Raw genomic sequence first — 115,343 nt, forward strand, 5'->3', positions numbered from 1 at the left:
TGGTCTTCATTAGCGATTTCTACTCGTACATCTTTAGATTGAAGTAATCGGGTCACTTCGTAATCTTGAGTAGCACCAATACGATATTGGTTTAAATCGTCATGCTTTTGCCAATCGAAGTGACTATCTTCGTGGTAGAAAAACACAATTTTTTGTTTGAAAAGCGGACTCGAAAAAACAAAAAACGGTTCGTGTTGTTTGCTTCTAAACCATGGAAATGTTCCATCGTATTGACCGGATTGAGCATACCGATATGCTCGGCTCCATGGGTGGTAGTCTATGACGACACGATACCCTTGAGTCTGATAGGCGGCTCTAACGAGAACTTCGGCAATCTTATGGTCCGGATTATTTTGACTGCTGGTATATGGCTCCCAATCGCCAACAACAAATTTGACCACCTTATCATCCGTTTGAGATACCGCTAGCGGAGGCAATATCAACAATATAACTAACGCGAGAATCCTACTCATGATTTGTCTCTTTATGAACCCTAACTTCCAATTTAGATGATAATTGAATTAATAAATAGTTCTGATTCATAAAGAGCGACGTAATGAGACCTTCTAAACATGCATGACTTATTCGTCCTGTTGTTTTTGTTGAACGGTCACTGGATAAGAGAGGGGAGGCAAGTTTTTAGGTTCGGTAGGCCATTTTTGCTTTGTTTTGCGCGCTTTGATAAGCGGGAACATAGTTAATGAGCGCCTCTTCGACCTCCTTAGGTTTAACAGGCTTGGATAAAAAACCATTCATGCCAATCTCAAAGCAGCGTTCTCTGTCTTCTTTTACCACGTTAGCCGTAACCGCGATAATAGGCACATAAGCTGCCCAACCTTCTAGCTGTCGTATTTTTTGTGTTGCTTCATACCCATTCATCACTGGCATTTGGCAATCCATTAAAATGGCTGCTACTTCGTTTTTCTGACAATATTCCCAGGCTTCTTGACCGTTGTTGGCGATATCGACTTCCAGGCCAAGTAGATTCAGCATGACCTGAATAACCTGCTGGTTAACCCGTGTATCTTCTACGACTAGCACCTTGAGGCCAGTTTTGTATTTGGGGGATAGTCTTTTCATCTGTGTAGTGGCAGAGGCGGGAAACGTGACCAAATTGGGTGATGATGAAGCCAGAGTACTTGAAGCAGCAGTCGCACCATCAACTGGTATAGAAAAGTAGAAGCTACTACCGAGGCTTATTTCGCTAGACACTTCGAGTTTCCCCCCCATCATCTCAACAATTTTCTGGCTGATGGCTAAGCCTAGCCCAGTGCCACCATACTGCCGTGTTGTACTGCCATCAGCTTGCTGAAACTTGTTAAAAATGGCTTCTAGCTTTTCTTTAGCGATACCAATACCAGTGTCTTTTACTTCAAACTGCAGTTGCTTGCCCGCATCGTTCTCTAACATTTTAATATTAAGTTCTACATAGCCTCGATGTGTGAATTTAAGAGCGTTACTTATAAGGTTGTTAATGACCTGTTTTAGTCGGACTGAGTCCGCTTCAATGGTTTGTGGAATCGCTGGGTCAATATTGCAGTCAAAGAATAGCTCTTTTTGTTTTGCGCGAATGCTGTACTCATTGGCTTGCTGCTGTATTAGCTTCTTTAAGTCAAATTCAATGGGGTCTAATTCAAAATGGCCGGCTTCGATTTTTGAAAAGTCGAGGATATCGTTAATGATGTCGAGCAGGGTATGAGAGGATGTGAGTAAGATATCGACATAATTGCGCTGCACTTCATTGGGGTTAGTTTCTTTGAGCAATTCCGCAACTCCAACGATACCGTTCATTGGTGTCCTGATTTCATGGCTCATGTTGGCCAAAAATTCACTTTTCTTGATGTTGGCGACTTCGGACTTTTCTTTAGACTCAATGATCTGTTGATAGTTAGCATGTAGTTTATCAACACAACGGTTATATCCTTCGGTTAACAAACTGATTTCATCAGCAAAAAGACGGTTAGGAGGCGCCAGCTTGCTGGGGATCGGGCTACCATTGAAATCTGTCATGGCCGCAGAAAGATGGGCTACGGGCTTTAGAACCAGTTTACGGGTAATCCATAGAAGGCTGGAGACTATCACACACGTCTGAATAAACGTCATGGTGATAAGAAGCAAAAATTTGTGCCATAGCTGCTCGTAAACAGGAGCTAGATCGGTTTCTATTTTCAGTTGCCCAAGAGTGAAGCCTTTGCTGCCTAATTGATAGGTAAGATCCCATACGTTAGTGATTTTTTCCCCTTCGATAGGCTCACCCAGCTCAACAAGAGGTTTGCTGCTATCGAGGATGGTGAGTCTATCGACGTAGGAGCGTTGAAATATTTCATTGACTTGAGTGAAGAGCCGTTTTTGATCTTCCACCCATAAATTGTTTTGTAAGCTGTCGATATAGTTTTCTTCTATATGCAGCATCTGCTTATCGAGTTTTTCTTGCTCTGCTTGGTATTCGACGTAAACGTTGATACCAGCGATGACAAATGCCATAGCTGTGCTAAGTAGAAGAGTGGCAATAGCAAGTTGTTTGTCTATGCCCAGTTGACGTTGTGTTTTCATAGCAAGTTATTATGTGTTTAATTGCTTACTAATAGCCTAGTATTAATTGTGTCTTTAGGAAAACCTATTTTTTGCTTTGATTCCCCAAGCAAAGAGGTGACAGAGCATTTAAGGATGTTGGGTCGAGAATAAAAACGGTATTTCCGTAGAACTGGTACATACTTAAGGAAAGCTCCACTTAAAAGGATTTATGGTGAGGCGTTGGAAAACATGGTTGATGGTCTACACTCCTGCACTGGTTTGGGCAGGGCTATCACTTAAAGAAGCGACTTGGTGGATAGAAAACATAGTTGCATATCCCAGTTTATTTTTGATTGTCTACCTAGTCCTAGCATTGGTTTGTGCTCTAATGCAAAAGTGGGCACATAGTGCGGTATGCGTTGTTTTAGCTGGAGCGTTCGCGTTGATGACCCCTAAGTCTGAGCAAAAGCTTGTCGCCCAATGCGCTAACCCTGTGTCTGTAGTACAGTTTAACCTTTATTATGAGAATCCAGATGTAAATGCATTCATCAATTACCTGCTCACTAAACCGGCAGACTTGATTGTGATGCAAGAAGTTGCCCCAGAAGTTGGCGACAAACTTCAAATGCTTAATGATATTTATCCTTATTTTTATGGTGGACAGGAAGGGGTTGGTTATCCATCTAGTCAGATGATTCTGAGTGTTTCCCCTTTGAAAAATATGTCGGTCTTCATGACACCGGATGAACAGAATATTATTCGTGGTACTTGGTACCCGAATAGACAAGGGGCGATCACATTGATTGTTGCTCATCCCCCTTCACCAAGGACAAAAACGTTGTGGTATCGACGTAATGCCTTGATTCAAACGATAGAGTCTCTGCTTGAGGTATACCCCAGTGATGAAGTGATGGTGGTCGGTGACTTTAATCTTTCATCTACCAGCCTACGCTTTGCTAAGATGTTTCCAACGTTTCAGAAAGCCCCTGTTGCAAGTTGGCCAAATTGGGCAGAAGCGTTTAAAACTCCGCCTATTTCAATGATTGCGATCGATCATTTGTGGCTCCAGTCGGTCAGCGCTGGTAGAAAGATTTGTCAGCGTTACAGTTCACCGATTCCAGCAGGTTCGGACCATTTGTTAGTGAAAACAAAAATTGGTTATTAATGATCGCTTATCATGATTCACTCACTATGGTGTTGGGAAGCATTGCGGTGACCAAGAGAAGCCTTTAAAATCGCGCTTCCACTGACCTAAGCGCATGTTTGAGGAAATATGAACAATGCCCAAGCAATAGTGGCACAAAGTGCGGAGCACGCGATATCACCTAAGCGTGAAATTGTACTCCGCGAGATATTGTCACTGGCAAAAATGGCATCAGTAATTGCGGTTCCATTTTTGTTTTTATCTCTGGCTTGGATCTAAACCAGAGCACACAGCACAAGGATGTGTGCTAGCAGGTTTACTCCGCAACCCCACCCTGAGTGAGTTTTGCCGGGTCAAGCAGGCGCTCAAGCGTTTCACGGTCAAGATCGGTTGCTTCCTCCGCAACATCAATAATCGCACGCCCTTCTTTGTACGCCTTCTTAGCCACCTCAGCCGCTTTCAAATAGCCAATCACAGGGTTGAGTGCCGTCACCAGAATCGGGTTTTTCGCTAATGCGACTTGAAGGTTGTCTTCACGGACGTTGAATGTTGCGACCGCTTTGTCGGCCAGTGCCATCGCGCTGTTGGCCAGTAGTTCGATGCTTTCCAGTACATTATGAGCGATCACTGGTAGCATAACATTGAGCTGGAAGTTACCAGATTGCCCAGCCACTGTGATGGTTGTATCGTTACCGACAACTTGCGCAGCTGCCATGGCTGCTGCTTCAGGGATCACTGGGTTCACTTTGCCTGGCATTATCGAAGAGCCAGGTTGCAGGCCTTGAAGCTCAATTTCACCCAAGCCAGCAAGTGGGCCCGAGTTCATCCAACGCAGGTCATTCGAGATTTTCATGATAGCTACAGCAGCCGTTTTGAGCTGACCGGAAAGAGCGACCAAGGCATCCTGACTGCTAAGGTTGTAGAAGAAATTTTCACTAGAGGTGAATTGCAAGCGCGTTGCCTGAGAGAGATTATCTGCAAAGGCTTTAGCAAATCTAGGGTCTGCGTTAATACCAGTTCCCACAGCGGTGCCGCCTTGCGCTAATGCTTTCACGTTCACTAGGCTTTGTTCTATACCATTTCTTGCTTGCTCCAGTTGGAATTGCCAGCCACCAAGCTCTTGATCAAATGTCACTGGCATGGCATCCATCAGGTGCGTTCGGCCAGTTTTTACTACATGGCCAATTTCATTGCGTTTATTCTTCAACACAGTAATGAAATGATTTAACGCTGGGATAAGCTGCTGTTCAGCCATTAATGCAGCACTGACCTGAATTGCGGTTGGGACAACATCATTACTACTTTGCCCCATATTGATGTGGTCGTTTGGACTGACATCACCACCAAGAATATCGCTGGCCAGAGTGGCGATCACCTCGTTGGCATTCATGTTCGAACTTGTGCCAGAGCCAGTTTGAAATACGTCAATCGGGAAATGTTCTAAGTGCTGACCATCAATAATAGTTTGCGCCGCATCAGCAATCGCATTGGCGATGTCGCCTTCCATTAAACCTAGTTGAGCGTTTGTCAGCGCTGCGGTTTGCTTTACGTATGCCAAGGCCTGGACAAATGCAGCAGGCATTTTGTGCTGACTGAAATGAAAATTATCGACTGCGCGTTGAGTCTGCGCTTGATAGAGAGCGTTAGCTGGTACTTTTACTTCACCCATGCTGTCTTTTTCAACACGGAATGTTTGCGGGGCAGAAGGTTGAGTCATTGGTGATCCTTTTTAATCTAGTCGTGCGGCGTTTGAATTCGCTTTAATTGTTGTTGTAGGTGTAAGAACTTAATGTCGCCATCGTCCCATTGGTAGTAGTAGCGCTTTAAGCATAGTAAGGGAGTATGAATGGCGTCGAGGCAGACCCGCCTGAAGGTACGACTTCTTATCGGATCTTGAATCGCTTCAATTAAATGAGCGTAGACTTGACGAAGGAAAAACTCACATAGCAATGGATTTTCATTCTCTGAGCCATGTTCATAAAACGACGATAACGTCATCGCCCAATGAATATAATCATGAATGACATCTGGTTCGAATCCATAAGGCGTGTAGCGATCAATGAATCTGTCTTGCGCTTTAAAGAATGCATTGTAAAGTGGTTTTTGGTTATCCATACTGACCTCAACTTATTGTAATGATAATTATTATCGTTTTTATTGGGTTGGATCAACCCCGTTTGATGATAAAAAGTAAACTGACCATAGGTAGAAACCGACTTAACAAAAATAAGTTCAGCAGGGTCGGTTGGTTTAACCCAAAGAATTGTCAGCGGATTCATAGTGATGCGTTTACACTAAAAACTGGCAGTAATCAGTAAGGTCGTACTTTGCTTACAGACAAAAAACTCACGTTTGCCACGGCAAACTTGTTCAATTTCATTGAGCCTCCTGGTGCATTTTATGACTTTGAAAATATCTATGAAGCGGAGGCTTGGGAATCCAAGTGTCGCTGGACGAAAAACGCGATTCAACAACTGAATGCAGACATCGTCGGGGTGCAAGAAGTCTTCAGTATTGATGCTGCAAAAAGGTTATTTGAAGGGATAGGTTACCAACACTTTGCTTGCGTGGATCGGCCTAAAATAGAGAGCGAGTATGTGTATTCTCAGCCCGTGGTGGCGATCGTCTCTAAGTACCCCATTCTGAGTTTAGCGCCGGTTGAGCCGCCACTTTCAATGTTAGAGGGCTATTCTGCCCCTATACCCGAGTTCAGCCGCAAACCTGTCTGCGCGGTTATCAATGTGCCAGATATTGGTGAAGTCGCGATTTACGTTTGCCATTTGAAATCGCAGAGAGCGACAGAAGCCGACAATGTTGAAAAGAGTCATCCACTCATCGGACAATGGTTATCTGCCCAGCAACGAGGTTGGGAAGCCGTAATGTTGCGTCTCTTTATGGAACAGCAGTATGCGAGACACCCGATCCCTACCGTATTAATGGGCGACCTGAATCAGCCGCTGACGAGTGATCTTTGCGGTTGGTTGACTAAAAATGTTGAAGAGGAAAGGGATCGGCTGAAATTACGCGATAGTTGGGACACTTTCAAACCTGAACATCTAAGTGCGCTGCGGCCAGCCACTCATTACCACTTTGCAAAGGGAAATGTGTTGGATTACATACTAATGTCTCAGGAGTTTCAGCCAGACTCTCAGTATTCGATGGCAGAGGTAACAGCATACACAACGCTTGATGCCCACTTGATTAACCCCAGCTTTGAGCTCGACAGACAGGCTAGTGATCATGCATTTATCGCCGTTACCGTCCGGTTTGTGCTTTGATCTCTTTGAATGGCGATTTCAGTTATATCCAGCGTCGAACATGACGGCAATATTCCTGATACTCTCTTCCAAACTTTTTCGTCATCTCTTTCTCTTCAAACGCGATATACCATTTGTCTGTAATGATGATAAATGAGGCCGCTATTGTTAATGTCATTAATGAGCCTCCTAGCATGATGGCAAAGCCAATAAGTGCAATAGCCAAGCCTAGGTACATAGGGTTACGAGTGTATTGAAACACACCTTGTGTGACGATTTTATTGGGTTCTTCAAATGTCATGATGTTGGTCTTTAGCTTTTGGAATAATCGTTTTCCTGCGCTGGCCAGTCCTAAACCCAAGCAAAAGAGAAGAGCGCCTATAAGATTTAGGGGGTAAGGAATGAGGTCTTCAGTTTCCATGTACCAGTGTAAAAATATCATTAATATAATGAATAGAAAGAACATTTTGGGAGGAAGAAGTTTTTTCATATCGAGTTCCTTTTTTGTGAGAACTCATATTAACTGGGCAAGTGTATGGCTGCCTTTACCTATGTTAAGCCCATTTCTCTTCTTATACGGGACAAAGTGACGTCCGTAATGCCTAAGTACATTGCGATATGTCGAAGTGGTATTTGGTGACTATCCTGTTCAAATTCTTGTAAGAATGCGAGATAACGTTCTTTTGCCGATAACATTAAAAAGCTGGCTTCTCGTTGCTCTTTTTTGATCACAAGGCGCTCGTAGAGACGGCGTAAAAATATTCCCCAGCTTCGATGGCTGTCCGCTAGGTAAAGCAAATTCTTATATGTGATTGAAGCAGTTAAGCATGGAGTGAGGGCTTGGGTATAAAAAGGGCTGGGGCTACCGTCGACAACGGTACTCACACTGGCAAACGCTCCGCCAATTCTTACTAATGACTTGTTTCGCTCGTTACCATCGTGATCGATATAAAAGTATCGCCCAATGCCGTCGATAACAAAATGAATTTCAGGAGGAAAGTCACCCTGACAAAATATATAGTCTTTAGGTTGGTAGGCATTAAAATGAATAAACTTCTTCGCTAAATCCAGATCGGATTGGTCGAAATCTTCAAGTTGTCGAAAGACAGTGTACAGCTTCTTTGTCGCTTCAAAATCCATGCTAACTTCACGTCCTAGGTTGAAAGGTCAACAGCCCTAGTTGTAAAAGAAAAATCCCCTCGCATCAATGCAAAGGGGATAGAAGAGAGAATGGAGTGAAATTATTTTGACTTTCTTTGCTGCTCTTTTCGGGCAAGCTTCTCTTTTCTGCGCTGAGCGATGACTTGATCCGCTTCACCACCTACGTGGGTTTCCCCTCGCTTCTTAGCAAGCTGGACTTGCTTTTCACGCTCACGGAATCGAGTTTTTTGCTCATCAGTATGCTTGTCAATGCATTTAGGACAGCTGACACCTTTTTCATACGCCTCTGACGCCATGTCTTCTTCAGTAATGGGCAGACGGCAAGCATTACACATATCGTAACCGCTTTTTTCCAACTGGTGATTTACCGCTACACGGCCATCAAATACATAACAATCACCTTCCCACAGGCTTTCTTCTTCAGGGACTTCTTCAAGGTATTTAAGAATGCCGCCTTCTAAGTGGTACACTTCTTCAAAGCCTTGTTCCTTCATATAGGCGGTAGACTTCTCACAGCGAATCCCGCCGGTACAGAACATTGCCACTTTTTTGTGCTTCGCTGGATCCATGTTTTCAGCGACGTATTCAGGAAACTCACGGAAAGTCTCCGTTTTTGGGTTAACGGCATTTTTGAATGTGCCAATTTCGATTTCGTAGTCATTACGTGTATCGACTACGAACACTTCAGGGTCAGAGATGAACTCGTTCCACTCATTAGGTTTCACGTATGTACCGACTACGTGGCGCGGATCAATACCTTCCACCCCTAAGGTTACAATCTCTTTTTTGAGCTTAACTTTGGTACGGTTGAATGGTTGGTTTGCGTCGAAAGACTCTTTGTACACTATGTCTGCAAGGCGAGGATCTTGTCTAAACCAAGAAAGAAGGGCATCAATGCCTTCACGGCGAGCCGCAACTGTACCGTTGATCCCCTCATTTGCTAATAATAGCGTGCCATGGACTTCGTGTTTCTCCATCAGAGCCTTTAGTGGCTCGCGAAGTTCAACATAATCTTCAAGACGCACAAATTTATAAAGTGCGCATACTACGTAATCTGTCATGTTTTATCCTTTTAGCGAACTGGAGCGTAAATCCAGAGCTTTTTGTAAAATTGCGCGAAGTATAGCGAAGAGTACCCACGACAAATACGGACAATTTTTAGGGATAAAGGAAGGGGGAGTGCCTGAGCTAGTAGAAACAATGAAGTGGTCAGCTTATGTTTGAGCTTACATATATTCTGTAAGTCGTCATTATGTTGCTCATTTTTCTTGTATCGTAACTCACTATTGGACAAAGACCTGTTACGCCCGTCCGCCATCGACACGTCCATGCACAGTTACTATTTGAAATCTGGAGTTTTGAATTATCTCACTGAAAGGGAAGTGAAATACTGTGACAATGGGGATAGATAAATTGTTTGGAACAATTAGATGGAACGACTGAAAGAGTCTCCTTTAGAGTCAATAGATGACATAGAGAACGTCATTAAGAAAGCAGAGTATCGTGAGACGGTAAAACTTTCTTCAGAGGCTATCTCAAAAAGGCACGGAGCCTTAAAAGATGCAGCATATTTATCAGTTAGGTCTGATATCAGATAATTGTCTATCACCTTAATATTTTAATTATCCCTATTACTAACTCACATAGATATACAAAAGGCAAGATTGACACCTTGCCTTTCTCATTACTTATACCAAACGTCAGCAAGTACCTCTGCCTGCTCAAGAACAAGCTTGATTGCCTCTTCTGCTGCATCTGCCGGATACTTCCCGCGGCGCAACAGTCGGCATACTAGGTTACGCATACGAGCGCGGACGCTTTCACGCTTCTGCCAATCGACAGTCGCTGACTTACGTAACTGCTGGGTTTGAGCGCAATACCTTGGCTTCTTAGATTATGAAAGTGCTCATCTCGCACAGCCTTGTAGCGCGGCATATCGATGGCTTGTTGAAAATGCTCGGCGAGTATTCTTTCACATTCAGGGTCTTGGACGCCGATGAATTGTTGATAGAAATCATCAGTGATGGCTAAGCCTTGCTCGGTGGCGGCGTACTGCCAACTCTGTTTGTAGATAGACTCGGTGTCGAAGTACTGCCAACTCTGTTTGTAGATAGACTCGGTGTCGAAAATCAGTCCATCCATATCAAAAAGTACAGCTTTTAACATTGGTAGAGCTCCTACGTAGGGTGTAGAGCGGCTGACATTGATTATGTTGTTATACCCAAGCAACCTCGAATCCTTTTGAAGGTAACTTGGGTATAAATAGCGTTAGAATGGGCTCTCTTTGCCGAGTTCATTGCAGATGTCGACAATAGCAAGCGAGAGCCCTGACTTAATGATTTGTTGTTGACGTTGCAGTTGAAGCTGATAAAACTCAAGGTCGATATCGTCATCTGGTTCGCTGACTTCGAGTTGTACCATACCCATCTTCTTCACCAAGTGCAGTTTTTTGATTGGCTCTAGAATATTGGGGTCTGTGAACTCGTAATCAGAAGCGTCACTATTGAGTTGGTTTTTGAGTTTGATGATGTCTTCGATGTCGTGATAAATGTCATCGGGAAGCACACCTAAGCCAAACAATAACTTCAAACGAACAGATAGATCGCCCAGCGGTCCTGAGTCTTGTAGCAGCGGACCGACCACAGATTGGACAGCGAAGTTATCTTTACGAAAAATTCTTTGCACTAGCCCATCGATCGAATCGTTAAATACGTCGACGGTTGCAATAAAAAAGCTTCGTACCGAAGGTGCGCTGTTTAATCGCTCAATGATCTCGGTTTCGTTGATGTTATCTGCCATATACTGAATACATTTCTAATTATTAGTATCCCCATCTCTTTAAGTGGATAAGGATATAGAAGGGGAGCCAAGCTCCCCTAGGTAAATCAAAGTTGGTTGTAAAGTGTCTCGATTTGAGCCACTTCAGCACTGTCTTCTGCAAGACCTGTGTATGTCGCTAGCGTCTTCTTCACACCCACTTCTTTTAATAAGGTTTGCAGTTCTACTGCTTGTGGGTCGGTGTCGTTAGTGTACTTCAACGCAGCAGCAATGCCTTTCAAAAGAGTTTTATTTTCAGTGCCATACTCAATTGTACCGAGTAAAGGCTTCACTAATCTATCGTTCGCCCCCAATTTACGAATTGGTTGGCGACCAACACGATCAACTTCATCAACTAAATAAGGGTTGGCAAAGCGACCTAGGATCTTTTCGATGTAAGCATTGTGCATGTCGCGGTCAAAACCGTAGCGTTTGATCAGTACTTCTCCGCTTTCTTGCATCGCTTGTTTTACTTCTGCATGAATGCTTGAATCTTCAATTGCTTCGCGAATAGTGCGATGTCCTTTCAAGCAACCTAAGTAAGCGGTAATGCAGTGACCCGTATTCAGGGTGAACAGCTTACGCTCGACAAACGCCATTAGATTGTTGGTTCTTTCCATGCCAGCGATATCAGGGATTTCACCTTTGAATTGCTGTTCATCCACAATCCATTCACTAAAACTCTCTACCGTGACTTCTAGTGGGTCATCGTTCGCGGCTTCTGCTGGTGGTACGATGCGGTCCACTGCGGAGTCGACGAAGCCAACTAGCTCGTCTGTTTTCGCGTGTAATGATTCATCCAAATGTTTGTACACTTCACCTTTTAGGTGAGTCGTGCCACGAACCATGTTTTCGCACGCGATGATGTTCAACGGTTTTTCGTTGCCTGCCGCAAAACGCTTTGCAATGCCGGTCGCGATGGTTTTTGCAATGATGTCCAGTACGTTGGGACCTACGGCAGTTGTTACCAAGTCAGTTTTTACAATGCGATCGATGACATCTTCGCTGGCGGAGTTAACAGCGGTGACGTGGGTTACGGTGTCAATCTGGCATTCCGTACCGACCACTTTTACTTTGTATTCTTGTTTGTGGCTAAGTTGATCAACCAGTGGAGCGTCAACGTCTGCAAATGTGACCTCGACTTCTGCATCTGCCAATAGTTTTCCGATGAAGCCGCGACCAATGTTACCTGCGCCAAAATGAACTGCGTTTTTCATAATTCTTACATACCAATGTCTGAAATGTTGACTAAAACGAATCTAGGGTGAGGCCAACCGCATAGGGGGTGACAGCTGACCTCGGTTTGCTCAGGAGCAAATTAAAAGGAGTGATTAAGCCGCTTGCTGACCACCAAGGATGTTCAGAATCTCTTCTACATCGTTGGTGCTAGTTAGCTTCTCAATTGCCTCCGGCTCATCGAGCGCGTTTGTAATGGTGGTAATCACCTGGATGTGCTCATCGTTCTTAGCGGCAATGCCGATAACCAGTTTTGCTACATCATCGTCGTCTTCAGTAAATTGGATACCCGCAGGGTATTGGCAGATTACAATGCCTGTTTTCTTCACGCGGTCTTTCGCTTCTACGGTACCGTGAGGTACTGCGATAGATTCGCCTAGGTAAGTTGGAACCAACGCTTCACGTTCAAACATCGCGTCTACGTATTCTGGTTCTGCGTAGCCAAGTTCAACCAATTTGTTGCCTGCAAAGCGAATGGCTTCTTCTTTGTTGGCTGCTTTCAAACCTAGGTGAATGTTCTCACGTTGAATTTGGAATACAGATGGTTGTTGTGGCTCAAAGCTGTCGTCGTTCGCCGCCATGACGGAGACTTTTACCATTTGGTCGTCATTGGCTGCGGATTGGTTTTGTGCGGCTAGTAGTTTGGTAACTAGCTGGTTGTACATTTCGCTATCTAGGAAGTTAGTCAATGAAATGTGGTGTGCGTTTGGAGCATGCTTACGTGCACGATCCGTTAAGTCTTTATGAGTAATCACGATATCTGCACTCTCTGGTAAGCTGTTAATGGCAAGGTTGGTTACGTGGATGTTCAGACCTGCGTCTTGAACCTTTTTGCGTAGCATGCTCGCGCCCATTGCGCTCGAGCCCATGCCCGCATCACAAGCGACAATGATGCTTTGTACTGTCGCTAGGTCTACGTCACCTTTGCTTTGGCTGTTTACCACCGCATCGTTTTTAGATGCAGATTTCATGTCTTTCATTTGTGATGTTGCTTTTTCTAGTGCTGCTTCATTACCGTCTTCTTCTGTTGACGTTTGAGTCTTCATTAGCAGCGCTGCTACGGCGAATGACACGCCTGTTGCTGCTGCGATAGACGCTAGAACACCAACGATTGAACCTTTCTGAGTCATCAACAAGATTGCAAAGATTGAACCTGGTGATGCTGGAGAAACGATACCTGCGTTAAAGATAGTTAGAACGAATACGCCAGTCATACCACCTGCGATAGCCGCAAGGATTAGGCGAGGGTTCATTAGGATGTATGGGAAGTAAATCTCGTGGATACCGCCGAAGAAGTGGATGATTGATGCACCACCTGCCGTTTGACGAGCCGTACCTTTACCAAACACCATGTAAGCCAGCAGGATACCTAGACCAGGGCCTGGGTTTGCTTCGATTAGGAAGAAGATCGATTGACCTGTCTCAGACGCTTGTTGGATACCCAGTGGAGAGAAGATACCGTGGTTGATCGCGTTGTTTAGGAACAGGATCTTCGCAGGTTCAACGAAGATTGAAGTTAGTGGTAGTAGGTGAGCAGAAACTAGGAAGTTAACGCCTGCCGCCAAGCCACCAGAAAGAATTTTTACGAATGGACCGATAAAGATGAAAGCAAGGATCGCACATAGCATGCCGATGATGCCCGCAGAGAAGTTGTTAACCAACATCTCGAAGCCACTTTTTACTTTACCATCGATGTAGTTATCGAATTTCTTGATAGCCCAGCCGCCCATTGGGCCGACCATCATTGCGCCCATAAACATTGGGATGTCTGTGCCGACAATCACACCCATTGTTGTGATTGCACCGACTACCGCACCACGATCGCCACCAACTAATTTACCACCGGTGTAACCGATAAGTAGTGGCAGCAAGTAGGTAATCATTGGGCCAACCATAGAGGCTAACGTTTCGTTTGGTAGCCATCCAGTTGGGATAAATAGAGCAGTGATAAAGCCCCACGCGATAAACGCGCCGATGTTTGGCATTACCATGTTTGACAGAAAACGACCAAAATTTTGTATCTTGATCTTGGCATCTGGTGATATCATAACAATTCCCCGTTCGATGTTCTGATGAATCTTGTTGTAGTAAACGGTTCGCCAAAACCGTTTGTTTGATTGCTTAGTACCCAATCAATTTACCACACATTTTCCAATTGGAACTGACAACGGGTTTTTCGTGATCTACGCCCGCATTTCTTAGGCTGAGAAACGGTTTTTAAGTGAGCAAGTTCAACTTATTAACTTGTAACTTAATAACAAAAAGCCACTTTCAAATCTGTCAATAAAAATCTTAGTGATCAATTCGATCTTCTGACAAATTTAAAATCAAAATACTTTGTGACTTTGATCACTTTTGATTTCTTTTGAAATTCAAATTAAATGCCAGTGACGATCGATGTCACATTTTGTGTTGATTTGGTCTGGATATAAAATGTGATCTGAGTCGGTTTTGGTGTTTTGTGAAAGTTTATGACGGAATTAGTGTGAACAATGTCATTGTAAGTTTTCGATAGAATATATTTATCAGAGTCTTTTCAGCGCACTTTACGAAGTATTCTTAATTAACAGATAGAGGGATAAAAGCTAGTTACTACAGTTGTGTCGATTGCGACCCCGATCAAGTCACTACAGGTAGAGAAGTGGAACTCAGGAGCGTGTTTCGGTTGATTTTAGGGGGCACATTTGCACATACTGTCAATGTTCGCGCCAACTAGTTTTTGGACAAAAGCGTGTTAGGATGTCGGTTGTATCAGGTGAATTTCGGATAAAAATTTCTATGGGGTAACGCTCGTATATGGGGCAATTATGAGTGCTTTGGCTTGTTAGAAGTTTTAGTTTGCAAAGAATTGCCCCACTTTTTTGCTATTTTTTCAGTTTGCTCAGCATCAAGACCTAAACTTACCTGAGAACTCCAAACCTCCAGGCCATCGAATTCTTTGATAGTAATTGTAAACATTACATGCCCCAAATTATCGCATGTAGCCGATATACCAAATTCACCTTCAATAGAAGCCTATTCTTGAGCGCTATCCCAGCCGGTAAACCCAAGAAAGTGGCTATTATTGTCTACATCAGAAAGATGGTTTTCATCCTGAATTCTATGCTCAGAGGGGGAAGCAAATGGCAACCGGTATCCCGGCGGCCTGTCCCCACAAGAATCCCCATATCTAATGGATGATGAATGCGAAGCTATAAACTATTTATAGCATTGCACTAAAGTGCACATTTCTGTCATTGAAGATATACAGGTGAGTACCTCCTCTGTCCCATGTTTGGTCATCGTCAATAACCTCATCTCCATTTACCGATATAAAATGAATATTAACGCTCTGGGTGTATAGTCCTTGCAGATTTAAATATCCGAAAATGACATCCAAAACCGCCTGATCATTCACCAGAAAGCTGGTTTGAGTTGCCAAGTTTCGGTTGACTAACTCCTGACGAATATTGGCTGCAATCTGATCGTGACTGGGCTGGCCATTTACAACATCTGTCGTTTGCAAAATGGCATAGATCAAGCAGTTATTTCCAAGGCCAGAAGTGTGAGTAAGTTTTAATTTAGTTTTTGCTTCAGCTTTTTCTTGTTTTTCGTTAGTAATAGTAACACTGTCTGCATTCAAAAATTTAGTAAGATCTCCAGAGACTCCACAAAATTCCAATAACATTCCAGGATCCACTCTCAGCTTAGATTTTTCTAACTGAGCTTTTATTGCCAATACCTGTTGAATGGTTGATAAGCTTTCGTAAAACAGTCTGGTGTTTTCCCTTCGTGTCGATTTGGAAGCTCGTGTCCTGTCTATTGCTATTTTAATTATTGCGTCTAATGAATTTGCCTTACGCATATCGACAACCCCATCGGGAGCACCTCCGAGAGTAACTTCTTTTTTCCATAATTTTTCTTGCGACAGAATATGTCTTACGTAGTGGAGAATGTCTTCAGGGGATTCCGTTAATGCTATAAGCAAGAGGGATTGAATAAAGTCACCCAACGTTGCGAATGTTCTAGTAGTACCGTGTACACCCCACTCTTCTGCTATTGCTCGCTGATTTTTCAGATTGGCATCTTTTAGATGATTCACTCTGTAACTGTCACCGACACCTCTGCTTTTTTTCGTGGGCTTACCTTCAAGTGTCAACACCCTGTCATTGTCTTTTATGAACCCTGCAATACCATTTCTAATGTGAAAGGTTGGACGCCTTAGTGTTTTGATACCTGAGTGAGCTTCAAGTGCGACAAAATCTACGCCATCAGTAGCAACAGCAGTTACGCTGTGATACTTGCATGAAGCTTCGGATTCGCCATAGATGCCCAATGCGCCTTGAGTGTAAGTATGAGAAATTTGTGTTCCAATATTAACCTCTTGTTGTACTTCATCCTTGAGTTTTTTCTCATCCATACTACATTGCAGAAATTGAGCAAATAAGGCACAGTCGTTATTGATCAAGATATATTTTTTATCCTGGTAAATAACCTGATAGGCAATACGAAGAAAATCGTCCTGTTTTTTTGCCCCTTCTAATTTTGTGAATAGTCTTACTCTTGGTCGCCAACGATTTACGAGGTCAATACCCTCTAAGACGACTTGGGTGTGTTCATAAAGCTCAGCAGGTTCGGGAGCCTTTGCAGTCTTTAGACCATAGAGAACTTCGCGATTTTGTTTATCAACAAAATAGAGGCCATTTGCACTTCGTTCGTATTGTTCATCATCATCGGATAGACTTCTGCTGGAAGAAATGCTGCTGGAGCTGTCGTACCTTTGCAGAGGGTTTGTATTTGGCAGTGGTTCAGAATTTGAGCGGTTCCTATTCATGCTATGCACCTTTGAAATCGATCCTGAAATCGCAGGAAATGAAGATTCTTTTGAAAACAGTCTATTCCGAACTTCCGCAAGAAACTCGGTGAAAACGACATTATTCAAGGTGGTTGTCACCTTTTTAGCTTTTAAGCCGCATTTCTGCTTCACTAAGCTAGTGAACGCTTTGTAGTGGTTTAATGATCCCGGACACCATTTAATAAAATCTAATTGGGACAGACGCCCTAAGCACCCTAAACAAAGGGGCTTAGGCGCGAGTAATAAAGTTAAAGAAAGCGCAGAAGGCAGGCGCGCAACATACCTGATCAGACAGTCCAATGTCATGTTCAAACAACAGCTATCATCAACATGGTGTGTGTTGCAAAGTCAGGTCTGCATTCTCACGGCGGACCTTGGGAATGAGAGTGATTCCCTAAACAATCTGTATAGATAATTTTTGTTTACAGGCTGCTACTTAACAGCTTTTAGGCGGAAAGTGATTAAGGAACAAATCTTCGGCGCCCAGCGATAGCAGCTGAGCTGATTCAGGCATCTGTCGTCACACAGTCACATTTGATTGTGCGTATCAGCGATGATAGGACAGTGTTTATGTCGTTATGTGTTGAACAAATGCACCAAACCAGCCGTGTCTGATTAAGAACGTTCCGTTGCATCATACAAACATAGTCCCGTGTAACTCACTTTGGGGCAAAAATGTTTCAGCCAGAATTGGCTGAAACGAATATGCACTATACAAACAATGCTGCAAAAGATTGCTCTCTTTTAATTGAGCTCAAGATAGAGGATAGAGAGTCAAGCATTGCCTCATGTACAAAATTACCCATGCTTATGCGTTTTACACCTAGAGTTTTCAGTTCTGAAAAGTTAGGTAATCCCGGAAAACACATCACATTTATCGGTAGAGAGGTACTATCGACAACGGATTTGATATCATCTTTTTTATTGATACACGGTAGGAAAATGCCATCAGCACCTGCTTGTTGATATCTATTAATTCTTTCGATACTTGCTGCAAGAGGATCTTTAACATTAAGTAGAAACACGTCACTTCTGATATTAATAAAAATTTCAAGACCTGCTTTATGAATATGTTCTCTAACCTTTCCTAATGTTTTGCCGAAAAGAGCGCTATCACACAAGATTCTTTCACCGTCTACCACGACACTGTCTTCTATATTGACTCCGACAACTCCAACTTTAGCTAACTCAATAACATTTTTTGCTATGATTTCAGGTGTATCCCCATATCCAGATTCAAGATCTACGGTCAAAGGCAGTTCTGTAGATTTGACAATAGCTTCTACAACCGACAGAAGATCTTCGAAGTGGATACTTTCTCCATCTGCCTTTCCAAGGTTATTCGCTATAGCTGCGCTAGAAGTACCAATGACAGAAAACCCAACATTTTCGGCAATCTTCGCGCTTGGTACATCCCATACATTACAAATAACTATCGGTTCGTCCATTTTATGCATATTCTTGAACACGTCTCATACCTCAATTTGCTGTTGTAGTGAATAATTTCAGGCAAATGCTATCAACGGAACGAAAGAAACGTTCGCTGTTTTCGGAACTGAATAATAAATATTGAAATTGAAGAATATTTAGTCTTTGTTCTACTGTACATCTACAAAAACTGAAAAAATTTTGAGTGCATGTCGAAAATAGCCAAGCGCAAACGTCCTTGAGTATGAAAGAACAAACCAAAAGGAAACTTAAGATGAAATACATGCTTTTACTTTATGCTGCACCAGATCAAGAACCAGCATTTGGTACCCCCGCATTTGACAAGATGATGGAAGACTTTGCCCTCACGACGGAGACTTTTGAAAAGGATGGGGTGCTTGTTGGCGGAGAGGGTTTACAGGATGTTGATACGGCAACTTCGCTGCGGATTAAATCTGGCAAGGTAGAAACTATGGATGGGCCTTTTGCTGAAACACGTGAACATTTGGGTGGATACTATATTGTTGATGTCCCCGACTTGGATGCGGCACTGCGATGTGCAGAAATCATTCCCGTGGCTAAGCTTGGTACTATCGAAGTTCGCCCTTTGTTAGATTATAACGAAGTAGGTTAGTGTATGAACCAAGCCTCGTCAAAAGCAATTGCCGTTGGCCATGTGATTAATGATGTCTTGAGCAAAGACAGAGGGCGGCTTTTGGCGGGGCTTATTTCACGCCTTAATGATTTTCAATTAGCCGAAGATGCTCTACAGGAAGCATCAATTGCAGCATTGAAACACTGGACGCGATCTGGCCTGCCGCATAACCCAGCAGCTTGGCTGATGAGAGTTGGATTAAACAAGGGAGTAGACCATATTCGTTCGGCGCAACGAGATGAGAGAAAGGTTCGAGATATGGTTGACAACTTCATGGGTGGTGAGGAATACGGTGTTCCCGAAACGATTCCGGATGAACGTTTGCGCCTTATTTTTACCTGTTGTCATCCAGCCTTGGAAGAAAAGTCGCGTGTCGCTCTAACCTTGCGTACGGTTTGCAATTTGACGACAAAGGAAATTGCTGCTGCTTTTCTTGATAGCGAGCAAACCATGGGGCAACGCTTGTATCGAGCAAAGGCCAAAATTAAAGCTAAAGGAATTGGGTTCACTATTCCAGAAGCAGATAGATGGTATGAGCGACTGGAGACGGTATTAACAACCATTTATTTGATATTCACCACTGGCTATGTCAGGGAGGATGAATGTCCACGCTTGCTATGCCAAGAGGGTATCTTTTTGGCTAGGCTTCTTGACAAGCTGCGACCCAATGATCCTGAAATTGAAGGTGTACTTGCCTTAATGTTACTTACGGATGCGAGACGTAAAGCTCGAATAAATGCAAGTGGAGTGATGGTACCTGTCGAAGAACAGGACACTAGCCTATGGCAGAAAAACAATATTGATGAAGCTCATCTTCTCCTTTCTAATGCCATCAAAAAAAGACAACCAGGGCCATTTCAGATCAAGGCTGCGATAACAGACTGCCACATGATGAAGCCTAGCCCCGATTGGGAACAAATGTTTTTGCTTTATCAATCGCTATGGCAATTCGAGCCCACTTCGGTTATCGCCTTGAACTGGGCAGTCGTGATTGCGGAGACAGGTCACCCAGAACAGGCGCTTACAAAGTTGGATGAGTTAAAAAAAGACCTTACAGATTACCAACCTTGGTATGCGAGTCGTGCGCATATTCTTAGTCAATTAGGACAAAAAAGAGAGGCTAGCACTTTTTACAAACTGGCCATTAAAAGAGCGCCAAGTGCGGCAACACGTAAGTTCTTGGAGTTGAGATACGAGACGTTACAAGTTGATTAACATGGTTCAAACACCAAAAAATAAAGCAATCTGCCTAGGCTGACAGATTGCTTTATGACTAATCCCTCTTATGGCTTTAGTTTTAGTACCTTGTCGATGTCATCGGCACTATGGCGCTCTGGTAATTGCTCCCATTCTTCACCCATAGTACGGTTGACGATACGACCACGTTGAACGGCCTCACGAGCTTCAATCTGTTTTGCCCAACGCACAACATTCTCATAGGTATGGACCTGTAAAAACTCAGCGGCATCGTATGCCTTGCCTAACACTAGATTGCCATACCATGGCCAAATCGCCATATCGGCAATTGTATATTCCTCACCCGATACGTAAGTGTTTTTAGCAAGTTGCTTATCCAACACATCTAACTGGCGTTTTACTTCCATAGTAAAGCGGTTAATTGGATATTCTTGTTTTTCATCAGCATAAGCATAGAAATGACCAAACCCGCCGCCTAAAAATGGGGCAGAACCTTGCGCCCAGAATAGCCAGTTAAATGTTTCTGTTCTAGCTGGGCCACTTTCAGGTAAAAACACACAGAACTTCTCAGCAAGGTGAACCAGTATCGATGCCGATTCAAACACGTTAATTGGCTCATCACCCGACTTATCCACTAAAGCAGGAATTTTTGAGTTTGGGTTTACCGAAACAAACCCCGATGAGAATTGGTCAGAGTCACCGATATTAATGATATGAGCATCATATTCTGCTTCTTGAATACCATGTGCTAAAAGCTCTTCAAACATAATGGTAACTTTTTGACCATTTGGCGTGCCTAATGAGTAAAGCTGAAATGGGTGCTCACCAACGGGCAGTTCTCTTTCAAATCTTGCTCCTGCTTCTGGACGGTTTATATTTGCCCATTGATTACCTGAACTTGGTTCATTTTTCCATACTTTAGGTGGTACGTATTCGTGAGTCATTGTTCTTCCTTATCCAAAAATGATATCCGGCACTAGGTTAGATGGTGGTGGTGCGAAGAGATAAAAACCCTCCATTATCAGATTATTAGAACCTTTGGTTATTGCAAATCGGTTAATTGAATAATGGGTTGCTAATGTAGATAGACTTTAGAGGAGCAATCAACTGATATTGCCCCCTTTATCTGTGGTGTGGCTAAGCTTGCTTAAGATGTTCAAGTGCAGAGTGTAGCGAGGGAAGAATATAATGCCCTAACGCCTTTACGTCTGCACAAGGCTCCACCAAGTCGGGAATTTGATAAGTGGTCATGTTGGCAGCGACCGCACTTTTGACTCCATTATTGGAGTCTTCGAATGCAATACAATGCTGAGCTTGGACGTTGAGACGGTCGGCGGCGAGTAGGTAAATTTCCGGATCGGGTTTACCGACTGAAACTTCACAGCCACAGGTTAGACCATCGAAATATTGGTCTAAGCCTGCCAAGCGCAACTTAACCTCTGCGATATCACGGTGAGTCGAGGTGGCAACCGCCGTCGGAATTTGGTTCTCTCGTAGCCATTTCAACAGTTCGACTACGCCTTCTTTCACTGGTATCGGTTGGTGTTTGACAATAGCATCATAATTACGACGCCATTCATCATGAAGCTTATCAAGATCGTCTCCATAGGCGGCACGAAATATCTTTTCTATACCGGCAGCATTACGCCCGATGATTGAGAGATAGACGTCTTCATAAAAAGGTAGGTTGACGTTAACACAAGCTTGTTTGAATACGCGCATGCATACACGCTCTGTGTCTAACAGTAGGCCATCCATATCAAAGATAGCGGCTTGAATTTTCATAGGTACAGCTTAATCCTTAACAGTTAGGAAGCCCATTCTGGCACACATCATAATTATAGTAAAAGTGCTGACCTAGACGTGGGTTTGTTGAATGTGAAGGTTATAGGAAGGAAAGTGATGAGTAGGCTGAGGGTGATTAAACAATTAAAGGTCTGATATTTACCAGACCTTTGTCATTTTAGCGGAAATTACAGCATCCACATTCTTGCTGCGCGCGCCGGAATGTTAAACGTATGATAGCGTGAGCTAACCACAGTGGTATCACCTGTTAGCGTGTCTTTATACGAAACGTTCCAATTGAACTCATGTTGGTAGGTGTCCACAGTAACGGACTTCGCATCGCCACACTTGTTGATGCCGACTAAGCCTTCCTTACCACGTTTGAAGACAAGCGTGCAGTGGTCACTGTGTAAGACGGTCATTGATTTACCCTGCATTGAGTTGTGGAACTTGAGCATGTTAATCATAGTGGCGTCTTTCCAGACGTCAGCCCAACGACCGTTATCTTTGTCTTCACTGTCTGGTAGTTCATCACTGTAGACAAGTGGCGTGCCACCGTCTTTCCCCAAAACGTATGCGTAAGCTAACTGCTCATCCTTCGGATCCATGATTTGATAACGGAAGCCATCATTGGTTGGAATGTCATGCGTCACGGTGAAAGTAATGGCGCGCGAGCTCTCTAACGCTTGACCGTAGGCTTGAGGCTCATGAAGTTGGTTTAATCCGCCACCGAAAGAGAAAGCACCGCGAATAGAAGCGAACAGAGGAAAATCGTAAGCGGCGTGATTGGTATTGTTCAGGTAAGGCGCCAAAAAGGCTTCATAGCCACTGTCGCCCTTACCACCACTGGTAATTACTTCACCAAAAACATGCATCCCAGACGTAATATCTGATGTAAAAATCTGATCGATCTGGTACTGACTCATATGTTTGACAGCATCGATGCGGAAGCCTTTGATTCCCATCGATTTAAGTGCCTGAAGGTATTTCTTCTGCTGTGACACCACCCAGTTATTTGGATCTAAATCTGGTAATCCGGTATCGCCATTGTCACCACAAAGTCGCCAGTACTGAACGTGGCCTGGATCGTTCCAGTTGGTGATACAACCTGCCGGATGAAAGTCATTGCCAGAGAACAGGTTTTGGCTTAAATCACCAAAAAGCGTCTGATTCGCATAGTAACTTGAGCCCGCAGAGTAGTCGTTGAGCACTTCAGTGCCGGGGTAATTCAGGTCGCTACGCTTCGACGCTTCGTTGGCCATATGATTCAGAACAACATCGGCATAAACATCTACGCCTTGCGCTTTAAGTGCAGCGATCATCGATTTTAGATCTTGTTTGTTACCGAGTGGTGAATCGATGACACGAAAATCCTGAGGTTGATAACGTGCCCACCATTGGCTACCACTTGATTTCATGGCGGGTGAAATCAGAACTTTTTTGAATCCGTTTGCGGCGATTTGCTGGGCATTATTCGTGACATCCGAATATTTCCAGTTAAATGCATGTAGGATGGCGTCGGCATAAGTAATTTGAGGTACGCTGAGCGCAGCAGTGGCAGCGAGTAAAGTTGTTATATTTTTCATAGGGTGTTTCTCGTTATTGATATTCACACTAATGATATTTTTGTGGCTTGCCATTAGTAGTGCTCGAAGTAGAAGGCTGAATTGCGGTCACACTCTGTAGGGGTTCAATTTATAAAATTTCTAGTAGAGTAGAACTTTGTGATATATCAGTTCACTTTTTGAACTAATCGTTCAAAAGTTATACAAAGTGTCGGTTTGAGCACTTTTTTATATCGTTGACGAATCCGTCATTTGTTATTTGTTGAGTTAGGGTGACCATTGAACGACGCAAGCTTACGTAGACTCCAGCAACTGCTTATTAAGTATGAGTCTGGCAAAACATACCATCTGTCTATCGACGAACTGGAAATAGCGTTATCTACTTCAAGAAGAAATACTTCTAATATTTTGAGAAGCCTGTCTGACATAGGTTGGATCAGTTGGCTTCCTTCTAAAGGGAGAGGAAAGCTTAGCCAGTTTAAGATCATGCATAATTTACAAGGGGCACTTGAGCACATCTTTAGCAAAGAACTTGAACAAGGGCGTTTTTCTAATATTTCTCGTTTGATGGATCTGTATGGACACCTTGCGGTCAAAGCTTTGGCTGAAGCAACGGTAACACAAGCGAGTGTTAACGAGCGTTGTGATAGTTTGCTGATCACTGAATATCCATGGGTCGATACATTAGAACCTGCTAAGACGTATCGAATTGCGGAAATGCAGGTCATTCGTAGCGTCTATAGTACCTTGTTGACGCAAGACGAATCAGGCCGTATTCAAGCGGGGTTAGCACATAGCTGGAAAGTGGAAGGACGCTTTATTCATTTATGGTTGCGGCAAGATATTATTTGCCACGATGGTGAAGTGTTAGAGGCCACTGATGTTTCGGAGTGTCTACATCGGCTTAAAGTAACGGATGGACCGGTTAAGTACCTTTTTGAACAGGTGATCGGCATACGCGTTCTCGGCGCAGGGCAAGTAACGATTGAGCTCCAGCAACCTAATCCCTTGTTTTTGCATGTTTTGTGTGTGGTTCATGCTTCAATCTATCGCCTAAAATCTACGTATTTCTCAAGTGGTCTTAGTACGTATATAGGAAGTGGGCCTTTCTATCTGAAGGATTGGGACCGAGAGCGCTTGGTGTTGAAACGGCATCGTAATTACTATGCGCAATCTGCCTTGCTGGATAAGATCACCTTGTCTTCTTCTTCAGAGCTGAGTGACTTTAGCCTCAGTTTCAATAAGGATGGAGATTGTGAGGAAAGTACGATTAATGCTTTGTCTTACCTTGCTATCAATTTAAGGCCTGACGCAGAGGTCAGCCGAAACAACCTTCATCGGCTTGTTGAGTACTTGCGTCGCTGTCGCGCTAATCTGGACTCAGAAACGGTTGTTAATGATGTCAGTTTTACCCCTTGTTTGGAGCGTATTTCTGATGACGCGCCACCGCGTTTAAACGGGCACTTGGTACTGACCATGCCTCGACTGACCATTCCATATCTCAAAAAGATCGCTAAATGGCTAAATAGCACAATTCTAGAAACCGGACTGACCCTTGAAATTCTCGAGTTAGAGGATATTAGCAATCCAAGCTCAGTCAGTGACTATGCCGATATTCTCTTTATCGAAGAAGTCATAGAGCAGCCTGAAGAGTTTGGATTGTATGATTGGCTTCTTGCCAGCTCCGGCCTGAAATTCATTTATGATCAAACAGAAATGAATACTCATTATGAACAAGTGAAGTATGCAATGAGTGATATTTTGTACTCTTATTCATTACGTAAAATTGAGCTGGGCCTGTATGACAAGAACCTGCTGCTGCCTCTTTTCCATGGCAAAGAAAAAGTTTCGCGTAGTCTTGAAGTGCATGGCGTTGAAACAAGTAAGTCAGGGTTGAGTGAGTTCTATAAGCTTTGGATTGATAAGGAAAAACAATAAGTTAATCTTATTTTCTGATAGTGGATGGCTAATAAAACATGCATTATTTCTACCTGACCCTTTCATGTTTTATGCCTATTAAAGCCTATACCATCAGCACGTGTTACCAATGATTACACATTAGGATGCATTGCTTTGTGCAGTGTAGTTTTACTCATAGGAAATATGTGTCAGGGCCTATTATCATGACTTCCAAAATTATAGCTATCGCGACGGTGTCTACACTTTTGACTGCTTGCGGTGGAGGTGGTAACGGAGGAGAAACCTCGTCAGCCACATCGCCATCTTCTCTTCAATCTAAATCAATTCAAGGTGTTGCTATTGATGGCTACATTTCAGGTGCAACTGCATTTCTTGATCTGAATTACAACGGTGAACTGGATAGCGGTGAACCAAAAAGTATTACCGATGCCAATGGTCGATATGAGCTTTCTCTATCAGGAGAGAATGCGGATTGTATTGATTATGCGCCAATCGTGGTTGATGTACCTGTTGGCGCCATTGATGCTGACAACCCAAACACTCCGATCGAAGAAGCATATCAGCTGTTCTTTCCTCCAGTAAAGATGACGACTTCAGGTTCTGAAGTTAAGTCAACGACTCCATTGACTTCCATGCTTTGGAATGTGATGAAGCTAAACCTAGATATAGATGATAATGCTATGGGTAGTTGTGCAGACCTAAAACTTGCGATTCAGTTGCAAGGCATTACAGACAATAGTATCCAGGAATTAGAAAACGATGTAGCGAACCGGAACAACGTTAGTGTAGATCAGCTGTATAGTGACTTCATAAAAGAGGATGACAATGAAGTAAAAGCGCTTACACAGAAACTAATGCCAGTAATCAAGGCCTCTTATCGTGAATCAAAAATGTTAAAACAACAGAATCCGAAAGCCGAAGAAGCTTACGTTAGTTACATTGTCCGCAGTGATGAGGATACCAATGACGATCAGAACGACCAATGGTATAAAGTTCAAGTGACAAAGAGTGGCTCAAAGGTAGAAAGAAGAACATTTGACGTAACGAGCGAGCTTGTTGACCCTCAATTGATTGAGCATGTTGTGACATATACAGCCGAGAATAGTGATCTGTCCTATACAAGAGAGTACAGCCTGCGTAGAGAAACCGAGGGTAATCAAGAGTCTATAGAAAATCTTCCCTTTAATTGTTCAATTAAACAAACCATTGAGGAAACTCATAAGCTCTATGCAAATTCATGGCTTTATTATGTCGTAACTAATCAATCTGCTACTAAACAAGAATCCGAGATGGACGTTTGTCTCAATTATGATGTTGGTAGGGATGATTATGAGCAAACGGTAGAAGTGATGGCGGTTGATAATAGTCAGAATCAAGGGACAGTCATTATTGGACATCGTTTTCATTATGACCAATATAAGGCCAATGCTGCATGGGTAGATGTGGATCCTACGTTGAACAACGTCAATGGAAACTTGCTGGAAAGTTTTGTTCATATAGATCCCGATTTTCGTGAGAACGAGGGTTACGGTTCATTATTCTGGGTGAGATCGAAAGCAGAGTTTAGTTCGAATGAGTCGTCACAAGTTATAACAATCAAGTACTCAGATGATGTTTGGTTTAAGGAAACTGATTACGATGATGGCAGTACAGTCTATGAGTGTTCTGAAAGTGAATTTGGTGAATGGAATGTATGTGGATATCAGCGTGCTTTTGCCAATAAATATAAGGTTCTTAACGATGATAGACTTCCGGTGCTTAAGGCTTTAGCAACGTATTCACAATAATGAGCCACTGAAAATAGTGGGTTAAGTGAGAAGGTCGGCCATTCGAATGAAAAAACATGCACTATTTTGTCCCATTTCTTACGTGTTTTTCTAAATCTACAGCTGTTAGCATTCGCACTGCGTTAACCACTGCTATAACGCCACGCGCCATTACACTCTAATGGCGCGTTTTTGCCTTTCATTATTCATCGGGGATTTTGCAATGAACCTTAAACTTATTGCTGTTGTATCCATCTCTGCAGGCCTAGTCGCATGCGGGGGAGGCGGCGACGGTGGTTCACCTAGCTCTAGTACTTCATCTCAAACACGAAGCCTTCAAGGTGTGGCCATAGATGGATACATCTCTGGCGCGACGGCTTTTCTTGATATCAATTACAACGGTCAGTTAGACTCTGGTGAGCCTAGTGCTGTAACTAATTCAGAGGGTAGCTATCGCTTATCCTTGTCTGGTAGCAACTCTGATTGTATTGATTACGCGCCTATTGTTGTAAATGTGCCTGTCGGTGCGATTGATGCGGATCATCCTAATACGCCGATCAGTGAGCCATACCAGCTTGTTTTTCCTCCAGCAATGACACTCAGTTCAGAGCATGAGATAAAATCTACCACACCTTTAACGACAGTATTGTGGAATCAAATTCAGGAAGACCTAAATGAAAGTGGTATCACCAGTTGTACTGGGTTGAGGTCTGCTGTAAATACGCAAGAGAAAGTGATCCAAAATGTTAAGGAGCACGATCATCGTATTGCGGCACGTTATAACATCGCAGTAGATAAGATTTACGGTGATTTCATTAAGGAACAAAATAAAGAGCTGTATGAATTAGCTCAGAAGATGATGCCCGCAATTAGGAAGTCATACAGTGATACTAAGGCACTTCAGCAGGTAAATCCTGGCGCTCATCAAGCCTATGTAGACTACTATTGGAAATACTGGGACAAAGATACACAGCAAAAAATAGACAAGTGGTATAAGGTCAAAACAGTTTTAACTGACACTAAGCTAGTACACACGGAATACGAAGTCTCAGAAGACTTACAGACCGAAGTATTACTGACTCGTCATACAGAGCGAAACACGAAAAAGAAAGCAGGGTTTGACTACACTAAGAATGCATCATTATGGATTAATGAAGATAACGCCAGCTACAGCTGTGATATCACCGAGTCAATTGAGCAACTTGTTCAACCCAACTCTCTGAAAACTTATCGTGTGAGTAATAGCTCAAGTACGCAAGAACTGGATTGGGATAGCTGCAAAAACAATAATGTGGGAAGCAATTTCACCCAATATTTAGAAGTGATAGTCGTTAATAATTATCGTGATGGTATGTTACGCGCCCAGCATACTTTTAGTTATTATCCCGATCCTAAATATCCAGAATGGGTAAACGTTGAGCAGAAGATCGATAGTTTTAGCCGTAGCACTTTGGATCAACTAAGTTATATATCCTCAGATTTCAACGACGACTCAGATTACGGGGCCCACACGTGGGTGAGGTCTAAGCACTCCCAAGTGGCAGTGACACCGTTTAAATTCAACGGTATTGCAATTTCAAGAAACGCCATCGGTAATTGGTGGAAGAATACCTATTACTATAATGGTACCTCTTCATTGGAGTGTTCTCCAGATAAAGGAAAGACTTGGTCAAAATGTAAGTGATGTGTTTTGTTAGATTAAGCCCCTGATTGGGGCTTTTTCTTTATCTGGAATCATTTAGTGGGTGTTTGTAGTAAACCAAAGAGAAAATGTTTAGTAGACTGTCCGCCTAATTATAAAGCTTAGAAGGAAATAGGAATGAGTCAGCAGAAAGTCGCGTTTATTGGTCTAGGTGTGATGGGGTACCCTATGGCGGGTTACTTAAGTAAAGCCGGATATTCCACCAAAGTGTTTAACCGCACTAAAACCAAAGCAGACAAATGGGCTGAGGAATACCAAGGTATTGCGTGTGAGACGCCTAAACAAGCGGCTCAGGATTGCGATGTCGTGTTCATTTGTGTGGGCAATGATGATGACGTGCGCAGTGTTGTTTACGGTGAAGATGGCGTACTGGCTGGGTTGAAAGCAGGTGCTGTGCTGGTCGACCATACTACAACCTCAGCAGAGCTTGCGGTTGAACTGGCGGCTGCAGCAAAAGAAAACGGTAATCAGTTTATTGATGCGCCAGTTTCTGGTGGTCAAGCGGGCGCGGAAAACGGCGTGTTGACCATTATGTGTGGTGGTGATCAAGCAGTGTTCGAGCAAATCTCACCAGTGATGGATGTGTACGCTAAACAAATGACGCTATTGGGGGAAAATGGTCAGGGTCAACGCTGTAAAATGGTCAACCAAATCTGTATTGGTGGCATTCTGCAAGGGCTTAGTGAAGCGTTACTACTCGCTCAAAAATCTGGTTTGGATGTTGAGCAAGTGGTCGAGACCTTGAAGCATGGTGCGGCAGGCTCATGGCAAATGGAAAATCGCGCCGTGACAATGTCACAAGATAAATTCGATTTTGGCTTTGCCATTGACTGGATGCGCAAAGACCTAGGTTTCTGCCTAAAGGAAGCGGAACGAGTTGGGCTTGATTTACCTTTAACCAAGAAGATTGATGAGCAATATGCTCAGCTACAACAAGATGGCTATGGCCGTATGGATACTTCTGTTCTGATGAAAGCGGTGGCGAAAAACAATAAGCGCTAAATAAAACAATACGCCGATGCGTGCAGGTAGCGATCGGCGTATGGATTTCAGTTCTGATTTAAGCGGGTTGCTCAGCATCAGTAGAAGATAAATAGCTCTTTGGTATCAAACAACTTAAAGAATTCGAATCCTTTCATAGCCAACTTCCTCACTTGTAACATCGAAGGTTAATGGATTAGTGAAGCTTTTATGCGCTTCGTTTCTTAACTACGGTTACCTCTTTAAATTTAGTGCAACTTGTCGTTATTTGCCAAATTGTTGATGAGTTAGTCACTTGCAAGGTCTGGCTTGTTGATACCCCACGACCTATTGTCGGCCGTGGGCTGACAAGCTAACTTACTGTTTTAAATCGAATCGGTCAGCGTTCATTACTTTGGTCCAAGCTGCGACAAAGTCGCGAACAAATTTCTCCTTGTTATCGTCTTGAGCGTAAACCTCTGCATAAGCGCGTAGGATTGAGTTGGAACCAAACACAAGGTCGACTCGGGTTGCTGTCCATTTTTCGTCACCGCTGCTGCGTTCGACAATAGAGTAGGAGTTACGCCCTGTTGGTTTCCATGTGTATCGCATGTCCGTCAGATTGACAAAAAAGTCGTTTGTCAGTGCTCCGACATTGTCTGTGAATACACCGTGCTGAGTACCCGAGTGGTTAGTTCCCAAGACACGCATACCACCAATGAGGACCGTCATCTCTGGTGCGGTTAAGCCCAATAGTTGAGCATGGTCGAGCATCAATTCCTCAGGGCTGACCGCATAATGCTGCTTCTGCCAGTTTCTGAATCCGTCTGCAACAGGCTCTAGCACATCAAATGAATCGATATCTGTTTGTTCAGCACTCGCATCGCCACGTCCCGGAGCAAAGGGAACGGATATGTTGACTCCAGCAGCTTGCGCTGCTTGCTCGATACCAACGTTGCCTGCAAGGACTATGGTATCGGCGATACTAGCACCTGATTCAGAGGCTATACCTTCTAGTATCGAAAGTACTTTAGCGAGCTTTTTAGGTTCGTTACCTGGCCACTGATTTTGTGGTGCAAGACGAATGCGTGCGCCGTTGGCACCGCCACGTTTATCTGAGTTGCGGTAGGTACGAGCACTGTCCCAGGCGGTTGAGACCATATCACTGATGCTTAATCCACTTGAAGCGATTTTGGCCTTGACTGCTTCAACATCGAAGTTGCTGTGACCTACAGGTACAGGATCTTGCCAAGTTAGCTCTTCAGCTGGAACATCTGGGCCGAAGTAGCGGGACTTTGGCCCCATATCGCGGTGAGTCAGCTTAAACCACGCACGAGCGAAGGTGTCGGAGAAGTAAGCAGGATCGTTGTAGAAGCGCTCTGAGATCTTGCGGTATTCAGGATCAATCTTCAGCGCCATATCGGCATCCGTCATGATTGGGTTGTGACGAATACTTGAATCTTCGACATCGACAGGTTTATCTTCTTCTTTGATGTTGTCAGGTTCCCACTGCCATGCACCTGCTGGGCTTTTTTGCAAAGACCAGTCATAGCTGAACAGAAGATGGAAGAAGCCGTTATCCCATTGAGTTGGATGGGTTGTCCATGCACCTTCCAACCCACTGGTCACTGTGTCACGGCCAATACCGCGAGAGGTGTGGTTATTCCAACCAAGACCTTGTTCATCTAGCTCTGCACGCTCAGGTTCAGCGCCGAGTTTAGCAGCGTCACCGTTACCGTGGGCCTTACCAACTGTGTGGCCGCCAGCGGTCAATGCGACGGTTTCTTCGTCATTCATTCCCATACGTTCAAAAGTGACACGCATGTCTTGAGCCGTTTTCAGTGGGTCTGGTTTACCATCGACACCTTCAGGGTTGACGTAGATGAGGCCCATCATGACGGCGGCAAGTGGGTTTTCTAAGTCACGCTCACCTGAATAGCGACTGTTTTCACCACCGCTTTCTGCTAGCCATTCTGTTTCTGCACCCCAGTAGATGTCTTTTTCTGGATGCCAGATGTCTTCACGACCGAATGCAAAGCCGAAGGTTTTAAGACCCATAGATTCATAAGCCATATTGCCAGCAAGGATCATCAGATCAGCCCAACTGATTTTATTGCCATATTTCTGTTTAATAGGCCAAAGCAAGCGACGAGCCTTATCTAAGTTAGCATTATCAGGCCAAGAGTTCAGAGGTGCAAAACGTTGGTTACCGGTATCAGCACCACCGCGACCATCGCCTGTACGATAAGAGCCTGCAGAGTGCCACGCCATGCGGATCATTAAACCACCATAATGACCCCAATCTGCTGGCCACCAGTCCTGACTATCAGTCATCAGTGCTTTAACATCATCTTTTAGTGCTTCAACGTCGAGCTTTTTAAGTTCTTCACGATAGTTAAAGTCTAGGCCCATTGGATTCGATTTCTGGTCATGCTGATGCAAGATGTCGAGGTTGAGGGCGTTTGGCCACCAAGCTACGTTGGATGAACCTGAAGAGGTTGCACCGCCATGCATAACAGGGCATTGACCGTTTGTACTCACGTTTTTATGATCCATGTTTGCTCCTTGAGTGTCGCTTATTCTCAGTTACTGCTTTGGCTGTTGTTTCAGCAGTAATCGAATTATTGGGTATTTTCTTAAAGACAAAGACGTTTCCCCATTGTCAAAGCGCCTGAGTGAATGCCCATCATTGGACTGTTGTTTAGATGTCAGGATAGTTGGTGAGAGAGCTTTTATAAAATTGTTTATGGCTATGCTATCGATAGATATTCTCTATCAGGTGCATATTGAAATGTACAGGTAAGGCAATGAGGAATATGAAAGCGAGTAATAACAAGGGCTGCCCTAGAGCAAGCAGCCCATTATAGAAAAGTTAACCGAATTTAACTTCTAGCTGTTCGGCTTTATTCCAGCTGTCGTGAGTTTTGATCTGAGAAGCGTAGCGAATAATATTGGGGTAGCGTTCCAGTAGCCCAAACTTGGTGAGAATATCGACAATGAAGGACATCATTATATCGGCTCCAGTCAACTTATCTGCAACCAGATAACGCTTATTCTCCAAGCGTTGGTCAACGTAACTCATAACCTTGTGCAGCTCGATCTCCGCATAATCAGGCAGGAAATTCATCTGAGCGCCATCCTTCGCGATGAACGTCTTTAACAGTAATGGCAGTGCCGCAGAGCTTTCTGCAAAATGCAACCATTGTAAATAATCTAGGTGTTCACTTGAGCCTTTAGGCGGTGCGAGCCTGTCTGCAGCGTATTTGTCGATCAGGTACTCAGTAATGGCTCCAGACTCTGTAATGACATGCCCGTCTTCTTCAATCACCGGAGATTTACCAAGTGGATGAATAGCCTTTAGCTCTGGCGGGGCGAGAAAAGTCACGCTATCGCGATGATAAGGTACGACTTCATAGTTAACTCCCAGTTCTTCCAACAGCCAAATAATGCGTTTAGAGCGTGATTGATTGAGATGATGTAATTTAATCATGTTGGTCTCCGGTTACAGTGGGTTGTTGGTTTTTACCACCAGCTTGCCAAAGTTCTTGCCTTCTAGCAGGCCGATAAAGGCTTGTGGTGCTTTGTCAAAGCCTTCGATTAGATGTTCGCGATAGTGGATTTTTCCTTCTGCTAGCCAATGGCTCATGTCAGTGGCGAACTCTTCATAACGATGAGCGTAGTCATCAAAAATGATAAAGCCCTGCATTTTGATACGCTTGATAAGAAGTTGTGACATGAGTAGGGACATTCGGTCAGGCCCCTCAGGCAGTGCCGTCGCATTGTATTGAGAAATCAGACCGCAAAGTGGGATTCGAGCACTGGTATTGAGTAGTGGCATGACGGCGTCGAAGACTTTACCACCGACGTTTTCAAAGTAGATGTCGATGCCTTGGTCACAGACTTTGGCTAATTGCTCGGCAAAATCATCTGCCTTGTGGTCGATACATTCGTCGAAGCCTAATTGTTGTTTGGCATATCGGCATTTTTCTTCACCACCAGCTACACCAATCACACGGCAACCTTTCAGTTTGCCGATTTGACCAACCATCGAACCGACAGCACCTGTCGCTGCGGCAACCACCAAAGTCTCACCTGATTTAGGCTGGCCAATATCCAGTAAGCCCATATATGCGGTAAAGCCTGGCATGCCCATCACGCCGAGCGCATAGGAGGGGTGAGTTGGGTTCATGCCCATTTTAATTAGCCCTTCACCGTCTGAAATCGCGTAATCTTGCCAGCCAGCGAAAGCCAGTACCCATTCCCCAACTGAATAATCAGGATGGTTTGAGGCTTCAACTTGGCACACTGTGCCACCGACCATCACGTCATCAATCGCAACAGGGTCGGCATAGGATTTGGCATCACTCATACGCCCACGCATGTATGGGTCGAGAGACAGGTACACACTTCGTAGTAGTAGCTCACCTTGAGCAGGAACGGGCTTTTGGGTTTCTTCTAAACGGAAGTTTTCAGCAGTTGGTGCTCCTTTAGGGCGTGAAGCAAGTACGATGCGTCGGTTTACGTTGTTAGTCATTGCGTTTCCTATTATTAGACCAGTCGTCTAGTTGTAATTTCAAAAAATTCCCGTTGGTTTAGCCAAACGGGAATAGGTAACTTAAGCGCTAAGTAGAGACTGAGTGGTCTCTAAGCTACGTTCAAGATGTGATTGATCCTGAACCAGCTTGTTGAGAAGGCTTGCGCCAAGCCATTGCTGGTAAAGCTGAGCCGCAACCAAATGTGCATCCACAGTTTGAATAGATTGATCTTTAATACCAGACTCTATGCAGCTCGCGATGGAGGCAATGACTTCTCCTGCGCCATTCGCTAGCTTGATACGCATAGGCTCAGACAGATCAGAAACTTCGGCACTGAGCTTGACCACAAGGCATCGATTGGCATTACAGACACCATTTTCTACGTCTAACCAGCGCGAGAAGTACCCCATTAAACGTTGGTTGCCAGTACCTTCATCAGCATTAAAAATCGCATTGATGCGAGCTAGGTAGCTTCTGAAATAATCTTCAATAAGTGCTTCACCAAATTGCTCTTTGGATTTGAAATAGTGATAGAAGGATCCTTTCGGTACATCTGCGGTCTTAAGCAACTCAGATAAACCCACTGCTGTGAAACCTTTGTTTACTACTAATTCGTAACCCACATTGAGAATATGTTGGCGAGTGTCGTTTGTTTTTTCGTTCATGGAGCGAACTATAGATTAAATTAGACCAGTCGTCTAGTGTTGTGGGTTGGGCATAAATGCGAGTCGTTCAACTGACTCTAATCAAAGAGTGGGTTGAACGACTCGCACGCTAAGTGGCTAAAGTTTCAGTGGTAAGACATCCGGGCTGTCTGAATGAGGATCCTTGTTTTGTTGCTTTAGGTAGGATTTTGACTGAGTATGTACGGCCTGGCTTCGGCCATTATTTTTGGCTTGATACAAAGCGGTATCTGCGGCTTTAATGAGCTCAGTAGTCGAAGTGTTAAGCTCAGGGAAAGTCGTCACCCCAATGGAAACACCGAGCTGCCCTAATGATAATCCTTTCATGTCTAAATGCAGATCTCTAACGGAGTCGACAATGTGGTTGGCGAGCTCCATTGACTCATCTACTGAGCTACTTGGGCAGATCACCGCCAGTTCTTCACCGCCAAGGCGGCAGGCGACGTGTTCGTCGCCTATTTCTCGTTTCAATAGATTGCCCACTTCTTTTAATACGTAATCCCCTGCATCATGGCCGAAGTTGTCGTTAAAGCGTTTGAAATGATCTAAATCCAACATCAGAAGTGATATAGGGCTGTTGTCTTGTGCGGCTTTTGCCCACTCTTTCTCAAAGATCTCTTCAAAATAACGGCGATTGAATAGGCCCGTTAAAGGATCCCGCATCGCTTGTGAACGAAGCTTCTCTTGTAGGCTTAAGTTCGCCAGTGCCAAACCAAGGTGCTCTGCGATGGTAAACGAAAGCTGCTTGATGTCTTCAGATATCTCTCCAGTATGGTCATCAAAATACAAGTGAAACATGCCCACTGTGTTCCCATGAGCGGTAAGAGGGATACAAAGAGTGAGCCCATAAGTCGAGGCTTGGTTCATGTGGTTGCATGAAAGGTTATGATGCTTCTCTTTCGATAAATGATATTTCCCTTTTCGCAGTGCCCAGCAGTCGTTAGGGGCGTATAGCTTACTTGCGGGCCATTCGCCTCCCCAGTCGAGTTTGACTTCCAACTGGTTGCGAGAGTCGCGCATGATGGAGACACAGCCATTCACGTTACCTAATACTCTGGGAATGATGTCTGCCACCACAATTTGTGCCTCTTTCACTGTATTGCAGGCCGCTAGCATGTTGGCTAATTGGTGGAGCAGTTCAATTTCCTGAGTGCTTTTCTGAATACGATATTCCTGCTGATCCCTTTCCGCTTGAACCATCCGGAATAATTTACGATGGCTGAACCAAGTTGAAATAACAAGAATTAATACCGAACACGCCATTAAGACGTGTTCGATAAGCTTCAAATCAGCCGACATGGCGTAGACTGAAGTCATCGGCATCGCGAGACGAAGAATATATGTTGAGTCGTGAGCATGGCCGTCTTCAGGGAGTTCAAGCTTTTTAGCCACATAAAGTAATTCTTGGTTTAAGGATTGGCTAAACCGTTTGGATATGCCTATTTCACCAGATAAGGCGGAAACAAACTCTTGTCGGCGACTGTGATCGTCAAGCCGAGCTATCTCTCTGTTATTCAATTGGGAGTCGCCCAGTACCACCCCTGAACTGTGTATGATGGTGAATCGTTGTTCAAAGCTAGATTGTGAAAGTGTGTCAAGGAAGCTATCAATTTCAGGCTGACTCATATCATAGAGATCAAGGTTTTTTTCTTGAATTTGATGTGAGACGTCATCAATGATGTTTGACATGTAGGTACTGACAATATTTGTGACCCAATTGTCTAGTGTTTTATCGTAATAGTAGCCACCAACAAGTAAAGAAAGGGTCAGTGCCACAACTGGGAAGTATTGAAAGCGATTAAGAGAAGATCGAATCATAAGGTCCCCATACTAACGGCTATAAAGATGGATTTTTACGTAAAAAATCAAACGATACTCAACAGAGAGATTACTATTAACAATAAGTAACTGTAGAAGCTCTCTGACTATATGCAATTGTGTTATTGCTCTGTGATTTTATAAAACTTTTCCATTTAGTCATTGATTTATATAAAGGATTCAGGATGAAAGGGTTACGCTTAGGGATAATGATGCTTGCTCTAGCAGCACTGAAACCTTGTGTTGCGAAGTCAATTGATTTAGTGACGCTTGAGTATCCACCTTATATAGAAATGCAAGGACAGCAAGTCTCAGGCGTTGCTGTAGAGCTCGTAAGATATGTATTTCATCAGTTAGAAACGCCAGTGAACATCACTGTGCTACCTTGGGCGAGAGCATTGACTTTGGTTAAACGCGGCCGTGCTGACGGTATCTTTACTGCATTCAAAAATCCCGAGCGGGAAAAATTTGCAGATTTTTCGGAAAATGTGCTCTTCGTTCAAAATATCAGCCTCATGGCTCTCAAAGGAAGTGACTACAAACCTAAAGAAGTTTTAGCGGGGGATGTATCCAAAATTGCTCTTTGTGTCGTCAATGGCGTGAGTTATGGCAAACGTATGGATGAAAAGATTGCGAAGGGAGGCTTTCGGCTTATTTTCCAAAGAAACAGCACGGAAGAGTGCGCTCATCTCGTCCGGACGAAACGCGCAGATATATGGGTAAATAATGAGTTCGGTGCGCGTAGTATTCTTGTTCGTGAAGGTTTAGATAATGATATTGAGATCTTATCGCCTCCTATTGAAGCGACACCCAGCTATATTGCCTTTTCCAAAGGTCGCAACCACGGCGAATTACTGAAGCGTTTTGATCAAGTCTTATTCAATATGAAGCAAGACGGACGCTACGAAGCACTCATTTACGACTATTTCGAAAATATGAGAGTAAAGTAAGTTGGTCTTTTTGTTTAGCTGGTAGAGTCGGATAACGCCCGGTGATGCCGGGCGAGTGCTGCACTGCTTATGCATTCACCAGTTCATAAGTGATCAAAAACAGATCGTCTGTACTTGGGTAGATCTCACGAATCAGTTGTTTAAGCTTGGGCAGTTCAATCGCTTCTTGCTCTGCATGAAATTCGTTAATGTCATTGAACTCAAGCGGCTCGACAGCAAGGATTTTTATCTCGCACACCTTTTCATCTTTCTCCAAAGTGAACACTTCAACCTGAGTGCCTGGCACATAGTGAGACTCCGATTCGTCACGAATGGTAATCGTCTTTTTACCAGAAGTAATCAGCGGAGTTAGAAACTCAAAGAAAGTAATTTTAGTTGGTGCGTTCATTGGGCATCCTTGTCTTGACGCTTGTGCTTAGGTACGTAATTTAGAATAGAAATAGGCACGGGTTTACGAGGCTCAAATCCTTCTACTTCTCGGCGTTCAATCAAGTGACCAAGGCGGCTTTCTATCATGCACAAATTTTTGAAGTTGTCTTTGGAAACAAAAGATATCGCTTCCCCTTTCGCATCTGCACGGCCAGTACGACCAATGCGATGTACATACTCATCCGCTGGGAAGGGCAGGTCATAGTTAATGACTCGAGTTAGACCTTCAATATCAATACCACGTGCGCCCACTCCAGTCGCTATCATGTATTGGATTTTTCCAGCCTTAAAGTCTTCTAGTAGCTTTGAACGCACGGCTTGGCTGCGGCCACTGTGAAAGGCTTCAGCTTCAATACCACGCTTTTCTAACTGCTGAGCGAGTTTGGCGGCGCCATGTTTCGTTTCGATAAAGATCAATGCTTGATCCCAGTTGTTTTCTTTAATCAAGTGGCTCAAAAGCTCGGACTTCTTATCTTTATCAACTGTAATTAACCATTGCTCTATGTTCTCTTTGGATGCTTGGTTAGCGGCAATCGAGATTTCATATGGGTTATGGACAGCTGTTTTCGCTAGGTCGCGAACTTTATTCGAGAGAGTGGCAGAAAACAGCAGATGCTGAATATCTGTCGGCAGGCGATCAAGGATCTTGTTGATATCATCAATGAAGCCCATATCAAGCATTCGGTCAGCTTCATCTAACACCAACATTTCTACTTCTTCAAAATGCACTGCGCGTTTACCGTACATGTCAATCAGTCGGCCGGGTGTTGCAACCAGAATATCAACGCCTTCAATCAGAGCTTGTTTTTGGCTTTGCTCATCTACACCACCGTACATTGCTAATGATTTCAGAGCAAGATGTTGTCCGTAGTCACGAACCTTCTCTTCCACCTGAACGGCCAGTTCACGAGTCGGAGTCAAAATCAGGCCACGAATACGCTTCTTACGTTGAGTCTCACCTTGGCTGAGTTTTTCCAGCATGGGCAGTACAAAACTGGCGGTTTTACCTGTACCTGTTTGCGCGGCTGCAATGAGATCGTCACCGCGTAAAATCACAGGAATCGCTTTGGTCTGAATCGACGTTGGTTTGTCGTAACCCAGTTGTTGGATAGCGTGAATAATTGGTTGGCTTAAGCCGAGCTTAGAGAATGGCATCTATACACTCTGAATTTGAATAGTGAAGCAGGGAAATCCTGTGTTTGGCGCGAGTTTAGCATGATTACGCCAATCACGGGATCTCTCCCGACCTTAATTCTTAACCCGAACTATTAAAGATTTAGGCAGTAACAATCTCTGTTACGATTTCTGTTTTCACTGAGTTGGCGATGAAACAGTGTTGGTGGGCAAGATGATGCATCTTCTCTAACTGGGCATAATCAGGTTGCTTGCTACCAGAAAATATGATGTTAGGTCTGAGGGTTACTTTTGTCACCGAGGTTCGACCTTTGTCATCTTCTTCCATAATGCCTATGGCTTCATCAACATAAGAGTCGATGACGTAACGGCGCTTAGCGGCAATCCCCAGAAAAGTCAGCATGTGACAGCTTGAAATAGCGGCAATAAATGCTTCTTCTGGGTCAACGTTTTCCTCGATAGCATAAGGTAATGGAACCACATGAGGGGAAGCCGAAGCAGGGACACTCACGCCGCCGTCAAATTGCCACTGGTGTCCACGACTGTATTGGTTATCGCTGAACGTTTCATGTTCAGCTCGCTGCCAGCGAATGGTGGCGCTGTAATCTGACATGCATTCCTCCGTGAATATGATGCAATGTAATTGAAGTCAACCACCGTAGAGTATCTCATCACAGGGTAGTGACCTAGACGGAAGATGCATAATCTTGATGAGCATATCTGATTGTATTTCTTGCAGCACAAGTTGGCACGAAAGCACGGCTTTTGTTAAATCGGATAATGACCATTCTTCACACATTCCAATGACTTGTTAGGCTGTAAAGTGAGTCTAGCCCTATACTGTGGTGCGTGAGGGATGAATAACAAGGAATCCAAACTAATGAAATGTGCTGCCACTCTGATACTAGTTGCGAGTTTAACTATGACTGCTCGTGTTTGCGTAGCCAGCTCTGCAGATAGGGTGTTAACCAATGCGAGTATTTACGGTTACCCCTCAGCAGACTCGATTGCTATCGCCAATGGGAAAATTCTCTATGTCGGCTCACAAGTAGACATGAATAGTTTACAGAGCTCAGCGACTGACACCATAGATTTGGACGGCGGCTTTGTTGTACCAGGATTTATCGACAACCATAACCATGTGTTTGAGGCGGCTTCAGAAGCGGGAGGTCAGTGTGAGCTGGGCATGGATGCAGGCCTTGAAGCGCAAATTTCTTACCTCAAAGTGTGTCGTAAAGATGCTCGTCGAGGCGAGTGGGTCATGGGCTATGGTTTTTCTATAGAAGCTTTGCTGGCAGAAGAGAATAAACGTACACCACTAGAGGTGATTGATTCGGTTTTCCCAGATCAACCTGTGATTATTATGGAGCAAACATCCCACTCGATGTGGGTCAATTCCGTCGCCTTGAGCATCGCAGGAATCAATAAGCATTCACCAGAGCCACAGGGAGGTAAGATCCTGAAAGATGAAGGCACAGGTGAGCTCAATGGCATCCTGCTTGATAACGCCGGTGATATTGTGATGGAAATAGCTTGGAACAGCCTTGAAGAGCAGTTTGATCAAAGCTATGAAGGTATGATGGCAGGCTTGGATGAGGCCCGAAGACATGGAATCACCACCATAGGTGATGGGCGACTTTACTGGAAACGTGGCTGGTACGAAGTATGGAAGGAAGCCGAAAAGCGGGGTGACCTGACGGCACGTATTTCCCTGAGGCCTTGGATTTACCCGACGGACTCAATGCAGTCGCAACTCGCTTTTTTATCCAAGGTACTGACCACAGACAAATCTCGGCTTCTACTGGTGGATCAGGTTAAAATGTACAGTGATGGCATTCTGGTTAATGGATCAGCCAAGACGCTTGATCCTTATCTGGATACTTATATTCCTGACGAGCCCTACGGCATAAACTACATTCCACCCCAGGTGATGGCTGACTGGCTTAAAGCACTGGATAAGATTGGCTATGGTGCTCACATTCACGCGATTGGTGATGGTGCGATTCGAGAATCACTGAATGCTATTCAAACCATTCGTCAGCAAGGCAGCAACAAAAATTACACCTTGACCCATGTCGAGTTGGTGAACTCGAAAGACATTGAACGTTTTTCTGAGCTGGATGTAACTGCTGATTTCCAAGTGGGTTCTAATTATGTGGCGTATCACGATCATCAGTGGGCGGAGGCATTTCTTGGCGCTAAGAGAGCCCGTGCATTGATGAACTTGAAAGCCATTTTCGATACAGGTGCTAACGTCTCCTTAAGCAGTGACTGGAATGTGCATGATATCAACCCGCTTGTAGGGATTGGCAATAGCCTTATCATGGGAAAAACAGGCCTGCCCAGTGTTGAAGATGCCCTAGACGCTTATACCATCAATGCAGCAGTGAGCTTAGGTATTGATGATGTGACAGGGTCAATTGAAGTGGGGAAGGCCGCAGATTTTGCCATTTTGTCGCGCGATATTACCAAATTATCTGCGGAGAAAATCAAACAGACCGATATTTGGATGACGATGCTAAACGGTCAAATCGTCTACAGTATTGATGAATAAACCACCATGCCGTGCTGGAAAGAGCACGCGTTTTAGTATGAAGGAGTAGAGTGTTGAAATCCCCGATATTTTTGGCCGAAGTAGCTGTTAAACAAGCATTAATTTTAATGTTTGCTGTGCCTATGTTGTTTGAGATGACGTTTGAAGCAATGCAAGACATGGATAAAAGCAATCAAGCTTCCATTTTGGCGGTAGTGGGGTTGTTGATGGCAGCGGCTATTGTGGGGGTATTCGAAGCCACATATCAGAAAACCAATATCCAGCAGAAAGCGCATCGTTTTCTTGCTCATATAACTAAAGCATTGCTTTTCATCGGTATTTCGGAGTTGATGATGTTAGCTGTAACGGCAATTGGTACTACGGAAAACATATACGATGATCCATTACTTTGGGCCTTGGTACCCATTTATCTAGCTTTATACCTCTATGATTGGTGGGACGCATTAGTCTCTGACTAGTGAAGACGTTCAGGTTATCTGTCCAAGTGAAAGCTGGCATTGAAGCCAGCTTTCACTTGGGATAGAGGACCTTAATCAATAGAAAATTGGGTGACAACAGCGCCATGATCTGATGGGTGCATCTCGCTGTGACCATCATCTAGGAGGCAGTAACTTTCTTTAGCGTTCAAGCCCTCTCCCTTATACAGAATAAAATCGATCCTTCCTGCGCCTGAATTCCCTTTGAAGAAAGGCGTCCAAGTAATGCATTTCTTATTCAGTACATCTGGGTTAATTTGGCGATAACTGTCAACGTAGTTGTGACTATCCGCGACTCTCAAGGTCGGCAAGTCGATATTACCGCGACCAAAGATATTGGTTTCTTCAGTGGTATCGACATAGGACAAGGTATTAAAGTCACCACCAATAATGACAGGAATAGTCGGTTCAGAGTCAGCTTCTATTTGGGTCAGAATATTGTTGAGTGGCTGTGCTCTGGCTGCATCGTCTTTGGAGATGAGCTCTTCGTTTGTATATGAAGGATCTGGGAGTAAATTGACGATGTCATCACTTGATGTTAGCCAGATAGAATAAGTGTCTACTTGTTTACCATTACCCATATCAATTCGCACGCCACAAATGTGACTAGTACAATCGCCTAACTCTTTCTCTATCGGGTAGCGACTGAAAATGGCCAGATTACCATCTGAAGCGGATGTTCGATATTCAAAGCCTAGACGGTTAGCCAGTGCCTCCTGATAGCCATAGGCTTCTTGCATAAAAATAACATCGGCACCTGAGTGGATGATTTGCTCATAAACATATTCTTGGCTACGCAGAGGATCTGGCGCAGAGCCGGCATGCCATATGTTGTATGCCATAGTTGTGAGCTCATCTGGATTCTGATGCGCAGCTTCCGTGGTGAATTGCCAGATGTCTCCGGTGATTGTGCTGGAAGAAGACTCAACGTCAACACGCCAGAAGTACTGGGTATCTGGTAACAAACCACTCGTCTGGATTTCTTTGTCAGTTGTTGTCTTTTGATAAAGCACATTTGAGAAGTCTGAACGATCAGAAATCAACACAGTATAGGTCATGTCTTGCTCGGCTTTAAACTCGTCAGGATGTGACCACTGCAGGCGAGTATCTGTCGTGTTTACTCCAGTCGTTCCCGTTGACGGAACGGGGTTGTTAGTCGGTAATGTGTGTCTTTCGCCTAAATCATAGTGATAGAGTGCGTTGATATATCGTGCCCCCATACTTTGCGAATACACGCGGATGTTATCCATCGCCATATTAGCAGAAGGTATGTCTTCCAAGTGACTGTCATAGCCCGGGCTCGCTCCGAAAGCGAGATGCATCGATGCGAGTGAAATTGGTGCACCTGTTGCGACGCGGTTCCCATTGAGGTAAAGGTGGGTTGAGTTTTGATTACTCGCCATCGTGATATGAACCCACTCCCCACGAGGCACTTTAACGCCGGAAAGAAGTTGGGTGGGGAGTTGGATATCTGGAATTTGCGTGCCTTCGTATTTGCGCCATAACTCTAATGTGTCGTTTTGAGTATTCAGTAACAAAACCGGCTCTCGACTTCTTGCTTCGCCATGAGAACCGTTCATTAGAGATAAGACTTCTTGTTCCGGCTGGTCTTCTTCGAGTTTGAACCAAAAGCTGACGGTTCTATGTTCTGATGCTCTCAAATCGGAAAAGCGAAGGCTGTTGAGCTCTGTAAATGACTTAGCCAATGAACCATCGAAGGAAGTGACACTTGGTAGAGATCCTAGTTCCTCAATATTAACAGGGTATTTTTTCCCCACATTTTGAGGGTCTACTTTCGAGCCGGTGGGTGGGTTATCGAAATCCATACCAATCGTCAGATTGAAGTTGGTTGCTCGTGGGGGAATGTCGAGATCACGAGTTTCTTGTTCAACAATAACGTCTTCATCACAGCCAACAAGGACACCCATGAGTGATAGGGCAACCAAAGATCGTTTATTGAACAGTGAAGTCAAAGGGGTAGGTAATTGCATAGCCTTGTATCCTCAGTAAAAGATGAACCTGAGAATAGGTGCAGAGTGTTAACGTTTTACTTAATTAGTAATAACCAAAAGTAACGACGCTAAATAGATTTTTTATTGGGTGGTTTAATGAATGATTTTTGTAAATTTATCTATAATTCAAATGTTTATGATTTATGTTTTTTGAAGTGAAGGAAGCGGGTACATGGATACATTGGAGTTTATGTGGAAAGAGAAATGGACCCAAGGTAAAAGCTGGCCAAATGCACACACCTTGATTCAGTGTTTCAACACATGTTTGCTGGTTGCAGTGCCTGCTGTGTTGTTCAAATCAGACAGGTGATTCACAAGCGATTGAACATGCTGAGCAAAAAGGGAGTTATCAACACTGTATTAATCAAGAACTAAAACAGATGATAGCTTTACGCCAAAATCACCCAGAGTTAGGGAATGCCAAAACAGAAATTCTAGAAACTTATCGTTCGCAACTTTTTGCTTACTGCCGTACTAACGCAAAGGGTGAGCAACTTCTCGCTCTGTGTAATTTTGGTGAAATGGAGCAAACAATCCCTGCATCAATATGCGATATTTTGGGCACTCGACAGACGAAGGATCTGCTTTCTGGCAAGTATTTCCTCGGCGATGAGATTGTTTTATCAGCCTACGATGTGCTGTGGTTAAAGGTAAATACGTAATGAGAAGTGAAAAAGAAAAAATGCTCGCTGGTGAGCCCTATGATGCATGGGACAAGCAACTTTATGGTGAGCGTATTGAATGTCGCAAAGTGTTGCAAAAGCTCAATAATAGCATTCCTGATACGGCTGAATGGCGAGACGCAATAGACACCCTAATTCCTGGCTCTGAAGGTGCCTTTTTAGAACCACCATTTCGCTGTGATTATGGCTCCAATATTAAGTTGGGTAAAAACTTCTACGCCAACTTTAACTGTGTTGTGCTAGACGTTGCAGAAGTTCGTATCGGTGACAACGTATTGTTTGCACCGAATGTACAAATCTATACCGCTGGTCACCCATTAGATGTTAAAGGTCGAGTGGAAGAGGGGGTGGAGTTTGGCACGCCTATTACCATTGGCGACAATGTATGGCTGGGTGGCGGTGTTATCGTCTGTCCGGGCGTATCCATTGGTGAGAACAGTGTGATCGGTGCAGGCAGTGTGGTGACGAAAGATATTCCACCTAACGTCGTTGCGGCAGGAAACCCTTGCAAAGTAATAAAACCAATTGAGCAATAAAAATAAGTAATATTAATATTGCTTGTCTATATTTAAACGGCTGGGTAAATATAGGAGGTAGTATGAAAAGGATATTTATTTCATTGGGTTTGCTGCTAAGCTCTGTTGCTTACCTGCCACACGCCAATGCTTCCCTAGATGGCATCTATAAGGGGTGTGGCTTGGGGCACTGGATTGCCAATGGCTATGCAAATGGCTGGTTGGCTGTCACTACTAACGTGACATGGGACTTAGGTACTACGGCATCGATCTCTTACTATTCCACCCCAGCCTCTTGTTCGGGGCCATTTTATGCTGCCGCTCAATTTATCGACAGAACCTACCCAGAACTGGAACGAGAAACGGTACAGGGGGAAGGTGAACATATGATGGCGATGTTGAACATTCTTGGGTGCAGACAAACAGAGCAACAACTGGTACGTCAAGGCGTACGGAGTGATTTCGCAAAAGTATTGGCCAAGGATAACTATGCTGAAATGCCCCATCACGAAAAGGCTGATAGTTATTACCGTATAGTGGCAAAACATGCTTCACAACAGTGCTCGGCATCTTAAACCACATTAACAAACGGGTGGTGCGTTATGGCGTATCACACGTTTTGTGTCTGTTGTTCTTTGCAGGGGCGATGTATCCTTGGCCAGCCTCTGGCTCTGTTTCACTTAGTGAAACACAGATGAATCAGTGGACCAAACTGCTGCATTTTAAAAATGGCAGCAGTACCATTTCCAGCCCTGATTTCTTCCTTTCCGAAAATGGTCGTTTTGATGCGGAAGTTGAACTGACCGCTACTGTGAACGCGTTTACCAGAACATCGGATATGGTTCATTGCCGCTACCCTGCGCGCTATATCTGGTTTAAAGACAACTTCGGCTCTGATTTTGGACTGTCTTTGCAAGATTGTGACGATTATCAGCAATGGATTCAACATAGTAAAACTGAGTCGGTCAGTGTGGTTTATGTCACGGGCTATCTTGGAAATCCGGCCTCATTTTTTGGTCACCTGATGATGAAATTCAACCGGCAGGGTGACAGTAAAAAAGATATTGAACTGCTGGATACCGGTATTAACTTTGGGGCGGATGCCCACCCTGATGACAATCCGGTTAAGTATGTGTTGTATGGTATATTCGGTGGCTACAGTGCTAGTTACACGACAGCCACATACTATCTTCATACTGCAAGCTATGCTGAGAATGAGCAGCGGGAGTTATGGGAATATGAACTTAGCCTAACCAGGCAAGAAGTTGCGCTGGTACAGGCGCACCTGTTTGAGCTGCAGGAGGTTGATTTCAGCTATTACTTCCTGAGCGACAACTGCTCCACTGCGTTTAAAGATATTTTGAATATCGTACTGGAACAGCCTCTCAATACAGGATCTCAGCCATGGGATATGCCCATTGATATATTCCATGCTCTTCCAAATGTTATGCATCATGGGCAACCTTTGGTCAAAGCGGTTAGCCAGCGTCAGTCTAAGTACAGCCGTATTCAAAATAAGTACCTTGCCCTTAGTGATAAAGAAAAGCAGCAAACAATTACGATCGCTAAAGATCTTTCAGAGCTGACCCCCTTTATGCAGTCCGATGATTTTTCTGATTATGAAAAAGCTAAAGTCCTAGATGTTTTAACTGAGTACACAGAACTGTTATTGGTCACAGAGGATGAGTCTGAGCGCAACTACAAGGAGCAAAAGCGTCAGTTGCTCCTGACAAGGCTACAGTTAGACAGCTTTAGTGTCGATTGGCCGGAGAGTAAAGCCAAACCGCCCCATTTAGCTCAGTTACCTATTAATCTTGGTCTAGGGACAGGCTATAGCGACAACTATGGTGGATATCTCAGCTTACGGGGTTTTGCTGCTTATTATGATTTTCTGTCAATCGATGTTGCTCGATTAAAAGATTCAGCTCTTACTGTTTTGGATACTGAGCTTCATATAACCGATGATAAGGTGCGCCTTAAAAAACTGGATTTCCTCAATGTTGCTTCACTCAATACCAATGATGTGAATTTGTTTGAAAATGATCGCTTAGCATGGCAATTGGCTCTTTCACTTGAGCAGAGTGAGTGCCATGATGATGAATGCTACCGCCCGTATTTTAAAGGCTATTTAGGCTTGGCTGAACGTCGGTTTAATCGCCTTTCAGCCTACACTATGTTCGGTGGACAGGTCGATTTCGTTGACTTCGATGACTCAGAACTTCAGCTTCCAGCAGGCGTGCTTTATCGCTGGTCCGATAGCTGGAAAACACACCTGAGAGTGGTCCCTTCTCTGGGTTTGAATGGTAATGGCTGGGACTTTGCCTTGTATGGTGACACACGCTTTAGCATCAGTAATAAATCAGACATTCGTGTACGCTTCGAGAAAAGCTACGACAAGCTGGTAGGGATTTACTTCAACCGATACTTTTAAAGGGCCATAGTCTGTGGAGCATAATACACGGCCAAGATTAAATATAACTCGATACTCTTTCCAACAGCCTACTACCAATGCAAATGGTGCTGTTCTAGCCGTTGTCGTACTCTTTGACAAACTCTCCTAGTCTTATTTAAATCTGCTCTATTTCACACTTCAATATGCAACTTAATGCTTTTTCTGATAGGTTGAATTTGGAAAGGTGCACACTCATTTATGTCTGTTATAGTCATGCTTTTCATGGGGTTACAAACATATCTGTACCTATTACTATAAATTAGAGGAATTCGATGGATATCATTTTTGGGGATGTGCTGCTTTTAAATGGGGTAGGTAAGCTATCAAAGCCTAATAAAATTTTTCAGACTAAACGTAGAAAAAACGAAGCGGCTTATAGCCATGTTGCACTATGTTTAGGGCCAAATATCGTGGTTCATGCGATGCCTAATCAAGGCGTCCACATCGTGACATTCGAATCCATCTTAGAAGAATTTGGTGAAGACTGGATGGTAATACGGAACAAGACATTAGCTGCAACTGCAAAAGATTCAGTGGTTGGAGCAGAATATGCCATGGATGCACTTTATCACTTAGGAAAAAGATATGATTTATTGACGATTTTCTCTGGTAAAAAAGCCGATGAGTCGTTTGTTTGTTCTAACTTTGTTGCTGCTTGTCTAAATACTCACAACATTAAAGTAGGGAGAACCGTCAATGATGTACTGCCTGTTGATTTCCAATTATGTCTAGAGAGTGATGAGTGGGCTGATGTTACTTCAGAGCACAAAGGTTTCTACAAATATAGCTGCAACGATTATGCGGAACAACAAATCGAAACGTATTATCAGATTTGGAATAACGCTAAGTCACTCGCCAAATTGTACGAGTTAGCTCGAAAGTTTGATGAAGCACATAAGCGCCTAGACAAAATCGTAGGCTATCAGCCTGTTGAGCTTGAACAGCCAGATCTTGGGTTTTGGGATACCGATCTTCGAAAGTAATTGATGACGAATAGAGTGTGTTAGCCGGTCACTATATTCGGTAGAAACGACTATCTAATGAGTTGATCCTCTGCAGTTAATGACTCTTTATGAAGGAAAACAGAATGAAAGAAGTGGCTTTAATCACACTTCACGGCATGGGGAAAATAAAGCCTGATTACTATGATGTGCTTGAGGAACGTTTGAAGGAAGAGTTAGGTTCAGAGTGGGCTAAGGTATCATTTCAAAACGTTCAGTATGCACCTATTTTACAACAGCCAGAAGATGAACTTTGGCAAGCGATGATCTCAGAACCGAGCAATGAGCTCGATGCCATTCGATTAAGACAGTTCTTTCTATATGGATTCGGAGATGCTGGATCACTTGAGCACAGTGCAAGCAGGCAAAACGAAAAATATCTTGCAGTTCAGGAGGCTATTTTTAATACACTTGAACATGCGTATATAGATATAGGGAACAAGGCGAGTAGACCGGTGATCATCATTGCTCAGTCTTTAGGTTGTCAGGTGATTTCGAACTATATATGGGATGCTCAACACGATCTTAATAAGTTCGAGAACTATAATGATGATGACCACAAGAAATCCTTCATGAAGTTAGAAACTTGTGAAAACCTCATTACCACGGGTTGTAATATTCCTCTGTTTAATGCAGGACTGCAGAATAGAGTATGTTTTGCAAAGCCGGCAACCTCATTCCGTTGGGATAATTATTATGATCCTGATGATGTACTTGGCTGGCCTTTGAGGCAATTAGGTAACACTTATGACTTGATTGTTAAAGATCACCCGATAAATTCAGGTGGTTTGATGGCGTCTTGGAATTTATTCAGCCATGCACGGTATTGGAGCGACAAAGACGTAATTAAGCCATTGGTGAGGATCATTAGGTCAAAACTCAGCTAACCACTGACACCTTGTGTTACTTATTCAGAGCAATATGGCGTTAATTATGAAAGAAACCTTGTCTGAGGAATGAACAATAATGAGCGCTATGTTATCGAGCTAATTGACTCGTTGTGCTTGGCATTTATTTAGAGAGCAGCATCCTTATTAAATTGGAATTAACCTCTCGTTGCTCTTTGTTATTAAATTTGTTGAAAGTGGGGTTTATATTAAACTTTCTTGAATTGTTATTAGTGCTATTGCTTAAAATTGCGACACAGGTTTTAGTAATTCAATGGATAAAATCTAATCTATATTTCGGACTTATAAAATAAAAAGGAAACAAGATGAGTTCTCCGTTGAATAAAAGCGTCTTACTGGCGTCTCTATTTCTTACCCCTACGCTTGCTCTGGCTGAAATGACCAATGGTGATTTCGAACAATGGAGCAGTTCCTCTCCAACTGGGTGGAACACAATCGACAGTGGCATTTCGGTGTCACAGGAAACCAGCATTGTAAAAAGTGGTAGCAATGCAGCAAAAGTGACGGTCAATACCGGAACGCAAAGCAACACGGACTTTCAGCAGTCTGTAAATGTGGTATCAGGGCAGACGTATAACTTTTCTGTGTCTGTTTATCACACTGAAGGCAATGTTAAAGCACGCCTGTATGTGGATGGATACCAAAATTACAGCGTACCTAGCCAAACCGGTCAATGGCAGGATATTGCTTATTCGTACACGGCCAGCAGTACCAAGAGCATTAACGTTGGGTTGCGCTTCTATGATGAGTCTGGATTTGATGGTTCTGAAGTCGTCTACATAGATAACTTCCAGCCATCTGATGGTGCTGTAACACCGCCTCCGACAACTTGTAGCAATCATGAAGTCACGCTCAACCTGACGACAGACAGTTATGGCTCTGAAACAAGCTGGACACTGAAAAACAGCAGCAATCAGACTCTATACTCTGGCTCTGACTATGGTAATAACACCAGCTATGAAAAGGCGATGTGTGTTGAATCAGGCTCGTATGTGTTTGAAATCGTTGATTCCTATGGCGATGGCATCTGCTGCAGCTCTGGAAATGGGTCTTACACGCTAACCTCTAACGGTCAAACTCTTGCGTCTGGTGGCGACTTTACTAATTCTTCCCAGCACTCCTTTACGCTTGGTGGTAGCGACCCTGATCCAGAACCACCAGTGCTCGGTGACTACTACAAATCAGCTGAAGGTAAGACAGGCTATACGCTGAAGACAGCGCTGTATAACATCATCAATAACCACAACTCGCAAGGTTACTCTGCCGTTTGGGATTTGGTCAAAACCGCTGATATCGACAACTACTATGAGAAGGACGGGACGATTCTCGATATCTACTCAGAGAAGGTATCTGGCAGTGATTCGATTAACTTTACTAAAGTGACAGACCAATGCGGTCAGTACAGTAAAGAAGGTGACTGTTACAACCGCGAACACTCTTTCCCTAAGAGTTGGTTTGGTGGAAAAGTGGAACCAATGAACTCGGATGGTCACCACTTGTATGCGACAGATGGCTACGTGAATGCGAAACGCAGCAACTGGCCATTCGGTGAAGTGGGTAGCGCGACGTACACGTCTTCTAACGGCTCAAAAGTCGGCTCTGCAGCTTCTAGCCTAGGGTACTCTGGTACTGTGTTTGAACCTATTGATGAGTTCAAAGGTGATTTGGCCCGTGCGTATTTCTACATGGCGACACGCTACGAAAACGAGATCGCTAATTGGGAAGGGAACAGCGATAACTCTAACGCTGTGCTCAACGGTAGCAATACAACAGTATTTGAACCTTGGGTTTTGGCTATGTTAATACGCTGGCATGCCAATGACCCAGTTGACCAGAAGGAAATTGATCGCAACAACGCGGTGTACAATTTCCAAGGTAACCGTAACCCATATGTTGACCACCCAGAGTTCGTCAACATGGTTTGGGGAGACTAACTAAAACAATCAAAGGCCTAACATATGTTAGGCCTTTTGGTTTGCGTGAAAGTACTAGTCCATAAAGGCTAATTCAAATGTGGTTCCGCCTTGAGTGACGTACTCAACTTTTACGTTTTCTCCCGAGAGATCAGCAGAGTAGATTTCTTGCTTTCCGATTTGTACCCAGTAAAGCTTTCCTGCATCGAAATCGACTTCCATATCTACAACGCCTTCAAATCCGTTACTTTCGTCAATTGAAAGGATTTTTTCGACCTTTCTCGATTCTCCTTTGATGTTTGCGCGATAAATGCCATGTTCGTTAGCAAAGTAAAGGAACTTGTCTTTCGGATCAAAATGCATTGCGATGATTTTGTGCCAATCCTCGTCGTGGTCGATACCGTCTTCAACCGATAATTCTTGGCGTCTGTCTACAGTTGAGTGTTCACCTAATGGAAAGCTGATGACTTCCGTTTCTTGGTTAACGCCCAGTGCCATATACATTCGTTCGTTAGCGTTATCGATAGCCAATGCAGTGTTGTTCGCACAGTAGGCAATACCACACTCTTCCATCGTATCTCCGAATATAAACCGGAAATCTTCTCCCTCAATTGGCGCTCCTGGTGAATCTGTGTAGTCCGGATAAACCTCAACCACAGTGTCTTGAGTGATACTAGAGGTATACACTTGTCCCGTTTCTTTATCGACCACAACCGGAATATCACCAGCCATAGGAATTCGGTTCACCATCCGGTATTTTTGACCGTCCAAAGTGACACGTGATAAGGCTTGAGTACTTGGAGAGCTTGTCGTCACGTAGATTGAATTCTCTGTCACTGCCAAACGACCACCGTAATTAATATCCGCTAACTTAGTTGTTGTTTTGGAATCAAGGTCGAGAACTTGAAGCTCATTATACTGCTTATCATCGTAGTCAGTGACTAAGTAAAGATCTTTCGCAACAGTGTTGTAGCTTACAGTAATAAGCGCTATAGCGGAGAGAGTTCGTAGTGTAGGTTTCATTGGTTCCTCGTTTGAATAGGTTGTTTAAAATTAGATGGAGGTTCATGACGCGTCGAACATGAGTTTAAATCTAGTTGCATATAAATTGTTTTCTAGATGATTAATAATCATTAAGTGGGTTTGAGATTGTTTTTGGAGATTTGAGGTTAGGGTGTTAGGAGTGCTGAGGTTTATCGTGGTTGTCTAAGCTTGATACATCAAAGGAATGGGAGGTAGTGCCAGTTGAATTTTGGAGTGAAAGGTAAAGAAAACTAAAAGAGATGGTGTTAGCCATCTCTTTTAAAAACTATCGATTCTTGCTGTAGTCAATAAGCACTATTTATACTCACCTCGGATTGACGCTTCACGATACGCATCTAACTTGCCTTCTGCTTTGAGTTTCGCCAGACCACGGTTAAAGGCATCGACTAACTCTTGAGCGCGAGGAGATTTTTTCGAAATGATCACGAAGTAATCTCTTGCTGATAATGTCTTGGCATTAGGTTCAATTTTGTCGGTTAAATTGAGTTTGGTGATGGTTTCCATACCAACGTCCATATCCTCCAATACGATATCTAGGCGGCCTGCACTGAGCTTTTTGTAATTGTTTTCTGCACTAGCAATACGCTGTATATTGATTAGCCTAGCTTTTTCCATATCTTCGACTCCATAGGCGTAACCAGTCACACCGCCGATTTTGAAGTTCTTAAGATCTTCTTTGCTGCTCCAGTTTACAGGTTTACTTTTTTGTTGGAATAATCCAGTGCTTAACGTAATAACAGAGTCGGTATAATGAAAAAACTGCTCCCTATCTGAATTCTTACTCCAAATAAGAGAACCATCAAAATTACCGGCTTTGGCTTCTTCAAAGCCACGCTTCCATGGCATGTAAGTAAATTCCACCTGGTAGCCTTCTGCTTCGAATGCTTCTTTAACAATTTGAGTCATGAAGCCGCCATTTTTAAGCGATTTGGATTGATAGGGTGCCCATTCGCCATTAGCGAGTTTAACGGTGTTAGCTTGAGCAAAGTTGATAAAAAGTAGAGATAAGGTCAGATATAAAAAGGTTTTAACTAAGCTGCGCATTTTTTCTTCCTTAAACATGCAAATAGATTCAATAAAAGAATAGTTGCTGATAAGGATATCACCAGAAAGTTTAAGGTTATCTGTGACAATAAACCCGAGCGCTGGAAGTTCAGTGAATAAAAGAGCACCGATTCACAGTGTTCTGGGAGTTCAAAATTCACTCTCAACTTCAAAAACCATGGGTTGCTTACTGTAGGGATGTTCTATCTCTAGGCGTTGTGCATGAAGATGTAATCGCTCGGCGCGTTGACCATAGAGACCATCGCCGACCATGGGTAAGTTGAGCCCAAGGTGATGAGCACAGTGAACTCGAAGCTGATGGGTTCGACCGGTTTTGGGGTACAGGTACAGCTTGGAGCGGCCATCTCGTGTTTCAATCAACTCCCAATAGGTTTCGGCAGGTTTTCCATGCTCAAAGCAGACGAGCTGTCGGGGGCGATCATCAGGGTCGCCTCGCATTGGTAAATCTATTTGACCACTGGTTTGGCTTACCTTACCTTCAAGTAGCGCGACGTAGCGCTTTTGCACTGAGCGGGAAATGAATTGCTTCTGCAGGCTCTTGTTCGCACGCTTTGTTAGAGCGAAAACCAGTAACCCTGATGTCGCCATATCCAGTCGATGAATCACGAAAGGGCCTTCCACATCTGGATAGCGTTGCTGCAAGCGTGTGTAAGCTGAATCCTTGATGGTTTTGCCGGGGACAGACAGTAGCCCTGAAGGTTTATTGACGACAACCATAGCTTCATCTTCAAATAAGATCTCAAGCTCTTTGTCTTCTGCCCAGTTTTCTTCCAGCGGATTATCATCAACGGTCATTCCTTCCAGCATGTGGCCCAAAATAGGGAAGCACTTACTATGGCAAGAAGGGTAGAACTTTCCGTGTTGGCGAACTTCTGATTTTGGCGAGGCCCCCCACCAGAACTCGGCTAATGCCAACGGCTTAAATCCATGCTTAAAGGCAAAGTGCAGCAGTTTTGGCGCGGCACATTCGCCAGCGCCTGCTGGTGGTACGGGCGCACTGGTCGGTTTGAATATCGCATTGAGGGACTTCTCTTCCCCTCTGATATTTAGAAAGCGGTAGTTATCAAACAGCTTATTTTGCAACGTATTAGACAGTGTTTTACGCTGCTCTTTCAATGCATTCAAGCTGGTATTTAACTCATCTAGCTCGTGTTGTAAGACGGCGATTTTTTCATCCCACTCCAGCTTGAGATATTTAAGCACGTTTTTTTCAGCAACGCTTTGCTTTGCCAATTCATCAAGCCTATTTTGCAGCGCTTCTCCGACTAGTGAGGATTCAGCCAGTTTGCGTTGTGCTTTGCGCTCAGCTCGGCCTGTAATCATTGCGTCGCGCTGTAATTGCTCCTGCTGCTGATACTCAGAAGTTAGCAAGTTTATCTGTTCGGTCAGATCGGCAATACGAGGGTTGCTTTTTAGTTGATTGAACTTTTGATTCGCCGCCATGATTTCAGCGGTTTCCGCCCGAAAGAAGCTTTCTTCTGTCAGCATATCGAAAACGGGTGGGACAAAGCTGGGTAGCAAGTTTTGGTCGGCTATTTTTCCTGAAAAGGCTGAAAGGTAACCAATCTTGCCATCTGGTGACTGAACAAGCAGCACACCGAACATTTTGCCAGTGCCCTTTGAGTTTCCATCGACACCGAAATTATGCTGCCAATCCGTTTGCGTAACTAAGTGCTCTTGCAGTTCCTGAGCCGCAAGCTCACATAGTGGATGTGGTTGATAGAAAAAGGGAAAGGTGAACTTGTCAGGTAAGCTGTAACCATCAATGGGTGCTTTGAAAAGAGTAAACAAATGTTCAGGTTGATGCATTTTAACTTGCCGTTGCGACGAAAAACTGAAGGCAGGATTCTACCTGTTTGAGGCGTGATTTCCAGCTTCGTCATGTGAAGGTTCGTAGCAATGTTCTCCATGAGATAAGAAATGTTATGAAAGGCAAGAGGTACTCTTGATTACGTCCGTGGTTAACTCTAAGAGAATAATGATTAATTCGGTGTGATTTTATAAATATTAATTCGTGTGACAATATATAGGAAGCACCTCTCCATATTATTTATTAATAATATGATGATATTTGTCTTTACTAATTATATACAGTTATTAGTGTTCTAGCTTTTATTTGTTGTATTTATTTTAAATTGAAATTTTTATTGTTTTGTCTTTTTAATTAAACGAAATTTTAACAATTCATGTTTATTAATAATTATCTATAGAGAGCTTGCTCTATTTTTGATGGAAATAAAGGCAGTATTATGAGTCGTTGTACAACTACAGATAAAATATTCAATAAAAGTAAACAGACGCCGCTTTCTGAAGTGATGTCGAAAGCATTATCAAGACGTACTATGTTAAAAGGTACAGGAGGTGTCGCTGCTTTTGGCGCTATGAGTTCTTTTGGCCTGACTGATTGTGATACTGATGAAACTACAGTGGAGGTATCTGAGCGAGTCAACTCATTGGGCTTTGAGTCAGTGAGTGCAAAATCGAAAGATGCCTTTACTGTGCCTGAAGGGTATTTTGCGCAGGTATTAGCTCCTTGGGGGACTCGATTATTCTCGGTTTCTTCTCATAATGATTTTATTCAACCATTTAAACAAGATGGAACAAATAGCGATATAGACCAGTTGCATTCTGTTGGGCAAATGCATGATGGTATGCATTATTTCCCACTGGATGATACTCAGGGTATTTTGTGTATGAACCATGAGTTTATAAACCAAAATACTTTACATGAAGATGATTTTGAATCTAACGATAGGGATTATTTGGATCGTCGGCTTCCAAATTATGTCCGTAAAGAATATTACGCTCATGGCGTATCCGTGGTGCATATTAAGCTGGAGCAAAGTGTTTGGCAGGTAGTGATTGATAGCCCTTACAATCGTCGAATTCATTTATCCACCGAAATGGATGTCACTGGCGCGATTACTGAGGGTGACTTACTGACGACCAAATTCACTGTTGAAAACAATAAGTCGAACGTAACTCATGGGACTTACAATAATTGTGGTAATGGTTTTACTCCATGGGGCACTTATTTGACTTGTGAAGAAAACTGGCCTAGTCATTTTAAAATTACCTCTGAGCCAGACGATGTTCAAAAACGCTATGGCACGACAAGCGACAAAGCTTACGGAGACTGGGATTCCCCACCGCAGCAAGATGAGAATTTTACAGGTGAATTTAAGCGCTGGGATATTTCAGTCTTAGGAGCGAGCCCTGAAGAGGATTTTCGTAACTACGATAACGGCTTTGGTTATATTGTTGAAATTGATCCCTATTCTCCAAACGCTAAGCCAGCTAAGCGTTCCTCTCTAGGCCGATTCCGCCATGAAGATTGTACCTATGGTGTGCTTGAACCGGGTAAACCTGTCGTCTTCTATAGTGGGCATGATGGCCGATATGAGTACGTTTATAAGTTTGTATCGGATGCATTATGGGATGAGAGTGACGCGAGTGAAAACTTATCCGCTGGCGCAGATCGTATGGCGATTGGTGCCAAATATATGGATCATGGCACATTGTATGTTGCACGTTTTGATGAGCAGGGCAAAGGTGAGTGGCTACCGTTGACTGAAAACGCTATCGACCTTGATGGTAACCGCCTTGGAGATACCATTGGCAGCCAAGCAGCTATTATTCGCAATACGATTGGCGCAGCAGATGCGGTGGGAGCTACGCCAATGGATCGTCCAGAATGGACTGCAGTGGATTACAAAACGGGGCTGGTTTATCTCGCGTTGACAAACAACACTGATCGCCACGATGGAGATGTGGATGCTGCTAACCCTCGTCCGAATAACGAATATGGTCATATTATTCGTTGGAAAGAAGGTGAAGTTGCGACAGAGTTTGAGTGGGAAATCTTTGCTTTTGGTTCTTCAGCTGAAGCTGATGCATCGAGTGTTAACTTGTCCGGCCTAACCGATGAGAATGAGTTCTCCTCCGTTGATGGAATTAGCTTCGATCAGCGCGGGATTTTATGGCTTCAAACCGACTCTGGTGCCAAAGAGAAAATTGATGTCGATAATCAGATCTTAGCTGTGGCACCTGATGCTCTTTCTCATTCTGCTAATGGTGTGCCTGTCGTCAATGTAGGTAACCAAGAACACCTCAAACGCTTTGCAGTGGCACCAAAAGGGGCGGAATCGACAGGTATTACTTTCACACCGGATTTTCGTCATATGTTTACTAACGTTCAGCATCCATCGAACTGGCCACATGATGCATTGAATGCATCGGCGGAAACTCCTGATGACGGGCGAGCTTGGCGCCCTCGTTCAAGTACCGTTGTGATTTCACGTTACGATGGTGGGAAATTAGGAGTTTAGCTTCACTCATGGGGCAGGCGTGTGGGCCAGAGCATGTTTAGTCCATGATAATTCTGTGATACCACAGAACAAATGGAAAATCCCCTTAGTCTGGGTGACTGAGGGGATTTTTATTTGGCTTTGTATGTTTATTTGAACATGTGTTTCGCGTGGAACATTAAGTGTTCATCAATAAAACTCGAAATAAAGTAATAGCTGTGATCATAGCCCGTTTGCATGCGCAGTTCTAAATCTGAACCGTGGATTTCTGCCGCGGCGATCAGAGCTTCAGGCTTTAGCTGTTCGATAAGAAAGTTATCGGCATCGCCTTGGTCGACCAGAATGGGTATCGGAGACGGTGCTCGCCTGAGAAGCTCGCTAGCGTCGTAATCCTTCCAGCTTTCAACGTCGTTCCCCAGATAAGCGCTAAAAGCCTTTTGACCCCATGGACATTGCATTGGGTTACTTATTGGACTAAAAGCGGAGATGGAACTGAAGTGAGAAGCATTTTTCAAACCAATCGTTAGGGCACCATGCCCTCCCATACTATGACCAGAGATCGCTTTCACGCCTGAAACGGGGAAGCTTGATTCGATAAGGTCAGGCAGCTCTTGTGCGACGTAATCATACATATGATAGTGTTCAGACCAAGGTGCCTGAGTCGCGTTAAGGTAGAAACCTGCACCTTTACCTAAATCGTAACCTTCGTCATCCGAGATGCCTTCACCACGTGGGCTGGTGTCGGGAGCGACGATGGCAATTCCTAGTTCAGCGGCTTTTTTGAAGGCCCCAGCTTTCTGCATGAAGTTTTCGTCGGTGCAAGTGAGGCCTGAAAGCCAGTATAAAACAGGAACAGGGGAGGTTTTGCTTGCGTTAGGCGGCAAAAAAATGGCGAAACGCATAGTGCAGTTTAGGACTATGGAATCATGGATGTATTGCTTGTGCCAGCCACCTGCGACTTTGTTTTGGCTTATGTTGGATAAACTCATTGTTAGTCTCTCAGATAAAGCCGTCACACGATAAGATGCAGCGGCTTATTGACGGGTTAAACGGGCATTATTGATCCATATGTATCACAGTACGGATACTCTTACCTTCATGCATTAAATCAAACGCTTCGTTGACGGAGTCAAGGCCCATAGTGTGAGTGATGAACTCCTGAAGCCCAAACTCTCCTGCCATGTAGCGTTCAACAATTTCTGGGAGTTCAGAACGGCCTTTAACGCCACCAAAAGCACTGCCACGCCATACTCGACCAGTGACCAGTTGGAACGGACGTGTAGAAATTTCCTGACCGGCTCCGGCCACGCCAATGATGACCGATTCCCCCCAGCCTTTGTGGCAACACTCCAATGCTTGACGCATGACATTAACGTTACCGATACACTCGAATGAGTAGTCGACGCCACCATCGGTCATCTCGATGATCACATCCTGAATGGGCTTATCGAGATTTTGCGGGTTGAGTACATCCGTTGCGCCTAGCTGTTGTGCCAGTTCAAACTTACTTTCGTTGATATCAATGCCGATGATGCGGCTTGCACCTGCCATACGAGCACCAATAATTGCGGAAAGTCCAATCCCACCTAAGCCAAAGATTGCGACGGTATCCCCTTTTTCGACTTTTGCTGTGTTCAGTACTGCGCCCATCCCGGTCGTGACCCCACAACCAAGGAGACACACTTCCTTAAGAGGCGCTTGTTTGTTGACTTTCGCCAGTGAAATTTCCGGCAAAACCGTATACTCAGAGAAAGTTGAACACCCCATATAGTGAAAAATAGTTTCCCCGTTGATGGAGAATCGGCTGGTACCATCTGGCATCAGACCTTTACCTTGAGTTTCACGGACTGCCTGACATAGGTTGGTTTTGCCTGAAGTACAGAATTTACATTCGCCACATTCCGCTGTGTATAGTGGAATAACATGGTCACCAACTTCTACGCTTGTGACACCTTCGCCAACCATCTCGACGATGCCGCCACCTTCATGACCAAGAATAGCTGGGAAGATACCTTCAGGGTCTTCACCAGAAAGAGTAAAAGCGTCCGTATGACAAACCCCTGTCGCCACGATGCGAACCAGTACCTCGCCTTTCTTAGGCAGTTGTACATCAACTTCTTCCATTTTCAGAGGCTCGCCAGCAGCCCAAGCCACAGCGGCTTTTGACTTGATAAACTCTTGACCTGGTTTGATATCTAATGCCATTGGATTTTCCTTTCTATGTAATTGTTTTTTGACGTTCTAAGCGTAGACGAGGAAGGTGTTTCTCGCTGTTCTACTTTGTTGGTCACCATTCTAGGTATTTCCTATGTAAAGATAATCCCTTTAAACTGAAAATGATTTTTACATTATTGTAATAATGGTAGGGTGTTATTTTAGGGTTAACAGGAGTGCGTAATGGCTAATTGGGAGGGGGTGAGTGAGTTTGTTGCAGTTGCAGAAATGCAGTCCTTTACGGCAGCAGCTAAGAAGCTGGATACCTCTGTGGCTCAGATCAGTAGGCGGGTTGCTGCCTTGGAAGAAAGGTTAGCAGTCAAGTTACTTAACCGGACAACGAGAAAAGTCTCTGCCACTGAAGCAGGGCAAGTTTACTACCAGCAGTGTAAACACTTAGTTGAAGGGCTAGAGTTGGCAGAATTGGCTGTGACTCAAATGCAGTCAACCCCCAAAGGGTTACTCAAAATCACAGCTCCGGTGACCTATGGTGAAACACATTTAGCCCCACTTTTACTCGACTTTCTTGAGTCTTACCCTTTGGTTGATTTAGATCTTAACCTGACGAATCAAAGGATTGAACTCATTGAAATGGGTGTCGATGTCGCGATTCGATTAGGTCGCCTCGAGGATTCTAGCTTAGTGGCCAAGCGGTTATCTAGCCGTCAGCTTTATGTGTGCGGTAGCCAAGACTATTTAGCCTGCTATGGAGAGCCACATACGCTATCTGAGCTGGATAATCACCACTGCTTAGTTGGATCTATTGATTATTGGCGCTTCAAAGAAAATAAACGAGAAAAGTCACTGCGTGTCTCAGGTCGTATTCACTGCAATTCTGGGGCGGCATTATTGGATGCGGCAAAGCGCGGCTTAGGTTTAGTTCAGCTCCCCGATTATTACGTCAAGGAAGGGCTAGATTCTGGGGAAATAGTAGAAGTATTGTCTGACTATCGGGGTGACAGAGAAGGGATTTGGGCTTTATATCCTCAAAACCGAAACCTGTCACCCAAAGTACGTCTGTTGATTGATTTTCTGGCCGATAAATTAGGTGGGAGTACTAGGTTCTAAGTCAGCATCCTGAATCGACTGCTCAACCATTTCTGCGATCTCTTCGGCTTGTTCAGGAGCCGTTTCTGAAATGGCGTTGACCCACTCTTCAACCGATTCCGTGAGATTACTGTCTTCACGGTCGGCGGGTCTCAAGTTGCTGTTGTTCTCTACCATATTTGCCACTAACTCCTGGCTGACTTCAACAAGCATATCTGGATCGTGTTCAGCCAGTGTTTCAATCACTTTGGTTGGTGTATCGTCCATGGATTCGGTAATCGCAGCTAATATAGACATTGCATTTTCCGGCTCTTTTTCAACCAGCCACTCTACGAGTGCTTCTATCTGATTATCGTCAGACTCAGCCAGACGTTTCGCTATGTCCACAGAGAGCTCAGGGTTGGTTAGCGTCATCGCTCTGAAAAGCAGAACGGTATCGATGCTCTCGATTTGCGCAGCACGCTCTGCGATCGACACTGCCCATTCAGGCTGCTTGTTAGCCAAACTGCGAATAAAGGTAATGGCATTTGAAGGGTGTGATGCCGCCAGTTCTTCGACTTGTTCCAAAGCTTCTTCTACATACAGAGAATATTCTTGATACTCAGTTCGAGGGTCCAGCTCACTGTGAATCGATGTCGGTGTATGCATCACGAAGCTTTCTTGGTCTTCGACTGGCAGAGCTTCACGCACTGACATGCGATAAATAGTAAAGATGATAAGGCCTAAATCCACCATGATAAGGAAAGTGAACAAGGCACTATTCTCAAATTGAGCCATTAATACTGACACAGTGTAGGGGCCGACAATCGAACCAATCGCGTAAATGCAAAGTAAACCTGATAATACGGGGACTAGCTGGGCTTTCATTGCGCGGTCAAAGGTCTCGGAAATACTCAGCGGATACAAACAGGCGACAAGCCCCATCGTCATCGCAACCAAAAGCAATTGTGTTGTTGACCACTGCCAGTCAATGGATACTGGAAGTAGGAAACTGACGATAGCAAGTACAAAACAGCTTCCAAGTATGACTTTGCGTCGTTCAAATCGATCAGATAAATAGCCCATTGGCAGTTGTAATAAGATACCGCCAGCGGTAGCCGCTCCCATGAAAACAGAAAGCTGAAAGCCAGTAATACCCACGCCATCAGCGTATATGGGTAACATGTTGGCAATGGTGGAATACAAAACGCCACAAGTGAAACACGTAACAAACCCCAAGGGAGAGAGAACGTAAATCGACTTGAGTGGGATGGAATCGGATTGTTCGATCTGAGGCTCGAATTGAGAAATGAAAACCACAGGTGTTACCGAGATACTGAATAAAACGCCACACAAAATAAACAAGGTGGTTTCACTGGGTGGTGCAATGGCAAGGCCAAACTGACCTAAAGTGATAGCACTGAGAATGACAACCTGATTAACGGCAAGGATTTTCCCTCGATTGGACTCAGTTGACACGCTGTTAAACCAAGTGTCAAGAGTAGTCATCGCGCAGGCGATACAAAAGCCCATAATGGAACGCATAATCACCCATATCCAGACTTCGTAATTAAGCCCCATAATCAGAATGGCGCTGGCTCCTAAGCTGCCACACATGGCGAACGTTCTTACCAAACCAATGTTGCGTAGAATACGTTTGCCAAGAATTGCCCCCAAAAGAAAACCAACGGAGTACATGGAAAGAACGAAACCCATCGATTGAACACTGATGTTACTTTCGGAAAGGGAGACAGGAAGTAAGATGCCACTCAGGCCATGACTGCTCATCAATAGGAACGAGCTGATGAAGAGAAGGGTTAGTGGTCGTAGTGCTGCTGTAATAGTCATAACCTTTGATTTAAAAGCAAAAGGGCGTCACTTTCAAGGGGGACCAAAGGATTCGTTTCTGTTTGGTTGATCAAATATTCATAGACTGCACTTGAGTTTTCTTATATCACCCAGCTTAATTATCATGCCCAATAACATTGACAATCGCCTGTCTCGCTTCTGACATTGAGACACGATTGCCTCATTATCTTATTGCGCAATGAGATGGGTTCCTACTAGACGAAAAGGTGCAGATGAAACTCAAAATTATGGCTTTTTTTATTGCCACTGTTATTTGCCAACCTAGCGTATTTGCAGCAGAAGAAAATGCGCAAGAGATAAATAGCCAGACGGTTTATATCGATAAAAGTGATGACTGGGTAAAGCTAAAATCGGGTGAGGTGCTAAAAGGTGAGCTGTCTGGAACAGTAAAGAAGGAATCGAACTCCTACGATCAGGAAATTGAGTTTGACAGCGATGACCTTGGCGATCAAGAAATTGAGCTTGAAGATGTTTCGGTGTTGGAGACGGCAAGCTTTTTCACTATTCGAACCGCTAGTGGGGATATCTATGATGGTTACCTCTCAATTTGTGATAATAAACTGTATTTGAAAAAGGGCGATCAGGAGTTTTCTTTTCCTGTTAATCAGGTTGTTTCTATCTATCGTGGTGCAGAGAAGGATTCAGATTATTGGACGGCAGATCTGTATCTTGGATTGGATATTAGCAAAGGCAATACGGAAGAGTTCTCTTTGTTAGGCGAGGTTGAAGCAGAGCGCAATACGGTTGAGTCAAGAACGAAACTCAGTGCTCGCCATGAAGTGTCAGAGTCAAATAATGAGAAGACGGCACAGAAGAGCCAGTTTAATGGATCTTACGATATTTACCTCAACAACAGATTGTTTTTCAGGCCCGTAAAACTGTCCGTTCTTAGCGATGAATTTCAGAACTTGGATTATCAGGTGAATGCTTCAATGCAGGTAGGTTACTTTTTCGTGGCGGATTCAGATGCTGAGTGGGATGTGTCAATTGGTCCCGGTATGCAGTACAGTGAATTTTCGACGGTAGAAGCTGGTGAGGAAGACAGTGCCAGCAGTACGGTTTTAACCTTGGAATCCAACTTTGAATACGAGCTGACAAAGGATATCGACTTTAGTCATACTTACAATCTTGACTGGGCGAGTGATGACGCCGGTGGAATGCGACATAAGAACGACCTTGGTTTTGACATTGATCTTGTTGGGGATTTGGAGTTCAGTATTAAAGCTATCTGGGAACATATTTCACAAACTAAAGCTGACTCGGACGGTGTCGTACCCGAGAAAGATGACTACAAAATTAACTTCGGTTTGAGTTACGAGCTTTGAACAAACCAAAAAGCGAAGCACAAAGGCTTCGCTTTTTGATTACTGGTTTTCGTCAGCATCTTGTCGTTTTATCACCTTGTGGCCGTCTTCTGAAACGCCTTGTTTCCAATAACTACTGATATAGATATTTTCTCGTCCGACTTCCTTTTCATTGCGGAAATACTGTCTCAGTTGACGCATTGAATCAAACTCACAAGCACACCAAATAGACGCCATCCCCTCTAACCAAGTTAGCTTTCGAACCTGATCTACTAAAGATTGTGATGTATTAAGCCAGATGACTTCAACGTTTTTGGGAGCATCAATGGGTTGAATATCCTCTTCAGATTCTACTTGAATAACGGCATAACCTTTCGCTTGTTCAGGTAGGCTTCTCACTTTAACGCTTAAAGCGGGCAGCGCCGTCATATCTGCCACCATAAAGAACCAATCAGCTTGTAAATTCATCGTCGAAATAGAACCCGGTCCTGCGATTGAAATGGTGTCGCCCACCTTAGCACCCATTGCCCAGCGAGCGGCAAAGCCACATTGTAAATCCTGCGTGATATGGCGCACAAAGTCGACTTCAATTGCACATGCTTTTGGATCAAACTGACGAATCGTGTAAGTGCGCATGACAGGCCGTTCCGTCTCAGTCAGTTGGCTTAAATCCGTACTGCCTTCTTGATTAAACAAAAGCTTGATATAGCCGCCTTCACATTCGTTTGGAAAATCGGCAAGCCCAGAGCCTTGTAGTGTAATTCGCTGCATGTTAGGGGTAACGGACTCTGTCGATTGAACAATGAGCGTTTTTGCTGATGGCTTTTTCATATTTCTACTCGATAATTATTCTCTTTCGCATTTAGAGTAACAGTTATTTCATCAGTGAGACAGCAAATTTACAGTGTTAAAGCATTGGTACCGTTGAGCCAACCAGCAGTAAAGCCATGAGCAGGTTGAAGCTCCTCACTCTGATGTTGTTTGTTAACCATCGCTGCAGCTCGCGTCCAGCAAGAATCCAGAAACTGCCAGAAGGAAAGTTTGCAAATAGAAACGTACACGCGATGATCGAGAGTTCAAGCCAGCCACCGCCATTACTGTACAAGGTCACAGAGCTCAGGGCCATTGACCATCCTTTGGGGTTTACCCATTGGAAGCTCGCGGCACCGAGAAATGTCATTGGTTTGAAATCTTCGACATCTTTTGCTTTACCACTACAGGCAATTTTTATCGCGAGATAGCCCAAGTAAGCCAGACTGATATATTTTAGTACTGTATGAGTAACAGGATAGGTTTCAAACATACCTGTTAGGCCAATACCAACCAGCATGACCATAAAAGCAAAGCCAAAAGCGACTCCTGTCATATGAGGTAGGGTTCGTTTGTAGCCGACGTTAGCTCCTGACGTCATCAGCATGATGTTGTTTGGTCCAGGGGTGAAGGTCGAGACAAAGGCAAAAAGCGCCAGTGCGCCAAGTTGTTCCATTTCCATGATGGGCTCCTGTAATTGTTAGAAAGCAAGATTGTTGCGTTGGATGTGTTGTCTGACCGATCAAGTTCTATATTATGTGGATTAAGGCGCAATTTTGTGTTTTTATTCGAGTGTTAAGGCGATATTGCACAATTTAGGGGCGTTATGGATAAGTTTGACGAAAGAATATTGCATGAGCTCAAAATGGACGGACGAATCTCTAATGTTGAGCTCTCTGAGCGCATTGGTTTGTCTCCCTCTGCAACTTTACGCCGGGTTCAGGAATTAGAAAAGCAAGGTGTGATAAAAGGTTATCGCGCAGTACTGGATAGCAGCCAGTTAGGTGTTGGCTTTGCCGCTTATGTGTCTATCGGTCTGTCGAGTCACAGCAAGCAAGCACAACTTGAATTTGAAGAACACGTCAGATTTGTTGATGAAGTCGTTGAATGCCACAACATCACAGGTGCAAATGAGTATCTACTTAGAGTGGAAACAAAAGATCTTCCAAGCTACAAAAAGATTCATGCAGATGTACTTGGGGAGTGCCGTCAAGTCAACTCTATCACCACTATGGTGGTCATGGACTCACCTAAGGATGAACGGTAAAGCCTTCCGTCAGTAACAAGTTCATAAAGGGTATAGCAAGATAAATCAGACTAATGGATGAAAAGATGCCTCTGTGAGTGTCTTTTTTCTTTAGAATACATTAGAATCCGCTCTTGGTTCATTGAGAGGTTCATCTGTATTTGTTCCTAAAAGTGTACCGAGCTGAATAAATCTTCACTTTTTCTTCATGTAACTATCTGCTACATAAAGAAAATAAAACAAATCAAGTGTTGCTTGGTGTGCAACACCACTGTAAAGGACAGTTAAATGCCTATTATTACTCTTCCTGACGGTAGTCAGCGTCAATTTGACAACCCAGTTTCTACTCTAGACGTCGCTCAATCTATCGGTCCGGGTCTTGCGAAAGCGACCATTGCTGGTCGTGTTAACGGCAACCGAGTTGATGCGTGTGATTTGATTGAAGACGATGCAAGTCTTGAGATCATTACAGTAAAAGATGAAGTAGATGGTCTTGAAATCGTTCGTCACTCATGTGCACATCTATTGGGTCATGCGATTAAACAGTTATACCCAGAAGCAAAAATGGCGATTGGCCCGACCATCGACAACGGCTTCTACTACGATATCGACCTAGAGTACTCTTTGACGCAAGAAGATCTTGAAAAGATCGAAAAGCGCATGAAAGAGCTGGCAAAGACCAAATACCAAGTTATCAAGAAAAAGGTAAGCTGGCAGGAAGCACGCGATGCGTTTGAAGCTCGCGGTGAAACGTACAAGATTGAAATCCTTGACGAAAATGTATCTTGTGACGATCGTCCAGGCTTGTACCATCATGAAGAATATATCGATATGTGTCGTGGTCCTCACGTACCACATATGGGTTTCTGTCAGCACTTCACGCTACTGAACGTAGCGGGTGCTTACTGGCGTGGTAACAGCGATAACAAGATGCTTCAGCGTATCTACGGTACTGCATTCCACGACAAAAAAGCGTTGAAGGCGCATCTAACTCGTTTAGAAGAAGCGGCGAAGCGTGACCACCGTAAGATCGGTAAACAGCTAGACCTATTCCACATGCAGCAAGAAGCACCGGGTATGGTGTTCTGGCATCATAATGGTTGGTCTATTTTCCGTGATCTTGAAGTATTCGTCCGTGAGAAACTGACCGAATACGGTTACCAAGAAGTTAAAGGTCCGCTTATCATGGATCGCGTTCTATGGGAGCGTTCAGGTCACTGGGACAAATACGCAGAAGCGATGTTCACAACATCTTCGGAGAACCGTGAGTACGCATTGAAACCAATGAACTGTCCGGGCCACGTACAGATCTTCAACCAAGGTCTGAAGTCTTACCGTGATTTGCCGTTACGTATGGCGGAGTTTGGTTCTTGTCACCGTAACGAACCTTCTGGTGCACTACACGGTATTATGCGTGTGCGTGGTTTCACTCAGGATGATGCACACATCTTCTGTACTGAAAGCCAAATTCAGGACGAAGTTACGGGGTGTATCAAAATGGTCTATGATACATACCAAACTTTTGGTTTCGACAACATCGTCGTGAAACTGTCGACGCGTCCTGAAAAGCGTGTAGGTTCAGATGAGATCTGGGATCAGTCAGAAGAAGCGCTAAAGCAGTCTCTGGAGTCGATGGATATTCCATACGAAATCCAAGAGGGCGAAGGGGCATTCTACGGGCCTAAGATTGAATTTACACTGCACGACTGTTTAGACCGTGCATGGCAGTGCGGTACGGTTCAGCTAGACTTCAACCTACCAGGCCGTTTAGGTGCGACTTACGTGGATGAAAACAACGAACGTCAAGTTCCTGTTATGATTCACCGTGCGATCCTAGGTTCACTAGAACGATTCATCGGTATTCTGATTGAAGAATACTTCGGTTTCTTCCCGACTTGGCTATCTCCGGAGCAAGCAGTAATTATGAATATTACTGATAAGCAATCGGATTATGCTCAGGAAGTGGCCCAAAAACTACAAAAATGTGGAATTAGAGCTAAAGCAGACTTGAGAAATGAGAAGATTGGCTTTAAAATCCGCGAACATACTTTGAAGCGTGTGCCGTATATGCTGGTTTGTGGCGACCAAGAAATGGAAGCTGGAGAGATTGCAGTACGTACTCGTAAAGGCAAGGATCTCGGTAAGTTTAAAGTGGATGACTTTATCTCATACATCCAAGACGAGATTTCAAGCCGTAAGCTCAATCTGGAGGAATAAACTATTAAAGGCGGAAGACGCGGCCAAGTACCGGCCAAACAAAATGCTCATCGTTTAAACGGTGAAATTCGTGGCGTTCGTGAAGTTCGTTTAACTGGCGCTGATGGTGAATCAGTTGGCGTTGTTTCAATTCAAGAAGCAGTTGCAGCAGCTGAAGAAGCGGGTATGGATCTGGTAGAAATCAGTCCAAACGCTGAGCCACCAGTATGTCGTGTAATGGACTACGGTAAATTCCTCTTTGAGAAGAGCAAGTCTGCTAAAGAGCAGAAGAAGAAGCAAAAACAGGTTCAGATTAAGGAAGTAAAATTCCGTCCTGGAACTGATATTGGAGACTATCAGGTAAAACTACGCAACCTGACGCGTTTCCTTGAAGAAGGCAACAAAGTGAAGGTAACAATTCGCTTCCGTGGCCGAGAAATGGCACACCAAGAGATCGGTGTTGACGTTCTAAATCGTCTTAAGGAAGACACTGTTGATTTAGCAGTAGTGGAATCTTTCCCTAAGAAGATCGAAGGTCGTCAGATGATCATGGTGCTTGCCCCTAAGAAGAAGTAATTAACGGCTTACAAGTAATTAAACCCTGCCGTTTTTAAACGGCGGGGTTTTATTCGCCCTAATTACATGTTTATTAAACTACTACAATGCGGAGTTATTCATCATGCCTAAGATGAAAACCAACAAAGGTGCTGCTAAGCGTTTCAAGAAAACTGCTGGTGGTATTAAGTTCAAGCACGCTACTAAACGTCACATCCTGACTAAGCGTACTACTAAGAACAAGCGTCAACTACGTCCAAACGCAATCCTTCCTAAGTGTGAAGTGGCTGCAGTTGTTCGTATGATGCCATACGCTTAATTCTTTTTAGTTTATTTATCGTTTAGTTTAGGAGAAGCATAATGCCTCGCGTAAAACGTGGTGTACAAGCTCGTGCACGTCATAAGAAAGTTCTAAAACAAGCTAAAGGTTACTACGGTGCACGTTCACGTGTTTACCGCGTAGCTTTCCAAGCAGTTACTAAAGCTGGTCAATACGCTTACCGTGACCGTCGCAACAAGAAGCGTCAATTCCGTCAACTATGGATTGCACGTATCAACGCGGCATCTCGTCAGAATGGTCTATCTTACAGCCGTTTCATCAACGGTCTTAAGAAAGCATCTATCGAGATCGACCGTAAGATCCTTGCTGATATCGCGGTATTCGACAAATCTGCATTTGCAGTTTTAGTTGAAAAAGCGAAAGCTGCTCTTTAATTAGAGTTAGTTATTAGGATTAAGAAAAGGAGAGCTTCGGCTCTCCTTTTTTGTTTCTGCAACTCCCACATTTCATTCAAGACGACCAACTCCTTCGGTATTGGTCAAATGTTTCAATCCGTTCAGTACTTTTCTGCTGCCAATATATTGGATAGCAAGTCACAAATCGCACGATTAATCTGACTTAACGATTAGACATTGCTGTGACTGTGCTCCATCTATGCGTAATCGAGCATAATTGAGATTAAAATACACTCTAGATATGGGTTAAGAGCAAGGGACGTCGTGCACGATTATATTATTGTTGGTGGGGGCATAGTGGGTGCATCTACGGCATGGCAACTAAAACAAAAATACCCAGCTAAACGAATACTTCTGCTAGAGAAAGAAGCCGACTTTGCGCAGCATCAGACCGGCCACAATAGTGGTGTGATTCATGCTGGCGTTTACTATCAGCCCGGAAGTCTTAAAGCGGACTTTTGTAAGCGTGGCGTGCAGGCCACCATCAACTTCTGTCAGCGTTACGGTATCGACGTAGAAAACTGCGGGAAGCTCATTGTCGCAGCGACAGACGATGAATTAGAGAGAATGCAGGCGCTTTTCGAACGTTGCCAGCAAAACGAAATTGACGTTGAATTGCTTGACCAAGCTCAACTGAAATTGGCAGAGCCGAACATTACGGGCTTAGGAGCTATCTACGTTAAACAGACAAGCATTGTCGATTACAAAAAAGTTGCTCAATGCATGGTTGAAGAATTCACGGCCTCTGGTGGTTTGATTGGGTTGAGAACGAGAGTCGTAGCTGCGCAAGAGCTTGAAGAAGAGATTCAGCTTACTTGCGTCGCAGATGGGCAAACAATGCAGCTTAATACCCGACATTTGATCACTTGCAGTGGTTTAATGGCAGATAGAATGACGAGAATGTTGGGGATTAAAACTGATTTTCAAATCATTCCTTATCGGGGCGAGTACTATCAATTGCCTGAGAAGCACAATCAAATCGTGAATCATCTGATTTACCCTGTTCCTGACCCTGAGTTACCGTTTCTCGGCGTACATCTTACTCGAATGATCGATGGTAGTGTGACAGTTGGTCCCAATGCGGTTCAAGGCTGGAAGAGAGAAGGGTATTCGAGGTTTAACTTCAGCTTACGTGATACATTACAAATGCTGTTGTTTAAAGGCTTTTGGCGTGTCTCAGCGAAGCATTTAAAAACTGGGCTGGAAGAGTTAAAAAACTCATGGTGGAAGCCGGGCTATCTCAAATTAGTCAATAAATACTGCCCTGCGGTGGCATTGGAAGATTTACAGCCCTATCCTGCGGGTGTACGTGCCCAAGCTGTGCTAGGGGATGGTACGCTTGTTCATGACTTTTTGTTTTCTGAGAGTGCTCGAAGCCTTCATGTGTGTAATGCACCTAGCCCAGCAGCGACCTCAGCGATCCCTATTGGAGAATACATCTGTAAGAAGATAGAAGAAAAGTTTGAATGACTTCTGCTGTGAAGCCTTAATGAGAGTCTTTGAAAAGCTTTCGGGTCACACAAAACTTTTTCACCTTATCCAATTTTCTAGCGAGTCTTTCTTTATAGATACGGCATGTCGTTGCCGCTTTTGACCATACCTACGTGATGAACCATTGACGCTTCATGAGCATCTAACTTTTGTTATTTAAAGGAATTTCAGGGCTCTATTGTTCAAATACAAATTCTGGTATTTAATTTGCTGGTAATGTAACCAGCTCACACTCTGTTCACGTGAGAGCTACAATTATAATGTTCTCAGCAGTGTAGGGCAGAGGAATGGACAATGAAACAATGGGGATTACTGATAGCAATCTGTTTTGCCTTAACGGGTTGTAGTACCAAGTTTGTTTATAACAACATGGATTGGTTATTGGTTGAGTATCTGGAAGACTTCGTAGAGCTCAATGACGAGCAGGAAGAATTGGTGAGTGAGAAAATCGAGTTGCTCAGTGATTGGCACAGAAGAGAGGAAATCCCGAATTATATAGAGCATCTCGACCAGTTGATCGAGCTTGATCCTAAATCCTTTACAGAGGAAGACCTCAAAACCCAAGAGAAGCTATTTCAAGAGCACACGAAAAGACTCGTTGGCCAAATCGCTCCGGAAGTATTTGCTTTAGCTCGAGAGCTATCTGATGAACAAGCTGAGGAGTTAATGGATAATATACGTGTTCGTCATACCCGTTATAAAAAGAAATATCAGACGCTATCTGAAGATGAAATTCGAGCAAACTATCAAGACAAGATCTCGGAGAACTTTGATGATTGGTTAGGCTCGCTGACATCTGAACAAGAACATATGATTGAGGAATGGGCAGATCAGCTTGTGGTTACTTCTTACGATTGGATTGATCACCAAACGAAAATGCGTATAGAAATGAATACGCTACTGACTAATCGTATGCAGACGGGATATTTTCAACCACACTTCCAACAACTGATGTTTAATCCTGCCAGCTTTTATTCAGCCGAGTTAGAAGAAAAAATAGACTACAACAAAGCAATAGCGGATAAGTATTTGGTTAAAATCATTAACTCTGTCACCAACAGGCAAACCGCGCATTACCGTCAAGAATTACGTGATTGGCGAAATATCGCAATGGATATTCAGTAGCAGGAAGTTTGTTTTTAAGAGGCATCAAAGGGGCAAAATATTTGCCCCTTTAAGTTTACCTTGGTTCTGAATATCGCTACATTGGATTAATAATTCTCAACTTAATCAAAAGATGGAATGGATTCTATTGTTTATTGCCGGTGTGCTTGGCGGCATTCTTAACAGTGTCGCGGGCGGAGGGAGTTTCATCACTTTTCCGAGTTTGTTGTTTGTGGGCGTTCCCTCCATTGTCGCCAATGCAACGAACACATTCGCTGTTTGTGCCGGGTATGTGAGTGGGGCTTATGGGTTTAGGCAGGACATAGGTAAAGACCCTAAAATCATATCCTTTACAGTGATCCTGAGCCTAATTGGTGGAGCGTTAGGCGCTTATCTTCTATTGAGCATTTCGGAGTCTTTGTTTCTTGAAGCCATTCCTTGGTTATTATTGGTTGCCACATTGATATTTCTATTTGGTTATAAGGTTAGTGAGTGGTCAGGAAAAATCGCTCAAGGTGCTTGTTTGCATCCAATGTGGTCAATTGTGGCGCTGGCGGCATGCCTAATCTTGGTCTCAGCTTATGGTGGATTTTTTAATGCTGGTTTAGGGGTGATCGTGTTGAGTTATCTGGTTTCAGCGGGATACAAAGACATCAATCAGATGAACGGCCTTAAGCTTCTTATCTCTTCCTGTGTGTCTCTGACCGCCATTTTAGTTTTTGTTATTGATGATTCCATTGACTGGTCGCGTGGGGGTACCGTTATGCTCGGGACGCTTCTAGGTGGATATGTTGCGGCTCGGGTATCGCGTAATGTACCTCAACACTACATTAAAGGTTTCGTAGCGTTATCGAGTATCGTGATGACCGTGTATTTCTTCTGTGACGTTTACCTAATATGAGTAATGTTCAGCTTATATTTGTGCAGATTCCCGTTGATGTATGTTGCCCAAATGAGGATGTTGTGAATCATATAGTGAGAGTCTTTGATAACTATTTAGGTTAATTTTTGTCCGTTAATGCCACAATGACTGTGTAGAAAAAGCGCGCTCTACCTACCTCACCTTTTCCCTTCCCTTTCTTTTCTCTTGGTAGGAGGAGTTATGGACAGAAAACTAGGTCGTGTGATGTCAGGCAGCAGAATGATAACATTTATTGCTTTTCTGGCGGCAACCTTTGCCTGGATTTTGAAGATGCCAGCTTTGTTCACCGTTTCAGTGGTAGCGTTGATCGCCAGTGGCATGTTGTATTGGAATGACAAACTTAAAGAAAGCGACAAACACGAAGAAGCCTGACAGTAAAAGAGCGCCCTAGGGCGCTCTTTATGTTTAGAAGAAACCGAGTGGGTTAACGTCGTAGCTAATAAGTAAGTTTTTGGTGTTCTGGTAGTGATCCAGCATCATCTTGTGCGTCTCACGGCCAATACCTGACTTCTTATAACCACCGAAGGCAGCGTGCGCTGGGTAAGCATGGTAACAGTTCACCCAAATACGACCCGCTTCGATGTTGCGACCCATGCGGTAGGCTAGATTGGCATCTCGCGTCCAGACACCTGCGCCTAAGCCATATTCGGTATCGTTCGCAATGGCCAGCGCTTCGGCTTCATCCTTAAACTTAGTAATGGCAATGACTGGGCCAAAGATTTCTTCCTGGAAGACACGCATCTTATTGTTGCCTTCAAGAAGCGTTGGCTGAATGTAGTAACCCGATTCGATATCGTCTTTTTGCTGAGCGACTTCACCACCGAACACAACTTTCGCGCCTTCTTGGCGGCCTATCTCTAGGTAGCTCAGGATCTTGTCAAATTGTTCCTGAGAAGCTTGTGCACCTACCTGAGTGTCAGTATCTAGCGGATTACCTTGCTGGATGCTCTTAGCACGTTCGGCCACTTTGGCGATGAACTTGTCGTACACGGACTCATGCACCAATACACGTGAAGGGCAGGTACAGACTTCGCCTTGGTTGAAGAAGGCCAATAGCGTACCTTCGATACACTTCTCCAAGTATTCGTCTTCATGGTCGAAGATGTCCGGGAAATAGATGTTAGGTGACTTACCGCCCAGTTCCACAGTTGAAGGAATTAGGCTATCGGCTGCACATTTAAGAATGTGGTTACCGACTTGAGTCGAGCCTGTGAAAGCGATCTTGGCAATACGGTTACTGGTGGCAAGCGCTTGGCCTGCTTCACTACCAAATCCGTTGACGACGTTTACCACGCCTGCTGGAATCAAATCACCGATCTTTTCCATCAAAAGCAAGATAGAAGTTGGGGTTTGCTCAGCCGGTTTCAAAATCACACAGCAACCTGCCGCGAGCGCTGGAGCCAGTTTCCAAGCTGCCATCAGCATAGGGAAGTTCCATGGAATGATCTGGCCGACAACACCAATAGGTTCAGGGAAATGGTAGCTCGCGGTATTCACATCAAGCTCGGCAGCGCTGCCTTCTTGAGCGCGGATACAGCCCGCAAAGTAGCGGAAATGGTCGACTACAAGAGGAAGATCCGCTGCAAGAGTTTCACGCACTGGTTTGCCGTTTTCCCATGTTTCTGCCACGGCAAGCTCTTCAAGGTGCTGCTCAATGCGATCGGCAATCTTGAGGAGAATATTGGAACGCTCTGTTACACTCGTGGCTGACCAGTTCGCTCTGACATTATGAGCCGCATCAAGTGCCAGGTTGATGTCTGCTTCACCTGAACGAGCAACTTTACAGTAAGCTTGCCCATTGACTGGTGAAGTGTTGTCAAAGTATTCGCCAGACACAGGTTTCACCCACTCTCCACCAATGTAGTTGTCGTAATGGGTTTTGAAGTTAACCACCGAATCCTGACTGCCTGGTTGTGCGTAAATCATAGAAATATCCTTATTATTTTCTCGTTCAAGTTATGTTTGAAGCTGTCACTAACAGGTGAACACTTCAGTTACCATTCATCTAACTAACGCAAATCACAGACCAATTGTTAAAAACTTGTTGTGAATTTGTTCTGGCGCTAGAGTGTTCAAGGCTTAGGCTGTGTTGTTTTAAACGCATGGCGATGGAATGGGGTGTTAACAAAATGTTCACCTGTTCCAAAATGGCACACCCCAAATGCTCAAGAGTGGAACAGGTATGGAATTACAAACCCATCAACCAGACAGCTGGCTCATGTCCTCATGGCAGAGAAGTACTAATGCGGGTCTCAAACAGATAAAGAAACCTGAAGACATTAACGTGTCCAACGCATTGCTCAAAGAGCGACGTTATAAGGCTCAAGGCGTGATTGAAGCTGTGGAGCAGTGCGCTTTGCCTTTGTTTAATCAAGTTCTTTCTCGAACAGATAGCCGGTTGATTTTGACGGATGATGAAGGGGTCATTCTTGCGAGTTGGGGGCAGGAAAGATTCCGAGAAAAGTTGATGTCGATAGCGCTGGATTCAGGCAGTTGCTGGCAGGAAAGGCTAAAAGGGACGAATGCGATTGGAACTGCACTGTTCGAAAAGAAAGCAGTGTCTATTATTGGTGAGCAGCACTTTATCAAACAGCATCGCTTCATTAGTTGCTCGGCGAGCCCGCTCTTTAACTATCGTGGTGAACTGGTTGGCATTCTCGATATTACTAGTGAACAAAGCAAACATGATGTGACGACGCAGCTGTTGGTCCAGAACATGGTGCAGCTGATTGAAAACTACCTGTTGACGCAAATCCCTGAGGGAGTATTGCAAATCAACCTTGCGCATAATGAATCAGTTTTGAAGAGTGGTTGGCAAGGCATAGTGATTGCTGATGAAAATGGTCAGGTGGTGGCACACAATCAGGTTGCCACTCAACTTATCCCTAAGGCAGCACTTGTCGGAGAGCATGTCGAGAGCCTTCTCAAGCAGCCAGAGCAGAACGCGCAGTTCGTCTTTGAAAAACGAACCTTAAGCCAGAAGCCGGTCCAGAAAAAATGGCTCAGCGTATCAAGTGAGCTTCACTATGGTGATCACCAAGTGGAACAAGCGTGGCAGCAGGCAAATAAAGTGTTGGGTTGTGATATTAGTCTGTTAATTCTCGGAGAAACGGGGGTTGGTAAAGGTGAATTCGTTAAAGCGCTACACAAACACAGTGCTCGATGTAAGCAGCCGCTTGTCACCGTTAATTGCGGGGCATTACCTAAAGATTTGATTGAATCTGAGCTATTTGGTCATGCGTCTGGAGCGTTCACCGGGGCGAGTAAGCACGGCTATTCAGGGCGGGTGAGACAGGCGGATAAAGGCATCTTATTTCTGGATGAAATCGGGGAAATGCCGCTTGATACGCAGTGCCGTTTGCTATCTGTCCTGCAAGACAAAGTGGTTATGCCTGTGGGTTCGGCTCAATCCTATCAAGTGGACATTCAGGTAATTGCCGCAACGCATCAGGATTTAAACCAACTGGTCGCTCAGGGACGCTTTAGGGAGGATCTCTATTATCGATTGAATGGCTTAGTGATTACTTTACCTTCACTGTATCAGCGCGAAGACAAAGCCGCGTTGATTCGGGCAATTCACGCAAAACACCAACAAAACTCTCAGCAAATCTCGGCGTCGCTAATGCAGTTATTGCTCAATTATCGTTGGCCAGGCAATCTGAGAGAGTTGGATAACCTTCTCAAAGTCACCAGCTTGATTGCTAGCGATGTAGAAGAAATCAGTATTGAGCATGTGCCTACTCACTTTGCCCAGCCATTGTTAGAAAACACTCCGGTGCAAAGTGAAGTGGCAGAACAGGACTTGAAATCAACACTTAATAGCACATTGGTCGACACCTACCATGCGCATAACGGAAATGTCAGCAAGGTGTCCCGAGTGCTGGGAATCAGCCGGAACACCGTTTATCGAAAGCTCAAAGTATTGGGGTTGATCAAAACTAAATGATGGTCTGGTGTGAAATCTCGGGATGATAAAGGGGCTGGATGACGTGACCTTCCGGATCGCGGCAATGGAAGCTTCTCGCACCATCGCTGTGATCATGAGGCGCGTCGAGCAGTGTGACTCCTTTCTCTTGCATGAACTCATACCAATGATGGAGCTCATCTTTAGTTCTAACAATAAAACCAAAGTGATCGACGCTGATGGGCGAGCATACCCGTTGTGAGTGGGCGCGACCAAGTGAGAGGTTATCGCAGCCGTTAGTCAGGTAAACCAGATTATCACTTGCTCGTCTCAACACTGACATGCCCATGATGTCAGTGTAAAAAGCCTCACACTCTTCGAATTTCTGAACCACTAAAGCAATATGTCTCATGCCATTAAATGGAGCAGGTCTGTCCATAATTACACTTCCTTGTATTTTATTTTAAATTAAATTGTATACAATAAAGTAATTGTTTTGCAATGATGATGAACATTATCAAGGAAGGTAACTAATTATGTACTGCATAATCCTCTCCAATCGAGTAAAAAAAGGTAGGGAAGAAGACTACATCACTATCATGAATGAAAACGCCAAAGTGTCCTGTCAGAATGAATTGGGTTGTGTACAATTTGACGTAATCAGAGATCTTAACGACCCGCAGCTCTTCCATCTGTACGAGATTTATCAAAGCCAAGAAGCTTTGACTGTGCACAAACAAACTGAGCACTATCTGGCAAGTCGAGTTCAGTTAGCTGATATAGTGGTTGAACAGTCAGTCATTCGTGCGGATGTCGTAGCAAAAAACTCGAAATAACAATCAAAAGGAAACAATGTGATGATTTGGAAAGTCTATCTTAGCGGTGAAATTCATACCGATTGGCGCGAGCGTATTGTGGAAGGTGCTCAGAAGTTGGATTTGAATATTGAATTCTATTCTGCGAATACCGACCACGACTCCAGCGATGCAGCGGGTGACGTACTTAGAGAGAATGAATCAGGCTTTTGGCGTGACCACCAATCGTCCAAAGTCAACGCCATTCGAACGTCTACTCTTATCAAACAGTGTGATATTGGCGTGGTGCGCTTTGGTGATAAATATCGCCAGTGGAATGCCGCATTTGATGCAGGCATGTTAGCGGCACTTGATAAGCCGTATATAACGCTTCACGATGAGTCTTTGATTCACCCGCTTAAAGAGGTCGATGCTGCGGCAATGGCGTGGGCGGAATCACCAGAGCATGTCGTTGAGCTCCTAAAATACGTTACGAGTCAGAATTAAAAAAAGAGCGCCAAAACGGGCGCTCTTTTTACTGAAACCTAGCCTTTACAGTCCGCCCTGTTGCTGCGCCTGTTTTACTAATGCCTGACGTTGAGCTTCCTTAGTTTTTACCACTTCACTTTCCTTTTTCGCTTTAGCTTCTTCAATAGAAAGAACAAAGACAAAGTACTTATTAATAGTCATTTCAAGAACCTCAATTTAGATTGTTATAAACCATCCAGGTTAAGCTATTCACCAATGCCGTTGTGAGAACTCACACGACTCCTTGTTGTAGGTTTCAAAAAATAGAGGATGCGAGCTAGGCTAACATCCTCCATAACGTCTTAATTGTAGTAGGAGTTTCGGGTATTACAAAATACCGTACTAAGCCCCTTTAAGCAGATTTATACGTCGTAAGTAGTAGACGCTGTGTCGCCGCCTGTACCAGTCCAGTTTGTGTGGAAGAACTCACCACGTGGACGGTCAGTACGCTCGTAAGTGTGAGCACCGAAGTAGTCACGTTGAGCTTGAAGTAGGTTAGCTGGCAGACGCGCTGTAGTGTAACCATCTAGGAATGACAGTGCAGAGATAGTACAAGGCATTGGGATACCTGCTTCTAGCGACTTAGCCGCGACTTTACGCCATGCGCTTAGGCTGTTTTGTAGGATGCCTTTGAAGTAGTCATCTGAACCTAGGAATGCGATATCTGGGTTCGCTTCGTACGCATCACGGATGTTACCTAGGAATGCAGAGCGGATGATACAACCACCACGCCACATTAGCGCTACGTTACCGTAGTTTAGGTCCCAGCCGTTCTCGTTAGATGCTTCGCGCATTAGCATGAAGCCTTGAGCGTAAGAGATGATCTTAGAAGCTAGAAGAGCTTGGCGAAGTGCATCAACCCACTCTTGCTTGTCACCTTCAACTGGCGTGATTGTCTTGCCGAATAGAGATTCCGCTTCAACACGTTGATCTTTTAGTGCAGATAGGCAACGAGAGAATACAGATTCAGAGATTAGCGTCAGTGGAATACCTAGGTCTAGCGCGTTGATACCTGTCCATTTACCTGTACCTTTTTGGCCGGCAGTGTCTAGGATCTTCTCTACTAGTGGCTCACCGTCTTCATCTTTGTAGCCAAGGATGTCCGCTGTGATTTCGACTAGGTAGCTGTCTAGCTCAGTCTTGTTCCAGTCAGCGAATACTGCCTGCATTTCGTCTGCAGACATACCCAGGCCATCTTTCATGAACTGGTACGCTTCAGTGATTAGCTGCATGTCGCCGTATTCGATGCCGTTGTGAACCATCTTAACGAAGTGACCAGCACCGTCGTTACCAACCCAGTCACAACAAGGTTCGCCAGCGTCAGTTTTTGCAGAGATACCTTGGAAGATAGGCTTAACCGCTTCCCAAGCTTCAACCGCGCCACCTGGCATGATTGAAGGACCGAAACGTGCACCTTCTTCACCACCAGATACACCAGTGCCGATGAAGTGGATGCCTTTCTCACGAAGCGCTGCAACACGACGGTTTGTATCTGGGTAGTTAGTGTTACCGCCGTCGATTATGATGTCGCCTTTGTCTAGCAGAGGTACAAGAGCTTCAATGAACTTGTCAACGACGTCGCCCGCGCGAACCATTAGCATCACTTTACGTGGCGCTTCTAGCTTCTCAACTAGCTCTTCCAGAGAGTAAGCACCAACGATGTTAGTGCCTTTTGCTGGGCCTTCTAGGAATTCGTCTACTTTCGCAGCAGTACGGTTGTGAGCAACCACTTTAAAGCCGTGATCGTTCATGTTCAGGATAAGGTTTTGACCCATTACCGCTAGGCCAATTACACCGATATCACCTTTCATTATTTCTCTCCAATTTCTCTAAAAATGGACGCTCGCATTACGCGATTTTTGCTGCTGCGTCTGAATCTAAGTACCACTCGGTCTCACCAGCTTTAGACTGGATTTTCGCAGCTGGATATGGCAGCTCGCTTGCCGGAGTAGTATGAATTTCGTTTACGATGTCAACTTTGCCTGCACCAAGTACAAGATAGCTGATACGTTTAGCGGCTTCTAAAACTCTTGCCGTCTTAGAAACACGAATCTGGCCTGATTCAGGATGAGAAGCCAATACCGATAGGTTCTCGTCTTGATAATCAGTCTGGCCTGGGAATAGTGATGCTGTGTGTCCATCTGCACCGACGCCTAGCAGAATCCAATCGAAAACAGGTGTGCCGTTCTCAGTTGGAATCACATCTGCCATTTCTTTCGCGAAGCGCTCTGCTTCTGCTTTTGGCTCTTCTTCACCACGGATGCGGTGAATGTTGTCTGCTGGCAGTTCGACTTTGCTGAAAAGCAAAGTATTTGCTTCACCGAAGTTACTTTCAGCGTCATCAGGTGCGACGCAGCGCTCGTCACCCCACCAGAAGTGTAGGTTGTTCCACTGGATTGAGGTTGCGTATGTATCGGTTGATAGTAGCTTGAACAGCATCTTAGGTGTGCTGCCACCAGACAGTGAAATGTGAACAGGTCGACCTAGTTCGCTGAACGCTTTCATGTCGTTCGCTAAGCTCTCTACCACCTGTTCTGCTGTTGGGAAGATCTTATGGTTGATCATAGTTCGCAGTAGTCCGTATCTGTTAGGTTCTTACATGGGAAACGCCAAGCTCGGTTAGCGCGCTGAAGTAGATCATCCGCTTCTTTAGGGCCCCATGTACCACAGGCATAGCCAAATAGCGCTTGTGGGTCTTGTTTAAAGTCGAGAATTGGCTGAACGTATTGCCAGCAGGCTTCAACCGCATCAGTACGCGCAAATAGGGTAGCATCGCCATTTAAAGCATCAAGTAGTAAACGCTCATACGCGGTTAGCATCTGAGTCTCTTCCAAATCATTGTAAGAGAAGTTCATTTTCACTTCTTTGGCTTTAAAGCCAGCACCTGGTTCCTTAAGGCCAAAGCTCATCTGGATGCCTTCGTCCGGTTGGATACGAATGATGAGCTTGTTTTCAGGTGCATTTTGACCAAACACTGGATGCGGTGTGTTCTTAAAGTGGATAACCACTTCTGTTACGCGTGTTGGCAATCGTTTACCAGTACGTACATAGAATGGTACGCCGTTCCAGCGCCAATTGTTAATGTACGCTTTCAAGCCGATGTAGGTTTCAGTTCGTGAATCGTCAGCGACGCCATTCTCTTCACGGTAACCAATAAGGTGCTCCCCACGAACGTCAGAAGCCGTGTATTGACCAAGCACTAGGTCATTACGCAGTGCTTCTTCATCTAAGGGCTTAAGACATTGCAGTACTTTGACGACTTCATCACGCATAGAGTCAGCATTGATCTGTGCTGGTGGCTCCATCCCTACCATGGCGAGGACTTGCAGTAAGTGATTCTGGAACATATCACGCACCGCACCAGAGCCATCGTAGTAGCCGCCACGTTCTTCGACGCCTAAGAATTCCGCCCCTGTGATTTCAACGTAATCAATGAAGTTGCGGTTCCAGAGCGGCTCAAACATTGCGTTAGAAAAGCGGAAAACCAATAAATTTTGAACCGTTTCTTTACCTAAGTAGTGGTCGATACGGTAGATTTGATGCTCTTGGAAGTGTTCGTGAATTTCTTTATCGAGCTTTTGTGCTGATTCAAGATCATAGCCAAATGGTTTTTCGATGATTAGACGTTTCCAACCTTCATCTTCATTATTTAAACCATGGGCTGCGAGACTGGCTGGAATCACACTATATAAACTCGGTGGTGTTGCTAAATAGAATAGAGTGTTGCGCTGTTCGAAGTTGTATTGCTCCGACAATTGGTCAAGACGGGTAACCAGTTTGCTGTAGTCTGCGGTTTCAGAGGTGTTGATCGCTTGGTAGTGCAGGTGGTTAATGAATGCATCTAGCGTTGCAGGCTCAGTTTTTTCCATTTCCTGAAGTGAGTGCTTCAGTTTTTCGCGGTAAGACTCATCGCTGTATTCGGTGCGGCTAACGCCTAGAATAGCGAAGTTTTCTGGAAGCTGCTTACTCGCATAAAGGTGGTATAAAGCAGGGATCAACTTACGATAGGTTAAGTCGCCCGAAGCACCAAAAATAACGATGCTGCTGTTTTCTGGTATTACCATCATCTTTCCCTTAGAAACGAGGTAGTTATCATGTGCCGTCAATGCTGGCGACTCGAAGAGCCAACCCTATCAACGGGACTTCAAAATTGATAATTGGTGATGTCTATTAGTTTGATAGCCAAAACCTTAACCTTCTTGAGCTATAGAGATAAATCTCAATTCGGCAGCGTATTGTCTATGAGTCTTTGATATACATCAACCTTTGTGAAGGCAATCGATTAAATATTGATTAATAATAATGTTAGGTCATTGATTATATATAACTTATTGGGAATGGTGAGAAGAACTCCTGTATGGAGTTAAAACTCTAATTTTAAGACATTATTGCAAGGTTTCTTGCTGCGTTAGAACAAGGTTTTCAGATGCGCTTTGACGGTTTGGATGTGTTCTTCACGCTCAACGGGAACGATCTGCTCTGGCGCTAAAAACTTCTCAGCGTAACTTTGATCGATTTCATGCTCTAAGAATAATAAATAGAGCTTAGGATCAATATGGCCTGAGGTTGCCATGTGCGTCATGATATTGAGTGACTCAGCGAGGCTTTTGGCTTTTTTGTAAGGTCTATCGCTGGATGTGAGGGCCTCAAAAACATCGGCAATAGCCATAACTCGAGCGGGGATAGAGAGTTGTTCTTCACTGAGACCTCTGGGGTAGCCTTTGCCATCCATACGTTCATGGTGTCCGCCTGCAATTTCTGGGATGTTTTTGAGGTGTTCTGGGTAAGGCAGACGGCCAAGCATGGTAATGGTTTGAATGATGTGATCGTTGACGATAAATCGTTCTTCATCGTTTAGCGTGCCATAGCGAATAGAAAGGTTATATAGCTCACCGCGGTTGTATTTAAGTTTTCCTGGTTGAAGGACAAAGTTCTCTTTCCAAACATCTTGCGGGCTTTCGCCCTGAGTCCATGGGATTTGATGAACTGGCTTATCACCTAATAAGGGCTCCATAACGGGTAATGCAGCGGGTTCGCCCGCTCGTTGTTTTTCGACCCAAGAAACACCGGCTTGATCGTCTAAGGTGCGTTTCCATTGTCTTTGAGCGATAGTCTTAAGACGTTCAATGGCCGATTCTTCCATCTGCTCACTGCCGACATTGCAGTTAGCAATAAACTGAAACTCTTCGTCTAAGGTTCTATGTGTTTCCTTCAACGTATGCTTTAATTCGGTCGCACTGCCGCCATTATACAGCCCTTGCCAGTAGTCAACTTCAGCTTGTGTTTTAAGGAGCTCAAAGCGCATTCGAATTTCATGGATACGGTCATAAATGGTTTCGAGTTTGGTCGCTTTATCGATGACATATTCTGGTGTTGTCACTTTGCCACAGTCATGCAGCCATGCGGCTAAATGTAGCTCTTCCCATTGCTTTTTATCCATTTCAAACTGGGGGAAATAATGGTCATCATCCTGAGCAACCTGAGTGAGCATTTTAGTCAGCTCTGGGACGCGCTGACAGTGGCTACCTGTATATGGAGACTTGGTATCTATTGATGAGGCAATCAGCTCGATAAACGCATTCAGCATATCTTTTTGCTGTTGCATTTGATCAATGTTTTCCTTGGCGATTTCTGCAAAGCTTAACAACTCTTTGAGGAAAGCGTGTTTATCACTCTGCTCCTTGGTGATGGCTCTTTCGTAACCGAGTAGCAGAATACCCACTAGTTGTTTGTCCCGATTAAGTAGCGGGAAGAAGTAAATATCAGAGTTGTAGAAAATATCCTTATGTGGGCTGAGAGCGTTATCACTTCGGTTGAGGTGCACGATTTCACCTCGGCGTAAATCTGTTTCTAACCAAGCGGTTTCAGTCAGAAACTCATTCAGCTCAATTTTAAAAGGAATAATGGCGTGGTTTGCGGCCATGTCGAAGGTATTTTTCTTATCAGAGTGCGTGTACAGAATGATGGTTTCGGCTCGTGTGACAAGGTAACTTTGGTGAGTGATGGTTTTTGCTAAGAGAGAGAAATCCTGATTACTTGCTGTCTCTCTGAGTAATCTCAGCAGATCATGCAGAGTATGCTCCATCAGTTCGATGGATTCCGTAAGATTTGCGACCTCATTGATAACACTCTTAGGATAGCGAGTTTTTTTGAAATCGAAGCGTGCAATGTTATCTGTTAGCAGCACCAAGTTTTGTAATGGTGTCGCCAGTCTGTTGGCAACAATCCAGACCACAATAAAACTCAGTGCGAGCATCGCCATTGCGACCGTGATTTGCCTGTCGCGCATGGAAAGAAGATTCATTAGTAAATCTTCCTGTGGTGTAGCTTCTGCCAATAAAAGACGCACGTGTTCGTTGAGCACAACAGGGGTGAGTGTCACTGACCAGTTTTTACCGTCATGGACGACGGGCTCGTAGAGAGTTTGACTACTATGGCGGTCTAAGATAGGGGCAAACAAGCTGTCTTCAAGCTGTGTCTGTATTTGGTCCTTCTCTTGAGTTAGGTCGACATTCGTCTGGTGCTGGGCGAGTACTCGGAACTGGTTGTCAAACAGGATCAGTTTCGTTTTGTCGGAAAAGCCTATCTCACTAAGTTGTTGTGATAGAGAAGAAAGTGTGAAATCCGCCGCTACGACTTTTCCTCCATCCGCAGAGCGGCGCGATAAAGTCACGCCGTTGGTTTTGAGAAAGTAAAAAAAATATGGCTCAGTGAGGCGAATATCGCCATCTGGGTCTGCATTTACGAACCACGGCCTCACTCTAGGATCAAATTCATTATCATGGGTCTTTTTGTAGCCGACCTTTCTATGTTTACTGTCTAAAAAGTGAAACTCATTTAAGCCACTTGGCTTAGTAAAGTTAATCATCATGCTGGCTGTCGGTGGCGCCCTGAATCGTTCTCGTGTTTTATCATCACGAAGCGAACGAAGCATGGTGAACTCACCTTGTTCATTGGCATAGAAAAGCGCTACCACACCTTGATTTCTTTTGAATATTAAATCTAACGACGAAAGGAATCGTTTAGCCTTAACCGGGGCTTGTCGTTGATCAATGGCTGCGCTGAGAGCCATAAAGTCTAGAGTAGTAAGGATTGGTCCTGCTCGCACCTTGAAAGTTGACTCGAGCTTACGGCTATTTTCGCTACTCAGCTCTTTGGCGCTGACGGTGAGTAGCTCTTGAGAGTGGCGATAACTTATGGCAATGAGCACAGTACCGACTAAAGTCGTCAGGACTAAAAATAAGCTCGTAATATGGATACTTAACGAATAGCGACGTTTCTTCATGTATCACCCAATAACAAATCACTTATTAAGTATTGGTCAATATGCGAATCATGCAAAAATTGTCGTTAATTTAGTGATAGGGCAGTCGTTAGTTTTATGATTTATAAAGGTAATATATCACTGAATCGACTATAACTATTAGAGGTGTAATTGAGGGAAGAAACGGGATGTTAACATTAAACTATCAGATAGAAGTGGCGGCAACGCCAAGCGTTATCTGGAAAGTGCTCACAGAGGTGGAGCTGTATTCACAATGGGCAAGGGCATTTTCACCCCAATCTCAATTTGAAGGTGAGTGGTTAGAAGGGAGTCATGTCTCGTTTTTTGACCCTGAATTAGGTGGGACAAGAGCGGTGATAGATCGGATCGAAGAGCACAAAGTAATTGAATATCATCATATTGCAATCTTTAACCCGGAGCATATCCAAGATATAGACAGTGACTCGGCCAAAAAGTGGATTGGTAGTAAAGAAAGCTATCAGATTACACCTCTGGAAAACTCAGTATTACTGAAAGTGACAATTGAAACTCATCCTGATTTTGTCAGCATGTTCAATAGTGGCTGGCAAAAAGCGTTACCATTGATAAAAGTAATATGTGAGCAACAGAAGCCGTAGGCTGGTAAAGTAGATCAAATTTTTACGAGACTTAGGTAAATTGTCTTTATGAAGCTTGTTGTTGATACTCATACTCATACGTATGCCAGTGGTCATGCTTATAGCACCTTGATTGAGAATGCTCGATTGGCGAAGAAAAATGGCCTACACATGTTTTGTACCACTGATCACGCTGAATCTATGCCGGGAGCTCCCCATTACTGGTTCTTCTCAAATCAACGGGTGCTGCCTCGATTCATTGAAGGCGTTGCGGTGATTCGTGGTGTTGAATCCAATATCCTCAACATTCAAGGTGAAGTCGATATCCATTCTTCTACAGAGGCCAATCTTGATTGGGCTATCGCCAGCTTCCATGAGCCTGTATTTCGTCCCTCTAGTAAAGAAGTGCACACTGAAGCCCTCATCAATACTATTCGCAGCGGTCGAGTTGATGCTCTGGGGCATCTAGGTAATCCGAACTTCGACTTTGATTTTGAATCGGTTCTAGCGTGTGCCAGAGAGCACAACGTAGCAATCGAAATCAACAACACCACATTGAAAGGCAACAGCAGACTGGGAAGTGTTGAACGTTGCTACGAAATCGCCAAGATTGGTAAAAAACTTGGAGTGTATTTTACCACGGGTAGTGATGCTCATTTCTGCCAGGATGTTGGTAATCTCAGTTTAGTGTCTGATTTGATGGATGATGTCGGTATCGACAGTGCGCGGGTTATCACGTATTCTGCTCGCCAATTCCTCAATTTCCTTGAACTACGTGGTCGAGCACCTATCGAGGATTACGTCAATTTATAAGTTGATACAATTTTCATCTCAAGTGTGCTGACTGAATTCAGTACACTTTCCCCTCCTATTCCAAGATAAGAACAATACAATGAGAAAGTTAATTCCAGCTTTGGCACTGATGGTATCGGTACAGGCTTTTGCGTCGGATTTCGACCTGAAAGCAACAATGAAGCAAATGAAAGTTGAATTTAAACACGCTGCTGAAGCAACTGAAATTACCGAAATGAAGACAGCGGTGACTAACCTGTCTGAACTGGTAGAGCAGTCAAAGCGTGGTGACTACCCACCAGAAAAGTTTGATGTCTACTTTGAAGGCTTCAATAAGCTATCGGGTGCGCTTGATAAAGTAGAAGCGCAATTGGACGCTGGCGATATGGCGTCGGCAAAAGAGTCTTTACGTCAGGTCGATGAGCTTCGCATTGAATATCACGACAAACGTAACCCAAGCATTTGGAGTAAGCTATTCGGCTAAATTGATGTTTGATTTGGACTGTTGCTGAATTGTGCCTGCAAGAAGGGTAGAAGTAACAGTCCAATAACCGCTGAGCAGATCGAAATGGTGACGAAAAAACCAGTCCAGTGGAAATGCTCCATGATGATAGCCATAGGGTAGCCTGCCAAGGCTGCTCCCATGTAAGCAAATAACCCGACAAAGCCTGTCGCCGCACCCGCTGAATCTTTGTGCGAACACTCTGCTGCGGCCATACCAATCAGCATTTGTGGTCCAAACACAAAGAATCCAATGGCAAAAAATCCAGCGGCCTGAAAAGCAAAATTCGTCACTGGCATTAGCCATAAAGCGGCCACTGATAAGAAAACTCCCATCGCAAAAATCAGGTTCATTGGGCCACGATTTCCACCGAACAATTTATCTGAGCCCCAACCCGCAACCAAAGAACCGATAAAGCCACCGATTTCAAACAAGGATAAAGCGGCATTTGCGTTGATCAAATCGAAGCCGTGCTGCTCGGTAAGATAAAGGTTACCCCAGTCATTGACTGCTGTTCGAACGATGTACACCAGCACGTAGCTAAATGCCAGCAACCAAATATATTTGTTGTTTAGGACATAGGTACGTAGAATTTGGTGGGGTTTCAGACCAATACCATCGTTCTCTTGTGCCAGCTCAAGCTTGTCGTTTTTCCATCGGCCAATGGTGGGTAACCCCATGGTGATCGGTTTGTCTCTCAGTCTCCAGCAAAGGAACAGTCCGATGATGACACCAATAATCCCCGGAATAACAAAGCCTTCTCGCCAGCTGTAATGCAGCACCATATAACCGACCACAAGAGGGATTAAGGCTCCGCCAACGTTATGAGCGGTATTCCAGATAGCCCAGAAGAAGCCGCGTTCAGAGCGTGAATACCATGTCGTCAGCAGTTTTGAACAGGAAGGCCAACCCCAGCCCTGAAACCAGGCATTGAGCACCCAAAGCGTGAACAGCGCATAGAGTGAGCTGGATAAGCCAAACAGAATGTTAATGATGCCCGTTGCAATTAATCCAAGCCCCATGAAGTAGCGCGGATTAGAGCGATCGGAAACGATGCCGGAAATGAACTTAGACAAGCCGTAGGTCAAGTAGAAGAACGTGCCCATCAAACCTATGTCACTTTTATCTAAACCTAAGTCTGCGATCAAAGCAGGTGTCGCATAGTTAAAAGTCTTGCGGGTGAAGTAAAAGCCGGCATAGCCGAGATACATACCGACCATGATATGCAGTCGCCAGTACTGGTAAGTCGATTTCACCTCGTGGGTAGTGTGATTAGGTTGAGCGATAGAGTCGGACATAAGCTACACCTCAAATCCCCGGTAGTTCGACACGGATAGAAGTACCATGCTGATCTGATTCATGCTGGCTATGGCTGCGAATATTAAATCGCCCACCGAGTGCTTGCACACGCTCTTGCATACCTTTTAAACCAAAGCCTTTTTGGCTGTCCTGTAGCTTGAATCCAATACCGTTGTCTTGAATCTTGAGCTCGATTTCGTCTCCCAGTTTGATATCAATCTCTAAACGGCTTGCCTGAGCGTATTTCTGTGCATTGTTAAGAGCTTCCTGACATATCCGATACAAGGTCGCACTGGTCGCATCGCTTAATGTAGATACATGCCCACCTTCTAGCTTGAACGAGACTTCAACGCCTTGCTGCTCAAACTCCATTTCGCGAACTAACTGTTGCAGAGCTTCGACCAGATCAAGATCATCCAGTGCCTTGGGTCTGAGGCGAGTCAACAGCCCTTTAGTAGTGTCATAAACATTCAGTGATAAAGATTCGATGGTGGTGGCGCAATTGGCACTCATCTTTGGATTTTCGACTCGTTTAATGATGCTGGCTTGGGTGCGGATAGCAGTAATATTTTGGCCTATTTCATCATGTAGTTCGCGTGCGACCTCCTGACGTACGGACTCTTCCGCTTTGACGAGCTGGCGCGATAAATTCTGGTTGCGGCTTAATTCATGGCGTAATTTTTGGTTTAAATCTCGCTGGCGCTGTACAGCGACGCCTAGCAATATCCCCGTTAGTGTTTGTGCTGTAATTGATAGTAGAAGGTCGGTGATTTCAAGTTGAGAAACCCCACTACGTGCTGCGATCAAAGCAATACTGTTGAGTAAGGTACCCAGCATAGCGCCTTGCCAGCCATAACGAAAAGCCAGCAGGATAATGGGGATTGCCAAACAAAACGGGGCAAAACGTCGCAATTCATCGGGTAGTCCTATTTGCAGGGCAATACTGACAGAGAAAAGGGCGATAAATAGGATAATCGGCTTTATATTGAATTGAATCGGCTGACTGATCAAATTGGAGGTTAGAGGTAACCAAGTACTTTGAAACAGGTAGTTCCAGACCAGATAGCAGGTCGGGACCAGCATGAGTCCACCAGTGACACTAACCAGCCAAACTAAGCTGGTTGACTCAACGTGACTACTCACAGCAGCAACATTGATCAGCGACGACACAATAATCACAGCCGCTTGAACCAGCAATCGCTGAGATTGCGCACCATAGTTAAATCGTACCGCCATAGCGGTGACTGGAATACTGGCGGCACTGGCAGCTAAAACGGTAAGCCATTGAGGCTGGTCTAACAATAGCGCAAGAGATATCGTTAGCAGCCATTCTGCTGCATAAATTGCAGGCCAATGCTTCTTGGCTGTATGTAATGTCACGCCCAGTCGCAAGGCGAAGGGGAAAAAGAGAATTGCCAGCTCAGCATCATTAACGAAGTAATAAGAAATGACCCATAAGCAAAACCAACTACACAGGGTAATAAACCAAGCACAGACAGAAGTGATTAGGTAGTTGCGCATTAGAGCGGGATTTCCTGACTGAACAGCTTAGCCAATTCAACATTGTTTTTGACCGCGAGTTTGTCCATCGCATTGGCACGATGGACGTGAACCGTCTTATGGCTCAGGCCGAGCTGGTTGGCCACTAACTTTACATCCATCCCCGTCGCGAGCAGTTCACAGACTTGTTTCTCCCGCTTAGTTAGCTGGCTTAATGAAGCGGTTGCTGCTTTAGGAGAGGCCAACTTCAATGCAATTTCTGGGGTTAAATAGCAGCCGCCAGTGGATGCGGTTCGCACAGCTTGAACCAGCTCTTCCGGGCTACATCGTTTAGTCAAATACCCAAGAGCCCCTGCTTCAAGCGCTTTTTCTACCATCGCTGGCGAGTCATGGACACTCAGCATGACGCAGGCGATGCCAGAGGGGAGCGACTCAAGTAAACTCAGTCCACTTTCATCAGGCATTGATATATCGGTAATGCACACATTAGCCCCGCTGCCTGGCAAGCCTTGTTTGGCATCGGACACAGAGTTGAATTCACCAACAACGTTAATGTCACTTTCCAAGCTTAGAAGCTGGGCGAAACCGGATCGGACGATGACGTGATCATCAACGAGAGCAACATTAATCATGGCAGTTATCCAAAGCAAGGCAGAATGCGGGGTAAGGTACCGTTAAGTGTACCAATAGGCAAATAGCGTTTGGAACTAAAAAAAGCGCTATCTATATCTCTCTGATTCAGGCAGAACAGCGAGTATTAGATAACGCTAACTGGGGGTATTAAGCGTTTACTTGAGCGAGTTTTTTCTTAGCTTTACGAATCTTCTTCTCTTCAGCAATGGCGACGAAAGCAAGTAAGCCGATACAGATAGCCGCAGAAGTATCCAGTGCAGCAAAAGTGCCTTGCCAACCCGTTAGGCCAAAAATAGGCGTGCCATCTGCAATCATACCCAGACCAAGTTTCGCGAAGCTATCACCAATCAGGTACGCAAATGTGCCTTTCACACCGTCAGCAACACTGATGGCTTTCTTCGGTACAAAGCCAACGGCTGCAACGCCAATCAGCAACTGAGGACCAAATACAAGGAAGCCTAATACGAACAGTGACGCTAGGTACATGAATTCGCTGGTGGCATGTTGGTAGAACTCGAGTGACACAATAATCAAGCCAAGTGATACACAAGCAACAAGCGCACGGCGACCGTTAGCCAAGTCTGACAAGTAACCCCACATTAATGTGCCGACCAGAGCGCCCACTTCGAATAAGGTGAAACCAGAAATTGCCGCTTCTTTAGATAGACCAAGCTCTTGGTAGGCATAAACCGTTGACCATTGATCGATACCAATACGAACGATATAAAGGAAAATATTGGCGAAACACAGTAGCCAGATCACTTTGTTTTTCAGGACATATTCAACAAAGATTTCTCGCTTAGACATTTGCTGCTCTTCCGCGGCATTGTCCTCTTCACTAACAGCTTCATCGAACAGCTCCTCCACTTTACCTAAGCCGTAGGCCTCTGGAGAGTCGCTACCAAAACGCATCCCGATAAAACCTACAATCAGAGCGATGATAGATGGGAAGATGAACATACCAATCACGTGACCATCGAATAGGTAATTCGCGCCAAATAGAGCGACACCTGCAGCGCCCGCACCACCAACGTTGTGCGACATGTTCCACAGACCAAGGTATGAACCGCGCTTGTTACGTGGTGTCCATTTGGTGATGGTTGAGTAGCTAGAAGGGCCGCCCGTACTCTGGAAGAAACCACTTAACGCGTAAAACGCAATCATGAGGAATAGGCTGATGCTACCGCCTCCCATGCTCATACTGAAACCTAGCATGGCAAGGCCTGAAAGGATCAACATGAATGGCAGAAACTGCTTGGTGTTTTTGCCATCGGCATAATAAGACACCACAGTTTTACCAATGCCGTAAGTAATAGAGAAGCCAAGGCCGATCATACCTAACTCGGTCATTGATAGACCGTAAGTGGAGATCATATCGTTCTGAGCGATATTGAAGTTCTTACGGATCAGGTACATGGTCATGTAGCCAATGAATACAACTAAGTAAGATTGTAAAAAGGGTTTAAACCACATTTTTCGGCGAACTTCGACTGGCAGGTCCAGCGTTGGTTTGCGCACTTGTTCTAGAAATTTCAACATAGTGAATCCTTAGAGCCCAGCTTAGCCCGTTGGGCAAAGCAAATAAAAAATTAGGTTGATTTAGCTGACAGGCAGTCAGGAGTAAATCGATGGCGCTAAGTGTATTCATCGTGGTGCGTTGTGGCTTGAGAGATGCTCCTAGGCGGATTAGGAAAATTTCCTAGATCGAGTTGGTTAGTGAGTGTTTCGTGAATAGTGTCACATGATTGATTGGACTCGTTTCGGTTAGTTATTGTTCTTTTTGTAGAAAAGTTATGACTAAGCTTATGTTTTGCAGCACAACTGGCTGAGTTTGTTAACTTCACGTTATATAGTTACAGCTAACAAATCGAGAGTGATCATGTTACGCGCAACGAATTTTAACCGGACGATGTTATTGGCGAGTGCCCTGAGTTGGCTGCTCGTTTCTCTGATGCCGGTCATAAATGCGCACGGCTCAAACGCAGGAGTTTGGGCAACGTTATGTACCATCAATGGTTTCGAGCTGGTTCAGGTCGAAGAAGGTAAACCGGAAACTCAGCACGGCAAGCCTTGTCCATTCAGTCACTTTTCTTCTTTCCATCAGGATTCACTTCCAACACCACCTTACTTTACACGACAGTCGTATGTGAGTGATGAAGCGTATGCTTTTTTGGCTCTAAGCGTTCGCTATCAGCTTGCACTCCCACGCGCGCCGCCTTTGTTTATTGCTTGATATAAAAATAAAATAATTAAATAAGGCATAGCGCCTCACTGTAAAGTCTACGTTCAGCAAACACTATTGAATGATTAATTCGGATTGAATTCGAAGGGTTTTGCTGCGCGCAATAAAAAGGAAATTGTAATGTTGGGTAGTCAAACTCAGACTTCACCTAAGGAATCTTTGCGCCTATCTTCAGATAAGGCTCGAACCAAATCACGCTACTTCATGACTTGGCGCTGGCACTTTTATGCTGGCCTTTATGTGATCCCATTTATGCTTATGCTCAGCCTGACAGGGCTAGTCATGCTATTTGATGATGAAATCGAACAAGCTCGATATCAGGATGAGTTGGTTGTTATGCCTGAATCTTCAAAAGTTCCGGTTTCGCAGCAGCTAGAAAGCGTTCGAGCTAGTTACCCATCTGGGCAAGTTACTCAGTATATCCCTGCTGCTGAAGCCAACCTGGTCAATAAGTTCAGTGTACGTCTGGAAGATGGCACCTCGGTGTTTGCCACCGTGAATCCCTATAGTGGTCAGGTATTAGGTGAAATAGATCGCAGTGACAGCTGGTATCAGCTTGCGAATGAAATCCATGGAACCTTGTTGATTGGCCAATGGGGTGATTACTTAATCGAGGTTTCTGCAAGCTTGAGTATCTTACTTTTGGTAACGGGCATCTATTTATGGTTACCACGGGACAATGCAAGTAAAGCGGGATTTCTGAAACTGCGCTTTACATCGGGGACACGTATCTTGATGCGCGATCTGCACGCGAACTTGGGTGGTGTGTTGTCGGTTGTGTTGCTGTTTTTTGTCATCTCAGGTTTGGCTTGGGCTGGCGTTTGGGGCAGCAAGCTGGTTCAGGCGTGGAATACGTTTCCTACGTACTACACTTGGGGCGATAAGCCAGAGTCACAGCTGACTCACGCTGACCTCAACCACGGTAGTGAGGAAGAAATGCCATGGAACTTAGAACAGGCTCCGTTACCTGAATCAAAGGGGCATGTTCATGGCAGCGAAGATCATACTCATCATGAACATAGCTCGTATGATATCAGTCAGAGTATCGGCATCGATTCGATAGTCGAGCAAGCACAGCGCCTTGGTTTTACTCAGTTCAATCTCTTTTTACCTCAGTCTGAAACGGGTGTGTATACGCTAGCAGCGAATTCTATGGCGGGCGACATTAGCGATCCGAGAAAAGACAAAACCACTCACATAGACCAGTATACAGGTGAAGTGTTGGTGGATGTGACATGGGAAGACTACAGTTTGTTCGCTAAATTTATGGCAGCAGGCGTGTCTTTGCACCAAGGGGATGTCAGCGTGGTGAACAAGATACTCAATGTTTTGTTTTGTGTAGCGTTCATCTCTATTTCCATCACTGGTATTGTGATGTGGTGGATCAGAAGGCCATCAGGCAAGACTCGAGTCGGTATTCCGCCTCGCTTTGAAAGTGATGGTATCTGGAAGGTAGGTGCCATTACACTCGCTATGGTTGCAGTCTTTTTCCCGCTAGCAGCGGTGACTATCGTGCTCTTTGGAGTGATTGACTGGTTTGTTTTCCGGCAGAAAATGGAAACGTCAGCAGCCTAGTACAACAACAAAAAAGGCCACCTATTGGTGGCCTGATTCACGTATGGCTTGGTTATTTTACTGACCAGTCGATGGTCTCACCAGCGCGAATTGGCACGACAATGTCCTGACCAAATGGCATTGATTCTGCAACTGCCCATTCTTCTTTAGTGAGCTTCACGGTATCTGAGTTACGCGGTAAACCATAGAAGTCAGGGCCATTGTGGCTCGCAAATGCTTCAAGGTTCTCTAACTTACCCTCAAGCTCAAACACTTCTGCATAAAGCTCTAACGCTGCGTGAGCAGTATATGAACCAGCGCAGCCACATGCTGCTTCCTTCATACCTTTCGCATGAGGAGCGGAATCTGTACCTAAGAAAAACTTCTTACTACCGCTGGTTGCAGCTTCAATTAGCGCTTTTTGGTGGGTGTTGCGCTTAAGAATCGGTAGGCAATAGAAGTGAGGTTTAATTCCACCAACCAACATGTGGTTGCGGTTGTATAGCAGGTGGTGAGCTGTGATGGTTGCTGCAACATTATCGTTGGCGTTTTTAACAAAAGTGGCCGCATCTGCCGTTGTGATGTGCTCAAGTACGATCTTCAATTCTGGGAAATCATTGACGATGGGCGCCAAAACCGTATCTAGAAACTCTTTTTCACGGTCAAAAATATCGACATCATGAGTCGTCACTTCACCGTGGACCAGAAGTAGCATGCCAACTTCCTGCATTGCTTCAAGCACATGGTAGATGTTTTTAGCAGAAGTCACACCAGAATCAGAGTTGGTTGTTGCACCAGCAGGGTAGAGCTTGGCCGCCACCACTTTACCTGAAGCTCTTGCTTTGCGAATTTCATCGGGTGAAGTGTTATCCGTCAGATACAACGCCATCAAGGGCTCAAATTGTTCGCTTGGTTTTTCTGCCATGATGCGCTCACGATAAGCGAGTGCCATTTCAGTGTCGGTAACGGGTGGGACTGTGTTTGGCATGATTAGCGCTCGACCATTGTAGCGGCTGATGTCGCGGACGGTATCTGTTAGAACATCACCATCGCGTAAGTGAACATGCCAGTCGTCAGGACGAGTGATCGTAAGTGTTGTCATTATTGCTCCCACCATAATAATAAGTTGTCTGATTGGAGCCTAAGCATCAACGAAAACTGTGAAGGCAAACGCTTACGCTTAGGCGACAGGATGATAGTGCAAAGTGCCTTTTAATGCATCTGTTTTTTACTTTTGAAGTGGGTTGGAAGAAAGAAAAGGGCTAATCCGTTAACCCTGAAATATCGGATTTTCATATTCCGTTATACAACACAACAATGTTTGGAGTACCGCATCTGGGATAATGCGGTAAATCCATACTAGCGAGGCTCTACATTAGAACAAGTTAATTTAATGGGTTCTTACATAAGGGAGTGGGGTGTTAACAGTTTTCAAGACAAAGACATATTTCGACATCTTCATGGCGTCGCTTTAGCCTTCATTACATAGTTGATAAAATGCTGAGTTGATTTTCTGATCGGTACGCGCATCTTGGTGAAACATCTTGTTAGATAGTCGGGTATAATTGCAGCAAATAACAACGCTCAGGAATAGCAATGTCAGCTCCAACTCTGTCTCAAATCAACGTTTTCCCAGTTAAATCCTTAGGCGGTATCAGCCAATCTTCTGCTTGGGTAGAAAAGCAAGGTCTGATGTTTGACCGTCGCTTTATGCTTGCTTTGTCCGATGGTTCCATGGTGACGGCACGTAAGTATCCGCATATGGTTAAAGTTCAGTCGAGCTTGACGCCAGATGGTTTAATTTTTGTTGCTGAAGGCAAACCGCCGCTTCGCTTAAAGTACTCAGATTTTAAAATGCAGGAAGCGCTTGCTCGGGTATGGAAAGATAATTTCACCGCGTATACTACAACGGACGAAGCGGACGACTGGTTCAGTGATGTATTGCAGCAGAGAGTAGAGCTGCTGTTTTCAGGCGAGCAATCAAAGCGAGTACGAGAGAAAGTTGGGGGTAATGTCAGCTTTGCCGACGGTTATCCAATGCTTGTGATTGGTCAGGGTTCTTTGGACGAACTAAACCGCCGCAGCCCTGAACAACATTCTATGGACCAATTCCGTGCAAACCTGATTGTTTCTACGACTGAGGCGTTTGAGGAAGACAGCTGGAAGCTAATTCGTATTGGGGAAGTGGAGTTTGAAGCGGTGAAAGCGTGTGAGCGTTGCATCCTGACAACAGTCGACGTTGACAAAGGCGAATTCAGACCAAGCAAAGAGCCACTCAACACATTATCCCAGTTTCGCGCCAATGAACGAGGTGGCGTTTTCTTCGGTCAAAACTTAGTCGCTAAGAATGAAGGTATGGTTCGCCAGGGAGATGTGGTGGAAGTCCTTGAGTACAAAGAGAAAGAGTTCTATCCAGACAACACTCCGGAAAAATTGGTGATGACGTGTGTTGAACGTGAAGAGATTGCTCGTGACTTTGTGACATTTTGGCTAGAGCCAGAACACGGCACGGCTCCTGTCTACCAACCCGGTCAGCACTTACCGATTTCAGTTGATATCGATGGTGAAAAAGTCGCGCGTCGCTATACGCTCTCTTCCAGTCCTTCAAGGCCTGGGCGGTTGGCTATTTCTGTCAAACGTATTGATGGTGGGCGAGTATCTAACTGGCTGAACGACAACCTGAAAGTCGGTGATACGTTAGCTTGCGAAAACCCTGATGGCAGCTTCCACCTTGGAGACAAACACGATCAACCCATTTTGCTCTTGTCTGCGGGGAGTGGTGTGACCCCTATGCTGTCCATGTTGAGGTACCTCTCTGATCACGATCAGGCTGATGATGTCACCTTTTATCACCAGTGTCGTAGCATTGAAGATATCCCATGCAAAGAAGAGTTAGATAGCTACAAACGCCAACACCCTGGATTGAGAGTCTTGATCGCATTGTCTCAACCGCCTGTGGATTGGTTCGGCTTAAAAGGACGTTTGACTAGCGCGCACTTAAAGCAGATCGAAAATGTTGAGCAAAGGCAGGTCTTTGTATGCGGACCTGATGGCTTTATGGAACAGGCGAAAACTCTCTTGCTGAAGAAAGGGTTACCGGAGGAGTGCTATCACCAAGAAGCGTTCGGTGTTTCTCAAACCAATCTGCAACCACTTAAAGAGCTTCAGTTAAGTGTTAATGGCAACATCTTTACGGGCAATAACCAAAAGCCGTTGTTAGAGCAAGCGGAAGATGCTGGGGTAGCTATTGCTCATAGCTGCCGCGCTGGTTTGTGTGGTGCATGTAAGGTGACGGTTGAATCAGGAAAAGTTCACCAACCAGATGTACCAGGGCTACAAGATCACGAAAAGAACATGGGCGTTGCTTTAGCATGTTGTTGTATCCCTGAAACGGATATTGAAGTGGTGAACTAAATCTAGCTCTATAAAAGGTAAAAGCCCCGAATCAATGATTCGGGGCTTTTTTTAGTGTGAATACTTTGTTTCATTTGTATTTGGATCGTATTCATCAGTCTGAGCCAACTGACGTGTCGTAACTCAGTGATATAATGATATTAAAAACAATAGGATAGTGTAACTGTCCGATCGGACAGGTTTTGTATTAAACTTGATACTAAATGGTGGATTAGAGTGAAAAATATAGACATAGCCAATCAAATCGGCTCTGATTATTTAGAACGAAAGTAGAGGAGACTACTTTCCCTTATTGATGTGGTTTAATATGCCCACCGAGTAGGGCTCTTGTCACCGCTTGGCAGCGGTTGGTCGCTCCGAGTTTCTTACACGCATTACTCAGGTGAAACTTAACGGTTCGTTCAGTGCAATCAACGAGCTCTGCAATTTCTAAAGCACTTTTTCCATCGGCGGCCCAAGTCAGGCATTCAATTTCCCTGTTAGTTAACATCGCTTGAGAGTGCTTAGTTTGTGAAGTCAAAGGCAAGTGCGGTAAGTTCTGTACAATGAGCGGGACAATCAACTGAGTAAACAGTAATGCATCAGGATTAGCGGGGTGAGCAATAACGTCTGATGTGGCGAAACTAAGAATACCCACTTCACCATTTAATCCATGAATGGGGATACTGATACCTTGTTCTATTCCTTGAATATGCGATAAGGAATAAAGCGCCTGGCTGTGAACATCTATTTGTTTGGCTGATTCCCAAACGCTAGGCATACAGTTTGATGCGCCAAAATTGCAAATAGGATCAACATACATTAATTCAAGATTGCATGAATCTTTACGGCATTCGTCCGGAAAGTTATCTACAACGATAAATCGACCATTTTTAATATGTGGGTCAAACGATACACCAAGTACAAAATACTCGCTGTTTACAATCGTGTTTAACTGATCCAGCAATCTGACCATTGAGTCAATAGAATCAATGGTTTGGTAGTTATCTATCAGACGTAAAATTTCTTTCATTTAGTGCTATTAACGCCGCTTTTTATTACTTATAACAAATTACATTCGAGTTATGTAATATTTTTCTCATGTTAAAAGTGAGAGTGGGGAATTTTTAAGCATATTAGTGACAAGAATAGAAAAAGGCGCGATATGCGCCTTTTCTTTATTTTACAACTTGAAGAACAGTGTCGTTTTCTTTGGCGTAGGACTCTATTTCTTTCGGTGGTTTTCTATCGGTAATAATGAGATCAACATCAGCGATAGTGCCTAGCTTTACCATGGCATTACGGCCAAATTTACTGTGGTCTACGCCTAGAAATACTGAGCGGCTGTTTTCAATAATTGCACGTTTGACACGAACTTCGTGATAGTCGAAGTCGAGTAATGAGCCGTCATAGTCAATGCCTGAAATACCTAGAATGCCAAAATCTAGGCGGAACTGAGAGATGAAATCGAGGGTTGCTTCACCTGTGACACCTCCGTCTTTACCGCGAACTTCACCACCGGCTAGAATAACCTTGAAATCCGGTTTAGACATTAGAATTGTTGCTACATTGATATTGTTGGTTACGATGCGTAGGTTATGATGTTTTCCTAGCAGGGCACGGGCGACTGCTTCCGGGGTCGTACCAATATCAATGAATAAGGTTGCGCCATCAGGGATGTGCTTGACCAGTTCCAGCGCAATTTGGCCTTTTTCCTTCTGATAGGAAATTTGGCGAGTTTGATAAGAGGAGTTCTCGGAACTGGAGGCGATCGTCGCCCCGCCATGATTTCGGCGAATTTTGTTTTCATCAGCGAGTTCGTTGAGATCACGACGAATGGTTTGCGGACTCACGTCAAAACGCTCGACTAACTCATCAGTGCTCACAAAACCTTGAGTTTGCACCAGCTCGATGATTTCTTGGTGACGCTTGATGGCTTTCACTAACAATATCCTTGTCTGTTGGAATAAAGCAATTCTACGGTTTGAGGAACGCAAAGCAATGATTTATGAGCGGAACTGGCTGATTAAGGTTCGTTTTAAGAAAATGTTCACATAAACGAACATAAAAATGATCCGTTTTTGAGTTGGGTGCTTCGGTTGCGATTGTGGCTTTTGGCGAACATTCATACTGGCTTAACTTTTTGCAGACTTTGTTCTACCTTCGGCTTTCGTTTTATTTGTGACAGTATGACGCCAGAGATCACCATAATACCGCCCATCAGGTGGTAACTCTGAATATTTTCTCCTAGCAAAGTAGCCGCTAATGATACGGCGACGACAGGCAGTAAATTCATGAACATCGCACTCGAATCCGCACCTATAGCATCAATCGCTTTTACCCACATCCAAGGCGCGAGAATCGATGCGGCAATGGAGGCGTAGGCGATAAGGGAGAAGGCTCCCTTTGTAGGAGTGAGATGATTACTAGAAAGCCAAAGAGGCGCGAGCATGATGACTGCAAAGATCCCTTGCATATAGATGAGTGTCCAGTTAGACAAAGGCATCTTCCAGCGTTTTATCAGTACACAGTAAGCTGCGTAGCAACAAGCCGCTAAAACCATCAATGCATCACCTTGAGTCACATTTTGATGTAAAAAGAAAGCTATGTCCCCTTGTCCGAGCATAAAAGATAAACCTGCAAGTGAAATGACACCACCAATGATGCTTAGAAGAGAGACTTTTTTATCGAGTAACGGCACGCTCATAAATACACTGAGAAGTGGTACTAATGCGGTGATCAAAGCCATATTAGATGCAGTCGTAGTAAGGCCTGCGTAATAACCCAGCGATTGGTTTAACACCATACCTAGCATGGCTAGAAATGCGAGTTTGCTTAAATATGGTTTGATGATAGGCCATTGTTTAATCACTTTCGGTAAGCAAAAAGGTGTGAGCACTAGCATGGCAAAAAACCAACGAAAGAAGCTCATCGCACTAGGCTCGATAACGGAAGCTGCCATCTTGTTGATGATCGAATTCCCTCCCCAGATGAAAACGGTAAGTAGTGGAAGTAAGTAGATCATGTGAGCCTCATCTCAAAGTGAACAGTAGAAGTGAGTTTGACAGGTCTGTATGATTGTAGATATCTCTTAAAAGACATCGGGCGCGACAGGAAGACAAATTTGAGAAAATCGGCCAAACACCTTCACCCATCTCTATCAATAGATAAAGCTCCATCAGATGTATTTATGAATTTTGAAGCTTTCTTATCCAATACAGAGACGCGAATGCATAGCCACCCATGGGGGCAGGTGCAACTGATCAGTGGTGGTATTCTTGAAATGGAGGCCGAAGGAACTCGTTTTCTTGCTCCCCCCCATTTAGCCATCTGGGTTCCAGCAGGTGTGATGCATACCAGTTACAACAGAAAGCCACTATCCTACTGTTCCTTGAATATCGCTCAGGAGCTTACTACGCATTTTCCAGACTGTACTAGCTTGATCAAAATTACGCCGATTGTGTCATCGATTGTCGATGACTTTCGTCAACGAGACATTAATGTTGCCCAAACGGATCAAGATAAGCGTCTTGTGCAAGTCCTTTTAGATCAATTGGCAACTCGTGATACTCAGCATCACTTTTTGCCTTCTTCAGACAACAAATATCTGGCGAGAATATTGGCGGCAGTAGAAGAGAACCCGATTGATAATACCAGCCTCTCTGAATGGGCAGAGAAGGTTCATACCACTGAGCGCACATTAGCACGCCATTGTCAGTCTGAACTGGGAATGAGCTTTACAGAGTGGAGGTTGAGAGTACGTTATTTGTATTCGATGGACTTGTTGCGCAAAGGGCATTCAGTAAAAGAAGTGGCATTAACCTTGGGCTACAATCAAGCCAGCCCGTTTATCGCAATGTTCAAAAAATACTCCGGGCAGACCCCGGAGCAGTATAAGAGTAAGCTGTTATAGCTTTTTGATGATGAAATCCAATCCGCCTACAATGGCCGCAACTTGAGCATCGTTACACTCTTCGTCGGTTACTTTAGGGCTATCAGGGTAGACTTCAGTAGTGGTGCCGTAAGTGCAGTTGGTTACACCGCCACACAGGCCAAGTTTTACCATCGGGTAATTGATGACGCCATCCTGTACAACGGCTGAACCGATGATTTCGCCTTTTTCATCAGCGGGAGCAATATGAGTCACTTTTCTAACTGATTCAATCACCGCTGCCTGAAACTCAGGTTGAGGGTTTTTAGTATCACCTACTGTGTAGAAGCCATCTGGAATCATACCTTCGATATACTCAATGCCATCACGGGCAGCCAGAGCAGGTCTGAACTCGGTTTCATCCGTGTTTGTAGTCTCATGCAAATCAATATGAACCAATATATCTTGTCCTATTGAAGCCACAAGCGCTCTTAGATTGGCGGATTCTTCCGCTGGGCTGTTTTCATAGAAAGAGCGGTTTGGATCAATCGCTAATGGGTTCCAGCGATTGATTGTCTCGTAACCCCATGGGCTGACACATGGTGCGATGATGATGTTGAAGTGCTCAGCGTATTTTTCCATCTGAGTGTCAGCAAATTTGAGTGCACCATGAACGCCGCTGGTTTCGTAGCCATGAACCCCACCTGTCACCAGAGCAACGGGTTTTGTACTGTCCCAATTTTTACTTTTAATGCAAAAAAGTGGGTAGCGGCTTGGGTCGTAGGAGAGAGCACCATACTGTTCGATATCGAACCTTTCTTGTAGGGCTTGAATCTTTGGAACCACTTCTTGTTGGTATTCTCGTTTGATACTGGTTTGTTCACGCCAAGCTTGACGCTCTGATTCTTGCCATTTTTGGCCTGGTGTTCCGATAGGGTAAGAGTAAGAACTATGCATTACTTTGCCTATGTTTGTTATGGGATGTGGGCGACAGCATAAAACGCCCATTTTGGGGAAGCAATCAATATAAGTTCAGCCAATAACCGGAGTGTTGTTATTGACGCATTACTGACGAGAATTCGGTTTAAGTTCGATGTGGTCAATGTTACATTTGGTTACATGTCTTGTTTCTAAGAGAAAACAAATGGCGGGTGCGAGTCTGTTAACCCTGTTAGATGACATCGCTACGGTGTTGGATGATGTCGCTTTGATGTCCAAAGTAGCAGCGAAAAAAACCGCTGGTGTACTAGGTGACGATCTGGCATTGAACGCACAACAAGTATCTGGTGTTGCTGCAGAGCGTGAAATTCCTATCGTATGGAGCGTTGCTAAAGGCTCGTTTAGAAATAAATTGATTTTAGTTCCAGCAGCACTCTTGATGAGCTCTATTGCCCCTTGGCTTATTATGCCATTGCTTCTTTTGGGTGGTTTGTTTCTCTGTTTTGAAGGCGCGGAAAAGCTGGCTGAGAAGCTTTTTCATTCAAATGAAGAAGGTGATACAGGTGATGAATTACCGACGGGTTCTGTTGCGGAGTATGAAAAGCGTAAAGTGGCAGGCGCAATTAGAACCGATTTTATCTTATCTGCGGAAATTATCGTTATTGCCCTTGGAACGGTTCAAGGACATTCCATGTTGACCCAAATAATGGTGGTCAGCTTAATTGCGGTTTTAATGACTATTGGTGTTTATGGCCTTGTGGCAGGTATTGTTAAATTGGATGATCTTGGCTTTTATCTTAACCGTATTTCAAAAGGGACAGGTTTCATGGCATGGATTGGTAGAGGTTTAATTATCTTTGCGCCAAAGTTAATGAAGTTCTTAACGGTAGTGGGTACTGCCGCGATGTTTTTAGTGGGAGGGGGGATTGTTGTTCACAACGTGCCTGTCGTTCACCATTGGATTGAGCCCGTATTACTCAATTTGCCAAGTTTAACCTTAGCGAAAGCACTTTTCCCTTCTATTCTCAACGGCCTAATTGGTGTCCTAGCGGGCATGGTGCTTGTACTTTTATGGGGTGTCATTAGAAAGCTTCTTCGACGTAGTTAGCCATTTATTCTACATCGTGTTGCTGGTGAGTGACTTCTTGCAGTGCTTCAACCAGCATTTCACTGCTTTGAGCACCTGAAATTAAGTGTTTGCGATCAATAATGATCGCTGGTACTGCGTTTATCCCAGCTTCAAGCCATTGCTGCTCTGTTGAGGATACGGTCTCTTTCCAACTCGTGTCTGAAAGTACAGCCTCACAGGTGCCTCTATTTAGTCCAAGGGATTCAGCAATATCTAACAAAGTCTCCGTGTCACTCACATCTTTACCATCCGTAAAGTAGGCGTGGAACATGGCGATTTCTAGGTCGAGTTGTAATCCTTGCGATTGTGACCAAAGCAAGAGCTGATGTGCTTTCCGAGTATTATAAATTCTCATTTCATCTGTGAAATTAAACTCAAACCCCAATTCTTGGCCTAAATCAGTGATGGTCTGACGAGCGGCAATACTCGCTTCTAAAGACGTACCGTATTTATCCGCCAAATGTTCTCTTAGGTTTTGCCCTTCCGGCTTCATTGCAGGGTTAAGCTCGAATGGGTGCCAGTGAATCTCTGCCTCAATAGTGTCTGATAGTGTCATTAAAGCTTGCTCCAGCCTTTTGTACCCGATGATGCACCACGGGCAAACCACATCTGACACTATGTCTATCCGAACATTTTTCATGATTGACGCCTTTCTTTACTTACTACTTCATTATAGTGAGTGAGAATAATTAATTTTATAAATAGTTCAAACTCTACGCCTTATATCTACTACACCCATTCCGCTTTCTAGGGGGGAAGAAAAAGATTGGCTTGTGTCTATAATGGCAGCCAGCCTTCACCTGCAATCAGTCAGGTGATTATGGAATTTGAAATAAAGGAACAAGAGATGAACGTTTTTAAAACAGCCAACGTCATTCTTCATGCCTTCGACTGGCCGTACGCATTGGTTGCTCAACGCGCTGATGAAATTACAGCGGCGGGTTATAAATCTGTGCTGGTTTCTCCTCCAATGAAGTCATTAAAATACGCACAGGGTACAAAATGGTGGCAACGCTACCAACCACAGGATTATCGTGTGATTGATAACCAGCTCGGTGATACACGAAGCTTTAAACACATGGTTGAAGCGCTGAACCAACGTTCAATTTATGTTTATGCAGATGTGGTTTTTAACCACATGGCGAATGAATCACAGAGTAGATTAGACCTTCAGTATCCCGATCAAAGTGTCCTAGAGTCCTATCAGTTAGGTATTGACTATTATGAAAATATCAAATTGTTCGGAGACCTGTCAGAGCCACTGTTTGCTGAAAACGATTTCGTCGAAGCATTTGGGATTGAAGACTGGCAGGATAAATGGCAAGTCCAAAATGGACGAATTACTGGTGGTCCTGCCGATCCGGGCTTGCCGACCTTGCGTGTTCATGAGCATGTTATCAAGCAGCAACAGGCATATTTGCGTTCGCTGAAATCTCTTGGTGTGAAAGGGTTCCGAATTGATGCAGCTAAGCACATGTCACTAGAACATTTGCAAAAAGTGTGGAGTAAAGAGATCTGTGAAGACGTCCATATCTTTGGTGAGATCATCACCGATGGTGGCGCTACAAAGCTTGAATATGATTTATTCCTTGAGCCGTTCTTGGCGGAAACGCGCTTGGGCGCTTATGATTTCCCGTTGTTTCAAACTATGTTTGATGCATTAGAAGCTAAAGGTAGCTTAAAGAGCTTGGTTAACCCATATTGCTTCGGGCAAGCGCTCTCACAAAGCAGGGCGATTACGTTTGCCATAACCCATGACATTCCAAACAATGATGTGTTTGCTAATTTGGTTATGCCAGAAAAAACAGAGTGGCTAGCATACAGCTATATTCTCGGTAGAGATGGTGGTGTGCCATTGATCTATACGGACCTTGATACTTGTGGGCTGAAAGGCTCTGATGGTCGACCTCGATGGTTGAATGCTTGGAATGATAAGCGGATGACATCGCGTATTCGTTTTTATAATCTCATGCATGGTAAAACTATGCAGGTGATGGAAGCATCTGACGATCTCTTAATATTTGCTCGTGGTGATGAAGGTATCGTGATCATCAATAAATCCAAGCGACCACAGAGAGTACAGATTGCGGTGAGTGGAAAGTGGTTGGATCTATTGTCTGAAGAACATTACCTTAGTCAACGAGGTACTATGAGTATTTCCGTGGCTGGTGAAGAGAGCTTGATGTTAGTTAAGAGTTAAAAGCCCTCCCAGAGGGAGGGCCGAAAATATTACACTTTGAACTTGTTGAGTATTGCATCTTGTTCGCGGATATTTTCAGTTTGTGCTTGCATGGCAATGTTGGCATTTTCTGCGGCATCCGCCACTTGAACAGAAAGATCCTTAATTTTCACTGTGTTGTTGTTAATCTCTTCTGCCACTAAACTTTGTTCTTCTGCTGCAGATGCGATTTGAATGTTCATATCACTGATGGCTTGGATTGCATCACGAATACTGTTAAGAGCGGAGTTCGCTTCTTCTGCTCTTAATACCGCGCCACTGGCGGTTTCTTTACTCATATTCATTGCATTGGCGACTGCGGTTGCTCCTGATTGCAATTGCTCAATCATGTTTCGAATTTCAGTGGTAGACTCCTGAGTTCTTTGCGCCAGTGTTCGAACCTCATCGGCGACCACAGCAAAACCACGGCCGGACTCACCAGCACGAGCTGCTTCAATGGCGGCATTCAATGCGAGTAGGTTGGTTTGATCCGCAATGTCATTGATGACTTTCAAAATGGTTTCAATGTTGTCAGTAGCAGATTCTAATGTTTTCACTTCTTCAACTGCTTCATCGATACGTTGTGACAGTTCAGTGATGGCACCAGTTGTATCGCCAACAACTCGTGTACCGACTTCAGTTGCTTCATCTGCCTCTTTTGCTGCCGAAGCAGCGCCTTGTGCATTGTTGGCAACATCACCGGAGGTTGTAGCCATTTCGTGCATGGCTGTAGCGAGCTGCTCTAACTCTCTCAGCTGATCTTGCATGGCTGCTGCTGATTCTTGTAAGCCCATCGAAGTCATTTCAGACCCACGTAGAATCTCTTCGCCAATCGCTTTTGATTGAGTGATTTGCTGTTGAAGCGCACTGGTGAAGGAGTTGAATCCTTCTGCCAATGATGAAAACTCTTGGTCGGTATTGGTGTCGAGGCGTTGGGTAAGGTCGCCTTCACCTGAAGCGACGTCCTGAATGGCACTGTTGAGGGCGCCAAGTGGCCTCATTAGAGCCGTCATCAAGACAAGAAGAATAACAATACTGATGATTAGGGCCACGACAGTGTAGATGATGGAACTGTTACGTAGGTCTGCTAATGACTGATAAGCAATTTCTTCATCGAGGACAACACCGATATACCAATCTTCACCAGGCACTTTAGAAAAGTCGAGAGTGTAATCTTTACCGTCAATAGAGACTTGTTGAGGGTCATCTTGGATATTTGTATTACCCAAGAAATCTTTCATCGGTTTACCATTGAAGTCTGTTTGAGGGTGAGCAATGGTTGTGCCGTCACCTGCGACGATAAACACGTAACCTGCATCAAACAATTGCACCTTGTTAACAAGGTCGGCAAGACCTGCCAAGCTAACATCGTAGAAGATAGCACCGATAAACTTGCCGCTGTCTTTGACTGGAGTGGCTATGGAAACCAGAATTTCACCTGTCGCAGAATCAGCATAGGGGGCCGTAATAATGAGTTTGCCTGCGTTTTTAGCGTCGATATACCAAGGACGCGCACGTGGATCCCATGTTGGTCCGGGATTCCAAGACGGATCGTTATTGATGTTTGAACCATCTTTCTCAAACCCTAATCCAGCTAATAGGAAAGTTTCTTTAACGATGGGACGTGTAATGACGGTTTCCATCGCATCCAGATCTAGGTTTGACTCAAGCATACTGGTGGCATAGGTAGCAATCGCTTTTCTACTGTTTATCTCAGCAGCGGTTGTATCTCTAACGCCATCCACAATCTCGGCGACACTGGAAGTGACTTGAGATTTAATTTCTGTTTGAACGGTGTAGTACTGCTGTAGGGTAAGCAATGTTACTGTGGCCAGTAAAAGGAGAGAGGATGCTGCCACAATTTTATGGCTGAATTTCATATTCGCCTTCCTATTTTATCTACAAATATAGAGGATATTTATAGATTTATAGTTATGAAATGAACAATCAGCCAGTAACTTAATCAAGTTTTCTGCTTTTCACCTTGAATTGTTTTTTCAATTTGTGAATACATTGCTTCATTGCCTTCGAACAGCTCGGCAACAACCTGGCGGCGTGATTGTCCAGATTGCATTCGTTTGTAGGCTTCTCGCACGCTCAAAACGAGTTGTTGCTCTGCCAATAGTTTGCTGTCGATGTTAGGGGCCCATTGGTTTATTTGTTGAGTCAGTTTGCTTTCCTTCAACTGAGGTTTGAAGCTTGAAAGCTCTTCTTGTAAAACAGTAAGGAGATTTTTTTTCGCATCGTGTCGATCTTCCATCACCTTTAACCTATTCAATAAAGCGTTTGTGAGCTCATTGAGAGTTACAAAGCCACCTTGTTTGGGGAGGAATGAAGTAACACGTGAAGATACTTCAATTTGTTGAACTTGTGTCTGCGGGAAGAAGGTGAGTGCGCACAGGGCATCAAATGGGACCCAAACTGCCTGGCCCGCTTCAATCGCATATTCTGTTTTACCGAGTTTCAACAGCGTCAGACCTTGCTCGACTTTAAGCAGCATATGCTTGATGCTCTTTTTACGTGGTGTCATAGTCAGATATTGAAAGTCGCGATAGTCATGCGAAATAGCGTAGTGCATTGAATTGCTCATGTTCTTGGGTACTCAAGGGGCGATAAGGTTAACGTTTCTTGCAGAAAAAACCAACTTAACTCCGATTTTCCACTTAATAGGTGATTTAATTCTGGTCTGACCTTGTTGATTATGAGAGAAGTATAGCTGTCAATCCCCTAATCTCTGCGTAGAATAGGCCAGCTTTTTATCAGATGTAATAAGAAATGACTTCTAAAAACGACCCTTTTGTTGAAATCCGTCCTTATAATGACGAAGAAATTCCAGCGGCTATCGACCGCCTGATTAACGATGAAGAGTTTATCAGTGCAATTCTACAGCATCGATTTGCTAACCATGCTGGTTGGTTTAAAACGCTTATGTCACCGATTGTCAAAGTCTACCTCAAAATGAAGTGGTCAAAGCTTAACTCTGTCGAAACCATTCAGATGGAAGTAAAAAAATACCTTGAGCAAACTTTGAGCACAACAACAAAGGGGGTGACTTATTCGGGACTGGATAAGCTAGATAAAGAAACCTCTTATTTATTTGTGTCCAATCACCGTGACATTGCGATGGACCCAGCACTGGTGAACTACGGCCTTCATCAGAGTGATCATAAAACGGTTCGTATTGCCATTGGCGATAACCTCTTGAAAAAGCCTTGTGCGACGGAACTGATGAAGCTTAACAAGAGTTTCATCGTAAAACGTTCGGCGAAAGGCCCACGTGAAATGATGAAAGCGCTAGGCACTTTGTCTAGCTACATCAAACATTCGCTCGATACGGGTAACTCTATCTGGATCGCGCAAAAAGAAGGGCGCGCGAAAGATGGTAATGATTTTACCGATCCGGCGATCCTCAAAATGTTCCATGTGGAAGGGCGTAAGCAGAAAATAGAGTTTTCAGAGTACATTAAATCATTGCGTATCGTCCCGGTTTCTATTTCCTATGAGAATGATCCATGTGATATCGCTAAAGCCTGTGAATTATTTGAAAAAGCCACCAGTGGTTCTTACGAAAAAGGCGAATTTGAAGATATTGAAAGCATCATTCAAGGCATTGTGGGTGATAAAGGTCGTATACATGTGGCATTTGGTGATGTCATTTATGGTGATTTAGAAACACCAGAAGCGTTAGCAGAAGAGATTGATCGCCAGATCCATGACAATTACAAAGTGTTCCCTATAAATGAGCTGGCTGCAGGTAACGAACAGGTCGATCAAACAGTCAAAGACATCATGGCCGACAAGCTGAGCCAGTTACCCGAGGGTGCGCAACCTTACTTAGTGGCAAGCTATGCCAATCCGGTTAAGAATCAAACCGCTAAGACTCCCTAAGGGTAAAACTATCGCTTAGGTATAAACCTCTAAGCACAAGCTGGCAGTATGTTTAACACTCAGTTTGTGCTTGAGATTTAGGCTGATTTGCGTTGTTTTTCGGTTAGTCTTGCCAAAATACGGATTTAGGATCTTTGTCTACTTCGCGCATAATCGCCGTCAGATCATGACTTTGCGCAAGGTAAGGATAGGGCAGCCAATTTTCTTCATTGAGTTCGTCAGGCATAAATAGCAGCCAAGAGCGGCGCTCTTGGTTCCATTGCACCTTGGCAACAGGCATCATGTAATCGCAATGCGCTGAATCAAGCAGAAAATGTTGCTTGATGAATATCACACCATTATCCGTTACGTCATAGCTCGCTTTACCTAATTCTGCAGGTAAGCTTTTATTACGCTGTTCACAGATTACCTGCGCGCGGCTTTCTACTTGTTTTTGCAGCAAACTGACCAGTCCCATACCGGCTCCATCTTGAACGCTAACCTACCCATAGTATGTACAAGAATATGAGGAGTCTGCATAGGTTTTCACAAAAATGTCATGTAATCGAAATATGATAGCGCGAGTTTACTTATCCGCATCAGATTGGAGATTATTATGATTCGTGTTGCGCTGGTGGCAATGTTGTCCTCTTCTTTACTTACTTTTCCTGCGCTGGCGAGTGAAGTTAATGTGTCCGGTTCTACATCGGTAGCACGTGTTATGGATGTATTGGCTGAAAACTTTAATACGGCCCACCCTGAAACCTACATTGCAGTACAAGGTATCGGTTCAACTGCAGGTATTACCCTTTTAAAGAAAGGCGTAGCAGATATTGGTATGAGCTCACGATACCTGATAGAAAGTGAGCAGGATGAAACGTTAACGGTCACCCCTTTGGCATTTGATGGCTTGGCCGTTGTCGTCAATAAATCTAATCCGGTCCAAAATGTCAGTCGTGAGCAGCTATTCGATATCTATAAAGGTAAAATTACCAACTGGAAAGAGTTGGGGGGAGCCGATCAAAAAATTGCTGTAGTGACACGTGAAGCGTCATCCGGCTCACGTTATAGCTTCGAAAGCCTGCTGGGCCTTACGAAAATTGTAAATGGACGTCAGGTTTCAGATATCAATCCAGATAACTTAGTGGTTAATAGCAACAGCATGGTGAAAACCATCGTCAACCATAACAAACAAGCGATTGGATTTATTTCTACAGGATCTGTTGATAGCTCAATTAAAGCCATCACATTTGAGGGAGTAGATGCAAATAGCAAAACCATTGCTGAACGTAAATATGAACTTTCTCGCCCATTCCTTGTACTTTATAAGAAAGCGGAACTTGATAAAGATGCCCAGTCATTCATTCAATACCTGCAAGGTAAAGAGGCTCAAACTTTAATCCGCGAATACGGTTATACGCCAATCAGTCAGTAGCAGAAATAAAAAAGGAGAGCTGAAGTAGCTCTCCTTGATAATAAATGTACTACTAGAAATGCAATTGAATAACCGAGACCACAATTGCACCAGGTCGACGAACACCTTCAATTTCAACTTTAATTTCACGCTCTATCTCCAATCCTTTCTTAATCGGAGTCACCTTAGAAAGCTTACTTACTGCTCGAACTCGGCTGTTAGCTTTGACTGGATATGGAAAGCGGACTTGGTTAAGACCAATGTTGACAACCATTTTAGCTGTAGGGAACAACGAATGATCGGGATCCACGCTGTCAGTCAACTTAGGTAGTAGAGCAAGTGTTAGAAAGCCATGTGCTATGGTTGTTTTAAATGGTGATTCACTTTCAGCACGCTCTGGCTCGGTATGGATCCATTGCATGTCTTCTGTAACCTGTCCAAACTGATTGATGCGCTCCTGAGAAATATCCAACCAATCACCAGTGTGGATGACTTCGCCTAACTTTTCCTGAAGCTCGTCAAACAGTTTTTGCGCTTCTGGCTTGAGTTCAATAGACTTTGTCTCTGTTGCTGTAGGCTCAACATGTGGTTGAACTTCATCGTTTACAGCAGGACGTTGCAGATCTCTGAGGCGAGTAAACAAGTGGCGGTTATTGGCTTTGTGCAAAAGCTCATCCCAATATTCACGTACTGCAGGGGACATCCACTGCATGAATTCAGAATGCTGTTTATCACCACGATGTTTAAATAGGTCTGCGACTTTCATAACAACCTCAGAAATCTCTCATTGATATAGGTCAACCCACTAATTTTGAAACACTTCACAATTATGCGCAATGATTTTCGGGCGTACATATGTTATCTCAAAGTGCTATTTCTTTTAAAAATCAGTATCTTTCTAATAAAACATTATTTTATTAGAAAATGCACTTTAGAGTATTTACACTTCAAAATGCGTTGGTTTTTGGCGTTTTCAGCGATAAAAACACAAAATCAGGTGGTTGATTTATCATCATTTAACTCAGTGACTACAAATTAATTCTTTACAAAATTCATGCCAAAATCTAAACTGCTTGCGCATTGGAGAGATGGCTGAGTGGTTGAAAGCACCGGTCTTGAAAACCGGCATACGTTAATAGCGTATCTAGGGTTCAAATCCCTATCTCTCCGCCACATTCAAAGATTAAGCCGCTGTTTTTACAGCGGCTTTTTCGTTTTTCGATTGTTGCTTTTGACTTACTAAGGGGCTATGAATCGAGCAAGTCATTCTGTTTAGTCATGTTCAGTTCGCAAATGAATGCATGATATACAAATCTAAAAATTCGTAAGATATTTAACAATAGGACTTTAGAGAAGAGATTTATAATCAGGCTTTTGATGATACTAGATTGTTATGTAAGAGATGGGTATTCAGTCAATTCTGAGACACACCTAGCGAGTAAGATGGGTGTATAAAGTAAAAACTTACCTAATCTATAGACACTGTTATTTAAGCATTAGACTTGTTCATGTTATTAAAAAAAGCATGACAAATTTAGTGAAATAAGTATCATATTTCCTGTGTCTTAATCGGTGATAATTCTTTTATGAATCGTTCAGGTTTTATATTTATATTACTGTCAATATTGTTGTCTATCTCTAGTGCGTTGGAAATAAATGGTACATGGGTTGAGCAAACTTTGGGTTTTGCTTCTCAGTTATTTACTTTCTTACTTTTGATTGCATTATTCGGAGTTTGGCAAGGAAAAAAGTTATTTTCTGAAAGCAACTTGAAACTAATCGCTTTTAGTTATCCTATATTGTTATTAATTGTTCCTGTGTATCAATATTTTGAATACTCCGAACAAACTATGCCTTGGTCATATATATACATGCAATTATTAGAATTTCTTTTTTCATTAGTTGTAGCTTCAATTCTAGTTAAGGAAAATAAATGAGCTCTGTAATATCTGCTTTAGGAAAGGCAAAAGATAGTCCATTCTATGGTTTACTAGCAACAATGTATAACCAGATAGAAAAACGAAATAGTGCAAATGAGTCTTACAAGCAAATACGTTTATTGTTAGATGATCTGCTTACTCGTGGCTATTCATATTAGTCGGTTGAAATTCAAACTATTATTGAAATGCTAAAAGCACTTCCAGCATACGGAGCCAATACAAGAAACTTTACAAAACTATATTTGAGAGATGAGTATAGTTTGCGTAAATTGCCAAAAGATCCAGCTCGTATTCCTAAAGGGCATTGGCATTAATATGATGATATAGGCCTTTTTTCTGCTACATTTTCGATTTTAAACCACCTCGTATTGAGGTGGAAGTTTCTCTTTTGAACTATACCTCTCTCTCTGTACTGTTTTGCCGAGCGGCAACTTTTTCATCAAAACTGGCCACCTTACCTGCAAATGCTTTTGATAAGCTCTTAGGAATGGATGTGGCTAGAGGTAAGTTCGCTTTCATTGGGTCGACGGCTCGATTTCGCACGAGTACTTCAAAGTGAAGATGTGGTCCAGTGAGGCGACCAGTTGCACCAGATAGAGCTATCTTCTGGCCGCGTTTAACCTGCTGCCCTTTCTTTACTAAAAAGCGACTTAGGTGTAGGTATCGTGTTTTATAAACACTGTTGTGCTCTATCACTAGGTACTTGCCAGCATATGGGTGGTTTCTTATCGCAATCACTTTACCATCTCCCGTTGAATAGATAGGCGTTCCGACAGGTGTGGCGAAATCTGTTCCATTATGAGGTGAGACTCTGCCTGTTACGGGGTGTTTCCTTTTGGGGTTAAAGGGGGAGGTAATTCTTCTGTAGGCTCGTGCTATTGGAAAACGATCAAATGCTTGCTCTAGGCTATTTCCTTCACGGTCATAGAAGCGTCCATCCTCCGCGAGAAAAGCAGCGACCTCTCTTCCTCTTAGCGACAACGCTATGCCTTCGATTTCTGCATTTCCAGTTTTATGTTTGTCCAAAAACTGTTCATTGACCAGAATGTTA

Annotated in this window: 101 protein-coding genes, 1 tRNA gene and 2 pseudogenes (2 of these 104 running past the window's edge); 47 read left to right on the forward strand and 57 right to left on the reverse strand. The window is 44.1% G+C overall.

The window, feature by feature from the left end; all coding sequences use genetic code 11:
- Both L1D31_RS05405 and L1D31_RS05410 read right to left on the reverse strand, forming a co-directional pair.
- A protein-coding gene (locus tag L1D31_RS05405; protein ID WP_239836031.1) for a transporter substrate-binding domain-containing protein crosses the window boundary here: on the reverse strand, nt 1–473 show its 5' portion. Its footprint begins 316 nt before the window's first position; only the first 473 of its 789 coding nucleotides appear in the window; its start codon is at nt 471–473; its stop codon lies beyond the left edge, outside the window.
- A gap of 166 nt (nt 474–639) precedes the next feature.
- Nucleotides 640–2,553, reverse strand: coding sequence for an ATP-binding protein (locus tag L1D31_RS05410; RefSeq protein ID WP_239836032.1), 1,914 nt, complete (start codon nt 2,551–2,553; stop codon nt 640–642).
- Between the two features lie 193 nt (nt 2,554–2,746).
- On the opposite strand from L1D31_RS05410, the gene L1D31_RS05415 reads away from it, so the two are divergent.
- Nucleotides 2,747–3,679: an endonuclease/exonuclease/phosphatase family protein gene (locus L1D31_RS05415; protein ID WP_239836391.1), complete on the forward strand. Its 933-nt coding sequence runs from the start codon at nt 2,747–2,749 to the stop codon at nt 3,677–3,679.
- A 108-nt stretch (nt 3,680–3,787) separates the two neighbouring features.
- Nucleotides 3,788–3,937 carry a hypothetical protein gene (locus L1D31_RS05420; protein ID WP_239836033.1) on the forward strand — a complete coding sequence of 50 codons (150 nt, stop codon included), beginning with the start codon at nt 3,788–3,790 and terminating at the stop codon, nt 3,935–3,937.
- 37 nt (nt 3,938–3,974) lie between these two features.
- Here L1D31_RS05420 and L1D31_RS05425 read toward each other — a convergent pair whose 3' ends face one another.
- Both L1D31_RS05425 and L1D31_RS05430 read right to left on the reverse strand, forming a co-directional pair.
- Entirely contained in the window at nt 3,975–5,375 is a 1,401-nt protein-coding gene (locus L1D31_RS05425; protein ID WP_239836034.1) for a class II fumarate hydratase, read from the reverse strand.
- A 17-nt stretch (nt 5,376–5,392) separates the two neighbouring features.
- The gene (locus tag L1D31_RS05430) at nt 5,393–5,773 is read right to left on the reverse strand and encodes a hypothetical protein (RefSeq protein WP_239836035.1); all 381 of its coding nucleotides are present in this window, start codon (nt 5,771–5,773) and stop codon (nt 5,393–5,395) included.
- A gap of 212 nt (nt 5,774–5,985) precedes the next feature.
- Between L1D31_RS05430 and L1D31_RS05435 the strand changes: the two genes are divergently transcribed.
- Complete coding sequence (locus L1D31_RS05435; RefSeq protein ID WP_239836036.1) at nt 5,986–6,936, forward strand: endonuclease/exonuclease/phosphatase family protein; 951 nt, start codon at nt 5,986–5,988, stop codon at nt 6,934–6,936.
- 22 nt (nt 6,937–6,958) lie between these two features.
- Here L1D31_RS05435 and L1D31_RS05440 read toward each other — a convergent pair whose 3' ends face one another.
- The 11 genes and pseudogenes from L1D31_RS05440 to L1D31_RS05490 all read right to left on the reverse strand — a co-directional run bounded on the left by L1D31_RS05440 (nt 6,959) and on the right by L1D31_RS05490 (nt 18,432).
- Nucleotides 6,959–7,405, reverse strand: a complete 447-nt coding sequence (locus L1D31_RS05440) for an isoprenylcysteine carboxylmethyltransferase family protein (protein ID WP_239836037.1) — start codon at nt 7,403–7,405, stop codon at nt 6,959–6,961.
- 59 nt (nt 7,406–7,464) lie between these two features.
- Nucleotides 7,465–8,055, reverse strand: a complete 591-nt coding sequence (locus L1D31_RS05445; RefSeq protein WP_239836038.1) for a Crp/Fnr family transcriptional regulator — start codon at nt 8,053–8,055, stop codon at nt 7,465–7,467.
- Between the two features lie 101 nt (nt 8,056–8,156).
- Complete coding sequence (locus L1D31_RS05450) at nt 8,157–9,137, reverse strand: rhodanese-related sulfurtransferase (protein WP_239836039.1); 981 nt, start codon at nt 9,135–9,137, stop codon at nt 8,157–8,159.
- Nucleotides 9,138–9,760: 623 nt separating this feature from the next.
- Nucleotides 9,761–9,937: pseudogene (locus L1D31_RS05455) on the reverse strand (type I restriction enzyme endonuclease domain-containing protein); the annotation flags it as partial.
- Nucleotides 9,938–9,939: 2 nt separating this feature from the next.
- A pseudogene (locus L1D31_RS05460) lies at nt 9,940–10,242 on the reverse strand (hypothetical protein); the annotation flags it as partial.
- A gap of 102 nt (nt 10,243–10,344) precedes the next feature.
- The gene (locus L1D31_RS05465) at nt 10,345–10,875 is read right to left on the reverse strand and encodes an MltR family transcriptional regulator (protein ID WP_239836040.1); all 531 of its coding nucleotides are present in this window, start codon (nt 10,873–10,875) and stop codon (nt 10,345–10,347) included.
- Between the two features lie 86 nt (nt 10,876–10,961).
- The gene (locus L1D31_RS05470; RefSeq protein ID WP_239836041.1) at nt 10,962–12,110 is read right to left on the reverse strand and encodes a mannitol-1-phosphate 5-dehydrogenase; all 1,149 of its coding nucleotides are present in this window, start codon (nt 12,108–12,110) and stop codon (nt 10,962–10,964) included.
- Nucleotides 12,111–12,224: 114 nt separating this feature from the next.
- On the reverse strand, nt 12,225–14,177 hold the full coding sequence (locus L1D31_RS05475) for a PTS mannitol transporter subunit IICBA (protein ID WP_239836042.1): 1,953 nt from the start codon (nt 14,175–14,177) through the stop codon (nt 12,225–12,227).
- Nucleotides 14,178–14,934: 757 nt separating this feature from the next.
- Complete coding sequence (locus L1D31_RS05480; protein ID WP_345772831.1) at nt 14,935–15,138, reverse strand: hypothetical protein; 204 nt, start codon at nt 15,136–15,138, stop codon at nt 14,935–14,937.
- Between the two features lie 193 nt (nt 15,139–15,331).
- The gene (locus L1D31_RS05485; RefSeq protein WP_239836044.1) at nt 15,332–16,942 is read right to left on the reverse strand and encodes a hypothetical protein; all 1,611 of its coding nucleotides are present in this window, start codon (nt 16,940–16,942) and stop codon (nt 15,332–15,334) included.
- 731 nt (nt 16,943–17,673) lie between these two features.
- Nucleotides 17,674–18,432, reverse strand: a complete 759-nt coding sequence (locus L1D31_RS05490; RefSeq protein WP_239836045.1) for an isocitrate lyase/phosphoenolpyruvate mutase family protein — start codon at nt 18,430–18,432, stop codon at nt 17,674–17,676.
- A gap of 233 nt (nt 18,433–18,665) precedes the next feature.
- On the opposite strand from L1D31_RS05490, the gene L1D31_RS05495 reads away from it, so the two are divergent.
- Nucleotides 18,666–19,025 carry a YciI family protein gene (locus L1D31_RS05495; protein WP_239836046.1) on the forward strand — a complete coding sequence of 120 codons (360 nt, stop codon included), beginning with the start codon at nt 18,666–18,668 and terminating at the stop codon, nt 19,023–19,025.
- Between the two features lie 3 nt (nt 19,026–19,028).
- The gene (locus L1D31_RS05500) at nt 19,029–20,261 is read left to right on the forward strand and encodes a DUF6596 domain-containing protein (protein WP_239836047.1); all 1,233 of its coding nucleotides are present in this window, start codon (nt 19,029–19,031) and stop codon (nt 20,259–20,261) included.
- Nucleotides 20,262–20,329: 68 nt separating this feature from the next.
- On the opposite strand, the gene yghU is transcribed toward L1D31_RS05500, so the two are convergent.
- The 3 genes from yghU to L1D31_RS05515 form a co-directional block, all read right to left on the reverse strand.
- Nucleotides 20,330–21,187, reverse strand: coding sequence for a glutathione-dependent disulfide-bond oxidoreductase (yghU, locus tag L1D31_RS05505; RefSeq protein WP_239836048.1), 858 nt, complete (start codon nt 21,185–21,187; stop codon nt 20,330–20,332).
- A gap of 193 nt (nt 21,188–21,380) precedes the next feature.
- Nucleotides 21,381–22,028, reverse strand: a complete 648-nt coding sequence (locus tag L1D31_RS05510) for an HAD family phosphatase (protein WP_239836049.1) — start codon at nt 22,026–22,028, stop codon at nt 21,381–21,383.
- A 188-nt stretch (nt 22,029–22,216) separates the two neighbouring features.
- Nucleotides 22,217–23,614, reverse strand: coding sequence for an alpha-amylase family protein (locus L1D31_RS05515; RefSeq protein ID WP_239836050.1), 1,398 nt, complete (start codon nt 23,612–23,614; stop codon nt 22,217–22,219).
- A gap of 258 nt (nt 23,615–23,872) precedes the next feature.
- Here L1D31_RS05515 and L1D31_RS05520 point away from each other — a divergent pair, with 258 nt between their 5' ends.
- The 4 genes from L1D31_RS05520 (at nt 23,873) to L1D31_RS05535 (ending at nt 29,983) form a co-directional block, all read left to right on the forward strand.
- Nucleotides 23,873–25,531 carry an ABC transporter substrate-binding protein gene (locus L1D31_RS05520; protein ID WP_239836051.1) on the forward strand — a complete coding sequence of 553 codons (1,659 nt, stop codon included), beginning with the start codon at nt 23,873–23,875 and terminating at the stop codon, nt 25,529–25,531.
- A 185-nt stretch (nt 25,532–25,716) separates the two neighbouring features.
- On the forward strand, nt 25,717–27,300 hold the full coding sequence (locus L1D31_RS05525) for a hypothetical protein (RefSeq protein WP_239836052.1): 1,584 nt from the start codon (nt 25,717–25,719) through the stop codon (nt 27,298–27,300).
- Nucleotides 27,301–27,502: 202 nt separating this feature from the next.
- Nucleotides 27,503–28,963, forward strand: a complete 1,461-nt coding sequence (locus L1D31_RS05530) for a hypothetical protein (RefSeq protein WP_239836053.1) — start codon at nt 27,503–27,505, stop codon at nt 28,961–28,963.
- A 135-nt stretch (nt 28,964–29,098) separates the two neighbouring features.
- Entirely contained in the window at nt 29,099–29,983 is an 885-nt protein-coding gene (locus tag L1D31_RS05535) for an NAD(P)-dependent oxidoreductase (RefSeq protein WP_239836054.1), read from the forward strand.
- Nucleotides 29,984–30,319: 336 nt separating this feature from the next.
- Here L1D31_RS05535 and katG read toward each other — a convergent pair whose 3' ends face one another.
- The 5 genes from katG to L1D31_RS05560 all read right to left on the reverse strand — a co-directional run bounded on the left by katG (nt 30,320) and on the right by L1D31_RS05560 (nt 36,977).
- Entirely contained in the window at nt 30,320–32,497 is a 2,178-nt protein-coding gene (gene katG, locus L1D31_RS05540) for a catalase/peroxidase HPI (protein WP_239836055.1), read from the reverse strand.
- A gap of 316 nt (nt 32,498–32,813) precedes the next feature.
- Nucleotides 32,814–33,431 carry a glutathione S-transferase gene (locus L1D31_RS05545; RefSeq protein ID WP_239836056.1) on the reverse strand — a complete coding sequence of 206 codons (618 nt, stop codon included), beginning with the start codon at nt 33,429–33,431 and terminating at the stop codon, nt 32,814–32,816.
- Nucleotides 33,432–33,443: 12 nt separating this feature from the next.
- Complete coding sequence (locus tag L1D31_RS05550) at nt 33,444–34,475, reverse strand: NADP-dependent oxidoreductase (RefSeq protein ID WP_239836057.1); 1,032 nt, start codon at nt 34,473–34,475, stop codon at nt 33,444–33,446.
- Between the two features lie 81 nt (nt 34,476–34,556).
- Nucleotides 34,557–35,141 (reverse strand): TetR/AcrR family transcriptional regulator, encoded by a 585-nt coding sequence (locus L1D31_RS05555; RefSeq protein WP_239836058.1) that lies wholly within the window; start codon nt 35,139–35,141, stop codon nt 34,557–34,559.
- A 117-nt stretch (nt 35,142–35,258) separates the two neighbouring features.
- Nucleotides 35,259–36,977, reverse strand: a complete 1,719-nt coding sequence (locus L1D31_RS05560) for a diguanylate cyclase (protein ID WP_239836059.1) — start codon at nt 36,975–36,977, stop codon at nt 35,259–35,261.
- Between the two features lie 185 nt (nt 36,978–37,162).
- Here L1D31_RS05560 and L1D31_RS05565 point away from each other — a divergent pair, with 185 nt between their 5' ends.
- Nucleotides 37,163–37,927 carry a transporter substrate-binding domain-containing protein gene (locus tag L1D31_RS05565; RefSeq protein ID WP_239836060.1) on the forward strand — a complete coding sequence of 255 codons (765 nt, stop codon included), beginning with the start codon at nt 37,163–37,165 and terminating at the stop codon, nt 37,925–37,927.
- Nucleotides 37,928–37,994: 67 nt separating this feature from the next.
- Here L1D31_RS05565 and yqfB read toward each other — a convergent pair whose 3' ends face one another.
- The 3 genes from yqfB to L1D31_RS05580 all read right to left on the reverse strand — a co-directional run bounded on the left by yqfB (nt 37,995) and on the right by L1D31_RS05580 (nt 40,103).
- Nucleotides 37,995–38,315, reverse strand: a complete 321-nt coding sequence (gene yqfB, locus L1D31_RS05570) for a N(4)-acetylcytidine aminohydrolase (protein ID WP_239836061.1) — start codon at nt 38,313–38,315, stop codon at nt 37,995–37,997.
- Complete coding sequence (locus tag L1D31_RS05575) at nt 38,312–39,511, reverse strand: DEAD/DEAH box helicase (RefSeq protein ID WP_239836062.1); 1,200 nt, start codon at nt 39,509–39,511, stop codon at nt 38,312–38,314. The genes yqfB and L1D31_RS05575 overlap by 4 nt, the downstream gene beginning before the upstream one ends.
- A gap of 121 nt (nt 39,512–39,632) precedes the next feature.
- Nucleotides 39,633–40,103, reverse strand: coding sequence for an OsmC family protein (locus L1D31_RS05580; protein ID WP_239836063.1), 471 nt, complete (start codon nt 40,101–40,103; stop codon nt 39,633–39,635).
- A 267-nt stretch (nt 40,104–40,370) separates the two neighbouring features.
- On the opposite strand from L1D31_RS05580, the gene L1D31_RS05585 reads away from it, so the two are divergent.
- Nucleotides 40,371–42,044 (forward strand): amidohydrolase, encoded by a 1,674-nt coding sequence (locus L1D31_RS05585; RefSeq protein WP_239836064.1) that lies wholly within the window; start codon nt 40,371–40,373, stop codon nt 42,042–42,044.
- 53 nt (nt 42,045–42,097) lie between these two features.
- Nucleotides 42,098–42,502: a hypothetical protein gene (locus L1D31_RS05590; RefSeq protein ID WP_239836065.1), complete on the forward strand. Its 405-nt coding sequence runs from the start codon at nt 42,098–42,100 to the stop codon at nt 42,500–42,502.
- A 71-nt stretch (nt 42,503–42,573) separates the two neighbouring features.
- Here L1D31_RS05590 and L1D31_RS05595 read toward each other — a convergent pair whose 3' ends face one another.
- Nucleotides 42,574–44,511 carry an endonuclease/exonuclease/phosphatase family protein gene (locus tag L1D31_RS05595; protein WP_239836066.1) on the reverse strand — a complete coding sequence of 646 codons (1,938 nt, stop codon included), beginning with the start codon at nt 44,509–44,511 and terminating at the stop codon, nt 42,574–42,576.
- A 401-nt stretch (nt 44,512–44,912) separates the two neighbouring features.
- Here L1D31_RS05595 and L1D31_RS05600 point away from each other — a divergent pair, with 401 nt between their 5' ends.
- The 7 genes from L1D31_RS05600 to L1D31_RS05630 all read left to right on the forward strand — a co-directional run bounded on the left by L1D31_RS05600 (nt 44,913) and on the right by L1D31_RS05630 (nt 52,025).
- The gene (locus L1D31_RS05600; RefSeq protein ID WP_239836067.1) at nt 44,913–45,194 is read left to right on the forward strand and encodes a DUF3459 domain-containing protein; all 282 of its coding nucleotides are present in this window, start codon (nt 44,913–44,915) and stop codon (nt 45,192–45,194) included.
- Nucleotides 45,194–45,751 (forward strand): sugar O-acetyltransferase, encoded by a 558-nt coding sequence (locus L1D31_RS05605; protein ID WP_239836068.1) that lies wholly within the window; start codon nt 45,194–45,196, stop codon nt 45,749–45,751. The genes L1D31_RS05600 and L1D31_RS05605 overlap by 1 nt, the downstream gene beginning before the upstream one ends.
- A gap of 62 nt (nt 45,752–45,813) precedes the next feature.
- Nucleotides 45,814–46,305 (forward strand): DUF3015 family protein, encoded by a 492-nt coding sequence (locus L1D31_RS05610; RefSeq protein ID WP_239836069.1) that lies wholly within the window; start codon nt 45,814–45,816, stop codon nt 46,303–46,305.
- A 119-nt stretch (nt 46,306–46,424) separates the two neighbouring features.
- Complete coding sequence (locus L1D31_RS05615; protein WP_239836070.1) at nt 46,425–48,161, forward strand: DUF4105 domain-containing protein; 1,737 nt, start codon at nt 46,425–46,427, stop codon at nt 48,159–48,161.
- 293 nt (nt 48,162–48,454) lie between these two features.
- Nucleotides 48,455–49,165 (forward strand): YiiX/YebB-like N1pC/P60 family cysteine hydrolase, encoded by a 711-nt coding sequence (locus L1D31_RS05620; protein ID WP_239836071.1) that lies wholly within the window; start codon nt 48,455–48,457, stop codon nt 49,163–49,165.
- Between the two features lie 104 nt (nt 49,166–49,269).
- Nucleotides 49,270–50,070: a hypothetical protein gene (locus tag L1D31_RS05625; protein ID WP_239836072.1), complete on the forward strand. Its 801-nt coding sequence runs from the start codon at nt 49,270–49,272 to the stop codon at nt 50,068–50,070.
- Between the two features lie 326 nt (nt 50,071–50,396).
- Entirely contained in the window at nt 50,397–52,025 is a 1,629-nt protein-coding gene (locus tag L1D31_RS05630) for an endonuclease (protein WP_239836073.1), read from the forward strand.
- 54 nt (nt 52,026–52,079) lie between these two features.
- Here the strand turns inward: L1D31_RS05630 and L1D31_RS05635 are convergent, their stop codons facing one another.
- The 3 genes from L1D31_RS05635 to L1D31_RS05645 all read right to left on the reverse strand — a co-directional run bounded on the left by L1D31_RS05635 (nt 52,080) and on the right by L1D31_RS05645 (nt 55,922).
- Nucleotides 52,080–53,027, reverse strand: a complete 948-nt coding sequence (locus L1D31_RS05635; RefSeq protein ID WP_239836074.1) for a hypothetical protein — start codon at nt 53,025–53,027, stop codon at nt 52,080–52,082.
- Between the two features lie 315 nt (nt 53,028–53,342).
- Complete coding sequence (locus L1D31_RS05640; RefSeq protein WP_239836075.1) at nt 53,343–54,092, reverse strand: transporter substrate-binding domain-containing protein; 750 nt, start codon at nt 54,090–54,092, stop codon at nt 53,343–53,345.
- A gap of 150 nt (nt 54,093–54,242) precedes the next feature.
- On the reverse strand, nt 54,243–55,922 hold the full coding sequence (locus L1D31_RS05645; RefSeq protein WP_239836076.1) for an RluA family pseudouridine synthase: 1,680 nt from the start codon (nt 55,920–55,922) through the stop codon (nt 54,243–54,245).
- Between the two features lie 440 nt (nt 55,923–56,362).
- Between L1D31_RS05645 and L1D31_RS05650 the strand changes: the two genes are divergently transcribed.
- A complete protein-coding gene (locus L1D31_RS05650) occupies nt 56,363–58,441 on the forward strand; it encodes a PhoX family phosphatase (protein WP_239836077.1) in 2,079 nt (692 codons plus the stop codon).
- 128 nt (nt 58,442–58,569) lie between these two features.
- Here the strand turns inward: L1D31_RS05650 and fghA are convergent, their stop codons facing one another.
- Together fghA and L1D31_RS05660 are read right to left on the reverse strand one after the other, a co-directional pair.
- Nucleotides 58,570–59,409 carry an S-formylglutathione hydrolase gene (fghA, locus tag L1D31_RS05655; protein WP_239836078.1) on the reverse strand — a complete coding sequence of 280 codons (840 nt, stop codon included), beginning with the start codon at nt 59,407–59,409 and terminating at the stop codon, nt 58,570–58,572.
- Nucleotides 59,410–59,476: 67 nt separating this feature from the next.
- Nucleotides 59,477–60,625 carry an S-(hydroxymethyl)glutathione dehydrogenase/class III alcohol dehydrogenase gene (locus tag L1D31_RS05660; protein ID WP_239836079.1) on the reverse strand — a complete coding sequence of 383 codons (1,149 nt, stop codon included), beginning with the start codon at nt 60,623–60,625 and terminating at the stop codon, nt 59,477–59,479.
- A gap of 192 nt (nt 60,626–60,817) precedes the next feature.
- Here L1D31_RS05660 and L1D31_RS05665 point away from each other — a divergent pair, with 192 nt between their 5' ends.
- On the forward strand, nt 60,818–61,702 hold the full coding sequence (locus L1D31_RS05665) for a LysR family transcriptional regulator (RefSeq protein WP_239836080.1): 885 nt from the start codon (nt 60,818–60,820) through the stop codon (nt 61,700–61,702).
- Here the strand turns inward: L1D31_RS05665 and L1D31_RS05670 are convergent.
- Complete coding sequence (locus tag L1D31_RS05670; RefSeq protein WP_239836081.1) at nt 61,679–63,508, reverse strand: MFS transporter; 1,830 nt, start codon at nt 63,506–63,508, stop codon at nt 61,679–61,681. The genes L1D31_RS05665 and L1D31_RS05670 overlap by 24 nt on opposite strands.
- A gap of 233 nt (nt 63,509–63,741) precedes the next feature.
- Between L1D31_RS05670 and L1D31_RS05675 the strand changes: the two genes are divergently transcribed.
- The gene (locus L1D31_RS05675) at nt 63,742–64,854 is read left to right on the forward strand and encodes a DUF481 domain-containing protein (RefSeq protein WP_239836082.1); all 1,113 of its coding nucleotides are present in this window, start codon (nt 63,742–63,744) and stop codon (nt 64,852–64,854) included.
- Between the two features lie 39 nt (nt 64,855–64,893).
- On the opposite strand, the gene L1D31_RS05680 is transcribed toward L1D31_RS05675, so the two are convergent.
- Together L1D31_RS05680 and L1D31_RS05685 are read right to left on the reverse strand one after the other, a co-directional pair.
- A complete protein-coding gene (locus L1D31_RS05680; protein WP_239836083.1) occupies nt 64,894–65,664 on the reverse strand; it encodes a siderophore-interacting protein in 771 nt (256 codons plus the stop codon).
- A gap of 76 nt (nt 65,665–65,740) precedes the next feature.
- Nucleotides 65,741–66,325 carry a LysE family translocator gene (locus tag L1D31_RS05685; RefSeq protein ID WP_239836084.1) on the reverse strand — a complete coding sequence of 195 codons (585 nt, stop codon included), beginning with the start codon at nt 66,323–66,325 and terminating at the stop codon, nt 65,741–65,743.
- 144 nt (nt 66,326–66,469) lie between these two features.
- On the opposite strand from L1D31_RS05685, the gene L1D31_RS05690 reads away from it, so the two are divergent.
- The 9 genes from L1D31_RS05690 to L1D31_RS05730 all read left to right on the forward strand — a co-directional run bounded on the left by L1D31_RS05690 (nt 66,470) and on the right by L1D31_RS05730 (nt 74,264).
- On the forward strand, nt 66,470–66,910 hold the full coding sequence (locus tag L1D31_RS05690) for an Lrp/AsnC family transcriptional regulator (RefSeq protein WP_239836085.1): 441 nt from the start codon (nt 66,470–66,472) through the stop codon (nt 66,908–66,910).
- A 267-nt stretch (nt 66,911–67,177) separates the two neighbouring features.
- Nucleotides 67,178–69,106: a threonine--tRNA ligase gene (gene thrS, locus L1D31_RS05695; protein WP_239836086.1), complete on the forward strand. Its 1,929-nt coding sequence runs from the start codon at nt 67,178–67,180 to the stop codon at nt 69,104–69,106.
- A 3-nt stretch (nt 69,107–69,109) separates the two neighbouring features.
- Nucleotides 69,110–69,661 (forward strand): translation initiation factor IF-3, encoded by a 552-nt coding sequence (gene infC / locus L1D31_RS05700; protein ID WP_071881323.1) that lies wholly within the window; start codon nt 69,110–69,112, stop codon nt 69,659–69,661.
- Nucleotides 69,662–69,764: 103 nt separating this feature from the next.
- Complete coding sequence (gene rpmI / locus L1D31_RS05705) at nt 69,765–69,959, forward strand: 50S ribosomal protein L35 (protein WP_019275792.1); 195 nt, start codon at nt 69,765–69,767, stop codon at nt 69,957–69,959.
- A 41-nt stretch (nt 69,960–70,000) separates the two neighbouring features.
- Nucleotides 70,001–70,354 carry a 50S ribosomal protein L20 gene (gene rplT, locus L1D31_RS05710; RefSeq protein ID WP_021019837.1) on the forward strand — a complete coding sequence of 118 codons (354 nt, stop codon included), beginning with the start codon at nt 70,001–70,003 and terminating at the stop codon, nt 70,352–70,354.
- Between the two features lie 285 nt (nt 70,355–70,639).
- Complete coding sequence (gene lhgO, locus L1D31_RS05715; protein ID WP_239836087.1) at nt 70,640–71,845, forward strand: L-2-hydroxyglutarate oxidase; 1,206 nt, start codon at nt 70,640–70,642, stop codon at nt 71,843–71,845.
- Between the two features lie 315 nt (nt 71,846–72,160).
- Nucleotides 72,161–72,991, forward strand: a complete 831-nt coding sequence (locus L1D31_RS05720) for a DUF6279 family lipoprotein (RefSeq protein WP_239836088.1) — start codon at nt 72,161–72,163, stop codon at nt 72,989–72,991.
- Nucleotides 72,992–73,103: 112 nt separating this feature from the next.
- Complete coding sequence (locus L1D31_RS05725) at nt 73,104–73,871, forward strand: sulfite exporter TauE/SafE family protein (protein ID WP_239836089.1); 768 nt, start codon at nt 73,104–73,106, stop codon at nt 73,869–73,871.
- Nucleotides 73,872–74,072: 201 nt separating this feature from the next.
- Nucleotides 74,073–74,264, forward strand: a complete 192-nt coding sequence (locus L1D31_RS05730; protein WP_239836090.1) for a hypothetical protein — start codon at nt 74,073–74,075, stop codon at nt 74,262–74,264.
- Nucleotides 74,265–74,297: 33 nt separating this feature from the next.
- Here the strand turns inward: L1D31_RS05730 and L1D31_RS05735 are convergent, their stop codons facing one another.
- Entirely contained in the window at nt 74,298–75,818 is a 1,521-nt protein-coding gene (locus tag L1D31_RS05735) for an aldehyde dehydrogenase family protein (RefSeq protein WP_239836091.1), read from the reverse strand.
- Nucleotides 75,819–76,074: 256 nt separating this feature from the next.
- Here L1D31_RS05735 and L1D31_RS05740 point away from each other — a divergent pair, with 256 nt between their 5' ends.
- Nucleotides 76,075–77,838, forward strand: a complete 1,764-nt coding sequence (locus L1D31_RS05740; protein WP_239836092.1) for a sigma-54-dependent Fis family transcriptional regulator — start codon at nt 76,075–76,077, stop codon at nt 77,836–77,838.
- Here the strand turns inward: L1D31_RS05740 and L1D31_RS05745 are convergent.
- Nucleotides 77,831–78,235 (reverse strand): VOC family protein, encoded by a 405-nt coding sequence (locus L1D31_RS05745; RefSeq protein ID WP_229629164.1) that lies wholly within the window; start codon nt 78,233–78,235, stop codon nt 77,831–77,833. The genes L1D31_RS05740 and L1D31_RS05745 overlap by 8 nt on opposite strands.
- Nucleotides 78,236–78,332: 97 nt before the next feature.
- Between L1D31_RS05745 and L1D31_RS05750 the strand changes: the two genes are divergently transcribed.
- Both L1D31_RS05750 and L1D31_RS05755 read left to right on the forward strand, forming a co-directional pair.
- Nucleotides 78,333–78,632 (forward strand): putative quinol monooxygenase, encoded by a 300-nt coding sequence (locus L1D31_RS05750; protein WP_239836093.1) that lies wholly within the window; start codon nt 78,333–78,335, stop codon nt 78,630–78,632.
- Between the two features lie 21 nt (nt 78,633–78,653).
- On the forward strand, nt 78,654–79,097 hold the full coding sequence (locus tag L1D31_RS05755) for a YtoQ family protein (RefSeq protein ID WP_006961278.1): 444 nt from the start codon (nt 78,654–78,656) through the stop codon (nt 79,095–79,097).
- Between the two features lie 45 nt (nt 79,098–79,142).
- Here L1D31_RS05755 and L1D31_RS05760 read toward each other — a convergent pair whose 3' ends face one another.
- The 5 genes from L1D31_RS05760 to L1D31_RS05780 all read right to left on the reverse strand — a co-directional run bounded on the left by L1D31_RS05760 (nt 79,143) and on the right by L1D31_RS05780 (nt 86,403).
- A complete protein-coding gene (locus L1D31_RS05760; protein ID WP_239836094.1) occupies nt 79,143–79,280 on the reverse strand; it encodes a hypothetical protein in 138 nt (45 codons plus the stop codon).
- Between the two features lie 200 nt (nt 79,281–79,480).
- Nucleotides 79,481–80,929: a decarboxylating NADP(+)-dependent phosphogluconate dehydrogenase gene (gene gnd, locus L1D31_RS05765; protein WP_198562046.1), complete on the reverse strand. Its 1,449-nt coding sequence runs from the start codon at nt 80,927–80,929 to the stop codon at nt 79,481–79,483.
- A 37-nt stretch (nt 80,930–80,966) separates the two neighbouring features.
- Nucleotides 80,967–81,683: a 6-phosphogluconolactonase gene (gene pgl / locus L1D31_RS05770; RefSeq protein ID WP_239836095.1), complete on the reverse strand. Its 717-nt coding sequence runs from the start codon at nt 81,681–81,683 to the stop codon at nt 80,967–80,969.
- Nucleotides 81,680–83,182, reverse strand: coding sequence for a glucose-6-phosphate dehydrogenase (gene zwf, locus L1D31_RS05775; RefSeq protein WP_239836392.1), 1,503 nt, complete (start codon nt 83,180–83,182; stop codon nt 81,680–81,682). Before zwf ends, pgl begins: the two co-directional genes overlap by 4 nt.
- Before the next feature lie 344 nt (nt 83,183–83,526).
- Complete coding sequence (locus L1D31_RS05780; protein WP_239836096.1) at nt 83,527–86,403, reverse strand: HD domain-containing phosphohydrolase; 2,877 nt, start codon at nt 86,401–86,403, stop codon at nt 83,527–83,529.
- A gap of 167 nt (nt 86,404–86,570) precedes the next feature.
- Between L1D31_RS05780 and L1D31_RS05785 the strand changes: the two genes are divergently transcribed.
- From L1D31_RS05785 to L1D31_RS05795, 3 genes are all read left to right on the forward strand, one after another.
- Complete coding sequence (locus tag L1D31_RS05785) at nt 86,571–87,020, forward strand: SRPBCC domain-containing protein (protein WP_239836097.1); 450 nt, start codon at nt 86,571–86,573, stop codon at nt 87,018–87,020.
- A 48-nt stretch (nt 87,021–87,068) separates the two neighbouring features.
- Nucleotides 87,069–87,812 carry a phosphatase gene (locus L1D31_RS05790; protein WP_239836098.1) on the forward strand — a complete coding sequence of 248 codons (744 nt, stop codon included), beginning with the start codon at nt 87,069–87,071 and terminating at the stop codon, nt 87,810–87,812.
- Nucleotides 87,813–87,891: 79 nt separating this feature from the next.
- Nucleotides 87,892–88,275 carry a cytochrome b562 gene (locus tag L1D31_RS05795; RefSeq protein ID WP_239836099.1) on the forward strand — a complete coding sequence of 128 codons (384 nt, stop codon included), beginning with the start codon at nt 87,892–87,894 and terminating at the stop codon, nt 88,273–88,275.
- On the opposite strand, the gene L1D31_RS05800 is transcribed toward L1D31_RS05795, so the two are convergent.
- The 4 genes from L1D31_RS05800 to uhpT all read right to left on the reverse strand — a co-directional run bounded on the left by L1D31_RS05800 (nt 88,272) and on the right by uhpT (nt 93,264).
- On the reverse strand, nt 88,272–89,591 hold the full coding sequence (locus tag L1D31_RS05800; protein WP_239836100.1) for an MFS transporter: 1,320 nt from the start codon (nt 89,589–89,591) through the stop codon (nt 88,272–88,274). The two genes, L1D31_RS05795 and L1D31_RS05800, sit on opposite strands and share 4 nt — an antisense overlap.
- Before the next feature lie 10 nt (nt 89,592–89,601).
- A complete protein-coding gene (uhpB, locus tag L1D31_RS05805; RefSeq protein WP_239836101.1) occupies nt 89,602–91,113 on the reverse strand; it encodes a signal transduction histidine-protein kinase/phosphatase UhpB in 1,512 nt (503 codons plus the stop codon).
- Nucleotides 91,113–91,724 (reverse strand): transcriptional regulator UhpA, encoded by a 612-nt coding sequence (gene uhpA / locus L1D31_RS05810; RefSeq protein WP_239836102.1) that lies wholly within the window; start codon nt 91,722–91,724, stop codon nt 91,113–91,115. The genes uhpB and uhpA overlap by 1 nt, the downstream gene beginning before the upstream one ends.
- Before the next feature lie 148 nt (nt 91,725–91,872).
- A complete protein-coding gene (gene uhpT / locus L1D31_RS05815) occupies nt 91,873–93,264 on the reverse strand; it encodes a hexose-6-phosphate:phosphate antiporter (protein ID WP_019275811.1) in 1,392 nt (463 codons plus the stop codon).
- Between the two features lie 340 nt (nt 93,265–93,604).
- On the opposite strand from uhpT, the gene L1D31_RS05820 reads away from it, so the two are divergent.
- Both L1D31_RS05820 and L1D31_RS05825 read left to right on the forward strand, forming a co-directional pair.
- Nucleotides 93,605–93,958 (forward strand): hypothetical protein, encoded by a 354-nt coding sequence (locus L1D31_RS05820; RefSeq protein WP_239836103.1) that lies wholly within the window; start codon nt 93,605–93,607, stop codon nt 93,956–93,958.
- Between the two features lie 129 nt (nt 93,959–94,087).
- Nucleotides 94,088–95,542 (forward strand): PepSY domain-containing protein, encoded by a 1,455-nt coding sequence (locus tag L1D31_RS05825; RefSeq protein WP_239836104.1) that lies wholly within the window; start codon nt 94,088–94,090, stop codon nt 95,540–95,542.
- Nucleotides 95,543–95,594: 52 nt separating this feature from the next.
- Here L1D31_RS05825 and pyrC read toward each other — a convergent pair whose 3' ends face one another.
- Nucleotides 95,595–96,623, reverse strand: coding sequence for a dihydroorotase (gene pyrC / locus L1D31_RS05830; protein ID WP_239836105.1), 1,029 nt, complete (start codon nt 96,621–96,623; stop codon nt 95,595–95,597).
- A 494-nt stretch (nt 96,624–97,117) separates the two neighbouring features.
- On the opposite strand from pyrC, the gene L1D31_RS05835 reads away from it, so the two are divergent.
- The gene (locus L1D31_RS05835) at nt 97,118–98,935 is read left to right on the forward strand and encodes a hybrid-cluster NAD(P)-dependent oxidoreductase (RefSeq protein WP_239836106.1); all 1,818 of its coding nucleotides are present in this window, start codon (nt 97,118–97,120) and stop codon (nt 98,933–98,935) included.
- A 289-nt stretch (nt 98,936–99,224) separates the two neighbouring features.
- On the opposite strand, the gene L1D31_RS05840 is transcribed toward L1D31_RS05835, so the two are convergent.
- From L1D31_RS05840 to L1D31_RS05850, 3 genes are all read right to left on the reverse strand, one after another.
- Nucleotides 99,225–99,947 carry a LuxR family transcriptional regulator gene (locus tag L1D31_RS05840; protein ID WP_239836107.1) on the reverse strand — a complete coding sequence of 241 codons (723 nt, stop codon included), beginning with the start codon at nt 99,945–99,947 and terminating at the stop codon, nt 99,225–99,227.
- Nucleotides 99,948–100,092: 145 nt separating this feature from the next.
- Nucleotides 100,093–100,857, reverse strand: coding sequence for a DeoR/GlpR family transcriptional regulator (locus tag L1D31_RS05845; protein WP_239836108.1), 765 nt, complete (start codon nt 100,855–100,857; stop codon nt 100,093–100,095).
- Between the two features lie 182 nt (nt 100,858–101,039).
- Entirely contained in the window at nt 101,040–101,939 is a 900-nt protein-coding gene (locus L1D31_RS05850) for a DMT family transporter (protein WP_239836109.1), read from the reverse strand.
- Nucleotides 101,940–102,038: 99 nt separating this feature from the next.
- Between L1D31_RS05850 and L1D31_RS05855 the strand changes: the two genes are divergently transcribed.
- A complete protein-coding gene (locus tag L1D31_RS05855; protein ID WP_239836110.1) occupies nt 102,039–102,827 on the forward strand; it encodes a helix-turn-helix transcriptional regulator in 789 nt (262 codons plus the stop codon).
- Here L1D31_RS05855 and L1D31_RS05860 read toward each other — a convergent pair.
- The gene (locus tag L1D31_RS05860) at nt 102,822–103,742 is read right to left on the reverse strand and encodes a M14 family metallocarboxypeptidase (protein WP_239836111.1); all 921 of its coding nucleotides are present in this window, start codon (nt 103,740–103,742) and stop codon (nt 102,822–102,824) included. The two genes, L1D31_RS05855 and L1D31_RS05860, sit on opposite strands and share 6 nt — an antisense overlap.
- Nucleotides 103,743–103,929: 187 nt before the next feature.
- Between L1D31_RS05860 and L1D31_RS05865 the strand changes: the two genes are divergently transcribed.
- Complete coding sequence (locus L1D31_RS05865) at nt 103,930–104,832, forward strand: DUF808 domain-containing protein (RefSeq protein ID WP_239836112.1); 903 nt, start codon at nt 103,930–103,932, stop codon at nt 104,830–104,832.
- 4 nt (nt 104,833–104,836) lie between these two features.
- Here L1D31_RS05865 and L1D31_RS05870 read toward each other — a convergent pair whose 3' ends face one another.
- Nucleotides 104,837–105,493 carry a DsbA family oxidoreductase gene (locus L1D31_RS05870; protein ID WP_239836113.1) on the reverse strand — a complete coding sequence of 219 codons (657 nt, stop codon included), beginning with the start codon at nt 105,491–105,493 and terminating at the stop codon, nt 104,837–104,839.
- A gap of 207 nt (nt 105,494–105,700) precedes the next feature.
- On the opposite strand from L1D31_RS05870, the gene L1D31_RS05875 reads away from it, so the two are divergent.
- Nucleotides 105,701–107,053: an alpha-amylase family protein gene (locus tag L1D31_RS05875; RefSeq protein WP_239836114.1), complete on the forward strand. Its 1,353-nt coding sequence runs from the start codon at nt 105,701–105,703 to the stop codon at nt 107,051–107,053.
- 29 nt (nt 107,054–107,082) lie between these two features.
- Here L1D31_RS05875 and L1D31_RS05880 read toward each other — a convergent pair whose 3' ends face one another.
- Nucleotides 107,083–108,951, reverse strand: coding sequence for a methyl-accepting chemotaxis protein (locus tag L1D31_RS05880; protein ID WP_239836115.1), 1,869 nt, complete (start codon nt 108,949–108,951; stop codon nt 107,083–107,085).
- Nucleotides 108,952–109,034: 83 nt separating this feature from the next.
- Nucleotides 109,035–109,649: an AraC family transcriptional regulator gene (locus L1D31_RS05885; protein ID WP_239836116.1), complete on the reverse strand. Its 615-nt coding sequence runs from the start codon at nt 109,647–109,649 to the stop codon at nt 109,035–109,037.
- A 197-nt stretch (nt 109,650–109,846) separates the two neighbouring features.
- Here L1D31_RS05885 and L1D31_RS05890 point away from each other — a divergent pair, with 197 nt between their 5' ends.
- Nucleotides 109,847–110,959, forward strand: coding sequence for a 1-acyl-sn-glycerol-3-phosphate acyltransferase (locus tag L1D31_RS05890; RefSeq protein WP_239836117.1), 1,113 nt, complete (start codon nt 109,847–109,849; stop codon nt 110,957–110,959).
- 103 nt (nt 110,960–111,062) lie between these two features.
- Here L1D31_RS05890 and L1D31_RS05895 read toward each other — a convergent pair whose 3' ends face one another.
- Complete coding sequence (locus L1D31_RS05895; protein WP_239836118.1) at nt 111,063–111,416, reverse strand: DUF3024 domain-containing protein; 354 nt, start codon at nt 111,414–111,416, stop codon at nt 111,063–111,065.
- 138 nt (nt 111,417–111,554) lie between these two features.
- Here L1D31_RS05895 and L1D31_RS05900 point away from each other — a divergent pair, with 138 nt between their 5' ends.
- The gene (locus L1D31_RS05900; RefSeq protein ID WP_239836119.1) at nt 111,555–112,373 is read left to right on the forward strand and encodes a phosphate ABC transporter substrate-binding protein; all 819 of its coding nucleotides are present in this window, start codon (nt 111,555–111,557) and stop codon (nt 112,371–112,373) included.
- A 52-nt stretch (nt 112,374–112,425) separates the two neighbouring features.
- Here L1D31_RS05900 and L1D31_RS05905 read toward each other — a convergent pair whose 3' ends face one another.
- Nucleotides 112,426–113,118, reverse strand: a complete 693-nt coding sequence (locus L1D31_RS05905; RefSeq protein ID WP_239836120.1) for a MaoC family dehydratase — start codon at nt 113,116–113,118, stop codon at nt 112,426–112,428.
- 316 nt (nt 113,119–113,434) lie between these two features.
- Here L1D31_RS05905 and L1D31_RS05910 point away from each other — a divergent pair.
- Both L1D31_RS05910 and L1D31_RS05915 read left to right on the forward strand, forming a co-directional pair.
- Nucleotides 113,435–113,525, forward strand: a tRNA-Ser gene (locus L1D31_RS05910).
- Nucleotides 113,526–113,938: 413 nt separating this feature from the next.
- The gene (locus L1D31_RS05915) at nt 113,939–114,289 is read left to right on the forward strand and encodes a hypothetical protein (protein ID WP_239836121.1); all 351 of its coding nucleotides are present in this window, start codon (nt 113,939–113,941) and stop codon (nt 114,287–114,289) included.
- 396 nt (nt 114,290–114,685) lie between these two features.
- On the opposite strand, the gene L1D31_RS05920 is transcribed toward L1D31_RS05915, so the two are convergent.
- Nucleotides 114,686–115,343, reverse strand: partial view of a peptidoglycan DD-metalloendopeptidase family protein gene (locus L1D31_RS05920; RefSeq protein WP_239836122.1) — the 3' portion only. It continues 596 nt past the right edge of the window; only the last 658 of its 1,254 coding nucleotides appear in the window; the start codon falls outside the window, past its right edge — the gene reads right to left on this strand; it ends in the stop codon at nt 114,686–114,688.

This window comes from Vibrio sp. Isolate23, assembly GCF_022398095.1.
Classification (GTDB): domain Bacteria; phylum Pseudomonadota; class Gammaproteobacteria; order Enterobacterales; family Vibrionaceae; genus Vibrio; species Vibrio coralliilyticus_A.

Excerpts from the sequence above, each read along its gene's own strand:
- L1D31_RS05510 (WP_239836049.1), bottom strand. The coding sequence starts at position 22,028 with ATGAAAATTCAAGCCGCTATCTTTGATATGGATGGCCTACTGTTAGAC.
- L1D31_RS05560 (WP_239836059.1), bottom strand. The coding sequence starts at position 36,977 with ATGATTCGATCTTCTCTTAATCGCTTTCAATACTTCCCAGTTGTGGCA.
- L1D31_RS05675 (WP_239836082.1), top strand. The coding sequence starts at position 63,742 with ATGAAACTCAAAATTATGGCTTTTTTTATTGCCACTGTTATTTGCCAA.
- L1D31_RS05750 (WP_239836093.1), top strand. The coding sequence starts at position 78,333 with ATGTACTGCATAATCCTCTCCAATCGAGTAAAAAAAGGTAGGGAAGAA.
- L1D31_RS05440 (WP_239836037.1), bottom strand. The coding sequence starts at position 7,405 with ATGAAAAAACTTCTTCCTCCCAAAATGTTCTTTCTATTCATTATATTA.
- L1D31_RS05850 (WP_239836109.1), bottom strand. The coding sequence starts at position 101,939 with ATGATCTACTTACTTCCACTACTTACCGTTTTCATCTGGGGAGGGAAT.
- L1D31_RS05740 (WP_239836092.1), top strand. The coding sequence starts at position 76,075 with ATGGAATTACAAACCCATCAACCAGACAGCTGGCTCATGTCCTCATGG.
- L1D31_RS05605 (WP_239836068.1), top strand. The coding sequence starts at position 45,194 with ATGAGAAGTGAAAAAGAAAAAATGCTCGCTGGTGAGCCCTATGATGCA.
- L1D31_RS05565 (WP_239836060.1), top strand. The coding sequence starts at position 37,163 with ATGAAAGGGTTACGCTTAGGGATAATGATGCTTGCTCTAGCAGCACTG.
- L1D31_RS05745 (WP_229629164.1), bottom strand. The coding sequence starts at position 78,235 with ATGGACAGACCTGCTCCATTTAATGGCATGAGACATATTGCTTTAGTG.
- pgl (WP_239836095.1), bottom strand. The coding sequence starts at position 81,683 with ATGATCAACCATAAGATCTTCCCAACAGCAGAACAGGTGGTAGAGAGC.
- L1D31_RS05430 (WP_239836035.1), bottom strand. The coding sequence starts at position 5,773 with ATGGATAACCAAAAACCACTTTACAATGCATTCTTTAAAGCGCAAGAC.
- L1D31_RS05620 (WP_239836071.1), top strand. The coding sequence starts at position 48,455 with ATGGATATCATTTTTGGGGATGTGCTGCTTTTAAATGGGGTAGGTAAG.
- L1D31_RS05650 (WP_239836077.1), top strand. The coding sequence starts at position 56,363 with ATGAGTCGTTGTACAACTACAGATAAAATATTCAATAAAAGTAAACAG.
- L1D31_RS05735 (WP_239836091.1), bottom strand. The coding sequence starts at position 75,818 with ATGATTTACGCACAACCAGGCAGTCAGGATTCGGTGGTTAACTTCAAA.
- L1D31_RS05875 (WP_239836114.1), top strand. The coding sequence starts at position 105,701 with ATGAACGTTTTTAAAACAGCCAACGTCATTCTTCATGCCTTCGACTGG.
- L1D31_RS05640 (WP_239836075.1), bottom strand. The coding sequence starts at position 54,092 with ATGCGCAGCTTAGTTAAAACCTTTTTATATCTGACCTTATCTCTACTT.
- L1D31_RS05825 (WP_239836104.1), top strand. The coding sequence starts at position 94,088 with ATGTTGGGTAGTCAAACTCAGACTTCACCTAAGGAATCTTTGCGCCTA.
- L1D31_RS05790 (WP_239836098.1), top strand. The coding sequence starts at position 87,069 with ATGAAGCTTGTTGTTGATACTCATACTCATACGTATGCCAGTGGTCAT.
- L1D31_RS05580 (WP_239836063.1), bottom strand. The coding sequence starts at position 40,103 with ATGTCAGATTACAGCGCCACCATTCGCTGGCAGCGAGCTGAACATGAA.
- L1D31_RS05890 (WP_239836117.1), top strand. The coding sequence starts at position 109,847 with ATGACTTCTAAAAACGACCCTTTTGTTGAAATCCGTCCTTATAATGAC.
- yghU (WP_239836048.1), bottom strand. The coding sequence starts at position 21,187 with ATGACTCACGAATACGTACCACCTAAAGTATGGAAAAATGAACCAAGT.
- L1D31_RS05625 (WP_239836072.1), top strand. The coding sequence starts at position 49,270 with ATGAAAGAAGTGGCTTTAATCACACTTCACGGCATGGGGAAAATAAAG.
- rplT (WP_021019837.1), top strand. The coding sequence starts at position 70,001 with ATGCCTCGCGTAAAACGTGGTGTACAAGCTCGTGCACGTCATAAGAAA.
- L1D31_RS05535 (WP_239836054.1), top strand. The coding sequence starts at position 29,099 with ATGAGTCAGCAGAAAGTCGCGTTTATTGGTCTAGGTGTGATGGGGTAC.
- L1D31_RS05410 (WP_239836032.1), bottom strand. The coding sequence starts at position 2,553 with ATGAAAACACAACGTCAACTGGGCATAGACAAACAACTTGCTATTGCC.
- L1D31_RS05755 (WP_006961278.1), top strand. The coding sequence starts at position 78,654 with ATGATTTGGAAAGTCTATCTTAGCGGTGAAATTCATACCGATTGGCGC.
- pyrC (WP_239836105.1), bottom strand. The coding sequence starts at position 96,623 with ATGACAACACTTACGATCACTCGTCCTGACGACTGGCATGTTCACTTA.
- L1D31_RS05885 (WP_239836116.1), bottom strand. The coding sequence starts at position 109,649 with ATGCACTACGCTATTTCGCATGACTATCGCGACTTTCAATATCTGACT.
- L1D31_RS05585 (WP_239836064.1), top strand. The coding sequence starts at position 40,371 with ATGAAATGTGCTGCCACTCTGATACTAGTTGCGAGTTTAACTATGACT.
- L1D31_RS05905 (WP_239836120.1), bottom strand. The coding sequence starts at position 113,118 with ATGAAAGTCGCAGACCTATTTAAACATCGTGGTGATAAACAGCATTCT.
- L1D31_RS05865 (WP_239836112.1), top strand. The coding sequence starts at position 103,930 with ATGGCGGGTGCGAGTCTGTTAACCCTGTTAGATGACATCGCTACGGTG.
- L1D31_RS05500 (WP_239836047.1), top strand. The coding sequence starts at position 19,029 with ATGAACCAAGCCTCGTCAAAAGCAATTGCCGTTGGCCATGTGATTAAT.
- yqfB (WP_239836061.1), bottom strand. The coding sequence starts at position 38,315 with ATGAACGCACCAACTAAAATTACTTTCTTTGAGTTTCTAACTCCGCTG.
- uhpB (WP_239836101.1), bottom strand. The coding sequence starts at position 91,113 with ATGCGCAACTACCTAATCACTTCTGTCTGTGCTTGGTTTATTACCCTG.
- L1D31_RS05800 (WP_239836100.1), bottom strand. The coding sequence starts at position 89,591 with ATGTCCGACTCTATCGCTCAACCTAATCACACTACCCACGAGGTGAAA.
- L1D31_RS05450 (WP_239836039.1), bottom strand. The coding sequence starts at position 9,137 with ATGACAGATTACGTAGTATGCGCACTTTATAAATTTGTGCGTCTTGAA.
- fghA (WP_239836078.1), bottom strand. The coding sequence starts at position 59,409 with ATGAGTTTATCCAACATAAGCCAAAACAAAGTCGCAGGTGGCTGGCAC.
- L1D31_RS05470 (WP_239836041.1), bottom strand. The coding sequence starts at position 12,110 with ATGAAAAACGCAGTTCATTTTGGCGCAGGTAACATTGGTCGCGGCTTC.
- L1D31_RS05690 (WP_239836085.1), top strand. The coding sequence starts at position 66,470 with ATGGATAAGTTTGACGAAAGAATATTGCATGAGCTCAAAATGGACGGA.
- L1D31_RS05575 (WP_239836062.1), bottom strand. The coding sequence starts at position 39,511 with ATGCCATTCTCTAAGCTCGGCTTAAGCCAACCAATTATTCACGCTATC.
- L1D31_RS05860 (WP_239836111.1), bottom strand. The coding sequence starts at position 103,742 with ATGCATAGTTCTTACTCTTACCCTATCGGAACACCAGGCCAAAAATGG.
- L1D31_RS05915 (WP_239836121.1), top strand. The coding sequence starts at position 113,939 with ATGAATCGTTCAGGTTTTATATTTATATTACTGTCAATATTGTTGTCT.
- L1D31_RS05600 (WP_239836067.1), top strand. The coding sequence starts at position 44,913 with ATGATAGCTTTACGCCAAAATCACCCAGAGTTAGGGAATGCCAAAACA.
- L1D31_RS05545 (WP_239836056.1), bottom strand. The coding sequence starts at position 33,431 with ATGATTAAATTACATCATCTCAATCAATCACGCTCTAAACGCATTATT.
- L1D31_RS05610 (WP_239836069.1), top strand. The coding sequence starts at position 45,814 with ATGAAAAGGATATTTATTTCATTGGGTTTGCTGCTAAGCTCTGTTGCT.
- L1D31_RS05420 (WP_239836033.1), top strand. The coding sequence starts at position 3,788 with ATGAACAATGCCCAAGCAATAGTGGCACAAAGTGCGGAGCACGCGATA.
- L1D31_RS05475 (WP_239836042.1), bottom strand. The coding sequence starts at position 14,177 with ATGATATCACCAGATGCCAAGATCAAGATACAAAATTTTGGTCGTTTT.
- rpmI (WP_019275792.1), top strand. The coding sequence starts at position 69,765 with ATGCCTAAGATGAAAACCAACAAAGGTGCTGCTAAGCGTTTCAAGAAA.
- L1D31_RS05900 (WP_239836119.1), top strand. The coding sequence starts at position 111,555 with ATGATTCGTGTTGCGCTGGTGGCAATGTTGTCCTCTTCTTTACTTACT.
- L1D31_RS05425 (WP_239836034.1), bottom strand. The coding sequence starts at position 5,375 with ATGACTCAACCTTCTGCCCCGCAAACATTCCGTGTTGAAAAAGACAGC.
- L1D31_RS05635 (WP_239836074.1), bottom strand. The coding sequence starts at position 53,027 with ATGAAACCTACACTACGAACTCTCTCCGCTATAGCGCTTATTACTGTA.
- thrS (WP_239836086.1), top strand. The coding sequence starts at position 67,178 with ATGCCTATTATTACTCTTCCTGACGGTAGTCAGCGTCAATTTGACAAC.
- L1D31_RS05550 (WP_239836057.1), bottom strand. The coding sequence starts at position 34,475 with ATGACTAACAACGTAAACCGACGCATCGTACTTGCTTCACGCCCTAAA.
- L1D31_RS05615 (WP_239836070.1), top strand. The coding sequence starts at position 46,425 with ATGAATCAGTGGACCAAACTGCTGCATTTTAAAAATGGCAGCAGTACC.
- L1D31_RS05660 (WP_239836079.1), bottom strand. The coding sequence starts at position 60,625 with ATGGCATTAGATATCAAACCAGGTCAAGAGTTTATCAAGTCAAAAGCC.
- L1D31_RS05820 (WP_239836103.1), top strand. The coding sequence starts at position 93,605 with ATGTTACGCGCAACGAATTTTAACCGGACGATGTTATTGGCGAGTGCC.
- L1D31_RS05495 (WP_239836046.1), top strand. The coding sequence starts at position 18,666 with ATGAAATACATGCTTTTACTTTATGCTGCACCAGATCAAGAACCAGCA.
- L1D31_RS05645 (WP_239836076.1), bottom strand. The coding sequence starts at position 55,922 with ATGCATCAACCTGAACATTTGTTTACTCTTTTCAAAGCACCCATTGAT.
- L1D31_RS05840 (WP_239836107.1), bottom strand. The coding sequence starts at position 99,947 with ATGAAAGAAATTTTACGTCTGATAGATAACTACCAAACCATTGATTCT.
- L1D31_RS05785 (WP_239836097.1), top strand. The coding sequence starts at position 86,571 with ATGTTAACATTAAACTATCAGATAGAAGTGGCGGCAACGCCAAGCGTT.
- L1D31_RS05595 (WP_239836066.1), bottom strand. The coding sequence starts at position 44,511 with ATGCAATTACCTACCCCTTTGACTTCACTGTTCAATAAACGATCTTTG.
- L1D31_RS05515 (WP_239836050.1), bottom strand. The coding sequence starts at position 23,614 with ATGAAAAATATAACAACTTTACTCGCTGCCACTGCTGCGCTCAGCGTA.
- L1D31_RS05720 (WP_239836088.1), top strand. The coding sequence starts at position 72,161 with ATGAAACAATGGGGATTACTGATAGCAATCTGTTTTGCCTTAACGGGT.
- L1D31_RS05680 (WP_239836083.1), bottom strand. The coding sequence starts at position 65,664 with ATGAAAAAGCCATCAGCAAAAACGCTCATTGTTCAATCGACAGAGTCC.
- L1D31_RS05670 (WP_239836081.1), bottom strand. The coding sequence starts at position 63,508 with ATGACTATTACAGCAGCACTACGACCACTAACCCTTCTCTTCATCAGC.
- katG (WP_239836055.1), bottom strand. The coding sequence starts at position 32,497 with ATGGATCATAAAAACGTGAGTACAAACGGTCAATGCCCTGTTATGCAT.
- gnd (WP_198562046.1), bottom strand. The coding sequence starts at position 80,929 with ATGAAAGGTGATATCGGTGTAATTGGCCTAGCGGTAATGGGTCAAAAC.
- L1D31_RS05530 (WP_239836053.1), top strand. The coding sequence starts at position 27,503 with ATGAACCTTAAACTTATTGCTGTTGTATCCATCTCTGCAGGCCTAGTC.
- uhpT (WP_019275811.1), bottom strand. The coding sequence starts at position 93,264 with ATGTTGAAATTTCTAGAACAAGTGCGCAAACCAACGCTGGACCTGCCA.
- L1D31_RS05485 (WP_239836044.1), bottom strand. The coding sequence starts at position 16,942 with ATGAATAGGAACCGCTCAAATTCTGAACCACTGCCAAATACAAACCCT.
- L1D31_RS05525 (WP_239836052.1), top strand. The coding sequence starts at position 25,717 with ATGACTTCCAAAATTATAGCTATCGCGACGGTGTCTACACTTTTGACT.
- L1D31_RS05445 (WP_239836038.1), bottom strand. The coding sequence starts at position 8,055 with ATGGATTTTGAAGCGACAAAGAAGCTGTACACTGTCTTTCGACAACTT.
- L1D31_RS05730 (WP_239836090.1), top strand. The coding sequence starts at position 74,073 with ATGGACAGAAAACTAGGTCGTGTGATGTCAGGCAGCAGAATGATAACA.
- L1D31_RS05880 (WP_239836115.1), bottom strand. The coding sequence starts at position 108,951 with ATGAAATTCAGCCATAAAATTGTGGCAGCATCCTCTCTCCTTTTACTG.
- L1D31_RS05870 (WP_239836113.1), bottom strand. The coding sequence starts at position 105,493 with ATGAAAAATGTTCGGATAGACATAGTGTCAGATGTGGTTTGCCCGTGG.
- L1D31_RS05795 (WP_239836099.1), top strand. The coding sequence starts at position 87,892 with ATGAGAAAGTTAATTCCAGCTTTGGCACTGATGGTATCGGTACAGGCT.
- L1D31_RS05725 (WP_239836089.1), top strand. The coding sequence starts at position 73,104 with ATGGAATGGATTCTATTGTTTATTGCCGGTGTGCTTGGCGGCATTCTT.
- uhpA (WP_239836102.1), bottom strand. The coding sequence starts at position 91,724 with ATGATTAATGTTGCTCTCGTTGATGATCACGTCATCGTCCGATCCGGT.
- L1D31_RS05895 (WP_239836118.1), bottom strand. The coding sequence starts at position 111,416 with ATGGGACTGGTCAGTTTGCTGCAAAAACAAGTAGAAAGCCGCGCGCAG.
- L1D31_RS05665 (WP_239836080.1), top strand. The coding sequence starts at position 60,818 with ATGGCTAATTGGGAGGGGGTGAGTGAGTTTGTTGCAGTTGCAGAAATG.
- zwf (WP_239836392.1), bottom strand. The coding sequence starts at position 83,182 with ATGGTAATACCAGAAAACAGCAGCATCGTTATTTTTGGTGCTTCGGGC.
- L1D31_RS05835 (WP_239836106.1), top strand. The coding sequence starts at position 97,118 with ATGTCAGCTCCAACTCTGTCTCAAATCAACGTTTTCCCAGTTAAATCC.
- L1D31_RS05555 (WP_239836058.1), bottom strand. The coding sequence starts at position 35,141 with ATGAACGAAAAAACAAACGACACTCGCCAACATATTCTCAATGTGGGT.
- L1D31_RS05685 (WP_239836084.1), bottom strand. The coding sequence starts at position 66,325 with ATGGAAATGGAACAACTTGGCGCACTGGCGCTTTTTGCCTTTGTCTCG.
- L1D31_RS05780 (WP_239836096.1), bottom strand. The coding sequence starts at position 86,403 with ATGAAGAAACGTCGCTATTCGTTAAGTATCCATATTACGAGCTTATTT.
- L1D31_RS05465 (WP_239836040.1), bottom strand. The coding sequence starts at position 10,875 with ATGGCAGATAACATCAACGAAACCGAGATCATTGAGCGATTAAACAGC.
- L1D31_RS05760 (WP_239836094.1), bottom strand. The coding sequence starts at position 79,280 with ATGACTATTAATAAGTACTTTGTCTTTGTTCTTTCTATTGAAGAAGCT.
- L1D31_RS05630 (WP_239836073.1), top strand. The coding sequence starts at position 50,397 with ATGAGTTCTCCGTTGAATAAAAGCGTCTTACTGGCGTCTCTATTTCTT.